107 protein-coding genes and 2 tRNA genes (2 of these 109 running past the window's edge) are annotated in these 114,703 nt (G+C 70.4%); 81 read left to right on the top strand and 28 right to left on the bottom strand.

Annotated features, from left to right (window positions below):
- Both AC3CBB_RS06670 and AC3CBB_RS06665 read left to right on the top strand, forming a co-directional pair.
- Window positions 1–1,497 carry the 3' portion of a zinc-ribbon domain-containing protein gene (locus AC3CBB_RS06670; protein WP_488626425.1) on the top strand. It extends 522 nt beyond the left edge of the window, so the window shows 1,497 of its 2,019 coding nt (coding positions 523–2,019); its start codon lies beyond the left edge, outside the window; its stop codon occupies window positions 1,495–1,497.
- A gap of 183 nt (window positions 1,498–1,680) precedes the next feature.
- A complete protein-coding gene (locus AC3CBB_RS06665; protein ID WP_488626424.1) occupies window positions 1,681–2,229 on the top strand; it encodes a hypothetical protein in 549 nt (182 codons plus the stop codon).
- A gap of 19 nt (window positions 2,230–2,248) precedes the next feature.
- Here the strand turns inward: AC3CBB_RS06665 and AC3CBB_RS06660 are convergent, their stop codons facing one another.
- Window positions 2,249–3,268, bottom strand: a complete 1,020-nt coding sequence (locus tag AC3CBB_RS06660) for an asparaginase (RefSeq protein ID WP_488626423.1) — start codon at window positions 3,266–3,268, stop codon at window positions 2,249–2,251.
- 45 nt (window positions 3,269–3,313) lie between these two features.
- On the opposite strand from AC3CBB_RS06660, the gene AC3CBB_RS06655 reads away from it, so the two are divergent.
- The 16 genes from AC3CBB_RS06655 to rbfA all read left to right on the top strand — a co-directional run bounded on the left by AC3CBB_RS06655 (window position 3,314) and on the right by rbfA (window position 20,884).
- Window positions 3,314–3,802: an OsmC family protein gene (locus AC3CBB_RS06655; protein ID WP_123504809.1), complete on the top strand. Its 489-nt coding sequence runs from the start codon at window positions 3,314–3,316 to the stop codon at window positions 3,800–3,802.
- Between the two features lie 94 nt (window positions 3,803–3,896).
- Window positions 3,897–4,889: an FKBP-type peptidyl-prolyl cis-trans isomerase gene (locus AC3CBB_RS06650; protein ID WP_488626422.1), complete on the top strand. Its 993-nt coding sequence runs from the start codon at window positions 3,897–3,899 to the stop codon at window positions 4,887–4,889.
- A gap of 73 nt (window positions 4,890–4,962) precedes the next feature.
- Window positions 4,963–6,045 carry a 1-deoxy-D-xylulose-5-phosphate reductoisomerase gene (dxr, locus tag AC3CBB_RS06645; RefSeq protein ID WP_488626421.1) on the top strand — a complete coding sequence of 361 codons (1,083 nt, stop codon included), beginning with the start codon at window positions 4,963–4,965 and terminating at the stop codon, window positions 6,043–6,045.
- 104 nt (window positions 6,046–6,149) lie between these two features.
- The gene (locus AC3CBB_RS06640) at window positions 6,150–7,517 is read left to right on the top strand and encodes a M50 family metallopeptidase (RefSeq protein ID WP_488626420.1); all 1,368 of its coding nucleotides are present in this window, start codon (window positions 6,150–6,152) and stop codon (window positions 7,515–7,517) included.
- A 150-nt stretch (window positions 7,518–7,667) separates the two neighbouring features.
- Complete coding sequence (gene ispG / locus AC3CBB_RS06635; RefSeq protein ID WP_199738177.1) at window positions 7,668–8,816, top strand: flavodoxin-dependent (E)-4-hydroxy-3-methylbut-2-enyl-diphosphate synthase; 1,149 nt, start codon at window positions 7,668–7,670, stop codon at window positions 8,814–8,816.
- On the top strand, window positions 8,813–9,841 hold the full coding sequence (locus AC3CBB_RS06630) for an AAA family ATPase (protein WP_123504804.1): 1,029 nt from the start codon (window positions 8,813–8,815) through the stop codon (window positions 9,839–9,841). The genes ispG and AC3CBB_RS06630 overlap by 4 nt, the downstream gene beginning before the upstream one ends.
- A gap of 3 nt (window positions 9,842–9,844) precedes the next feature.
- Entirely contained in the window at window positions 9,845–10,732 is an 888-nt protein-coding gene (locus AC3CBB_RS06625) for a DUF58 domain-containing protein (protein ID WP_123504803.1), read from the top strand.
- Window positions 10,719–11,195, top strand: a complete 477-nt coding sequence (locus AC3CBB_RS06620; protein WP_488626419.1) for a hypothetical protein — start codon at window positions 10,719–10,721, stop codon at window positions 11,193–11,195. Before AC3CBB_RS06625 ends, AC3CBB_RS06620 begins: the two co-directional genes overlap by 14 nt.
- Window positions 11,186–12,187, top strand: coding sequence for a vWA domain-containing protein (locus tag AC3CBB_RS06615; protein WP_488626418.1), 1,002 nt, complete (start codon window positions 11,186–11,188; stop codon window positions 12,185–12,187). The genes AC3CBB_RS06620 and AC3CBB_RS06615 overlap by 10 nt, the downstream gene beginning before the upstream one ends.
- Entirely contained in the window at window positions 12,184–13,215 is a 1,032-nt protein-coding gene (locus AC3CBB_RS06610; RefSeq protein ID WP_488626417.1) for a VWA domain-containing protein, read from the top strand. Before AC3CBB_RS06615 ends, AC3CBB_RS06610 begins: the two co-directional genes overlap by 4 nt.
- Complete coding sequence (locus AC3CBB_RS06605) at window positions 13,212–14,138, top strand: hypothetical protein (protein ID WP_488626416.1); 927 nt, start codon at window positions 13,212–13,214, stop codon at window positions 14,136–14,138. The genes AC3CBB_RS06610 and AC3CBB_RS06605 overlap by 4 nt, the downstream gene beginning before the upstream one ends.
- 49 nt (window positions 14,139–14,187) lie before the next feature.
- The gene (locus AC3CBB_RS06600; RefSeq protein WP_488626415.1) at window positions 14,188–15,939 is read left to right on the top strand and encodes a proline--tRNA ligase; all 1,752 of its coding nucleotides are present in this window, start codon (window positions 14,188–14,190) and stop codon (window positions 15,937–15,939) included.
- 62 nt (window positions 15,940–16,001) lie between these two features.
- On the top strand, window positions 16,002–17,015 hold the full coding sequence (gene nusA, locus AC3CBB_RS06595) for a transcription termination factor NusA (RefSeq protein ID WP_123504797.1): 1,014 nt from the start codon (window positions 16,002–16,004) through the stop codon (window positions 17,013–17,015).
- Between the two features lie 47 nt (window positions 17,016–17,062).
- Window positions 17,063–17,341, top strand: a complete 279-nt coding sequence (locus AC3CBB_RS06590) for a YlxR family protein (protein WP_488626414.1) — start codon at window positions 17,063–17,065, stop codon at window positions 17,339–17,341.
- A 166-nt stretch (window positions 17,342–17,507) separates the two neighbouring features.
- Window positions 17,508–20,300, top strand: coding sequence for a translation initiation factor IF-2 (gene infB, locus AC3CBB_RS06585; RefSeq protein WP_488626413.1), 2,793 nt, complete (start codon window positions 17,508–17,510; stop codon window positions 20,298–20,300).
- A gap of 83 nt (window positions 20,301–20,383) precedes the next feature.
- Window positions 20,384–20,884 carry a 30S ribosome-binding factor RbfA gene (rbfA, locus tag AC3CBB_RS06580; protein WP_123504794.1) on the top strand — a complete coding sequence of 167 codons (501 nt, stop codon included), beginning with the start codon at window positions 20,384–20,386 and terminating at the stop codon, window positions 20,882–20,884.
- Window positions 20,885–20,981: 97 nt separating this feature from the next.
- Here rbfA and AC3CBB_RS06575 read toward each other — a convergent pair whose 3' ends face one another.
- The gene (locus tag AC3CBB_RS06575; protein WP_488626412.1) at window positions 20,982–21,851 is read right to left on the bottom strand and encodes an HhH-GPD family protein; all 870 of its coding nucleotides are present in this window, start codon (window positions 21,849–21,851) and stop codon (window positions 20,982–20,984) included.
- 23 nt (window positions 21,852–21,874) lie between these two features.
- Between AC3CBB_RS06575 and AC3CBB_RS06570 the strand changes: the two genes are divergently transcribed.
- The 9 genes from AC3CBB_RS06570 (at window position 21,875) to AC3CBB_RS06530 (ending at window position 29,511) form a co-directional block, all read left to right on the top strand.
- The gene (locus AC3CBB_RS06570; RefSeq protein ID WP_123504793.1) at window positions 21,875–22,438 is read left to right on the top strand and encodes a nucleoside/nucleotide kinase family protein; all 564 of its coding nucleotides are present in this window, start codon (window positions 21,875–21,877) and stop codon (window positions 22,436–22,438) included.
- Window positions 22,439–22,469: 31 nt separating this feature from the next.
- Complete coding sequence (gene truB / locus AC3CBB_RS06565; RefSeq protein ID WP_370454061.1) at window positions 22,470–23,387, top strand: tRNA pseudouridine(55) synthase TruB; 918 nt, start codon at window positions 22,470–22,472, stop codon at window positions 23,385–23,387.
- Window positions 23,384–23,752 carry a hypothetical protein gene (locus AC3CBB_RS06560; protein ID WP_488626411.1) on the top strand — a complete coding sequence of 123 codons (369 nt, stop codon included), beginning with the start codon at window positions 23,384–23,386 and terminating at the stop codon, window positions 23,750–23,752. Before truB ends, AC3CBB_RS06560 begins: the two co-directional genes overlap by 4 nt.
- A gap of 46 nt (window positions 23,753–23,798) precedes the next feature.
- Entirely contained in the window at window positions 23,799–24,266 is a 468-nt protein-coding gene (locus AC3CBB_RS06555; RefSeq protein ID WP_123505173.1) for a hypothetical protein, read from the top strand.
- 2 nt (window positions 24,267–24,268) lie between these two features.
- Window positions 24,269–25,261, top strand: a complete 993-nt coding sequence (locus AC3CBB_RS06550; RefSeq protein WP_123504790.1) for a bifunctional riboflavin kinase/FAD synthetase — start codon at window positions 24,269–24,271, stop codon at window positions 25,259–25,261.
- Between the two features lie 33 nt (window positions 25,262–25,294).
- Window positions 25,295–26,848, top strand: a complete 1,554-nt coding sequence (locus tag AC3CBB_RS06545) for an SDR family oxidoreductase (protein ID WP_488626410.1) — start codon at window positions 25,295–25,297, stop codon at window positions 26,846–26,848.
- Window positions 26,849–26,850: 2 nt separating this feature from the next.
- Entirely contained in the window at window positions 26,851–27,420 is a 570-nt protein-coding gene (locus tag AC3CBB_RS06540) for a GDSL-type esterase/lipase family protein (protein ID WP_233579777.1), read from the top strand.
- A gap of 41 nt (window positions 27,421–27,461) precedes the next feature.
- On the top strand, window positions 27,462–27,836 hold the full coding sequence (locus AC3CBB_RS06535) for a DUF6804 family protein (RefSeq protein WP_488626409.1): 375 nt from the start codon (window positions 27,462–27,464) through the stop codon (window positions 27,834–27,836).
- A 109-nt stretch (window positions 27,837–27,945) separates the two neighbouring features.
- Entirely contained in the window at window positions 27,946–29,511 is a 1,566-nt protein-coding gene (locus tag AC3CBB_RS06530) for a stealth family protein (protein WP_488626408.1), read from the top strand.
- 22 nt (window positions 29,512–29,533) lie between these two features.
- Here the strand turns inward: AC3CBB_RS06530 and AC3CBB_RS06525 are convergent, their stop codons facing one another.
- The 3 genes from AC3CBB_RS06525 to rplU form a co-directional block, all read right to left on the bottom strand.
- The gene (locus tag AC3CBB_RS06525; protein WP_123504785.1) at window positions 29,534–30,499 is read right to left on the bottom strand and encodes a phosphodiesterase; all 966 of its coding nucleotides are present in this window, start codon (window positions 30,497–30,499) and stop codon (window positions 29,534–29,536) included.
- 301 nt (window positions 30,500–30,800) lie between these two features.
- Window positions 30,801–31,055, bottom strand: coding sequence for a 50S ribosomal protein L27 (gene rpmA / locus AC3CBB_RS06520; RefSeq protein WP_123504784.1), 255 nt, complete (start codon window positions 31,053–31,055; stop codon window positions 30,801–30,803).
- 15 nt (window positions 31,056–31,070) lie between these two features.
- Entirely contained in the window at window positions 31,071–31,382 is a 312-nt protein-coding gene (gene rplU, locus AC3CBB_RS06515; protein ID WP_488625879.1) for a 50S ribosomal protein L21, read from the bottom strand.
- 133 nt (window positions 31,383–31,515) lie between these two features.
- Between rplU and AC3CBB_RS06510 the strand changes: the two genes are divergently transcribed.
- A complete protein-coding gene (locus AC3CBB_RS06510) occupies window positions 31,516–32,085 on the top strand; it encodes a hypothetical protein (RefSeq protein ID WP_488626407.1) in 570 nt (189 codons plus the stop codon).
- A gap of 15 nt (window positions 32,086–32,100) precedes the next feature.
- Here the strand turns inward: AC3CBB_RS06510 and AC3CBB_RS06505 are convergent, their stop codons facing one another.
- From AC3CBB_RS06505 to AC3CBB_RS06490, 4 genes are all read right to left on the bottom strand, one after another.
- Entirely contained in the window at window positions 32,101–32,508 is a 408-nt protein-coding gene (locus tag AC3CBB_RS06505) for a DUF779 domain-containing protein (protein ID WP_488626406.1), read from the bottom strand.
- On the bottom strand, window positions 32,508–34,049 hold the full coding sequence (gene exaC / locus AC3CBB_RS06500) for an acetaldehyde dehydrogenase ExaC (RefSeq protein WP_488626405.1): 1,542 nt from the start codon (window positions 34,047–34,049) through the stop codon (window positions 32,508–32,510). The genes AC3CBB_RS06505 and exaC overlap by 1 nt, the downstream gene beginning before the upstream one ends.
- A gap of 113 nt (window positions 34,050–34,162) precedes the next feature.
- Window positions 34,163–35,428, bottom strand: coding sequence for a GAF domain-containing protein (locus AC3CBB_RS06495; RefSeq protein WP_488626404.1), 1,266 nt, complete (start codon window positions 35,426–35,428; stop codon window positions 34,163–34,165).
- A gap of 63 nt (window positions 35,429–35,491) precedes the next feature.
- Window positions 35,492–36,412: an NAD-dependent epimerase/dehydratase family protein gene (locus AC3CBB_RS06490; RefSeq protein WP_488626403.1), complete on the bottom strand. Its 921-nt coding sequence runs from the start codon at window positions 36,410–36,412 to the stop codon at window positions 35,492–35,494.
- Window positions 36,413–36,527: 115 nt separating this feature from the next.
- Between AC3CBB_RS06490 and AC3CBB_RS06485 the strand changes: the two genes are divergently transcribed.
- The gene (locus AC3CBB_RS06485; RefSeq protein ID WP_123504777.1) at window positions 36,528–37,271 is read left to right on the top strand and encodes a TetR/AcrR family transcriptional regulator; all 744 of its coding nucleotides are present in this window, start codon (window positions 36,528–36,530) and stop codon (window positions 37,269–37,271) included.
- Between the two features lie 7 nt (window positions 37,272–37,278).
- On the opposite strand, the gene AC3CBB_RS06480 is transcribed toward AC3CBB_RS06485, so the two are convergent.
- From AC3CBB_RS06480 to AC3CBB_RS06470, 3 genes are all read right to left on the bottom strand, one after another.
- Window positions 37,279–37,782, bottom strand: coding sequence for a TraR/DksA family transcriptional regulator (locus AC3CBB_RS06480; protein ID WP_488626402.1), 504 nt, complete (start codon window positions 37,780–37,782; stop codon window positions 37,279–37,281).
- Window positions 37,779–38,816, bottom strand: coding sequence for a glutathione S-transferase family protein (locus AC3CBB_RS06475; RefSeq protein ID WP_488626401.1), 1,038 nt, complete (start codon window positions 38,814–38,816; stop codon window positions 37,779–37,781). Before AC3CBB_RS06475 ends, AC3CBB_RS06480 begins: the two co-directional genes overlap by 4 nt.
- Window positions 38,817–39,036: 220 nt before the next feature.
- Window positions 39,037–42,534, bottom strand: a complete 3,498-nt coding sequence (locus AC3CBB_RS06470) for a DNA polymerase III subunit alpha (RefSeq protein WP_488626400.1) — start codon at window positions 42,532–42,534, stop codon at window positions 39,037–39,039.
- A gap of 302 nt (window positions 42,535–42,836) precedes the next feature.
- Between AC3CBB_RS06470 and AC3CBB_RS06465 the strand changes: the two genes are divergently transcribed.
- Window positions 42,837–44,213, top strand: a complete 1,377-nt coding sequence (locus AC3CBB_RS06465; protein WP_199738176.1) for a glucose-6-phosphate dehydrogenase — start codon at window positions 42,837–42,839, stop codon at window positions 44,211–44,213.
- A 185-nt stretch (window positions 44,214–44,398) separates the two neighbouring features.
- Here the strand turns inward: AC3CBB_RS06465 and AC3CBB_RS06460 are convergent, their stop codons facing one another.
- Both AC3CBB_RS06460 and AC3CBB_RS06455 read right to left on the bottom strand, forming a co-directional pair.
- Entirely contained in the window at window positions 44,399–46,255 is a 1,857-nt protein-coding gene (locus AC3CBB_RS06460; protein ID WP_488626399.1) for a glycoside hydrolase family 15 protein, read from the bottom strand.
- A 60-nt stretch (window positions 46,256–46,315) separates the two neighbouring features.
- Window positions 46,316–46,657, bottom strand: a complete 342-nt coding sequence (locus tag AC3CBB_RS06455; RefSeq protein ID WP_123504773.1) for a DUF6504 family protein — start codon at window positions 46,655–46,657, stop codon at window positions 46,316–46,318.
- Window positions 46,658–46,822: 165 nt separating this feature from the next.
- Between AC3CBB_RS06455 and AC3CBB_RS06450 the strand changes: the two genes are divergently transcribed.
- Window positions 46,823–47,575, top strand: a complete 753-nt coding sequence (locus AC3CBB_RS06450; RefSeq protein ID WP_123504772.1) for an SDR family oxidoreductase — start codon at window positions 46,823–46,825, stop codon at window positions 47,573–47,575.
- A gap of 93 nt (window positions 47,576–47,668) precedes the next feature.
- Here the strand turns inward: AC3CBB_RS06450 and AC3CBB_RS06445 are convergent, their stop codons facing one another.
- The 3 genes from AC3CBB_RS06445 to AC3CBB_RS06435 form a co-directional block, all read right to left on the bottom strand.
- The gene (locus AC3CBB_RS06445; RefSeq protein ID WP_123504771.1) at window positions 47,669–48,157 is read right to left on the bottom strand and encodes a GNAT family N-acetyltransferase; all 489 of its coding nucleotides are present in this window, start codon (window positions 48,155–48,157) and stop codon (window positions 47,669–47,671) included.
- A gap of 65 nt (window positions 48,158–48,222) precedes the next feature.
- Window positions 48,223–49,230 (bottom strand): App1 family protein phosphatidate phosphatase, encoded by a 1,008-nt coding sequence (locus tag AC3CBB_RS06440; protein ID WP_123505170.1) that lies wholly within the window; start codon window positions 49,228–49,230, stop codon window positions 48,223–48,225.
- A 113-nt stretch (window positions 49,231–49,343) separates the two neighbouring features.
- Complete coding sequence (locus AC3CBB_RS06435) at window positions 49,344–50,048, bottom strand: SOS response-associated peptidase (RefSeq protein ID WP_488626398.1); 705 nt, start codon at window positions 50,046–50,048, stop codon at window positions 49,344–49,346.
- 92 nt (window positions 50,049–50,140) lie between these two features.
- On the opposite strand from AC3CBB_RS06435, the gene AC3CBB_RS06430 reads away from it, so the two are divergent.
- The 9 genes from AC3CBB_RS06430 (at window position 50,141) to cydC (ending at window position 60,174) form a co-directional block, all read left to right on the top strand.
- Window positions 50,141–50,779 carry a TetR/AcrR family transcriptional regulator gene (locus AC3CBB_RS06430; RefSeq protein ID WP_488626397.1) on the top strand — a complete coding sequence of 213 codons (639 nt, stop codon included), beginning with the start codon at window positions 50,141–50,143 and terminating at the stop codon, window positions 50,777–50,779.
- Window positions 50,780–50,931: 152 nt separating this feature from the next.
- Window positions 50,932–51,777, top strand: coding sequence for an ABC transporter ATP-binding protein (locus AC3CBB_RS06425; protein ID WP_488626396.1), 846 nt, complete (start codon window positions 50,932–50,934; stop codon window positions 51,775–51,777).
- Window positions 51,774–52,454, top strand: a complete 681-nt coding sequence (locus tag AC3CBB_RS06420; RefSeq protein WP_488626395.1) for an ABC transporter permease — start codon at window positions 51,774–51,776, stop codon at window positions 52,452–52,454. The genes AC3CBB_RS06425 and AC3CBB_RS06420 overlap by 4 nt, the downstream gene beginning before the upstream one ends.
- A complete protein-coding gene (locus AC3CBB_RS06415) occupies window positions 52,391–53,197 on the top strand; it encodes an ABC transporter permease (RefSeq protein WP_488626394.1) in 807 nt (268 codons plus the stop codon). The genes AC3CBB_RS06420 and AC3CBB_RS06415 overlap by 64 nt, the downstream gene beginning before the upstream one ends.
- Window positions 53,197–54,123 carry an ABC transporter substrate-binding protein gene (locus AC3CBB_RS06410; RefSeq protein ID WP_123504766.1) on the top strand — a complete coding sequence of 309 codons (927 nt, stop codon included), beginning with the start codon at window positions 53,197–53,199 and terminating at the stop codon, window positions 54,121–54,123. Before AC3CBB_RS06415 ends, AC3CBB_RS06410 begins: the two co-directional genes overlap by 1 nt.
- Window positions 54,124–54,377: 254 nt before the next feature.
- Window positions 54,378–55,790: a cytochrome ubiquinol oxidase subunit I gene (locus tag AC3CBB_RS06405; protein WP_123504765.1), complete on the top strand. Its 1,413-nt coding sequence runs from the start codon at window positions 54,378–54,380 to the stop codon at window positions 55,788–55,790.
- A gap of 17 nt (window positions 55,791–55,807) precedes the next feature.
- The gene (gene cydB, locus AC3CBB_RS06400; protein WP_488626393.1) at window positions 55,808–56,812 is read left to right on the top strand and encodes a cytochrome d ubiquinol oxidase subunit II; all 1,005 of its coding nucleotides are present in this window, start codon (window positions 55,808–55,810) and stop codon (window positions 56,810–56,812) included.
- Between the two features lie 21 nt (window positions 56,813–56,833).
- On the top strand, window positions 56,834–58,501 hold the full coding sequence (gene cydD / locus AC3CBB_RS06395) for a thiol reductant ABC exporter subunit CydD (protein WP_488626392.1): 1,668 nt from the start codon (window positions 56,834–56,836) through the stop codon (window positions 58,499–58,501).
- Window positions 58,498–60,174, top strand: coding sequence for a thiol reductant ABC exporter subunit CydC (gene cydC, locus AC3CBB_RS06390; protein WP_488626391.1), 1,677 nt, complete (start codon window positions 58,498–58,500; stop codon window positions 60,172–60,174). The genes cydD and cydC overlap by 4 nt, the downstream gene beginning before the upstream one ends.
- A 121-nt stretch (window positions 60,175–60,295) precedes the next feature.
- On the opposite strand, the gene AC3CBB_RS06385 is transcribed toward cydC, so the two are convergent.
- Together AC3CBB_RS06385 and AC3CBB_RS06380 are read right to left on the bottom strand one after the other, a co-directional pair.
- The gene (locus tag AC3CBB_RS06385; RefSeq protein ID WP_488626390.1) at window positions 60,296–62,650 is read right to left on the bottom strand and encodes an ATP-binding cassette domain-containing protein; all 2,355 of its coding nucleotides are present in this window, start codon (window positions 62,648–62,650) and stop codon (window positions 60,296–60,298) included.
- Between the two features lie 31 nt (window positions 62,651–62,681).
- The gene (locus AC3CBB_RS06380; protein WP_488626389.1) at window positions 62,682–63,410 is read right to left on the bottom strand and encodes an aminotransferase class IV; all 729 of its coding nucleotides are present in this window, start codon (window positions 63,408–63,410) and stop codon (window positions 62,682–62,684) included.
- 12 nt (window positions 63,411–63,422) lie between these two features.
- Between AC3CBB_RS06380 and AC3CBB_RS06375 the strand changes: the two genes are divergently transcribed.
- The 5 genes from AC3CBB_RS06375 (at window position 63,423) to holA (ending at window position 71,600) form a co-directional block, all read left to right on the top strand.
- Window positions 63,423–64,808, top strand: coding sequence for an anthranilate synthase component I family protein (locus AC3CBB_RS06375; RefSeq protein ID WP_488626388.1), 1,386 nt, complete (start codon window positions 63,423–63,425; stop codon window positions 64,806–64,808).
- A gap of 74 nt (window positions 64,809–64,882) precedes the next feature.
- Window positions 64,883–67,495, top strand: a complete 2,613-nt coding sequence (gene leuS / locus AC3CBB_RS06370; protein WP_488626387.1) for a leucine--tRNA ligase — start codon at window positions 64,883–64,885, stop codon at window positions 67,493–67,495.
- A gap of 100 nt (window positions 67,496–67,595) precedes the next feature.
- Window positions 67,596–68,249, top strand: coding sequence for a helix-hairpin-helix domain-containing protein (locus AC3CBB_RS06365; RefSeq protein ID WP_488626386.1), 654 nt, complete (start codon window positions 67,596–67,598; stop codon window positions 68,247–68,249).
- Window positions 68,246–70,783 carry a ComEC/Rec2 family competence protein gene (locus AC3CBB_RS06360; protein ID WP_488626385.1) on the top strand — a complete coding sequence of 846 codons (2,538 nt, stop codon included), beginning with the start codon at window positions 68,246–68,248 and terminating at the stop codon, window positions 70,781–70,783. The genes AC3CBB_RS06365 and AC3CBB_RS06360 overlap by 4 nt, the downstream gene beginning before the upstream one ends.
- Window positions 70,707–71,600, top strand: coding sequence for a DNA polymerase III subunit delta (gene holA, locus AC3CBB_RS06355; RefSeq protein ID WP_488626721.1), 894 nt, complete (start codon window positions 70,707–70,709; stop codon window positions 71,598–71,600). The genes AC3CBB_RS06360 and holA overlap by 77 nt, the downstream gene beginning before the upstream one ends.
- Window positions 71,601–71,791: 191 nt before the next feature.
- Here the strand turns inward: holA and rpsT are convergent, their stop codons facing one another.
- On the bottom strand, window positions 71,792–72,052 hold the full coding sequence (gene rpsT / locus AC3CBB_RS06350) for a 30S ribosomal protein S20 (protein WP_488626384.1): 261 nt from the start codon (window positions 72,050–72,052) through the stop codon (window positions 71,792–71,794).
- A gap of 202 nt (window positions 72,053–72,254) precedes the next feature.
- On the opposite strand from rpsT, the gene AC3CBB_RS06345 reads away from it, so the two are divergent.
- The 5 genes from AC3CBB_RS06345 to hemW all read left to right on the top strand — a co-directional run bounded on the left by AC3CBB_RS06345 (window position 72,255) and on the right by hemW (window position 77,554).
- Entirely contained in the window at window positions 72,255–73,397 is a 1,143-nt protein-coding gene (locus tag AC3CBB_RS06345; protein ID WP_488626383.1) for a pyridoxal phosphate-dependent aminotransferase, read from the top strand.
- 79 nt (window positions 73,398–73,476) lie between these two features.
- On the top strand, window positions 73,477–75,327 hold the full coding sequence (lepA, locus tag AC3CBB_RS06340) for a translation elongation factor 4 (protein WP_123504752.1): 1,851 nt from the start codon (window positions 73,477–73,479) through the stop codon (window positions 75,325–75,327).
- 44 nt (window positions 75,328–75,371) lie between these two features.
- Complete coding sequence (locus tag AC3CBB_RS06335; RefSeq protein WP_488626382.1) at window positions 75,372–75,533, top strand: hypothetical protein; 162 nt, start codon at window positions 75,372–75,374, stop codon at window positions 75,531–75,533.
- A gap of 141 nt (window positions 75,534–75,674) precedes the next feature.
- The gene (locus tag AC3CBB_RS06330; protein WP_488626381.1) at window positions 75,675–76,325 is read left to right on the top strand and encodes a DUF1990 domain-containing protein; all 651 of its coding nucleotides are present in this window, start codon (window positions 75,675–75,677) and stop codon (window positions 76,323–76,325) included.
- A 2-nt stretch (window positions 76,326–76,327) separates the two neighbouring features.
- Window positions 76,328–77,554: a radical SAM family heme chaperone HemW gene (gene hemW / locus AC3CBB_RS06325; protein WP_488626380.1), complete on the top strand. Its 1,227-nt coding sequence runs from the start codon at window positions 76,328–76,330 to the stop codon at window positions 77,552–77,554.
- Between the two features lie 68 nt (window positions 77,555–77,622).
- Here the strand turns inward: hemW and AC3CBB_RS06320 are convergent, their stop codons facing one another.
- Window positions 77,623–78,087 (bottom strand): DUF4870 domain-containing protein, encoded by a 465-nt coding sequence (locus tag AC3CBB_RS06320; protein ID WP_488626379.1) that lies wholly within the window; start codon window positions 78,085–78,087, stop codon window positions 77,623–77,625.
- A gap of 164 nt (window positions 78,088–78,251) precedes the next feature.
- On the opposite strand from AC3CBB_RS06320, the gene hrcA reads away from it, so the two are divergent.
- The 11 genes from hrcA (at window position 78,252) to leuA (ending at window position 89,426) form a co-directional block, all read left to right on the top strand.
- Window positions 78,252–79,289 (top strand): heat-inducible transcriptional repressor HrcA, encoded by a 1,038-nt coding sequence (gene hrcA / locus AC3CBB_RS06315; protein WP_488626378.1) that lies wholly within the window; start codon window positions 78,252–78,254, stop codon window positions 79,287–79,289.
- 45 nt (window positions 79,290–79,334) lie between these two features.
- On the top strand, window positions 79,335–80,441 hold the full coding sequence (dnaJ, locus tag AC3CBB_RS06310) for a molecular chaperone DnaJ (RefSeq protein WP_488626377.1): 1,107 nt from the start codon (window positions 79,335–79,337) through the stop codon (window positions 80,439–80,441).
- 2 nt (window positions 80,442–80,443) lie between these two features.
- Window positions 80,444–81,175, top strand: a complete 732-nt coding sequence (locus AC3CBB_RS06305; RefSeq protein WP_488626376.1) for a 16S rRNA (uracil(1498)-N(3))-methyltransferase — start codon at window positions 80,444–80,446, stop codon at window positions 81,173–81,175.
- Between the two features lie 46 nt (window positions 81,176–81,221).
- Entirely contained in the window at window positions 81,222–81,587 is a 366-nt protein-coding gene (locus tag AC3CBB_RS06300) for a histidine triad nucleotide-binding protein (protein ID WP_123504745.1), read from the top strand.
- Entirely contained in the window at window positions 81,580–82,671 is a 1,092-nt protein-coding gene (locus AC3CBB_RS06295) for a PhoH family protein (RefSeq protein WP_488626375.1), read from the top strand. The genes AC3CBB_RS06300 and AC3CBB_RS06295 overlap by 8 nt, the downstream gene beginning before the upstream one ends.
- Window positions 82,668–83,129 (top strand): rRNA maturation RNase YbeY, encoded by a 462-nt coding sequence (gene ybeY / locus AC3CBB_RS06290; protein ID WP_488626374.1) that lies wholly within the window; start codon window positions 82,668–82,670, stop codon window positions 83,127–83,129. Before AC3CBB_RS06295 ends, ybeY begins: the two co-directional genes overlap by 4 nt.
- 6 nt (window positions 83,130–83,135) lie before the next feature.
- Window positions 83,136–84,518 carry a hemolysin family protein gene (locus AC3CBB_RS06285; protein WP_488626373.1) on the top strand — a complete coding sequence of 461 codons (1,383 nt, stop codon included), beginning with the start codon at window positions 83,136–83,138 and terminating at the stop codon, window positions 84,516–84,518.
- Window positions 84,515–85,435, top strand: a complete 921-nt coding sequence (gene era, locus AC3CBB_RS06280) for a GTPase Era (RefSeq protein WP_123504741.1) — start codon at window positions 84,515–84,517, stop codon at window positions 85,433–85,435. The genes AC3CBB_RS06285 and era overlap by 4 nt, the downstream gene beginning before the upstream one ends.
- A 104-nt stretch (window positions 85,436–85,539) precedes the next feature.
- The gene (locus AC3CBB_RS06275) at window positions 85,540–86,823 is read left to right on the top strand and encodes a sensor histidine kinase (protein ID WP_123504740.1); all 1,284 of its coding nucleotides are present in this window, start codon (window positions 85,540–85,542) and stop codon (window positions 86,821–86,823) included.
- Window positions 86,820–87,527 (top strand): response regulator, encoded by a 708-nt coding sequence (locus AC3CBB_RS06270; protein ID WP_123504739.1) that lies wholly within the window; start codon window positions 86,820–86,822, stop codon window positions 87,525–87,527. Before AC3CBB_RS06275 ends, AC3CBB_RS06270 begins: the two co-directional genes overlap by 4 nt.
- 138 nt (window positions 87,528–87,665) lie before the next feature.
- Complete coding sequence (gene leuA / locus AC3CBB_RS06265) at window positions 87,666–89,426, top strand: 2-isopropylmalate synthase (RefSeq protein ID WP_488626372.1); 1,761 nt, start codon at window positions 87,666–87,668, stop codon at window positions 89,424–89,426.
- A 33-nt stretch (window positions 89,427–89,459) separates the two neighbouring features.
- Here the strand turns inward: leuA and AC3CBB_RS06260 are convergent, their stop codons facing one another.
- A complete protein-coding gene (locus tag AC3CBB_RS06260) occupies window positions 89,460–90,155 on the bottom strand; it encodes a trimeric intracellular cation channel family protein (RefSeq protein WP_233579769.1) in 696 nt (231 codons plus the stop codon).
- A 34-nt stretch (window positions 90,156–90,189) separates the two neighbouring features.
- On the opposite strand from AC3CBB_RS06260, the gene recO reads away from it, so the two are divergent.
- Window positions 90,190–90,948 (top strand): DNA repair protein RecO, encoded by a 759-nt coding sequence (recO, locus tag AC3CBB_RS06255; RefSeq protein WP_123504737.1) that lies wholly within the window; start codon window positions 90,190–90,192, stop codon window positions 90,946–90,948.
- 86 nt (window positions 90,949–91,034) lie between these two features.
- A complete protein-coding gene (locus tag AC3CBB_RS06250) occupies window positions 91,035–91,823 on the top strand; it encodes an isoprenyl transferase (protein WP_123505167.1) in 789 nt (262 codons plus the stop codon).
- 246 nt (window positions 91,824–92,069) lie between these two features.
- On the opposite strand, the gene AC3CBB_RS06245 is transcribed toward AC3CBB_RS06250, so the two are convergent.
- Both AC3CBB_RS06245 and AC3CBB_RS06240 read right to left on the bottom strand, forming a co-directional pair.
- On the bottom strand, window positions 92,070–92,747 hold the full coding sequence (locus tag AC3CBB_RS06245) for a hypothetical protein (RefSeq protein WP_488626371.1): 678 nt from the start codon (window positions 92,745–92,747) through the stop codon (window positions 92,070–92,072).
- A 168-nt stretch (window positions 92,748–92,915) separates the two neighbouring features.
- Window positions 92,916–93,863 (bottom strand): LysR family transcriptional regulator, encoded by a 948-nt coding sequence (locus tag AC3CBB_RS06240; protein WP_488626370.1) that lies wholly within the window; start codon window positions 93,861–93,863, stop codon window positions 92,916–92,918.
- 70 nt (window positions 93,864–93,933) lie between these two features.
- Here AC3CBB_RS06240 and AC3CBB_RS06235 point away from each other — a divergent pair, with 70 nt between their 5' ends.
- The 5 genes from AC3CBB_RS06235 to AC3CBB_RS06215 all read left to right on the top strand — a co-directional run bounded on the left by AC3CBB_RS06235 (window position 93,934) and on the right by AC3CBB_RS06215 (window position 98,379).
- Window positions 93,934–94,959, top strand: a complete 1,026-nt coding sequence (locus tag AC3CBB_RS06235) for an aminotransferase class V-fold PLP-dependent enzyme (protein WP_488626369.1) — start codon at window positions 93,934–93,936, stop codon at window positions 94,957–94,959.
- A gap of 68 nt (window positions 94,960–95,027) precedes the next feature.
- The gene (locus AC3CBB_RS06230; protein WP_488626368.1) at window positions 95,028–96,413 is read left to right on the top strand and encodes a glycine--tRNA ligase; all 1,386 of its coding nucleotides are present in this window, start codon (window positions 95,028–95,030) and stop codon (window positions 96,411–96,413) included.
- A 137-nt stretch (window positions 96,414–96,550) separates the two neighbouring features.
- A complete protein-coding gene (locus AC3CBB_RS06225; RefSeq protein WP_488626367.1) occupies window positions 96,551–97,471 on the top strand; it encodes a hypothetical protein in 921 nt (306 codons plus the stop codon).
- A gap of 51 nt (window positions 97,472–97,522) precedes the next feature.
- Window positions 97,523–98,194, top strand: coding sequence for a DsbA family oxidoreductase (locus AC3CBB_RS06220; RefSeq protein WP_488626366.1), 672 nt, complete (start codon window positions 97,523–97,525; stop codon window positions 98,192–98,194).
- Window positions 98,191–98,379, top strand: a complete 189-nt coding sequence (locus AC3CBB_RS06215; protein WP_488626365.1) for a hypothetical protein — start codon at window positions 98,191–98,193, stop codon at window positions 98,377–98,379. Before AC3CBB_RS06220 ends, AC3CBB_RS06215 begins: the two co-directional genes overlap by 4 nt.
- Window positions 98,380–98,386: 7 nt before the next feature.
- On the opposite strand, the gene AC3CBB_RS06210 is transcribed toward AC3CBB_RS06215, so the two are convergent.
- A complete protein-coding gene (locus tag AC3CBB_RS06210; protein WP_123504729.1) occupies window positions 98,387–98,875 on the bottom strand; it encodes an aminoacyl-tRNA deacylase in 489 nt (162 codons plus the stop codon).
- A gap of 167 nt (window positions 98,876–99,042) precedes the next feature.
- Here AC3CBB_RS06210 and dusB point away from each other — a divergent pair, with 167 nt between their 5' ends.
- From dusB to AC3CBB_RS06165, 9 genes are all read left to right on the top strand, one after another.
- A complete protein-coding gene (gene dusB / locus AC3CBB_RS06205; RefSeq protein WP_488626720.1) occupies window positions 99,043–100,191 on the top strand; it encodes a tRNA dihydrouridine synthase DusB in 1,149 nt (382 codons plus the stop codon).
- A 51-nt stretch (window positions 100,192–100,242) separates the two neighbouring features.
- Window positions 100,243–101,556 carry a deoxyguanosinetriphosphate triphosphohydrolase gene (locus AC3CBB_RS06200; protein WP_488626719.1) on the top strand — a complete coding sequence of 438 codons (1,314 nt, stop codon included), beginning with the start codon at window positions 100,243–100,245 and terminating at the stop codon, window positions 101,554–101,556.
- A gap of 61 nt (window positions 101,557–101,617) precedes the next feature.
- The gene (dnaG, locus tag AC3CBB_RS06195; RefSeq protein ID WP_488626364.1) at window positions 101,618–103,519 is read left to right on the top strand and encodes a DNA primase; all 1,902 of its coding nucleotides are present in this window, start codon (window positions 101,618–101,620) and stop codon (window positions 103,517–103,519) included.
- A gap of 180 nt (window positions 103,520–103,699) precedes the next feature.
- Entirely contained in the window at window positions 103,700–105,358 is a 1,659-nt protein-coding gene (locus AC3CBB_RS06190) for an ABC transporter substrate-binding protein (protein WP_488626363.1), read from the top strand.
- 120 nt (window positions 105,359–105,478) lie between these two features.
- The gene (locus tag AC3CBB_RS06185; RefSeq protein WP_488626718.1) at window positions 105,479–106,531 is read left to right on the top strand and encodes an ABC transporter permease; all 1,053 of its coding nucleotides are present in this window, start codon (window positions 105,479–105,481) and stop codon (window positions 106,529–106,531) included.
- A gap of 2 nt (window positions 106,532–106,533) precedes the next feature.
- A complete protein-coding gene (locus AC3CBB_RS06180) occupies window positions 106,534–107,544 on the top strand; it encodes an ABC transporter permease (protein WP_488626362.1) in 1,011 nt (336 codons plus the stop codon).
- Window positions 107,541–109,226 (top strand): ABC transporter ATP-binding protein, encoded by a 1,686-nt coding sequence (locus tag AC3CBB_RS06175; RefSeq protein WP_488626361.1) that lies wholly within the window; start codon window positions 107,541–107,543, stop codon window positions 109,224–109,226. Before AC3CBB_RS06180 ends, AC3CBB_RS06175 begins: the two co-directional genes overlap by 4 nt.
- Window positions 109,227–109,229: 3 nt before the next feature.
- A complete protein-coding gene (locus AC3CBB_RS06170; RefSeq protein WP_488626360.1) occupies window positions 109,230–110,081 on the top strand; it encodes an ATP-binding cassette domain-containing protein in 852 nt (283 codons plus the stop codon).
- 41 nt (window positions 110,082–110,122) lie between these two features.
- Window positions 110,123–111,130, top strand: coding sequence for a D-isomer specific 2-hydroxyacid dehydrogenase family protein (locus AC3CBB_RS06165; RefSeq protein ID WP_488626359.1), 1,008 nt, complete (start codon window positions 110,123–110,125; stop codon window positions 111,128–111,130).
- Window positions 111,131–111,261: 131 nt separating this feature from the next.
- Here the strand turns inward: AC3CBB_RS06165 and AC3CBB_RS06160 are convergent.
- Window positions 111,262–111,334 (bottom strand) — tRNA-Asn (locus AC3CBB_RS06160).
- Window positions 111,335–111,419: 85 nt separating this feature from the next.
- Window positions 111,420–111,995, bottom strand: coding sequence for a peptide deformylase (gene def / locus AC3CBB_RS06155; RefSeq protein WP_488626358.1), 576 nt, complete (start codon window positions 111,993–111,995; stop codon window positions 111,420–111,422).
- A gap of 46 nt (window positions 111,996–112,041) precedes the next feature.
- Between def and AC3CBB_RS06150 the strand changes: the two genes are divergently transcribed.
- From AC3CBB_RS06150 to AC3CBB_RS06140, 3 genes are all read left to right on the top strand, one after another.
- The gene (locus tag AC3CBB_RS06150) at window positions 112,042–112,950 is read left to right on the top strand and encodes a DMT family transporter (protein ID WP_488626357.1); all 909 of its coding nucleotides are present in this window, start codon (window positions 112,042–112,044) and stop codon (window positions 112,948–112,950) included.
- 77 nt (window positions 112,951–113,027) lie between these two features.
- The gene (locus tag AC3CBB_RS06145) at window positions 113,028–114,302 is read left to right on the top strand and encodes a glycosyltransferase (RefSeq protein WP_488626356.1); all 1,275 of its coding nucleotides are present in this window, start codon (window positions 113,028–113,030) and stop codon (window positions 114,300–114,302) included.
- Between the two features lie 31 nt (window positions 114,303–114,333).
- Window positions 114,334–114,407: transfer RNA gene (locus tag AC3CBB_RS06140), tRNA-Ile, on the top strand.
- Here AC3CBB_RS06140 and AC3CBB_RS06135 read toward each other — a convergent pair.
- A complete protein-coding gene (locus AC3CBB_RS06135; RefSeq protein WP_123504717.1) occupies window positions 114,405–114,614 on the bottom strand; it encodes a hypothetical protein in 210 nt (69 codons plus the stop codon). The two genes, AC3CBB_RS06140 and AC3CBB_RS06135, sit on opposite strands and share 3 nt — an antisense overlap.
- 82 nt (window positions 114,615–114,696) lie before the next feature.
- Between AC3CBB_RS06135 and AC3CBB_RS06130 the strand changes: the two genes are divergently transcribed.
- Window positions 114,697–114,703: the beginning of a hypothetical protein gene (locus AC3CBB_RS06130; RefSeq protein ID WP_123504716.1), read on the top strand. Its footprint extends 410 nt past the window's final position; the window shows 7 of its 417 coding nt (coding positions 1–7); its start codon is at window positions 114,697–114,699; its stop codon lies off the right edge, out of view.

Genomic DNA, 114,703 nt, shown 5'->3' with positions numbered 1-114,703 from the left:
GCCGAACTCCCTCCGCCCGCCGCGTCGTCACCCACGCCCCTCCGCCCGCCCGGTGCGGCGGAGAGCGGGTCGCGCCCAGGTTCCGTCCCTCTCTGGACGGCGTCGATCACGCCGATCACCGCCGATGGAGAGCCGGTGTCCGCCGCGCCTCAGGCGTCGGAGTCGGAGTCGGACTCGGTGACGCCCGCTGCCGTGCGTCCCGCATCGCCACTCGCGCCGACCTCGTCTGCCACCGTCTCCTCGTCTGCCGCCGCGCCCTCGTCTGCCGCGGCGCCCGCCCCGGCGGCAGCTCCGGTCTCGGCTCCGGCCGACGTGCGTCCCGCCGCCACGCAGGCCGCCCGCGACGCGTCCGCGCAGGGCGACACCGACGTCATCTCGCCGCTCGTCCCGCCGCTCGCCTCAGCGGCGCCTGCCGCCGCCCCCTTGGTCGCCCCCGGTGCCCACCGGGAGGCGGGACGGGTCCGCTGCACGAACTGCGGCGCGCCCATCGGCGAGGACGACATCTTCTGCGGCGAGTGCGGCATCGTCGTCGAGCACATCGCCCAGGCGTTCACCGGCCCCATCCCGTCGCTGCCGCCCGCGTCAGCGCAGTCGGCGCCGGCCTCCGCGCCGGCTCCGACACCGAATCGGCCCGCGTCTGCTCCGGGGCCCGTCAGCACGCCGGTCGCCGCACCCGCCGACGTCCCCGCCCCGCGCGAGGCCCCGCTCGCCCCGACGCCGCTGCCGTCCGCGTCGACGCCGGCCCTGCCGCCGTTCGTCGCCGACCCTGAGCCCGCGGCGAAACGCCGGCGCCTGTTCGGCCGTCGCCAGGCCGACCGCGGGCCTCAGCTCTGGTCGGGATCCAGCGCCTCGTCGCCCACGGCCGAGGTGCCGCCGATGCCTGCGGCCGGCCCGGCGACACCGGCCTCGGCGCCGGCGCAGTCGGAGCCGCCGGTGGCCGCGCAGGCCGTTCCCGCGCCGCTGCCGTCCTCGGTGCCCGCGCCGGCCTCGGGGCCGAGCGAGCCTCCGGTGCGGGCGACCCCGACGTCAGAGGTCCAGCCGCTTCCCGCCGCCATCCCCGACGTGCCGCCGGTGCCGCAGCCGGAGCCCTCGGCAGCCCCGTGGGCCGTGCACCTCGGCGCGCCCGCCGACGACACCGAGAACACCCGGATCGTCGCGCGGGCCCCCCTCGGCGAGCCCTTCGTGCTGCAGTTCTCGACGGGTGAGAGCTTCACGGTGCAGGGGACCGGCCTCGTCGGCCGCGCCCCGACCCCGCAGCCCGGCGAGGCGATCGACCTGCTCGTGCGCATCTTCGATCCGGGCCGCTCGGTCTCGAAGACCCACCTCGAGTTCGGCCAGGACGACGGCGCCCTCTGGATCTCCGACCGCTGGAGCGGCAACGGCACCGTCGTGCACATGCCGACGAGCGAGGTGCGCCGGGTCGAGCCGGGCAAGCGCGTCCGAGTCGCCCGCGGCTCGCGGATCGAGATCGGCGAGCAGTTCTTCATCGTCAACTGACTCGCCGACGGCGCGGCTCTCGACAGCACGGCTCACAGGAAGCGCAGCTCACAAGAGGCGCAGCTCATAAGAAACACGGCTGACAGCGGGGCGCAGCTCTCCACAGGCCTCGCGGGGCCGGAGTTCTCCACAGATCGCGCCGGATGATGACCGGCTGGCCCTGGACTCCGCTTCGCTGATGGCATGAGAAGACGAACTGCTCCACGGCGTGGTCCGGTAGCCGAAGCGCCGTCGGTCGCCGACGATCGGCGACGGCTCGAACGCCGCGCCGGCGAGGTCCCAGTCGGGGCCGCGCGTGTCGAGGTGGTGCTGGGCCGGGGCGCCGTCGTCGGCGTGCGGATGCCCGGGGTCGGGGCGCCCGACGTGGAGGACGCCCCGATGGCGACGCGCGCCCCGGAGGTGCGGGTGCATGCCCCGGGGCGGCTGGCCGAGGCGGTGGCGCAGGAGTTCCTGCGCCAGATCGCCTCGAGATACGGGCGCCACGCCGTGCGAGCGGCCCGCGTGCAGCACCCGGGCGCCGGGCCGTGGTGCGTCGACGTGGCGGTCGCCGGCGTGCCGCTGCCGGTGCGGATCAGCACCGCGCGGCGGTCCGGGCCGACGCCTGGCCGGGCGGTCCAGCCGGGAGTGGCTGAGATCTGGATCAGCCCCGATGGTCGCTGCTGCGCGAGGGAGGCCGGTCAGGCCGACGGCCAGTGGGTGCCTCTCGAGCCGGCGATGGGCTGGCCGGTGTGAGCCGCCTTCGGCGGAGAGGTCAGGCGACGAGCAGCCCTGCCCCCGGCAGCACGGCGCCGACGGGGTGGCCGGCGCCGAGCACCGGGTCGAGGATCCTGTCGAGCACGCGCTGCGCGGCGGCGGCGTCGACGGCGCCCTCGGCGACGAGCAGGTGCAGGGCCGTCAGGGTTCCGGCGCGCAGGTTGCCGTCGAGCACCTTGACGGCTACACCGAGCCCGGCCCGGGTGCCCATGACCATGACGCCCTCGGTGCCGAGCTTGGCGAACACGCCGAGCTCGTCGATCGTGACCGTGTTGGCGCGGCCGGGGCCGTCGATGGCCCACGCGTCCGAGAAGACAGCTCGCGCGAGGTGGCCGGCGTCGGGGTCGGCGTTCGTCGTCGCCGAGTGCACGAGCCGGCCGATGCCGCCGGCGAGCCCGGCGAGGGTGAGCGCGAAGACGGGAGCGCCGCAGCCGTCGATGCCGATCTGGTCGACGTGCTCGCCGAGGGAGTCCTCGACGGTCGCCCGCACGGCGGCCTGCAGCGGGTGGTCGAGGTCGTCGTAGCGCGCGGGGTCCCAGCCGTTCTCGGCGCAGGCGAGGAGGAAGCCGGCGTGCTTGCCGCTGCAGTTCATCGTGAGGCGGCGGGGCTCGGCCGCGGCCCGTGCCGTCTCGCGGTCGAACGGCCAGTCGACGGGACACAGGAGGTCGGCCTCGGTCGCGTCGATGCGGGCCAGCATGTCGAGCACGACCCGCTGGTGGCGCTCGGTACCCGCGTGGCTCGCCGTGGCCAGGACGGCCTGCGGCCCGTCGAGCGACACGCCCGACCGGAGCACGGTGAGCGCCTGGAACGGCTTCATGCACGACCGCGGGTAGATCGAGGCCGAGGCATCGCCGAGCGACCGCACCAGGGTTCCGTCGGCGTCGACCACGGCCGCCGCGCCGATGTGGCGGCTCTCGACCATTCCCGAGCGGGTCAGCACCGCGAGCTCGACGCTTCCGGCGACCTCCAGCGGGTGGCGGGTGGCGAGATCGGCGAGTTCCTGGTGCTGGTGCGTCATGCCACCGAGTGTAACTTTGGAGGCCCGCAGCGACAGGAGCACCCCGTGATCGACCACCACTACGCGCTGAAGACCGTCTGGACAGGCGACCGCGGCCAGGGCACCGCCGACTACCGCTCGTACGGGCGCGACCACACCCTGTCAGTGGCAGGCAAGCCCGACATCCTCGGCTCCGCCGACAAGCCGTTCCGCGGCGACGTCGACCGCTGGAACCCGGAAGAGATGCTGCTCGGCGCCCTCTCGCAGTGCCACCTGCTGAGCTACCTCTGGGTGTGCACGACGGTCGACGTCGTGGTGACCGGCTACGTCGACGACGCCGTCGGGACGATGGTGCAGACGACAGACGGCGGCGGTCACTTCACGGAGGTGGTCCTCCGCCCGACTGTCACCGTCGCCGACGAGTCGATGGTCGAGCGGGCCCGCGCAGCCCACCGCGAGGCGTCGGAGAAGTGCTTCATCGCGTCGTCGATGAACTTCCCCGTGCGGCACGAGCCGACGATCGTCGTCCGGGAGAGCACTCAGCTTCCCGCCTGATTCGTCGGCGAGACTGCTGGCTTCCGCGCCCGGAAGCGCGCCCTGCCCGAGGGCCGGCCACGACGACCGGGTCAGCTCCCGATCGAAAGCCGTCATGCGCCGCAGAAACCTCAGCCTCCTCGCCCTCGTCCCCGTCGTCGCCGTCGCGCTGGCAGGCTGCACGTCGAGCGGCTCGGCCGACAGCACTGCCACCGCCACGGCGACCGCCAAGGCCGAGTCGCAGACGAACTGCACTGCTCCCGCGTCGGGCGCGGCGGCGAAGTCGGTGAAAGTCACCGGCGCGCTCGACGCCGCGCCGAAGGTGAAGTTCGCCAAGGGGCTGTCGGTGTCGAGCACCCAGCGCTCCACCGTCATCGAGGGCACCGGTGAGAAGGCCCTGACCGGCACGCTGCTCGACGTGGCGTTCACGATCTACGACGCGAAGACCGGCAAGCAGGTGTCGCAGGCCGGCTACAAGGGCACGGACGCGACGCAGTTCACGGTCTCGAAGAAGCTCTACCTCGCCGGCCTGGTCGACGGCATGCACTGCGCCGCCATCGGCTCGCGCACAGTGACCGTCGCCGACGCCGCCGACATGTTCGGCTCCACCGGCTCCGAGTCGCTCGGCGTGGGAGCGAACGACGACATGGTCGTCGTCATGGACCTCCTGTCGAAGGTGGCGACCACGGCGACCGGCACCGATGTCGCGCCGAAGAGCGGGTTCCCGACCGTGAAGCTCGCCGACGACGGCAAGCCGACCGTCACGATCCCGAAGACGAAGGCGCCCTCGACGTTCAAGCTCGAGGTGCTCAAGAAGGGCGACGGTGCGAAGGTCGCCAGCGGCGCCACGGTCACCGTCCAGTACCAGGGCACCCTCTGGCGCACCGGAAAGGTGTTCGACCAGAGCTGGGGGAGCGGCCCCACCTCCTTCTCGACGTCGTCGGTCGTCGCCGGTTTCAAGAAGGCGCTCGTGGGCCAGACCGTCGGCTCGCAGGTCGTCGCGATCCTTCCGCCCGCCGACGGCTACGGCACCGGCGGCAACGAGACCGCCGGCATCAAGGGCACCGACACGCTCGTCTTCGTCGTCGACATCCTGGCGACCAACTAGCCAGGACCAGACCGCCAGCCAGGACCAGACCGTCACCCGGAACCAGACCGCCAGCCGGAACTAGGCTGGCCGAATGCGACGCATCACGGTTCTCGGCTCCACCGGCTCCATCGGGGTCCAGGCCCTCGAGGTCATCGAAGCCAACCCCCACCTGTTCCAGCTCGTCGGCCTCTCGGCCGGCACCAACCGCGAGGCGATGGAGCAGCAGGCCGCGAAGTTCGGCGTGGAGCACACCGCGCTCGGCACCGAGGAGTCCGTGGCGCTGGTTCGCGACATCGAGACCGACGTCGTCCTGAACGGGATCACCGGGTCGGTCGGGCTCGGCCCGACGCTCGCCGCGCTGGAGTCGGGCGCGACACTCGCTCTCGCGAACAAGGAGAGCCTGATCGTCGGCGGCGACCTGGTGAAGGCGAAGGCCTCGCCCGGCCAGCTGGTGCCGGTCGACTCCGAGCACAGCGCCATCGCCCAGGCGCTCCGCTCGGGCACGGCGGGCGAGGTGCGTCGACTGGTGCTCACCGCGTCGGGCGGCCCCTTCCGAGGCCGGAGCCGCGACGAGCTGACAGACGTCACGCCGCGCGAGGCCCTCGCCCACCCGACCTGGGACATGGGCCTCGTCGTCACGACGAACTCGTCGACCTTGGTCAACAAGGGCCTCGAGGTCATCGAGGCCCACCTGCTCTTCGACGTCGACTACGACCGCATCGACGTCACCGTCCACCCGCAGTCGATCGTCCACTCGATGGTCGAGTTCGTCGACGGCTCCACGATCGCGCAGGCGTCGCCGCCCGACATGCGGCTCCCCATCGCCCTCGGCATGGCCTGGCCCGACCGCGTCCCCGGGGTCGGCGTGCCGCTCGACTGGACGACGGCCTCCACCTGGACGTTCGAGCCCCTCGACGCCGAGGCGTTCCCGAGCGTCGGCCTCGCCAAGCAGGTCGGTACCGCAGGATCCACCTACCCCGCCGTCTTCAACGCCGCGAACGAGCAGGCCGTCCTCGCCTTCCACGCCGGCCGCATCGGCTACCTCGACATCGTCGACACGATCCGCGCCGTGGTCGACCTCCACGAGCCCGCAGCCGAGCTCGACCTCGAGGCGGTGCTGGCCGCCGAGGTGTGGGCGCGCGCGGAGGCCGACCGCGTGCTGGCCTCGCGCTAGTTCCGGCGCCCGAAAAGGGGCCCCGCGAAGGGAGCGCACCCCCAATCCGGGCTGGTTCCGCCCCGCTCGGCTCCCTCACTGAGTGAGTCCCGTACTGTGCACACGTGGAAACTGTCCTGCTCTACATCGTCGGCATCCTGATCGTCGTCGTCGGCCTGGTGCTGTCGATCGGCCTGCACGAGATCGGTCACCTGGTTCCGGCCAAGGCGTTCGGCGTCAAGGTGGGGCAGTACATGATCGGCTTCGGGCCGACCGTCTTCTCGCGCACGAAGGGCGAGACCGAGTACGGCGTCAAGGCGATCCCGCTGGGCGGCTACATCTCGATGTCGGGCATGTTCCCGCCGCAGAAGACCGCCGTCGTCGCCGAGGACGCCCTGGCCACGAACCACCGGGCGCAGGGCGGCCGCACGTCGACCACCGGCATCTTCCAGACCCTCGTGCAGGATGCCCGCACCGCCAGCGCCGAGACCATCGACGAGGGCGACGAGAAGCGCACCTTCTACCGCCTGGCCGTGCCGAAGCGCATCGTCATCATGCTCGGCGGCCCGGTGATGAACCTCCTCATCGCGATCGTGCTGTTCGGCGTCGTGCTCTGCGGCTTCGGCGTGCAGCAGGCGTCGACGACCGTGGGCAGCGTCTCGCAGTGCGTGCTCCCCGCGGGCTCGACCGAGACGACCTGCCCGGCGAACGCCACGCCGTCGCCCGGTGCCGCCGCGGGCATCAAGCCCGGCGACCGGATCCTGAGCATCGGCGGCACCGCCATCGACAACTGGGACCAGTCGACCGCCCTGATCCAGAAGGCCGCGGGCACGACCGTCGACTTCGTCGTCCTCCGCGACGGCGCCAAGACCACCCTCGAGGTCACCCCGCTGCTCACCAAGCGCTACGTGACCGATGCGAACGGCAACTACGTCACCGACTCGAGCGGGGCGAAAGAGACCCAGGAGGTCGGCTTCGTCGGCATCGGCGCCGCCTACGCCCGCACCCAGCAGCCGGTGACCGCGGTCATCCCGGCCGTCTGGTCGAACGTCACCAACGTCGGCAATCTCATCATCCACCTGCCGCAGCGCCTCGTCGGCGTCGCCCAGGCGGCCTTCGGCGGCGGCGAGCGCGATGCGAACGGCCCCGTCAGCGTCGTCGGAGTCGGCCGCATGGCCGGCGAGGTCGCCAGCCTCGACTCGGTGCCGATCCTCGACCGCGCCAGCTACCTCGTCGGCCTGCTGGCGAGCCTCAACGTCGCCCTCTTCGTCTTCAACCTGATCCCGCTGATGCCGCTCGACGGCGGCCACGTCGCCGGCGCGATCATCGAGGGAGTCCGCCGCTTCTTCGCGAAGCTCTTCGGCCGCCCTGATCCGGGCCCGGTCGACACCGCCAAGGTGATCCCGCTCACGTTCGTGGTCGTGGCCATCCTCGGCGCCATGAGCCTCCTGCTGATCTACGCCGATCTGGTCAACCCGATCTCCGTCGGCTGATCCGGGAGAGCATCCAGGGGAGCCACTCGCCGCCCGCCGCGCCGGGGGCTCCCGCCGGCCCGTGCCGAGTTGCGTCCCTCTCGCCTGGCAGCCCGCTGAGCGACACACGCGGCTCGCGCCTCTTCCAGCCCGCGAGGCTTACGATGAAGCGTGCCTGCAGTCAATCTCGGAATGCCCAAGATCCCCGAAGTCCTTGCGCCGCGCCGCAAGTCGCGCCAGATCAAGGTCGGCAAGGTGCTCGTCGGCGGTGACGCTCAAGTGAGCGTCCAGTCGATGTGCACGACGCCGACGACGAACATCAACGCCACCCTCCAGCAGATCGCCGAGCTCACCGCCTCGGGCTGCGACATCGTCCGCGTGGCCGTTCCGAGCCGCGACGACGCGGAGGCCCTGCCGATCATCGCCAAGAAGAGCAACATCCCGGTCATCGCCGACATCCACTTCCAGCCGAACTACGTCTACGCGGCCATCGACGCCGGCTGCGCCGCCGTCCGGGTGAACCCGGGCAACATCCGCAAGTTCGACGACCAGGTCGGCAAGATCGCCGCGGCCGCGAAGGCCGCCGACGTGTCGATCCGCATCGGCGTCAACGCCGGCTCGCTCGAGCCGAGCATCATGCAGAAGTACGGCAAGGCCACGGCCGAGGCGCTCGTCGAGAGCGCCGTCTGGGAGGCCAGCCTCTTCGAGGAGCACGACTTCCACGACTTCAAGATCTCGGTCAAGCACAACGACCCGATCGTCATGGTCAAGGCCTACCGCCTGCTCGCCGAGCGCGGCGACTGGCCCCTCCACCTCGGGGTGACCGAGGCCGGCCCCGCTTTCCAGGGCACGATCAAGAGCGCCACGGCGTTCGGCATCCTGCTCTCCGAGGGCATCGGCGACACGATCCGCGTGTCGCTGAGCGCGCCCCCGGCCGAAGAGGTCAAGGTCGGCCTGCAGATCCTGCAGTCGCTCAACCTCCGCGAGCGCAAGCTCGAGATCGTCTCGTGCCCGAGCTGCGGCCGCGCCCAGGTCGACGTCTACAAGCTCGCCAACGACGTGACCGACGGCCTCGAGGGCATGACCGTGCCGCTCCGCGTCGCCGTCATGGGCTGCGTCGTCAACGGCCCCGGCGAGGCGCGCGACGCCGACCTCGGCGTCGCCTCCGGCAACGGCAAGGGCCAGATCTTCGTCAAGGGCGAGGTCATCGCGACCGTGCCCGAGGCCGACATCGTCGAGACGCTCATCCGCGAGGCGAACCGCCTCGCCGACGAGATGCCTCCCGGAGAGATCGGCTCGCCCGAGGTCGTCACCGCGTGACGGACGTCTCGACCACCCCCACGGCCGAGGCCCCCGGGCCTCGCCCGGTCACGGCGGCCGAGCTCGAGCGGGCGACCGCGATCGTGAAGCGGGTGTCGACGGCCTTCGAGGCGAAGGTCGTGGGCCAGACCGGTCTGCGCGAGGCGCTGCTCGTCGCTCTCCTGACGGGGGGCCACGTGCTGCTCGAGAGCGTGCCCGGGCTCGCCAAGACCACGGCGGCGCAGACTCTGGCACAGGCGGTCGAGGCGAGCTTCCGGCGCATCCAGTGCACACCCGACCTCCTGCCGAGCGACATCACGGGCACGCAGATCTACGACGCGCAGAAGGCGACGTTCGTCACCCAGCTCGGCCCCGTGCACTCGAACTTCGTGCTCCTCGACGAGATCAACCGCTCCAGCGCCAAGACGCAGAGCGCGATGCTCGAGGCGATGCAGGAGCAGCAGACGTCGATCGGCGGAACCGTGTACCGCCTTCCGCAGCCGTTCCTCGTCCTCGCGACGCAGAACCCGATCGAGCAGGAGGGCACGTACCAGCTGCCCGAGGCCCAGCTCGACCGGTTCCTCCTCAAAGAGGTGCTCGACTACCCGACTCCCGCCGAGGAGGCCGAGATCATCCGGCGCATCGAGTCCGGGGTGTACGACCGCGGCGACACTGCGACGGGTGTGCATCTCGACGATGTCACGTTCCTGCAGGATGTCGCGAAGCGCGTCTACATCGACCAGTCGATCGTCAACTACATCGTGCAGGTCATCTACGTGACCCGTCATCCGCACCAGTACATCCCCGGCACGATGGCCGACTACATCCAGTTCGGCGCCAGCCCTCGGGCGAGCATCGCGTTCACGCGCGCCGCCCGGGCACTCGCCGTGCTCAACGGCCGCGACTACGTGATCCCGGACGACGTCAAGCACCTCCGCCACTCGGTCCTGCGCCACCGCCTGATCCTCGGCTACGAGGCCGCGGCCGACGAGGTGAAGCCCGAGACGATCATCGACGCCATCTTCGGCGCCGTCCAGACCCCCTGATCCGTGGCGGGCCTCCTCCTCCGGGTGAAGACGAAGATGAGCCTCTTCGCCCACCGAAAGACCCTCGACCTGCTCGAGGGCGGCTACGCGTCGGTCCATCGCGCGCGCAGCCACGACTTCGACGACCTGCGCGAGTACGTGCCGGGCGACGAGGTGAAAGACATCGACTGGAAGGCCACCGCCCGCCACGGCGAGCCCCTGGTCAAGCGCTACGTCGCGGCCCGGCGGCACCACCTGGTGCTGCTCATGGACACCGGCCGCAACATGGCGGCGACCGCCGAGAGCGGCGAGCCGAAGAAGGACATCGCGATCATGGCCTCGGGAGCCCTGGCCTCGATCGCCACCGGCCACGGCGACGTCGTCTCGCTGATCGTCGGCGACGAGGGCGGCTCGCGCAGCTACCCGCCCGGGCAGAAAGACGAGCACCTCGAGCGGCTGCTCCGCGCCGTCGACGAGCGGATCACCCTCGAGTCGCCCCGCAGCGACGTCGTGGGCCTGCTCGAGCACGTGGCCCGGCGTCTCACGACCCGCTCGATGCTGCTGGTCGTCACCGACGACGTCCGGCTCGCCGACGAGCACTTCGCGCTGCTGAAGCGGCTCCGCGTGCGGCACGAGGTGCTCTGGCTCACGATCGGCGACGCCGACCTCATGCACCCGGCGCGCGGCGGTCGCGAGGTCTACGACGTTCAGGAGATCGCGGCGCTGCCCGCCTACGTGCGGTCGAACCGGTCGCTCCAGGTGCTGTTCGCTCAGGAGGCGTCCGTCACCGTCGAGTCCACCGAGCGCGAGTTGCGGCAGCTCGGCGTCACCAGCCACCGCATCGCCTCTCAGTCCGACGTCGTCCCCGGTCTGTTCGCCCTCCTCGAGAAGCACCGCCGTGCTGGACGATAGGGGCTTCTTCGGGCCGGCCCAGTACGACCGGTTCGTCCTGTACCTCGTGATCGGCGTGCTGCTGGTCGCGCTTCTCGTCGCCTGGTACGTGTTCCTGGTGCGGGTCTCGCGCACGCGCTTCCCGCGTCCGGTGGTCGACGGCCCGAAGCCGCGCGTCGAGCTCGGCCTCCTGCAGGCGAAGTACGGCGCGATGATCGACGAGGTGAACGCGCTCTCCGAGACGGGCGAGCTCTCCGAGCGCGCCGTCCACAGCCGCCTCAGCCTGCTCCTGCGCTTCTTCGCCTCCGAGGCGTCCGGCATCGAGGCGCAGGTCATGACGCTGTCCGACCTCCGGAGCGCGCCGCTTCCGCGCGTCACCGGCGCCGTCGAGCAGTACTATCCGCCGGCGTTTAAGAAGCAGCACCCCGGCGACCCTGCCGCCGCCGTCGCGACGGCCCGCGAGGTGGTGCGCTCGTGGAGCTGATCTTCTGGTGGATGCCGCTCGCCGCCCTCGGCCTGGCGATCGTGGGCGCAGCGCTCTACGTGCGCTGGCGTCGCCGTACCCGCGACCTCCTGCGCCGTGACGGCGTGCCGGTCGCGCACAGCGAGCGCCTCACCGAGCTGCCCGAGTACCGCCGCGTGATGCGCCGGTATCGCGCCCTCCTCGGCGCCCTGCTCGCCGTCGTCGTCGTCGCGGCCGGCTCGGGCGTGCTCCTGGCGTCGCGGGTGTCGAGCGTCGAGACCGTCGAGCCGCAGTCGTACAAGCGCGACATCATGCTCTGCCTCGACGTCTCGGGGTCGATGACCGACGTCGACGCGAAGATCGTCGACACCTTCGCCTCGCTCGCCGAGGGCCTGAACGGCGAGCGGATCGGCCTCACCGTGTTCGACAGCTCGGCCGTGCAGGTGTTCCCGCTCACCGACGACTACGACTACATCACCGCGCAGCTGAAGACCTACCGCGACTCGTTCCAGACGCAGGGCGACACCGGCGTCCGCTACTGGACCGGCACCGACCTCGGCCAGGGTGCCTCGCTCATCGGCGACGGGCTCGGCTCGTGCGTGCTCGGGTTCGACGGCGACACCTCGTCGAAGCGGCCGAAGTCGATCATCCTGGCGACCGACAACTACGTGAACGGCAGCCCGATCCTGACTCTCAAGCAGGCCGGCGCCCTGGCGACCAAGCGAGGCATCCGGGTCTACGCGATCGATCCGGTCGCCGGCTCCTCCGAGAGCACGAGCGACACGGTCGCCGCCGAGCTCAAGAGCGTCGTCGACTCGACGAACGGCGGCTTCTACGGCCTGTCGGGCACCGATACCGTGCCGGCCATCGTCAAGCGCATCGACGAGCAGGAGGCCGGCCTCTTCACGGGGGCGCGGCGGCTCGTGGTCGCCGACAACCCGGTGGCGCTCACGATCGCCGGGATCCTGCTGGTGATGGGGGCCCTGGGGCTGCTCTGGCGGGTGAGACTGTGAGAGACCTCGTCTGGCGTCCGGTCCTGCCCTGGCCGTTGCTCGTCGTGGCGGCGGTCGTGCTCGTGGGCTTCGTCGCCTGGCGCATCGTCTCGGAGCGCGGCGACCGCCGCATGCTGACCGCGTGGGTAAGGCGTGCCGCCATCGTGGCCCTGCTGCTGGTCATCGCCGCGCGTCCGGGCATCCCCGGCGGCACGGCCAAGGCGTCGGTCGCCGAGCTGAACGTCTTCTTCGTCGTCGACACGACGTCGAGCTCCGCGGCGGAGGACTGGGACGGCACCGAGCCCCGCCTCGACGGCATGCGCGCCGACATCGACTCGATCACCGCCGACCTCGCCGGGGCCCGGTTCTCGCTGATCTCGTTCGACCAGACCGCCGTTCAGCGGGTGCCGCTGACCGAAGACGCGTCGGCCGTGGTGACCTCGGCGAAGAGCATGCGGCAAGAGATCACCTACTACTCCAAGGGAAGCACCATCTCGGAGGCCGCCTCGCTCCTCGGGGACCGGCTCACGGCCGCCCACACGGCCGACCCGCGCCGCGCGAACGTCGTCTACTACCTCGGCGACGGCGAGCAGACCGCCGACACCGCCCCCGGCTCGTTCTCCGCCGACCGGGCGTCGACCGATGGCGGGGGAGTCCTGGGCTACGGAACCGCCGCTGGCGGACGCATGAAGGTCTTCGACGGCTACGGCGACCAGTACTCCGCCAAGGGCTACATCGAAGACAAGACGAAGTCGGGCTCGCCCGATGCCGTCTCGGTGATCGACCAGGGCAACCTGAACACGATCGCCTCGCAGCTCGGGGTGCCGTACCTGCACCGGGAGGCGGGTGGGTCGCTGGCCTCGGTCGTCGACGATGCGAAGAAGGGCCACGTCACCAGCGCCGCGGGCAGCACGGCCAGCACGCGCGACCTCTACTGGATCCCCGCGATCGCCCTGTTCCTGCTCCTGTTCATCGAGATCGCCGTGGTCGCCCGCGCCCTCGGCGACGTGCGACCGCGCCGGATCGCGGCCGGGGGAGGTCGCCCATGACCACCACGCTCCTGCCGCCCGTCGCGCCGCCCCCGCCGCCCGACGACGTCGAGGCTCTCGACGCCGCTCCCGAGGTGCCGGCCGACCTCGTGGCCTACCGCCGTCGCTACCGGCGCCGCCTGTTCTGGTGGTCGCTCGTGCCGGTGCTCCTGGTCCTCGTCGTCGCCGTCAAGCTGCTCAGCATGCCGATTCTCGCCGGTGTCGCCCAGGGGCAGTACGAGCGCAGGAACTTCGACCAGGTCGTCGCCGTCTCGGACGGTCTCGGTCCGGTGAACGTCCTCGAGCCCTGGGTCCGCCACTTCGACCGCGGCACGGGTCTGGCGGGCATCGGGGTCCTCGTCGACTCCCGCACGGAGCTCGAACGGGCGCTCGCGCTCGTGCCCGCCTCCAACGTCGCCGCGACCTGCCGGGTGCAGACCGACCTGGCGCTGGTCGTCGAGCAGCAGGGCGACAGCGCGGTGCTCGACGGCGATCTCGACAAGGCGTCAGCCTTCTACACGCACGCTCTCGCGCTCATCGACCAGGCGCCGGACGGCTGCTTCGACGATCCCGACAGCGACTCGGCGCCGCCGAGCAAGAAGCCCCTCGACGATGCCAAGAGCCGGCTCGAGCAGAAGCAGCAGCAGGCGCAGGGGCAGGGGCAGTCCGGCGGCTCGCAGGGTCAGGGCGGCGACCAGCAGGGCGATCAGGGCCAGGGGGGCGGCCAGGGCGACCAGTCGAAGGGCGACTCCGGCCAGGGCGACGACTCCGGCTCGGGAAGCGGCTCGGGTTCCGACCAGGGGACCGGGAGCGGCTCGGGCTCCGACCCGCTCGACAAGCTGCAGCAGCAGAACGGCGACGCGCAGGAGCAGCAGCAGCGCAACAACGACCGCAACCGCCAGTTCGACCAGACGCCGAAGGACTACACGGGCAAGCCCTGGTAGGGGTGAGCGCGTGAATCCCGGAGTTGCGGGCGGTCGGTAAGCTTGCGGCGTGTCTACGCGCCTCTCTCAGCTCTTCGTCCGCACCCTCCGTGAAGACCCCTCCGACGCGGAGGTGACCAGCCACCGCCTGCTCGTGCGGGCTGGCTACATCCGGCGCCAGGCGCCGGGCATCTTCGCGTGGCTGCCGCTGGGGCTGCGAGTCAAGGCCAAGATCGAGGCGATCATCCGCGACGAGATGACGGCCGCCGGCGCACAGGAGGTGCACTTCCCCGCGCTCCTGCCCCGCGAGCCCTACGAGGCGACCGGCCGCTGGACCGAGTACGGCGAGGGCATGTTCCGCCTGCAGGACCGCAAGGACGCCGACTACCTCCTCGCGCCCACCCACGAGGAGGCCTTCACGCTGCTCGTCAAAGACCTGTACTCGTCGTACAAGGACCTCCCTCTCACCCTGTTCCAGATCCAGGACAAGTACCGCGACGAGGCCCGCCCCCGTGCCGGCCTCCTGCGCGGACGCGAGTTCACGATGAAGGACGCCTACTCGTTCGACTCGTCCGACGCCGGCCTCGACGCCAGCTACCAGCTGCAGCGAGACGCGTACGAGCGCATCTTCGCCAAGCTCGGGCTCTCGTACGTGATCGTGAAGGCCGACGCCGGCGCGATGGGCGGCTCGAAGAGTGAGGAGTTCCTGCACCCCATGGAAGCGGGGGAGGACACCTTCGTGCGCTCGGCCGGCGGCTACGCGGCGAACGTCGAGGCCTTCACCACCATCGTCCCCGACGAGATCGCACTCGAGGGGCTCGCCGAGGCGACCCTGCTCGACCCGCACGACACTCCCACGATCGCGACGCTCGTCGAGCACCTGAACGCCACGCAGCCTCGTGATGCCGGCGAGTGGACGGCGTCCGAGACGCTCAAGAACGTCATCGTGGCGCTCACGCACCTCGACGGCACCCGCGAGATCATCGCGCTCGGCCTCCCCGGCGACCGCGACGTCGACATGAAGCGCGTCGAGGTGGCCTTCTACCCCGCCGAGGTCGAGGCCGCCGGCGAAGCCGACTTCGCGAAGAACCCGCTGCTCGTGAAGGGCTACATCGGCCCGCAGGTGCTGGGCTCGGAGAGCGAGTCGGGCATCCGCTACTACGTCGACCCCCGCGTCGTGTCCGGAAGCTCCTGGGTCACCGGCGCCAACGAAGACGGCGTGCACGTGCGCGACCTGGTCATGGGCCGCGACTTCGCCGCCGACGGCGTCTACGAGATCGCTCAGGTGCGCGAGGGCGACCCCGCGCCCGACGGCTCCGGCCCCATCGAGACCGCCCGCGGCATGGAGATCGGACACGTCTTCCAGCTCGGGCGCAAGTTCGCCGATGCCCTCGGGCTGAAGGTGCTCGACGAGAACGGCAAGCAGGTGACCGTCACGATGGGCTCGTACGGCATCGGCGTCACGCGCATCCTCGCCGTCATCGCCGAGTCGAACAACGACGACAAGGGCCTGATCTGGCCCGAGAACGTCGCTCCCTTCGACGTGCACGTGGTCGCCACGGGCAAGGACGCCGTCGTCTACGAGGTCGCGGAAGAGCTCGTGTCGGCCCTCGAGGGCGCGCGCCTCGACGTCCTGTTCGACGACCGGCCCAAGGTCTCGCCCGGTGTCAAGTTCGGCGACGCCGAGCTGCTGGGCGTGCCGCAGATCGTCGTCGTAGGCCGCTCGGCCGGCGAGGGGATCGTCGAGCTGTGGGACCGCCGCACGGGCGAGCGGACCCCTGTTCCCGTGGCGGAGGCCGTCGCCGCTCTGACGACCAGGTAGACTGCTTGTTGCTGTTCGGCCACCGCTAGAACGGCACGATTCTTAAATATTGGAGGCCCTCAGTGGACATCGACCTGAGTGTGCTGCGACTCATGGAGCGCGAGCGCGAGATTCCCTTCGACGAACTCGTGGAGATCATCGAGCAGGCCATTCTCACGGCCTACCTGAAGCACGAAGGCAACGGCGAGGGCCACGGGGCCGAGGCACCCGGAGCCGAGTCGCGCTCGTCGGCCCGCGTCGAGCTCGACCGCAAGACCGGCCACGTGTCGGTCTTCTCGATCGAGCACGACGACAACGGCGAGGTCGTCGGCGAGGCGATCGAGACCCCAGACGACTTCGGCCGCATCGCCGCTTTCGCCGCGAAGCAGGTCATCAACCAGCGTCTGCGCGACATCGGCGACGACAAGGTCCTCGGGCAGTTCAAGGGCCGCGAGGGCGAGATCGTCGCCGGCGTGATCCAGCAGGGTCCCAACCCGCGCATGATCCACGTCGACCTCGGCTCGTTCGAGGCGATCCTGCCCCCCGAGGAGCAGGTGCCCGGCGAAGACTACTCGCACGGGCGACGCATCCGCGTCTACGTGACCAGCGTCTCGAAGGGCTTGAAGGGCCCCAGCGTGACCGTCTCGCGAACCCACCCCTCGCTGGTGCGCAAGCTGTTCGCGCTCGAGGTTCCCGAGATCGCGTCGGGTGTGGTCGAGATCGTGTCACTGGCTCGCGAGGCCGGCCACCGCACGAAGATCGCCGTCCGCGCGACCGAGCCCGGGGTCAACGCCAAGGGCGCCTGCATCGGCGAGCTGGGCCAGCGCGTCCGGGCCGTCACCGCCGAGCTCAACAACGAGAAGATCGATATCGTCGACTACTCGGCCGACCTGCCGACGTTCGTCGCGAGCGCCCTGTCGCCCGCCAAGGTGTCGAGCGCGTTCGTGATCGACGCCGCGACCAAGGCCGTCCGCGCGCTCGTGCCCGACTACCAGCTGTCGCTCGCCATCGGCAAGGAGGGCCAGAACGCCCGCCTCGCCGCCAAGCTCACGGGCGCCCGCATCGACATCCAGCCCGACTCGATCCTCGAGGATTAAGCCGGTTCGCTCGTGGCGTCTGGGCGTCCGAGCAAGGGAGGGGTAGAGTGGAACCCGTCAGAACGTGCATCGGCTCTCGAACGCGCGCTCCACGATCCTCTCTTTTGAGGGTCATTGCCCTCGAAGGGCGCGTCGTACCCGATACGGCAGCGTCGCTCCCCGGGCGGGGCGCCTGGTTGACCCCGTCGATGCCGGCGTTCGAATCAGCAGTCAAGCGCAGGGCGTTTCGCCGGGCACTCCGACTCGATTCCGAACCCGACACCAGTGCGCTCCGCGAGTTCCTCGAGGCGCGTACGACACATCCCGCAGAAGTCGTCACCCAGTGACGGCCGCCGCGAACTAGCCAGTGGCGCCAACCGGGCGCCGCGAGTCACTACACAGACAGAAAAGGCTGATCAGCCCATGGACAACTAATGAGCACCTCGAAATGAGTTGCGTCCAGCACTAATGGCTTCCTCCTGACCCCGGGTGGAGGCCCGAGACAGGAGAACAGTGGCAAAACCACGCGTACACGAGATCGCAAGCGAGCTCGGTATCGAATCGAAAGCAGCGCTCGAGAAGCTGAAAGAGATGGGCGAGTTCGTCAAGGGCCCGTCGTCCAGCATCGAGCCGCCCGTCGCGCGCAAGCTGCGCGCCGCCTTCGCCGGCCAGTCCGGCTCGGCCGCTGCGGCACCGGCTGTCAAAGCACCCGCTGCCAAGGCGCCCGCCGCCACGGCACCGGCGACCGCTGCCAGCAGCGCGCCGCGACCCGGCGCTCCGCGCCCCGCCGCGCCCACCCCCGGCCCGGCGGCTCCCAAGGCCCCCGTCGCCGAGACCCCGGCCCCCGAGGGCGAGCCGGCACCCGCCGCCGAGGTCCCAGTCACGCCGGCGCCCCTGACGGTCGCCGAGCGCCAGGCTCAGGCCGAAGCCGCTCGCAACGCCCCGAAGGCCGACGCGGACACCGCCGAGGCCACTGCGGGTGCGCCTCGTCCCGGCGGTCCTCGTCCCGGCGCTCCGCGTCCGGGCAACAACCCCTTCGCTTCCAACCAGGGCATGGGCCGCCCGTCGGCCCCGCGTCCGGGCGGAACCGGCGCAGCCGGTCCTCGTCCTGGCGGCGCCGCTGGTCCGCGTCCCCAGGCGCCGCGCCCCGGCGCACCCCGTCCGGGCGCTCCGCGTCCGGGTGGCGCACCGCGCCCCGGCGGCTTCGGCCAGCGTCCGGCCGGTGCGGGCTCGCGCCCCGGCGGCTTCCAGCGCCCCGGCGGCCCTGGTGCCGGCGCAGGTGCAGGCGCACCCGGTGGATTCCGACCCGGCTTCGGCGCTCCGCGCCCGGCCGGCGGCGGTGGCGGCGGTCGCGGTCGCGGCCCCGGTGGTGGTACCGCCGGTGCGTTCGGTCGCGGTGGCGGCAAGAGCAAGGCACGCAAGTCGAAGCGGACGAAGAGGGCCGAATTCGAGATGCGCCAGGCACCGTCGCTCGGCGGTGTCAGCGTCCCGCGCGGCGACGGCACGACCGTCGTCCGCCTGCGTCGCGGCGCGTCCATCTCGGACTTCGCCGACAAGATCGACGCGAGCCCCGGCAACCTCGTGACCGTGCTGTTCCACCTCGGTGAGATGGCCACGGCGACCGAGTCGCTCGACGAGGCCACCTTCGAGGTGCTCGGCGAAGAGCTCGGCTACCGCATCCAGGTCGTCTCGCCGGAAGACGAAGACAAGGAGCTCCTCGAGGGCTTCGACATCGACCTCGAGCAGGAGCTCGAAGACGAAGACGAGTCGGTTCTCCAGATCCGTCCTCCCGTCGTCACGGTCATGGGTCACGTCGACCACGGTAAGACGCGACTTCTCGACGCCATCCGCAACGCGAACGTCGTCGCGGGTGAAGCCGGCGGAATCACGCAGCACATCGGCGCCTACCAGGTGTGGGCTCCGCACGAGGGCGTCGAGCGCGCCATCACCTTCATCGACACCCCCGGTCACGAGGCGTTCACCGCCATGCGTGCCCGTGGTGCCCAGGTCACCGACATCGCGATCCTCGTGGTCGCAGCCGACGACGGCATCATGCCGCAGACGGTGGAGGCGCTGAACCACGCCCAGGCGGCAGGAGTGCCGATCGTGGTCGCGGTCAACAAGATCGACAAGGAGGGGGCCAACCCCGCCAAGGTCCGTCAGCAGCTGACCGAGTACGGGCTCGTCGCGGAGGAGTACGGCGGAGACGTCATGTTCGTCGACGTGTCGGCTCGCGACCACAAGAACATCGACAAGCTGCTCGAGGCTGTCCTCCTCACGGCCGACGCGGGTCTCGATCTGCGTGCGAACCCCGAGAAGGACGCCCGCGGTATCGCGATCGAGGCGCGACTCGACAAGGGCCGCGGTGCTGTCGCCACCGTCCTCATCCAGTCCGGAACCCTCCGGGTCGGAGACGCCATCGTCGCGGGAACGGCTTACGGCCGCGTCCGCGCCATGATGGACGAGAACGGCGACCCGGTCGACGAGGCCTACCCCTCGCGTCCCGTCCAGGTGCAGGGCCTCTCGAGTGTTCCGCGAGCCGGCGACACCTTCCTCGTCACCGAGGAAGACCGCACGGCCCGTCAGATCGCCGAGAAGCGCGAAGCCGTCGAGCGCAATGCCCAGCTGGCCAAGGCCCGCAAGCGCATCTCGCTCGAGGACTTCACCCGTGCACTCGAAGAGGGCAAGGTCGAAGCGCTCAACATCATCATCAAGGGCGACGTCTCGGGTGCCGTCGAGGCACTCGAAGAGTCGCTGCTCAAGATCGAGGTGGACGACAGCGTGCAGCTGCGCATCATCCACCGTGGTGTGGGTGCGGTCACCGAGAGCGACGTCAACCTGGCGACCGTCGACAACGCGGTCATCATCGGGTTCAACGTGCGCCCCGACACGAAGGCGCGCGAGCGTGCTGCCCGCGAGGGAGTGGACATCCGCTTCTACTCGGTCATCTACGGCGCCCTCGAAGACATCGAGAACTCGCTCAAGGGCATGCTCAAGCCCGAGTTCGAAGAGGTCCAGTCGGGTGTGGCCGAGATCCGCGAGATCTTCCGCTCCTCCAAGGTCGGAAACATCGCGGGTGTCATCGTCCGCTCCGGAACGATCACGCGCAACGCCAAGGCGCGCGTCATCCGCGACGGCGTGGTGGTCGGCGACAACCTCGCCATCGACTCGCTGCGTCGCTTCAAGGACGACGTCACCGAGGTCCGCACGGACTTCGAGGCCGGTATCGGTCTGGGCAAGTTCAACGACATCCAGATCGGCGACGAGATCGAGACCATCGAGATGGTCGAAAAGCCCCGCGTATAGAACGTGAGGCACTGGGCCCGCAGGATCACGTGATCCTGCGGGCCCTTCCCCCTGCAAGGCCAGTACCCCGGAAAGAAGGCCCCATGGTCGACGTACAGCGCGCCAGCAAGATGGCCGATCGCATTCAGCAGATCGTCGCCCGCCGCCTCGAGCGCGGTATCAAGGATCCCCGCATCGGCTTCGTCACCATCACCGATGTGAAGGTCACGGGCGATCTCCAGCACGCCTCGATCTTCTACACGGTCTACGGCTCCGACGAGGAGCGCGCCGACACCGCCGCAGGACTCAAGGCGGCCACCGGCATGTTCCGCTCGGAGGTCGGCAAGAACATCACGGCGCGGCTCACCCCGTCGCTGGAGTTCATCCCCGACGGCATCCCTGAGAACGCGGCGGCCATCGACGCCCTGCTCATCGAGGCACGACAGCGCGACGCCGAGAGCATCGCGCTGGCCTCGACGGCCGAGTACGCCGGCGACGAGGACCCGTACGTCAAGCCGCGCGAGCTGCACGACGACGACGAGGCGGAGTACTCGCTCGACGGTCCCGCGGGCGGCTCGGAGGAGCCCGACGGCGGCACCCGCTAGTTCCTGCACCGGCTGAGGGCTGAACCCTCTCGATCGGCCTGGGCGCCAGTCCGCGGACAGGTGCACTGGCCGATCCGAGGGGTCTCGCCCCCGCGCGTCAGTCGGGCAAACCGTATCCGGCCGACGGCGTCCCGACCACCAGGCCGTCGCGCACGAGGCTGGCGAGTGCTCGCGACCGCTGCACGTCGTCGCCCCACACCTCGTCGAGCTCCGAGGCGGGCACCGGGTTCTCGCTCGCCCGCAGGGCCCCCAGCAGCAGGCCGCGCACCTGGCGGTCCGACCCCTCGTACTTCTTCTGCGTGCGGCGCGGCGGGCCGTCGTGGGCGGGACGGCCTCTGAGCACCCACGCGCACTGGGCCTCGAGGGGGCACTCGGCGCAGCGGGGCGAGCGGGCCGTGCAGACGAGAGCCCCCAGTTCCATCGTCCCGGCATTCGTGTCGTGCGCGTCGGCGAGGTCGTCGGGCAGCTGCGACTCCATCAGCGGCAGGTCGCGCTTCGCGTGGGGCGAGCCCGGTTCGGCCAGGCCCTCGACGGCCCGGGCCAGCACCCTCCGCACGTTGGTATCGACGACAGGAACTCGCTTGCCGTACGCGAACACCGCGATCGCCCGCGCGGTGTAGTCGCCGATCCCGGGCAGGGCGAGGAGCTCGTCGACGTCGGACGGCACCACGCCGCCGTGCTTCTCTGTGATGGCCACGGCGCAGGCATGCAGGTTGAGGGCGCGGCGGGGGTAGCCAAGGCGATCCCAGGCGCGCACGGCCTCCGAGGCGGGGGAGGCGGCGAGCGACTCCGGGGTCGGCCAGCGCTCCAGCCAGGCCTCGAGCTTGGGGATCACGCGCACGACCGGGGTCTGCTGCAGCATGAACTCGCTGACGAGCGTGCCCCAGGCGGGGAAGCCGGGCTGCCGCCAGGGGAGGTCGCGGCCGTTCTCGCGGAACCACGAGACGATCGCGGGGGAGATTGTCACCCGTCGAGCCTAGGCTCTGAGCCATGATGCGATGGGCACCCGAGAAGAAAGACACCGTTCGCGCCCTGGCGGACGAGATCCTGCACAACTACGGCCGTGGCCGGGTGCTCGTCGCGGTCGACGGTCCCGACCGGGCCGCCGCGGCGGTATTCGGCGACGACCTCGTCGAATCCCTGCACGAGGCCGACCACGGCGCGTTCCGCGCCTCGGTCGACGACTTCCTGCTGCCCCGGGCCGAGCGCGAGCGCCGAGGCGACGACTCCGCGGTCGACGAGTCGGCGCTCCGCCGCATGCTGATCGAGCCGTTCCGCCTGGGCGGCAGCGCCGCGTGGGTGCCGGCGGCCTTCGACGCGGTGGCCGACCGGCAGGTCGAGGCCGACTGGGTCACGGGTCCGGCCGACGCCGTCCTGGTCGTCGACGGGGCGCTCGAGGGCCGTTCTGCTCTCGGCACCCTGTGGCACTACGCGGTCTGGGTCGAGGGCTCCGACGCGGGCGACCGCAGTCCCGATGGCCGAAGGCGCGCTCAGGCGATCATCGACAACACCGACCCCGAGCACCCGCGCCGTCTCTTCGACGACGCGTGCTGAGGCCGGCGCACCCCGCCCGCTAGGCTAGGCGATCGTGAACAGCGGCCCCCAGCACAGCGGCATCCTCCTCGTCGACAAGCCGCAGGGCATCACGAGCCACGACGTCGTGTCGCGTGTCCGCAAAGCAGCCGGCACGCGCAAGGTCGGCCACGCGGGCACCCTCGACCCGATGGCGACCGGACTCCTCGTCACGGGTGTCAACTCGTCGACCCGCCTCCTCACCTTCCTGGTCGGTCTCGGCAAGACCTACGAGGCGACCATCCGCCTCGGCTCCTCGACCGACAGCGACGACGCCGACGGCACGGTCACGGCGACGGCCGATCCCGATGCGATCGCAGCCGTGGCCGACGACGCCATCGCGGCGGGCGTGGCCGAGCTCACCGGCGACATCCAGCAGGTGCCGACGACCGTCAGCGCGATCAAGGTCGACGGCAGGCGCGCCTACGACCTGGCCCGCGAAGGTGTCGAGGTCGAGCTGAAAGCCCGGGCCGTCACGGTATCGCGCTTCGAGATCGTCGGGCGCCAGGATTCGTCCGACGCGATCGACCTCGATGTCGTCGTCGACTGCTCCTCCGGCACCTACATCCGTGCACTGGCGCGCGATCTCGGCGCGGGTCTCGGCGTCGGCGGCCACCTCACCGCCCTCCGGCGTACGAAGATCGGTCCGTTCGACGTGGCCGACGCGATCGAGACGCTCGACGCCGAGTCGGTCCGGCCCGCGCTGCTGGCGCCCGCCGTCGTCGCCCGTCGGCTCTTCTCCGTGCTCGAGCTGACCGCCGAGCAGGCGGTCGACCTCGGTCACGGCAAGAAGCTGGCCGTCGACCTCGCCGACACGAAGCGCCCCGTCGCGGCGATCTCGCCCGGCGAGCGGCTCGTCGGGCTCGTCTCGGTGTCCCGGGGCACGGCCCGTCCCATCGTCAACTTCCCTACGGACGAGGTCCGGTCATGATCGAGTGGTTCACCTGGGTCCAGGCCGCCATCGGCGCCGCCGTCGCGCTGTTCTGCGTCGTGATGGGGCTGGCCCGCCGCATCCCCAACGACTACACGCTCGGCGCCGTCGCCCTGGTCGAGCTGCTTCTGATCGCCCAGCTGGTGGTGGCGATCATCGCCCCGTTCGCCGGCAACCGCGCCTCGGGCAGCGTCCTCGAGTTCTTCATCTACCTCGTCGTCGCCCTGCTCCTGCCGCCCCTCGCGGTCGTGTGGGCTCTCGTCGACCGCACCCGCTGGAGCAACGTCGTGCTCGGCGCCGCCGTCTTCGCTGTCGCCGTGATGGTCGTGCGCATGCTTCAGATCTGGACGGCGACGGCCTCGTGACCGTCGCGGTCGCCGCCGGTGCCCGCCGGGTCATATCCTTGTCATGATGGTCCAGAAGCAGTCAACACGAGCGGTCGGCATCGGCCGCGTCCTCATCGCCGTCTACGCGATCCTCGCCCTCGCGGCGACCGGACGCTCGGTGTTCCAGATCGCGACCCAGTTCGAGCAGGCGCCGCTGGCGTACTCGCTCAGCGGGCTGTCGGCCGTCGTCTACATCGTCGCGACCATCGCGCTGATCGTGCCGGGCCGCAAGTCGTACGGCCTCGCCTGGGCGACGATCACCTTCGAGCTGGCCGGCGTGGTGCTGGTCGGCCTCATGTCGATCATCGCTCCCGAGGTCTTCGTGCCGAGCGCCAAGTACGCCCACTCCGACCACTCCACCGTCTGGACCTACTTCGGCATCGGCTACGGCTTCGTGCCGCTCGTGCTGCCGATCCTCGGGATGCTGTGGCTGCGCCGCACCCGCCCCTCCCGCGGCGACGCGGCCGTCGGGGCCGCACCGCGAGAGGTCTGAGCGTGGACTTCTTCACGAACCTCGCCGACGTGCCGGCGGGCTTCGGGCCCTCCGCGGTCACCATCGGCAAGTTCGACGGAGTCCACCTGGGCCACCGCGCCGTCATCGCCGCGCTCGAGACCGTGGCGCGCGACCGGGATCTCGTGTCGGCGGTCGTCACCTTCGACCGCCACCCGCTGGCGGTGCTCCACCCCGGCGCCGTGCCCGCGGCGCTGACGAGCAACCGCCAGAAGCGCGAGCTGCTCGAGTCGACCGGCGTCGAGGCGACGCTGATGCTGACCTTCGACGAGCACCTCCGCGACCTGACCCCCGAGGAGTTCGTCGACCGCGTGCTGGTCGAGGCGATGCAGGCCGAGGTGATCCTGGTCGGGGGCGACTTCCGCTTCGGCAAGGGCGGCGCCGGCACCGTCGACACCCTGCGCGAGCTCGGGCGCACGCGGGGGTTCGACGTCGAGCTGATCCCCGACGTGCTCTTCGAGATCGGCTCTCTCGTCGAGTCCGGGGCGCTCTCCGAGGCCGGGGCGCCGGAGCTGGGCGAACGCCGCGTCTCCTCGACCTGGATCCGCCAGCTCCTCGACGCCGGCCGCATCGTCGAGGCCACCGCCCTGCTCGGTCGCGCGCCGTCCGTCCGCGGGGTCGTCGTTCACGGTGAGATGCGCGGGCGCGAGCTCGGCTTCCCCACCGCCAACCTCGAGCCGAGGAGCGAGGGGTTCGTGCCGGCCGACGGCGTCTACGCGGCCGACGTCATCATCGACGGCCTGGCGCACGGTGCGGCCGTGTCCGTGGGCAACAACCCGACCTTCCAGGGCGTGCCCGAGAAGCAGGTCGAGGCGAACCTCCTCGACTTCGACGGCGACCTCTACGGCAAGGAGGTCACGGTGTCGTTCCTCAGCTGGGTGCGCGGCAACGTGAAGTTCGACGGGCTCGAGTCGCTGATCGCGCAGATCACGAGAGACGTGGCCGAGATCCGCGCCTATCTCGACGCCCGCGGCTGAGAGGCTGCCGCAACCGCGGCGTAGGTTGGGCCGATGCCCGACTCGCCAGAACAGCCTCACGCCCCGCAGCACCGCCGGTCGACGCCGAAGCGTCGTGTCCTGGTCACCGGAGCCACCGGCTACATCGGCGGCCGCCTGGCGCCCCGCCTCATCGAGGCCGGGTTCGACGTGCGCGTCTTCGTCCGCAGCCCCGACAAGCTCATCGGAGTGCCGTGGGCGGGTGACGTCGAGGTCGCCCAGGGCGACCTGACCGACGCCGACTCGGTCAGGGCGGCGCTCGAGGGCGTCGACGTGCTCTACTACCTGGCGCACGCCATGGCCGGCAAGGGCGCGTTCGAGGAGACCGAGGCCGAGGCGGCCCAGACGGTGGCGGCCGAGGCGAAGGCGGCCGGAGTCTCGCGCATCGTCTATCTCGGCGGACTGCACCCCGACGGGCCGCTGTCGCCCCACCTGGAGTCGCGCAAGAGGGTCGGCGAGATCCTGCTCTCCTCGGGGGTTCCGACTGCGGCCCTGCAGGCGGGTGTCGTCATCGGGTCGGGGTCGGCCTCGTTCGAGATGATCCGCCACCTCACCGACGTGCTGCCGTACATGCCCGCGCCGCGCTGGGTGCGCAACTGGATCCAGCCGATCGCCGTGCGCGACGTGCTCCACTACCTGATCGGCTCGGCCGACGTGCCCGCGGATGTGAACCGCGCCTTCGACATCGGCGGCCCCGACGTGCTCCGCTACGGGCAGATGATGAACGGCTACGCGGTCGAGGCGGGCCTGAAGCAGCGGCCGATCGCGCCCCTGCCGGTCCTGACCCCGTGGCTGGCGTCGCAGTGGGTCAACCTCGTCACACCCATTCCGCGGTCGCTGGCCATCCCTCTCGTGGCGTCGCTGCAGTACGACTGCGTGGTGCGCGAGCACGACATCGAGGAGGTCGTGCCGAAGCCCGAGGGCGGCCTGACCGGCTACCGTCGAGCCGTGCGCCTGGCTCTCGGCAAGATGCGCGACGGCGAGGTCGAGACCAGCTGGCAGGACGGCTCCGTCGACGGCGCCCCCAGCGACCCGCTGCCGAGCGACCCCGACTGGTCGGGCCACACCGTCTTCACCGACGACCGCTCCACTGACATGAAGGCGTCGCCCGAGCAGCTCTGGCGGGTCATCGAAGGGATCGGCGGCGACAACGGCTGGTACTCGTTCCCCTTGGCCTGGGCCGCGCGCGGCTGGATGGACCGGCTCGTCGGGGGAGTGGGCCTGCGCCGAGGCCGCCGCAGCCCCACGAGCCTCCGCCCCGGCGACGCTCTCGACTGGTGGCGGGTGGAGAGCATCGAGCGCAGGAACTTCCTGCGGCTCCGAGCCGAGATGAAGGTCCCGGGCAAGGCGTGGCTCGAGATGTTCGTGTCGGACGGCCCCGAGGGCGGGGCCCACTACCGGCAGCGCGCCGTGTTCTTCCCGACCGGGTTGAGCGGGCGGCTCTACTGGTTCGCGATCCTGCCCTTCCACGGAGTCATCTTCTCCGGCATGCTGAACAGGATCTCCGCCGCCGCATCGAAAGAACCGGTCGAGCGGCCGGCGGTCTCCGAGCAGGAAAGAAGGCGATGACGATGGGCGAGAAGCTCGTGTTCTTGGGCGACAGCCTCACCGAGGGCGGCGACTGGGCGGCGCGGTTCCCGAACGACGAGGTCGTGAACCTCGGTGTCGGCGGCGACACCACGATGGATGTGCTCGCGCGAATCGACGACGTCGTGGCGGCCGACCCCGACTCGATCGTGCTGCTGATCGGCACGAACGACTTCGCGTCGAAGCGGAGCGTCGAGCAGGTGGTGCGCAATATCGAGACCATTCTCGTCGACCTGCGGCGCCTGCTGCCGGGAGTCCGCCTGCTGCTGCAGTCGATCGCCCCGCGCGACGTCGAGTACTCGGCGCGCATCCAGGACGCCAATCGGCACCTGCGCCAGTTCGCGGCGACCGTTCGAGCGCAGTACCTCGACCTGTGGCCCGCCCTGGCCGTGGGCGACGCGCTCGACCCCGACTTCACCGAGGACGGCCTGCACCTCACGACGGCGGGCTACGACGCCTGGGTGTCGGAGCTCGAGCCCGGGCTCGAGAGGCTGCGCGAGGAGCCGCCGATGAGCAGGCCGATCACGATCATCCGGCCGAGCGAGGCACGCTGACGCCGCCCGGCCGGTCCTGCCGCGGGCGCTAGGATCGGAGCATGCCCACACCGCAGAAGGCCGCGTTCACGCGTCCGGCGTTGGCACCGGGGCTGTTGGCCGCGATTGCTCTGATCGCCGGCGGTGCCCTGATCTCGAGCGATGCGTTCGTGCTCTTCCGCTACGTCGTGGCGATCCTCGCCCTGATCGTGCTGGTCTTCGCCTGGCGGGGCAGGGCGTGGGGCTACCTGCCGTTCCTGGCCGCGATCGCGGTGCTCTGGAATCCGGTGTGGCCCGTGCCGATCACGGGACAGCTCTGGCAGGGCATGCAGTTCGCGGCCGCGGCGGTGTTCATCGTCGTGGGCGTCCGGGTGAAAGTGGCGTCGGCCGACGCTCCGGCCTCGACGACTCCGGCTCGTACTCCTCGCTCTCGCTAGGCCCACCGCACCGGTATCGGCACCGCGTCAGCGCAACCGGTCGCCGACAGAGTAAAATCGTCTAATTGCACTCACGGCCGCACGGGCCGTCGCAGGAAGTGGAGTCTGAATGGCTACGGAGATCGTCGGCTCGGCGGAGAGTCCTCTCTTGACCCCCCGTCCCACCACCGGCGGTCGCGACCGCGAAGGCGCCGCTCTCAAGCGTGACGACCTCGTGATCCGCAAGGGGCAGTACACGCTCCTCAACGGCCATCTCACCCCGCAGCAGTCCATGCTCGAAGACCTCGCCTTCGTGAAGGGCGTGCTCGACGATTCCGGGATTCCCCACCTGCTCGTCCGTGGCAACGGGGAGCGTCCCGTCATCGCCGTCGACGCCGAGCGACGCGCCGAGTTCGAGACGGCCTTCCGCGCCGCAGCTCAGGGCGAGCCGTTCTACTCGAAGGGCAGCCACGGTCGCGCGGCCCTCGTGATCGCCGACGGCTTCGGCTCCGAGACCGAGCGCGTCATCCGCCTGTTCCGCCCGCGCGTCGAGCCGCTCGGCCGTCTCCGCTACGGCGCCGGCTTCGCTGTCCAGGTCGAGTTCTGGATCACCACCGAGACCGAGGTGCTCGCCCCGGTCGAGAACGCTCTCATGCGCAGGACCCTCCCGCTCGATGAGGCGAACCTGACCGACATCGAACGCTACGGCTTCCACTGGCAGACGATCGAGCACATGTTCGACGACCATGCGACCGACATCACCTTCGACGTCGACATCGTCTTCTCATGGGTCGACGGCAACTCCGTCGAGTACCAGCGGGCCCGAGCCGCCCGAGAGAAGAAGCACGTGCTCGGCGAGGGCGACGACGCTCCCGCCCGGTTCCGGCAGATTGACGAGCTCAAGTACGCTCTGCGCTCCGTCTACATGTTCGCGCCGTGGATCCGCACCATCTACATCGCGACCGACTCGCCGGCCCCGGCCTGGCTCGCCGATCACCCGCGCGTGCGCATCGTCCGCAGCGAGGAGTTCTTCGCCGACCCGTCCGTCCTGCCGACGCACAACTCGCTCGCCGTCGAGTCGCAGCTGCACCACATCGACGGCCTCAGCGAGCACTTCCTGTACTCGAACGACGACATGTTCTTCGGCCGCCCGGTCAGCCCGAGCATGTTCTTCTCACCGGGCTCGGTCACGAAGTTCATCGAGGCGGACACCAGGATCGGCCTGGGGCTGAACAACGCGACGCGATCCGGGCACGAGAACGCCGCCCGAGTCAACCGCCAGCTGCTGCAGCAGCGGTTCGGACGCGTCACCACTCGCCACCTCGAGCACACGGCCACGCCGCTGCGCAAGAGCGTGCTGTTCGAGATGGAGCACGAGTTCGCGGCCGACTTCGCGTCGACCGCCGCCTCGCCCTTCCGGGCCGCGACCAACATCTCGGTGACGAACTCGTTCTACCACTACTACGCGCTGGTCACGGGGCGCGCCATCGTGCAGGAGAACGCGAAGGTGAGCTACGTCGACACGACGATGGTCGCCGGTCTCGCCATCCTGTCCGAGCTCCTGAAGAAGCGCTCTGACGACTTCTTCTGCCTCAACGACGGCAGCTTCCCCGAGGTCACCGACGAAGAGCGCACTGCGGTCGTCACCGACTTCCTCGAGCGCTACTTCCCCTTCAGAGCTCCCTGGGAGAACTGACCGTTCGAGGCGGGCCCCGCGGCTAGAGGGTGCCGATGGGTCCCGTGAGCGACAGGTCGCGCGTCGGAACGGTGAGCACGTCGGGCTCGGCGCGGTGGCGCGGACGAGCGGCGGGGATGACGACGCCGGCCTCGGCGAGACGCGCGGCGACCTGCTCGGGGCCCACGTACTCGCCGACGGTGCGGTAGCTGCCGATGGGGACGACCGAGCTGACGATGGTCTCGGGGTAGACGTGCATCAGGTTGTACGACTGCGCGCCGTCCTGGCCGCGGGTCGCACCGGTCGGGATGTTGAGGTCGGCGGTGTAGCAGGTGGCCGAGGCGACCGAGACCGGGATGCCGGCGAACATGGCGTTCGTCGAGAAGTGCAGGTGGCCCGCGATGATCGAGCGCACATCGCTGCCTTCGACGACTTCGGCGAGCGAGGCCTGATCGCGCAGCTCGACGAGCACGGTGAGGTCTTTGATGCTCGGTACCGGCGGGTGGTGCATGGCCAGGATGGTGCCGTCGGGAGCAGACACCGACAGCTCTTCGGCCAGCCAGTCGAGCTGGGCGCCGGTGAGCTCGCCGTAGTGGTGGCCCGGCACGGTGGTGTCGAGCGTGATGATGCGGAGTCCGTTGACGTCGTAGACGAAGTCGACGGGGCGGTCGCTCGGAATCTGGCCGAAGAGCTCGGAGCGGAATGCGCCCCGGTCGTCGTGGTTGCCCATCGCCCAGATGATCTGAGCTCCGAGACGGAGCGCCACGGGCTCCATCAGCGCGCGGAGCTTGCGATACGCTCCCGGCTCGCCCTTGTCGGCGAGGTCGCCGGTGACGACGATCGCTTCGGGTCGAGCCCCGGAGTCTTCCAGCTCGGCCAGGATCTGGCGGAGACGGCTGGCACTGTCGACATCGCCGTAGAGGTCGGAGTCGGCCTCGATGAGATGCGTGTCGCTGAGGTGGAGGATGAAGTGGTCGGGCCGAGCGTGCTCAGCCGTGCGGAGACCCATGATTCTCGCATTCGCGTGGTACAGATGGAGCCAGTCTGACGTGGGCGAGTGTGACGCTCACGCTCGTGCAAGGTGTTCGGAGCCAAGTCCACCATCTGTTTGCTGGTCGTACGGTGAATCAGACCGCGCGAGTCGGTTAACCATGTGAGAACAACTGCTGAACCCGGTCGACATTAGCGGGGTGCACCGGCCAGGGCGAGGCCCCCGTTCGAGTCCTTGCCGACTTATTACGTTCTTCAATGACGGTGCGCGAAAAAGGCGGGCCACCGTGAGGTGGCCCGCCTTTTCGAGGTTACTGCAGTCAGACGCCTGCGACGATGTTGACGACCTTGCGGCCGCCCTTGGCGCCGAACTCGACGCTGCCTGCGGCGAGGGCGAAGAGGGTGTCGTCGCCGCCGCGGCCGACGTTCACGCCGGGGTGGAAGTGGGTGCCGCGCTGGCGGACGAGGATCTCGCCGGCCGAGACGACCTGGCCGCCGAAGCGCTTGACGCCGAGGCGCTGCGCGTTCGAGTCGCGGCCGTTACGGGTGGATGATGCGCCCTTTTTGTGTGCCATGAGTCAGCTCCTCGACTAGTTGGTGGTGATCTTGGTGATCTTGACGCGGGTCAGGTCGGCACGGAAGCCCATGCGACGCTTGTAGCCGGTCTTGTTCCTGTAGTTCTGGATCACGATCTTCGGGCCGCGGAGGTCGTTCAGGACCTCGCCCTCGACGGTGACCGTGCCGAGCTGGTCGCCCGAGAGGATGGTGTCGCCGTCGACGTGCAGGACGGGGACGAACGAGACGGTGTCGGACTCGGCGGCCTTGAGACGGTCGACGGTCAGAATCGTTCCGACCTCGACCTTCTCCTGACGGCCGCCGGCGCGCACGATTGCGAAAGCCATGGGTACTCCTTGAAGAAAGACTGTGGTGTTCAGTAGCGCGGTGGTGCCCGGTTCGCCGGACAACTTGTAGAGTCTTTCACAAATGTCAGGATCAATCAAACTTCGCAGGCCGCCGCGATTCACGGCGGAGATCGTGGCCGACGCCCGTGAGCGGATCGCCGAGATCGTCGCCGACCTCGAGCAGCTCACGACCGACTACGCCGACGACATCGAGGTCTGGGGCTCGGCGGTGACCACCGCCGGCTGGGAGATCGCGAGCCTCGGCCAGTGGCTCGGCCTCGAGGGCGAGGCGACCCTGCTGCTCGGCGGCGCGTCGTACCCGGAGATCGCGGAGCACCAGGGCACCAGCCAGTCGAACGTCTACAACCGCGTCGGCCGGTCGCTGACCCTCGCTCCGTATGCCAAGGCGTCGGGCGCCGTGACCCGCGTGTCGGCCGAGGGCCTGGCCGACGCACGGCGCGAGTACGCGATGGACGAGCCGGGCGGGGCGGGGGAGCCGGGGCCCGATACGTCGAGCCTCGCCGAGCGGATCCCCGAGTTCCTGCGCACGGGGCCCTCGTCGACCACCGAGATCGTGGCGGGCCTGCCGGACTACCGCCGGTCGAGCGTGCTCTCGACGCTCTCGGTGCTCGCCCGCCGCGGTGTCGTGGTCAGGACAGGCCACGGCGTCTACGCTCTGCCGCCCGAACCGGGCAGAGCGTAGACGTCGCGGCAGCTCTCAGATCAGGTCGAAGGCCTTCAGCTCGGCGTCGTCGAGCATGCGCGATCGGATCAGGAAGCGCTTGCCCTCGGGGGATTCGACACTGAACCCGGCACCGCGGCCGGCCACCACGTCGATGGTGAGGTGCGTGTACTTCCAGTACTCGAACTGGCTCCTCGACATGTAGACCTCGATCGGGTCGATCCCGTCGATGTGCAGGTCGCCCAGGTGGACGTCGACCGCGCCGATCCGGAAGAAGCCGACCGGGTAGCACATCGGCGAGCTGCCGTCGCAGCAGCCGCCCGACTGGTGGAACATCAGCGGGCCATGCTGCTCCGTCAGCTCGACGAGGAAGGCGGCTGCCGCGGGTGAGACGTCGACCCGCGACAGCGCCTGCTGGGTATCGGACACCGAGGTGTCCGGCATCAGAAGAATCCCATCGGGCCGTCCGCGTACGACACGAGGAGGTTCTTCGTCTGCTGGTAGTGGTCGAGCATCATCTTGTGGTTCTCCCGGCCGATGCCCGACTGCTTGTAGCCGCCGAACGCGGCTCCCGCCGGGTACTGGTGGTAGGTGTTCGACCACACGCGGCCGGCCTGGATGTCGCGGCCCGCCTTGTACAGCCGAGCGCCGTTGCGGCTCCACACGCCGGCGCCGAGGCCGTAGAGGGTGTCGTTGGCGATCTTGATGGCGTCGTCGTAGTCGCTGAAGCTCGTCAGCGAGAGGACAGGGCCGAAGATCTCCTCCTGGAAGATGCGCATCGAGTTGCGGCCCTCGAAGATCGTCGGGTTGACGTAGTAGCCGTCGGTGAGGTCGCCGCCCAGGTCGGCACGGTCGCCGCCGAGGAGCAGCTTCGCGCCCTCCTGCTTGCCGATGTCCATGTAGCTGAGGATCTTCTCGAGCTGGTCGTTAGACGCCTGAGCACCGATCATGGTGTCGAGCGAGAGCGGGTTGCCCTGCTTGACCTGCTTGACGCGCTCCACTCCGTCGGCGGTGAACTGGTCGTAGATGCTCTGCTGGACCAGCGCGCGGGACGGGCACGTGCAGACCTCGCCCGAGTTCAGGTTGAAGAACGAGAAGCCTTCGAGCGCCTTGTCGTAGAAGTCGTCGCGCTCGTCGGCCACGTCGGCGAAGAAGACGTTCGGGCTCTTGCCGCCGAGCTCGAGGGTCACCGGGATCAGGTTCTCGGATGCCATCTGCATGATCAGGCGGCCGGTCGTCGTCTCGCCGGTGAAGGCGATCTTCCGGATGTTCGGGTGGGAGGCGAGGGGAGCGCCCGCCTCGACGCCGAAGCCGTTCACGATGTTCAGGACGCCGGCGGGGAGGAGATCCTGAATCAGCTCCATGAAGACGTGGATCGACGCGGGTGTCTGCTCGGCCGGCTTCAGGACGACGCAGTTGCCCGCCGCCAGGGCGGGGGCCAGCTTCCAGACGGCCATGAGGAGGGGGAAGTTCCAGGGGATGATCTGGCCGACGACCCCGAGCGGCTCGTGGAAGTGATAGGCCACGGTGTCGTTGTCGATCTCGCCGGTCGAGCCCTCCTGAGCGCGGATCGCGCCCGCGAAGTAGCGGAAGTGGTCGATGGCCAGCGGCACGTCGGCGGCGAGGGCCTCGCGGATCGGCTTGCCGTTGTCCCAGGTCTCGGCGACGGCGAGCATCTCGAGGTTCTGCTCCATGCGGTCGGCGATCTTGTTCAGGATGATCGCGCGCTGGGTGATCGTGGTCTTCTTCCACGAGTCGAAAGCGCGCCAGGCGGCCTCGACGGCCCTGTCGACGTCGGCCGCATTGCCGCGCGCGACCTCGGTGAAGACCTTGCCGTTGACGGGCGACGGGTTCTCGAAGTACTTGCCGGACGAGGGGGCGACGTACTCGCCGCCGATGAAGTGGTCGTAGCGGGGCTTGAACTGCACCTTGGCATCCGGGCTTCCGGGGTTCGCGAAGGTGCTCGGAGGAGTCGTGACGGTCATTGTCGTATCCCTTTCGACGTCGTTGTCGGTCGCCGCGGGTAGCGGCGTTCCTCCACGATACGAACGGGCAGGTTGCGAACGGTTGCGCTGCGCGCTGTGCACGGGCGCAGGAACTACAGGCGGTCCAGCTGCTCCAGACGCGCCACTATCCCCGCCCGGCGCGGCGATCGCGGAGGGAGCCTGCCGAGCGCGGCCATCAGGATCTCCCGGTCGGACTCGGCCGCCGAGCTCCTGGCGTAGTCGAGCAGCACGTCGACGCCGGCGTCCGAGAGGAGGGACTCGCGCACGCGGGCGGCCAGGAGGTCGCGGATCTCCTCGATGCCGGGCGCCGTCGAGTTCGGGAGCACGGGGCCGGTGTACGCCCCGACGGCCCGCCGGTACGAGCCGCGGTCGAGCAGCGACATCACCTTCGCGACGTCGGTCTCGAGCGGGCTGATCAGACGATAGGGGCGCGAGAGGGGAGCCATCCGGGGGTCGAGCACCTCGAGGGCGTGACGCAGGCGCACCATCTCGGAGCGCAGGGTGACGATCGCATGCGGATCGCCGTAGACGAGGGAGGCGAGCTCGTCGGCTCCGAGGCCGCGCTGGTGCCAGGAGAGAAGCGTCATCAGCTCGCTGTGCCGCGCGCTCAGGCTGACGATCCGGCGGCCGTCCGACATGAGGGCGACGTCGCGACCGAGGGTGGTGAGGCTCGCCGGGGCTGAGGCGGTCGGCCGGGCGATGCGCTGGCGGGCCGGCGTCGAGCGGGGCGGAGCCGACGTGAGGCGCGACACCATGAGCTCGGCCTCCATCGCGGTGGCCGTGGCCTCGAGGAGAGCGAGGGTGTGGGGGCCGACAGCCCGCTCGTCGCCGGTGATGTCGAGGAAGCCGAGGATCCGGCGGGTCACCGGGTCGTGCACCGGGACCGCGGAGCAGCTCCAGTTCTGCACGAAGACGTTGTAGTGCTCGTGGCCGCGGATCTGGACGCCGTGGTCGAGCACCAGAGCCGTGCCGGGAGCCGAGGTGCCCACTCGGCTCTCGGCCCAGCCTGCCCCCTCGACGAAGCGCATGTCCTCCGCAGAGCGCTTCGCCGAGTTGTCGCCCTCGACCCAGAGGAGGCGTCCCTGCTCGTCGCCCATGGCGACGATGAGACCCGAGCCCTCGATGTCGCGCAGCAGGAGGGTGCGGGCGACCGGGAGGAGAAGGGAGAGCGGGTGCGCGCTGCGGTAGTCCGCGAGCATGTCTTCGGGAAGCTCGACGTCGGCCAGCACGCTCTCGGGATCGAGACGGCGGCGGCGGGCGCGCTCCCAGGACTCGCTGACGATGCGGCGGTGGGCGGCCTGCGGGCCCCGCGGAACCTCCGGGGGGAATGAGGCCCACGGGCTCGGACTGAATGCCATGCCACACCAATCGACGGCGATTGCGCAGATGCTCTGATCAGCACCTGTGTGATGGGAGTCAGCCTAGACCTGGCGTCCGTACGAGTCCAGAGTGGCCGACAGCGCCTCGGCCCACGGGGTCGCGGTGATCCCGAGCGCCCGCTCCGACTCGGCCGAGTCGACGAGGAACGGCGCTGTGAACTGATACGACATCGCCTTCACCTCGCGGATGAACGGCATCGCCAGCGCCATCGCGCCGAACACGACGCCCGGGTAGCTGCGGGCCGTTCCGTTCCGGCCGGTGATCGAGTTGACCTGGGCGACGATCTCGCGGCGGGAGATGCTCGTCGAGTGCGGGGCCATCCACGCGCGGCCGGTCTGGTCGGCGTCGGCTGCTGCGATCAGCGTGTCGACGACGTCGGGAAGGTAGGCCCACGCGTGCGGCTGCGTCGGGTCGCCGACGCACCAGGCTGTCCTGCCCTTCAGGAGCGGGCCGAAGAAGTTGCCGCCGATGTGCGCGTTGGCGCCGGCGCCGAGGCCGAAGTAGTCGCTGGCCCGGACCTCGGCGACGCGCAGGTCGCCGCGGCGCTCGGCGTCGAGCAGGCGGTTCCAGCCGGCGACGCGGATCATCCCCTTGTTCTCCGTCGTGGCGAGCGGGGTGTCGACGCGCATGACGCCGCTGCCCGCGCCGTACCCGTACAGGTTGCCCATGAGCACGATACGGGCGCCGGTCGCCGTCGCGGCCTCCTCGAGAGCCGCGAAGATCGGCGGCGACTCGGCGGCCCACTCGGGGTAGGGCGGGTTGGAGCAGACGACGATCGTGTCGGCACCGCGAGCCGCCTCGGTGACGGCCGCGGCGTCTTTCGCGTCGAGCGCGATGGCGCCGGTGCCCGGCAGCTGCGTGCCGCGGCGGGTCGCCACACGGACCGAGTCGCCCCGGGCGACGAGCTTCGCGGCCAGCGGAGTGCCGATGTTCCCTGCGCCGATGATGAGGTGCGTGGCCATGAGTGCTCCTTGAAGTCGTTTAGAGAGCACTGCTCTCGGACGATGAGATGACCGTAGCGCGTCTGCTGGGCGAATTGCAAGAGCACTGCTCTCATCACTGTGGCAGGATCGGCGCATGAGCCCCTCCGAAACCGGCGTCCGCGCGCGTGCCCGAGCCGAGACCACCGCCCGGGCCCTCGCCGTGGCCAACCGCCAGCTCGGCGAGGTCGGCCCCGCGGCCCTGTCGGTGCGGTCCATCGCCCGCGAGCTCGGCATCTCGTCGTCCGCCATCTACCGGTACTTTCCGTCTCGGGACGCCCTGCTGACCCGCCTGATCATCGATGCCTACACCGACCTGGGGGCGGCGGCTGCGGAAGCGGCGGCAGTTCCTGCGGGGGCACCGCGATTTCGGGCCATCGCGAGAGCCGCCCGGAGCTGGTCGCTCGACAACCCGCACCGCTTCGCGCTCCTCTACGGCACTCCGGTGCCCGGGTACGACGCGCCCGCCGACACCACCGGGCCGGCGCTGACCGTGGCGTACCTGCTGCTCGACGCGCTCCTCGCGTCGCCCGACGTCGTCTGGCCGCCGGTCGACGAGCGGCTGCGACCCGGGTTCGAGGAGCTGGCGTCGGTGCTGTCTCCGGCGCGGTCGTCTCTGCCGGCGGGGTCGTCTTCGATGGCTGGGCCGTCTTCGTCGACTGGGTCGTCTTCAGTCGATGCGCCCGCCGAGTCGATCGCAGCGGGGGTCGCGATCTGGACCGCGCTCTTCGGCCGGCTCTCGTTCGAGGTGCTCGGCCAGTACACGAACGTGGTCGCCGACCGCGACGCGTGGTTCGAGGCGTTCCTCGACGAGGAGCTCGGCCGGGTGGGGCTGCGGTAGCTGCGTTCTAGACGGCGTGCTCGATGCACCGGGTGGCCGTGGGCCGGGCCTCGAGACGGGCCGGTGCGATGGGGCGGCCGCAGACCTCGCAGACGCCGTAGGTTCCGGCGGCGAGTCGTGCGAGGGCGGTGTCGGCGGCTGCCATGCGCTCGAGGGTCGACTTGCGGATCGCCTCGAGCTGCGAGCGCTCGAATGCGATCGTCGCGCCCTCCGGGTCGTGCTCGTCGTCGACGTTCGACGACTCGCGGGCATCGGAGACGGCCTCCATGTCGAGCAGGAGACGGTCGGCGAGGCGTCGTGCGTCGGCGCGGATGCCCTCGAGGCGTGCGCTGACGTCGGGGGATGCCTCGCTGTCGTGTGCCGAGCGGCCCACGTGTGCCGAGCGGCCGACGTGTGCCGAGCGGCCGTCGTGTGCCGAGCGGCCGTCGTGTGCCGAGCGGCTGTCGTATGAAGAGCGGCTGCCGTCTGCCGAGTGGCTGTCGCCCGCCGCCTCGTCGTCGCGGGCTGTCACGCGGCGAGGATCGGAGGGACCTCTTCGCCGGGGCGTGGCGGCGGAGGCGGAGTCCCGTCGCCGAACGGGCGCCCGCCCAGCTCGTCGCGGCCGTGAGGTCGCAGCCACCCGCGCGGATCCGGGCCGGCCGGGACGATCCCCGTCGGATTGATGTCGCTGTGGACGATGTAGTAGTGCTTCTTGATCTGCTCGAAGTCGATGGTGTCGCCGAACCCGGGCGTCTGGAACAGATCGCGCGCATAGGCCCAGAGCACCGGCATCTCGGTCAGCTTGTTCCGGTTGCACTTGAAGTGGCCGTGATACACCGCGTCGAACCGGGCGAGGGTCGTGAACAGCCGGATGTCCGCCTCGGTGATCGTGTCGCCGACCAGGTACCGCTGGTTCTCGAGGCGCTGCTCGAGCCAGTCGAGCCGGTCGAACAGCCGCGTGTAGGCGCGCTCGTAGCTGCCCTGCGACCCGGCGAAGCCGGCGCGGTACACGCCGTTGTTGACGTCGCGGAAGACGACCTCGGCGACGTCGTCGATCTCGTCGCGCTTCCCGTCGGGGTAGAGGTCGGGTGCGCCGTCGCGCTGGAAGTCGGTCCACTCCGTGGCGAGGTCGAGCGTGATCTGCGGGAAGTTGTTGGTGACGACCTTGCCGGTCGGAACGTCGATGATGGCCGGCACCGTGATGCCGCGCGGGTAGCCGGGCGTCCGCTTCTCGAAGGCGTCCTTCAGGCGCTCGATGCCGAGCACCGGGTCGCGTCCGTCAGGGTCGAGGTCGAACGTCCAGGAGCGGGCGTCATGCGTCGGGCCGGGGAGGCCGAGCGAGATCGCGTCCTCCAGGCCGAGCAGCCTCCTCGAGATGACGGAGCGGTTCGCCCACGGGCAGGCCCGGGCGGCGACGAGGCGATAGCGGCCGGCCTCGACCGGCCAGCCGTCGACGGCGTCCTTCGTGATGCGGTCCTCGATGTAGTTGGTGTCGCGGGTGTACTCCTGGCCCGGGGTGACGTAGGTGCCGGGTTCGTCGGTGCTGGCCGTGCTGCTGTCGCTCATGCGGCTCACCCTACGCGCGGCTTCGGAAGGATCTGCGGGGTAGGCGTCCTTGCGGGGCGGGCGTGCGGCGGGGATTCTCCTTGTGGGGCGTGCGCGGCGGCGTGGTTCTCCTTGTGAGCGGGCAGGGCGTCCTTCGACAAGGATTGTACGAACGACACGGACTGCGCGAACGACACGAACGACGTGGCCGACAGGGCGACACGGACGCCAGGCAGTCGGCTCAGGTGAGGACGTCGTGGCCGGCGGCCGCGCGGGTCGCCTGCCAGTCGCGCCACAGCGCCTTGAGATCCCACGCATTGTCGGCCTCGAGAGAGATGCCGCGCTCGCCGGTGCGGCGGGTGCGCCCCTGGATCAGCAGCAGCTTCGTGCCGAACAGGAGGGAGCCGGCGCGATTCTGGGCCTCCTCGAAGAAGGTGGAGTCGGAGCACCCCGAGCCGTCGTCGAGGCTGATGAACACGACCCGCTTGCCGCTGCGCATCGGCGGCGTCTGCGTGGCGATGCGGATGCCGGCGACGAGGACGGTGGTGCCGTTCCAGTTGTCGATGAGGTCGGCCGCGCGGATCACCCCGAGGTCGTCGAGCATGGGCCGGTAGCTCTCGATGACGTGCTCGGTGACCTCCATCGACAGGATGTCGAGCTCGCGGCTGATCCGCTCGTGCGCCGGCATCTCGGGGCTGCCCGTGGGGACCGAGGCCGAGTCGTCGACATCGAAGTCGAGCTGGTTGATCGTGTCGGCGGGCTTCGGACGCGATGCCCGGCTCGTCAGCTGCCGGATGCGCGCCATCACATCGCCCCGGTTGCGCCCGTCGCCTCCCAGCGAGTCGAGTGCGCCGACCTGGCCGAGCCGCTCGAAGAGCCGCCGCGAAGGCGTGGCCCGCTGGTAGAAGTCGGCGATCGACGTGAACGGGCGGTTCTCGAGGATCCGGGTGGTCTCGTGCTCGGTGATGCCCTGCACGTCGAGGAGCGAGAGGCGGATGCCGAGGTCGCCGGCGTAGGTGCGCGCGACGGGCGTCCGCGGGGGGCGCAGCCGCTCGACGTGGTAGACCTCGCTCGACGCGTTGACGTCGAGCGGCAGGACCGGCACGCCCATCCGCTTCGCCTCGGCGAGCAGCAGCCGCTTCGGGTACATGCCGGGATCGTGGGTGAGGATGCCTGCCAGGAACTCCGCCGGGTAGTGCGTCTTCAGCCACGCCGTCTGGTAGGTCGGCAGGGCGAACGCCGCACCGTGCGCCTTGCAGAACCCGAACGACCCGAAGCCCTTCAGCACGCCCCAGATCCGGTCGATCTCCTTGTCGGTGTAGCGCCGTCTGCCGTGCTCATCGACGTTCGCGGCGGTCTTGCTGCGGAACTCGCCCTCGAGGTCGGCACGCTTCTCCATCTGCCGGCGCATCTCGTCGGCCTCGGCGAGCGAGATGCCCATGGTCGCGTTGAGGATCCGCAGCACGTGCTCGTGGTAGATCACGACCCCGTAGCTGTCCTGAAGGAAGGGCGCGAAGGTCGGATGGATGTAGTCGGGCTTCTGGAACCCGTGCTTGGTGTCGAGGTAGGGCGCGACCATGTTGCCCTTCATCGGGCCGGGGCGGAACAGCGAGATGTCGGCGATGAGGTCTTCGTACTGGTCGGGCTGCATCTTGCCGATCAGCTCGCGCTGGCCCGGGCTCTCGATCTGGAACATGCCGAGCGTGTGCGTGGTGCGGATCGCCTCGTACGTCGGCTCGTCGTCGTGGGGGATCGCGTCGAGCTCGATCCGCCCCTGGCGGTTCACATAGGGCGCGTCGATCGGCAGGGCGCCGGCGAGGGCAGTGCGCGGCCCGTTCAGCCGCTCGATCTCGCCGAGGGCGAAGGCCATCGACGACTGCATGCGCACGCCGAGCACGTCGAGCTTGAGCAGGCCGGCGTCATTCATGTCGTGCTTGTCGAACTGGCTCATCGGCAGGCCCATGCCGCTCGGCTGCACCGGAGTCATGCTGAGCAGGTCGGAATTGCCCAGGATCACCCCGCACGGGTGCATCGAGATGTGGCGGGGGAGTCGGTCGAGCCGCTCGGTGAGGTCGACCAGCAGGTCGATCTGGGCGTTGGTCTTGACGAGGTCGGCGATCTGGCGGAGCTCGGGTTTCTCCGTGAGAGCCTTGCGCATGTCGCGGGCGTTCGAGCGCCAGACGTTGTTCGCGACGAGATCGATCTGGTCTTCGTCGAGTCCCAGCGCCAGCCCGGCGTCGCGGACGGCGCCGCGCCCCCGGTAGGTCGACTGCATCGACATCAGCGTGACGCGGTTGCTGCCGTAGCGGTCGAAGATCGCCCGGTACACCTCGTGCCTCCGGGCCGACTCGACGTCGATGTCGATGTCGGGCAGCGTCTCGCGCTTGTTGCCGAGGAACCTCTCGAACAGCAGGTCGTGCTCGAGCGGATCGACGTTCGAGATCCGGAGCAGGTAGGTGACGAGGCTGCCGGCGCCCGAGCCGCGCGCGGCGTTCCGCACCCGCATGTCGCGCATCATCGCCGAGACGTCGGCGACGGTCAGGAAGTACCCGGCGAAGCCGAACGAGGTGATCGTCTCGAGCTCGTCGCGCATGCGCCGCTCGATCTGCTCGCGCTTGGCCATCGACGCGTCGCCGAAGCGCTCGGTCACCCCGGCCTCGGCCCGCCGCCACAGCACCTGGTCGGGGTCGCCCTCGACGCCGATCGCCGACAGCTCGGGCACCTTCGCGCGACGCCAGCCGAGGTCGACGTCGGGGTCGAGTCGGCACCGGTCGGCGAGCTCCTCGGTGGCGGCGAGCATCTCCTCGGCCGCGCGGCGATCGAGCGACGACGCGTCGGCGATCATCCGGGCGAGCGCGCGCATCGCGTCGGGGGTCTTGAGGAAGGCCTGGGCGTTGGGCTGCGGCTCGAAGCTGCCGAGTGCCGCGAGGTGCCCGGCGGCGTCGAGCACGTCGGCGGTCAGGGCCTCGTCGGGCTCGCGGTAGCGCACGGCATTGGTGAGCACCGCAGGAACTCGCCCGGCGTCGGCGAGCTCGAGCATCCGCGCGGCGTGGCGCAGGCTGCGGCTCTCGCCCGGCTCGGTGAGGTGGCAGACGACCTCGATGGCGACGCCGCCGGGCACCTCCGCCTTCCAGGCCTCGAGCAGTGCGGCCGCCCGGCCGTGCGCGCCGTGCGCCACAGCTCGTCCGACGTCGGAGTCGGGGCCGAGCAGCACCGTGCCGGTGGGGCCGTCGTCGCCCATCAGGAAAGCGCGGACCCGGGCGCGGGGGATCGTCGCCACGCTGTTCGCGCTGCCGTTGACCTTGCGTGTGGCGCGGCCGTGAGCCGCGCTGATGAGGCGGCAGAGGGAGGCCCAGCCGGCGCCCGGGCCGACCCCGACGGCGCCGCCGCCGTGGGCGAGGAACACGACGCGGTCGGCGTCGGCGGCGATGGGCGGGGAACCGCTAGGAGGTCCTGCGGGATGCTGCCCTGCGGGGCGCTGCCCTGCGGGATGCCGCCCTGGGCTGTCGTGGTCGTCGGGGGAGGGGGTCGATACGCCCAGCTCGACGCCGACGATGGGGTCGATGCCGAGCGCGCGGCACGCGCCGACGTGGCGGATCGCTCCGTAGAGGCCGTCGCGGTCGGTGATCGCCGCTGCGTCGGCGCCGTTCGAGGCGGCCTGAGCGGCGAGGTGGCCCGGCTGCGCAGTGCCGTAGTGGGCGCTGAACGCCGAGGCGACGTGCAGGTGCGTGAAGCTCATGGCCGCCCTTCGTTCGAACGTGTGTTCGAACAGTGTAGGTCATTCGCCAGGCGGCGGGAGAGGGGTTTCCACAGGGCTGGTCAGGTGCGTACCGGAGTCGCCGCAGAGCAGTACGGTTGATGGTGGCATCGTGGCCACTCGCGCCCGTGCCCCTTCTCTCGCATCCTCGAACCTCATGGGAATGCCTGCCGGTCCGGTGTGTTGAGCCACGTGGACCACAGCTAGGTTCACCTCGAAAGGAAGTCCATGACCACCCGCACTGCGCCTTCCAGCGCCGCGACTCGCTCCGAGCAGACCGTCTGATGGCGGAGACGAGCACCCTCATCATCCTCGGCGCTTCCGGTGACCTCACCGAGCGCCTCCTCCTCCCCGGCCTCGCGAGCCTGCTCAAGAGCGACCGCGGCGTCGACGTGAAGCTGATCGGCACCGGCCGCAGCGAGCGCAGCCCCGAAGAATGGGACGACGTCGTCAAGACGGCCTTCAACGGCGATGCCGGCTCGGAGCTCGCCAAGAAGACCCTCGCCTCGAGCGAGTACATCCAGGGCGACCCGACCGACCCCGAGCACCTGAAGAAGCTCTTCGCGGCCTCCGAGGGCGAGCCGGTCATGTACTTCGCGCTCCCGCCGGCCATCTCGACGAAGGTCATCAAGGCCCTCGAGGAGATCGACGTGCCCGACGGCCTCCGGCTGGCCCTCGAGAAGCCCTTCGGCAGCGACGAGCAGGGTGCTCGCGAGCTGAACGAGGAGCTCCTCAAGGTGATCCCGGAGGAGCGCATCCACCGCACCGACCACTTCCTCGGCCGCTCGACCGTGCTGAACATGATCGGCCTGCGCTTCGCCAACCGCCTCTTCGAGCCGGTCTGGAACAGCGACAACATCGAGAAGGTCGAGATCTTCTACGACGAGGTCCTCGGCCTCGAGGGTCGCGCCCAGTACTACGACAAGGCCGGCGCTCTCGTCGACATGATCCAGAGCCACCTCCTGCAGGTGCTCGCCGTCATCGCGATGGACGCCCCGTCGTCGATCGACGCCGTCGAGCTCCGCAGCGAGATCGCCCGCGTCCTGCGCGCCACCTGGGTGAAAGACGGAGACCCCGTCGCCAACAGCCGTCGCGGCCAGTACGCGGCCGGCACGATCTCGGGTAAAGACGTCCCCGCGTACTCCGACGAGGACGGCGTCGACAACTCCCGCGAGACCGAGACGCTCGCCGAGGTCGAATTCGAGATCAAGACCCGTCGGTGGGCCGGCGTGCCGTTCATCCTGCGCTCCGGCAAGGGGATGACCAAGGTCCGCAAGGAGGTGCTGATCACCTTCAAGCCGGTGCCAGCGCTGCCCGAGGGGCTCCAGGGCTCGTCGTCGCCCGACACGCTCAAGATCGAGATCAGCCCCGAGACCATCGAGCTCGGAGTCACGACCAACGGTCAGGGCAACCCGTTCCACCTCGAGAAGTCGACCCTGTCGACCGACCTGGGCAAGCCCGAGCTGACCCCTTACGGCGAGGTGCTCTCGGGCATCTTCCACGATGACCCCACCCTCTCCATCCGCGGCGACGTGGCCGAGCGGTGCTGGGCGATCGTCGCGCCGGTCGTCGATGCCTGGGAGTCGGGCGAGGTTCCGCTCGACAAGTACCCCGCCGGGTCGGCTGGTCCGGCCCACTGGACCACTTCGAAAGAGGCGTAGCCACCCGCTCGCGAAGCCCCGCCGAACCTGGTTCGGCGGGGCTTCGTCGTGGCGGGACCAGGGGCGGGGCGGCCCGGACCCGCCGTTTGGGCGCAGACCCCGTGGTCAGGCCCGGATGCCTGTCCGCGGCGCGGCGTATGGGCCGAACCGGGATGTCCGGCCGCCAGGGTCCGGCGGCGGCCGGGTTAGGCCCGCGCCCGCCGCGCCTCGCCGCCGCGCGAATGCTCGATCGCCGTCTGGATGGCGTCGGCCGCGCGCACCAGCGCCAGGTGCGACAGGGCCTGCGGGGTGTTGCCGACGTGGCGCCCCGTCGCGACCTCGATCTCTTCGGAGAGCATCCCGACGTCGTTGCGGAACCCGACGAGGCGGTCCATCAGCGCGGTCGCGTCGTCGAGCCGGCCGCTGCGGGCGTACTGCTCGACGAGCCAGAACGAGCAGGCGAGGAACGGGTTCTCGGTGCCGGACAGCCCGTCGACACCCGACTGCGTGCGGTAGCGCAGCAGCAGGCCGTCGTGCAGGAGGTCGTGCTCGATCGCCTTCACGGTGCCGAGCATGCGCGGATCGTGCGCATCGACGTAGCCCACCTGCGACAGCTGCAGCAGGGAGGCGTCGACCTCGTGCGACCCGTAGTACTGCACGTAGCACCCGCGCTCCGCGTCGTAGCCGTTGGTCTCGATCTCGTCGCGGATCTTCTCGCGCAGGGCGAGCCACCGCTCGACGGGACCGTCGAGGTGAAACTCCTGCGCGCCTCGGACGGCCCGGTCGATGGCGGCCCAGAGCATGACGCGCGAGTGAGTGAAGTGCTGCTCGGGCCCGCGGATCTCCCAGATGCCGTTGTCGGGCTTCGACCAGTTCTCCTCGACGTGCTGGATCAGCGCGCGCTGGAGCGCCCACGAGTCGTAGGTCTCCTCGCTGCCGAGCTGGCGGGCCTCGTGGAGTGCGACCATCACCTCGCCGAACACATCACCCTGATACTGCGTGTAGGCGCCGTTGCCGATGCGGACGGGCGAGGCGCCCTGGTAGCCGGGCAGCTCGTCGAGGGTGGTCTCGGCGAGGTACCGCTCGCCGCCGAGTCCGTACATGATCTGGACGTCGTCGGGATCGCCCGCGATGGCGCGGAGCAGCCAGCCGCGCCAGCCCATCGCCTCGTCGGCGTAGCCGTGCGAGAACAGCGCCTGCAGCGTCATCGAGGCGTCGCGGAGCCAGACGTAGCGGTAGTCCCAGTTGCGGCCGCCGCCGAACTGCTCGGGGAGGCTCGTCGTGGCCGCGGCCACGATGCCGCTGGTGTCTTCGTGGGTCAGGGCGCGCAGGATAAGGAGCGAGCGATGGACCGCCTCGCCGTACGCCTCGGGCGCCTCGGAGTGCGACGCCCAGTCGCGCCACCAGTCGATCGTCGTGTCGATGCTGGCCGACACGTCGATCGGCGCCGGCGGCTCGCGGTACGACGGGTACCAGGTCATCACGAGGTCGACGGTGTCGCCGGCCGTCACGTCGAAGGCGGCGCGGTGGGCGTGGTCGCTGGCCGTGAGCCTCGGCCCGCGGACGACGACCGCGTCGGGCCCGGCGACGGCGACGAGCGTGCCTCGGCCGGCGGCCTCGGCCTCGTGCGGCATGGACGAGTCGTCGGGCGGGGTGTCGTCGTCGAGCTGCCGGATCCACGGGATCGCCGTCGTGTAGCCGAAGCGGATGCGGAGGTCTTCGGTCATCGTGACGGTGCCCGAGAGGCCCCGCACGCGGCGAACCAGGTCGGCTCGGCGGTCGCCGTACGGCATGAGGTCGGTGACCTCGACCTCGCCGGTCGGCGTCGACCAGCGGGTGACGAGCACGAACGTGTCGTCGACGTAGCGTCGGGTGGCGGTCGCGGTCGGGTCGGCCGGCGCGAGCAGCCAGCGACCGCTGTCGTCGTCGCCGAGGAGGCCGGCGAACAGGGAGGGGGAGTCGAAGCGCGGCAGGCAGAGCCAGTCGATGCTGCCGTTCCGGCCGACGAGGGCGGCCGTGTGGCAGTCGCCGATCAGTGCGTAGTCTTCGATCGCTAAGGGCATGCGCTCATCCAATCAGCCGATGCCATGAAAGCCCGCCGTGGCATGCTGAGGCGGGCCGGCTCACGCGAACAGCTGCTGGTCGATCTGGTCGTCGAACACCCCGAGCAGCAGCCACTCGCGGCTGATCGGGTCTCGCGCGAGGTCGAACGTGCCGTCGACCCGGTGCGCGCCGTCGGTGAGCGGCAGCGCGTCGACGCGCCAGACGTGCATCTCGAGCAGCTCGCTGCCGGAGCCGCGCGGGGCCCGCGTCGCGCTGCGCCACCAGGCCTGCCGGGTGATCCACACCTCGGGTGCGCTCACCACGCCGTAGACGACCCGCCGCCAGGTGAATCGGAGGGGCGTGCCCTCGTCGGTGGTCTCGACGGCGATCCGCTCGTCGATCCGCTGCGCGTCGATCCGCATGCTGGCCCCTCTGGCTCTGTTCGAAAGTATGTTCGAACTCTACGTCGCGCCTCCGACATTCGCGACCCCGCGACCAGAAGCCCCGAGCCGTGAGAAGGGACGGACTGCGAATCCCCGGCTGACCGCTCCCTTCACGTCGTCCGAGCGCGGCGCCAAAGTGGAGACATGAAAACGACTGGAAACACCATCCTCATCACCGGCGGCACCTCGGGTCTCGGCCTGGGCCTCGCGCAGCGCTTCGCGGCGGCGGGCAACACCGTCGTCGTGGCCGGACGCCGCACGGCGCTCCTGGCCGAGATCGAAGCGGAGAACCCGGGGATCACGGGCCTCGAGATGGACGTCGCAGTTCCTGCGTCCATTCAGAACGGGTTCGAGACGATCACGGCGAGCCACCCCGACCTCAACGTCGTCATCACGATGGCCGGCATCATGCAGCCCGAAGACCTGACGACCGCGGGCTTCCTCGAGACGGCCGAGGCGACCATCACCACGAACCTGCTCGGCACGATCCGGACCGTCGCGGCGTTCACCGAGTTCTTGCAGGGCAGGCCCGACGCGGCGTTCATGACCGTCTCGTCGGGACTCGCCTTCGTGCCGCTCGCGATGACGCCGACCTACAACGCCACGAAGGCCGCGGTGCACTCGTTCACCGAGATCCTGCGCCTGCAGCTCGCCGAGTCGGGCGTCGAGGTGCTCGAGCTGATCCCGCCGGCAGTTGCGACGACGCTGCTCGGTCAGGACGAGGACACCAGCGGCCGGGCCATGCCGGTCGACGAGTACCTCGACGAGGTGTTCGAGATCCTGAGCACACGGCCCGACGAGAAGCAGGTCATGGTCGAGCGGGTCAAGATGCTGCGCTTCGCCGAGGTCGACGGCGCCTACGACCGGGTGCTGCACATGCTCGCCGGCTCGCACTGATCCGCCTCGCATCGCCCCGCAGCCCACGATCGGGACTCCGCACCGCGAGATCTCGTGGTGCCGAGTCCCGATCGTCGTGCGCAGAGGCCCCGGTCAGCCGAAGGTCGTGCCGAGCACGGTGCGCCACCCCGTCGTCCCGAGCTCGCGCAGCCCGATCTTCTCGGCCACCCGCCGCGAGGCCGTGTTCGCCGGATCGATGATGGCGACCAGCTCCGCGGCCCCCAGCTCGTCGCGCGCGAGATCGCGGCACGCTCCTGCGGCCTCCGTGGCGAGCCCCCGGCGCAGGAACTCGGTGCCCACGTGGTACCCGACCTCGAGCCGGAGCACCCCGTCGACGTCCTGCCACGTCAGCCCGCAGTCTCCGACGAAGGCGCCGCCATGCGTCTCGATGATCCAGAGTCCGTAGCCGTGCTCGGCGTAGTTGCGCTGGTTCCAGGCGATCCACGCGGCGGCCTCGTCGCGCGTCTTCGGCGCCGGGTAGAACTCCATCACGCGGGGGTCGCCGAGCAGGCCGGCCATGGCGTCGAGGTCGGCGGCGCCCATCTCGCGGAAGCGCAGGCGCGGGGTCGGTCGGGGGAGCACTCGTCGACGATACCGGCCGGGCCCGGCGGCCCGGCGGGCGTGGTGCGAAGCCGACGGCGAGAGCGCTACGCCCCGCCGACCATGCCCTTCTCGACGAGCTGGTCCCAGATGCCGGCACCGTCGGGCGCGTAGATCCACGGCGTCTTCGTGGTGCGCTCGTGCTCCTCGGCCCGCGAGCGGCCTCCGGCGAAGACGGCCTCGGTCGACGACAGCTGGCGGATGGCCACGCCGGCGACGTTCGACGGGTGCTCCGCGAGGAAGTTGCCGTAGGTGTCCTCGTCGTGCTGGCCGTCGTCGCCGACGAGCAGCCACTTCATCTCGGGGAACTCGGCGGCGATGCGCCGCAGGGTCTGGTACTTGTGCTGGCGGCCGCTGCGGAACCAGCGATCGTGCGTCGGCCCCCAGTCGGTCAGCAGCAGCGGGCCCCGCGGGTAGAAGTTGCGGGTCAGGAACCGGTTGAGCGTCGGCGCCACGTTCCAGGCGCCCGTCGACACGTAGATGACGGGGGTGCCGGGCGCCGAAGCACGGAGGCGCTCGTAGAGCACCGCCATCCCGGGCACGGGTCGGCGCGCGTGCTCGTCGAGCACGAAGGTGTTCCAGGCCGCGAGGAACGGCCGGGGCAGGGCCGTCACCATGACGGTGTCGTCGATGTCGGAGATGATGCCGAACTTGACGGCGGGGTCGATCACGAAGACGGGCGCGTGCACCTCGAGCGATCCCTCGGTGCGCAGCACGATCGAGTGCCAGCCCGGCTGGAGGTCGACCTCGATGCGCGTGTCGACGACCCCGCCGCGGTCGGCGGTCATGTGGTGCGTGACCCCGTCGATCACGGCGTCGACCACGACCTCGTTGATCGGCACGCTCGTGAAGCTGCGCCAGCCGCGCACGTGGGTGTGCCCGGTCGACAGCTTCTCTCCCTCCTTGGTCAGGAGCACGCGGCAGAGCACGCGGATCCAGCCGGGAGCGCCGTAGCCGGTGTACGGCACGATGGTCGGGATCAGGCCGCGTCGGCGGGCGTTCTGCTCGCGGAACTCGTGGATCGCGTCTTCCATCCGCGCGGCTCGGTGCAGCATCGGCTCGACGCTCTGCGCGACCACCGCCTGCGCGTTCGACCCGAACGCGGCGGGAGGCGCGGAAGAGGCTTTGCGGTGACCCGGCATGCCCTCATTGTGGCATGCCCGCCCCCTCACTCCGTGGGCGGCGGCGTCCCGTGCGGTCCGTCCGTCGGCTCGATGCGCACGCGGGCGGCGTGCTGCTCCGCCTCGCCGGCGATGCCCTCAAGCAGGTCGGCGTCGCCCTCGGTGTGCGGGTCGAGCCAGTCGTCCATGATGTCGGCGCCGACGAACACCGGCATCCTGTCGTGGACCCCCCGGAGCGGTCCGGTCGAGTCGCGCGTGAGGATCGTGGTGCTGAGCACCCAGCGCGACGGGTCGTCCGGAGCCTTCTTCGGGTCGCGCCACCACTCGTAGAGCGCGGCGAACAGCATGAGCTCGTCGTCGGGCAGCGAGATCGACATCGGCACCTTCGCGCCCTCGGGGCCGGTCGTCCACTCGTAGTAGCTCGACGCCGGAACGATGCCCCGTCGCGAGACGACGGCGTCGCGGAACGTCGGCTTCTCGGCCGCCGTCTCGACCCGGGCATTGAACGCCCGGGCGCCGACGGCCGGATCGTCGGCCCACGCCGGGATCAGCCCCCACCGGGCGGAGGCCAGGCGGCGCACCGGGGGCCCGCCGGCATCCTCGCCGCGAGGCGCGGCATCGACGATCAGACTCACCGGCGCGGTCGGAGCGATATTCCAGGAAGGCTCTGGAAGAGTATCTCCCGTCACGTCGACGTCGAAGAGGGCCACCAGGTCGCTCGAGGCGCGCGACATCACGAATCTTCCGCACATGACCACAAGTCAAGCGCATGCGTCGGACATCGAGCGACAGCAGCGGCCTCGCCGGTCGCACGAGACGCGCCGCTCATACTGAAGGAGACCCATTGCTCGTCACCGAGACCAATGAAGCACTGCCCGGGGGATCATCACTGCTCAGGAACGAGCCGGTCCAGGCGCGGAGCTCGGCTCGGCTGACAGGCCTCCTCGATGCGGCGGCGGCGATCATCGACGAGATCGGCTTCGAGCGCCTCACGACGGCCATGGTGGCCGAGCGCGCCGGCGCCTCCATCGGCACCGTCTACCGCTACTTCCCCGACCGCATCGCCGTCGTCGAGGCCCTCGCGGCCCGCTGCGTCGGCCGTCTCATGGAGCGCATCGACGGGGTCATCGTCGAGAGCGGGTCGCAGGAGTGGCACGACGCCGTCGACTTCGCCATCGACGCGCAGGTCGACATGTACCGCACCGAGCCCGGCTTCCGCGCTATCCGCTTCGGCGATGCCGAGGTCGCCGACACCACGTCCGACGAGACCGAGGGGCGTCGCCCCTTCGCCGAGCAGATGTCGGCGCTCCTCGCCGTCCGCTACCCGGTCGAGCGATCGGCCGACCTCGACTTCGCTCTCGACGTCGCGATCGAGATGGGCAGCGCGATCCTGGCCCGTGCGTTCCAGGCCTCGCCGGAGGGCGATTCGCGGTTCATCGAGGAATGCCGTTCCGTGGTCACGGGTTACCTCGCCGGGGCCTGAATGACGCCGTGGGTCGAATCATTACGACTCCGTGACAGTAAACGACAGCCGTGTAACGCCTATCGATGATCTGTGGTTCAGTTGACGCCCTGGCAAGTGTCGATTCGTGTTGCCCACGAGGAATGAGCCACCGCAATGATTGAACGACAGCGATGATCGAGTTCCGCTCGGTCACCAAGCAGTATCCCGACGGAACCCGAGCCGTCGAAGACTTCAGCCTCGTGATCCCGTCACGGAAGACCACCGTCTTCGTCGGGTCCAGCGGCTGCGGCAAGACCACCATCCTCCGGATGATCAACCGCATGGTCGACCCGTCGTCCGGCAGCATCCAGATCGACGGCAAAGACATCGGCGGGCTCGAGCCCGTCGGCCTGCGTCGCAGCATCGGCTACGTCATGCAGAACTCCGGGCTCCTTCCGCACCGCAAGGTCGTCGACAACATCGCGACCGTACCGCTCCTCAAAGGCGTCAAGAAGCGGGAGGCCCGCCTGCAGGCCCTCGAGCTGATGGACACCGTCGGCCTCGACCGCGCCTTCGCCGACCGCTACCCGAGTCAGCTCTCGGGCGGTCAGCAGCAGCGTGTGGGCGTCGCCCGCGGTCTCGCCGTCGACCCGAACATCCTGCTGATGGACGAGCCGTTCGGAGCCGTCGACCCGCTCGTGCGCTCCGACCTCCAAGAGGAGCTGATCCGCCTTCAGCGCGACCTCGACAAGACCGTCGTCTTCGTCACGCACGACATCGACGAGGCCTTCTACCTCGGCGACCAGGTCGTGATCCTGAAGAAGGGCGGCCACATCGCGCAGGTCGGCTCGCCCGCCGAGATCCTCGCCGACCCCGCCGACGACTTCGTCGCCGACTTCATCGGGGCGAACCGCGGCAAGCGCGCGCTGCACATCGAGGAGACCGCCACCGGCTCCATCCTCGTCGACGACGACGGTCGGCCCGCCGGAACGCTCACTGGGTCGGTCCCGGCAGCCGGCGGTCGGGCCGAGCCGTGAACTGGGTCGTCCAGAACGCCTCGTACGTGGGCGACTCGGCACTGGCCCACCTGCAGCTCAGCATCCCGCCGATCATCCTCTCGTTCGTGCTGAGCGTCCCTCTCGGCTGGGTCGCCAACCAGTACCGGCCCGTGCGCGGCGTCCTCCTCACGGTCGCCGGCCTGCTGTACGCGATCCCGTCGCTGCCGCTCCTGATCGTGCTGCCGCTGTTCATCGGGACGGGCCTCCGGAGTCCCGTCAACGTGATCGTCGTCCTCACGCTCTACGGCATGGCCCTGATGGTCCGGTCGACGGCCGACGCTCTCGAAGCGGTCGAGCCGGATGTCCGCCAGTCGGCCACCGCCGTCGGGTTCAGCCCCTGGGGTCGCTTCTGGTCGGTCGACTTCCCCCTGGCCGGTCCGGTCCTGCTCGCCGGCATGCGCGTCGTCGTCGTGAGCACGGTCAGCCTCGTGACCGTCGGAGGCGTGCTCGGCGTCAACGGGCTCGGCCTGCTCTTCACCGACGGACTGCAGCGCGCGATCATCCCCGAGATCGTGACGGGCATCGTCCTCGTCGTCGTCATGGCCCTCATCCTCGACGCGCTCCTCGTGCTGCTCGGGCGCGCGCTCATGCCGTGGACCAGGGCGACGGCGACACCCAGCCGACGAGCCGCGCGAAGGGTCCTGGCAACCGCATGAACTACTTCGGCTCGGCTTTCGCCTTCATCCTCGACCCGGTCAACTGGAGCGCGTCGGCGGCGAACCCGATCGGGTCGCGCCTGGGCGAGCACCTCTGGTACACCCTCCTCGCGCTCGTGATCTCGGCTGCGATCGCTCTCCCCATCGGCCTGCTCATCGGCCACACGGGCCGCGGTCGCCAGGCGGCGGTCCTGATCTCGGGTGGAGCCAGGGCGCTGCCCACGCTGGGTGTGATCACACTGCTGGCCGTCTTGATCGGCATCGGCCTCCGTGCGCCGCTCATCGCGTTCGTGATCCTGGCGATCCCGTCGATCCTGGCGGGTGCCTACTCGGGCCTCGAGGCGGTCGACCGGAAGACCATCGACGCGGCCCGCGCCATGGGCATGACCGAGTGGCAGATCCTCCGCCAGGTGGAGGTGCCCCTCGGGCTGCCGCTGATCATCGGAGGACTCCGGTCGGCGACGCTTCAGATCGTCGCCACGGCCACCCTCGCCTACTACGTCGGCGCCGAGGGGCTCGGAAGCTTCATCTTCCTCGGCCTCGGCACCAACGACTACCCGACCACCCTCGTCGGCGCCATCCTCGTCGTCGCCTTGGCGGTCGTCCTGGAGATCGTCTACTCGATCATCCAGCGCCTCGTCGTGCCCGCGGGTGTCCGCGCGATACGACCTCAGAACGACCGGTCGGGAGCAACCCGCTCCCGCTCGGTAGTGGGTTCTCCACTCCAGGAAGGAAACAAGTGATGTTCACAGCGAAGAGAGGCCGACTCGCCCTGGTGGGCGCAGTCGCGATCGGGGCTATGGTCGCCCTGGCAGGGTGCTCGTCCGGCGATCCGCTCAAGTCGGGATCGGATTCCAGCGCCTCGGGCGACACCATCGTGATCGGCTCGCAGCAGTACTACTCGAACGAGATCATCGCGGAGGCATACGCGCAGGCTCTCGAGAACGCCGGCTTCAAGGTCGACCGCCAGTTCAACATCGGCCAGCGCAGCGTCTACCTGCCCGAGCTCGAGAAGGGGACCATCGACGTGATCCCCGACTACAGCGGCAGCCTGCTGCAGTACTACGACGCCAAGACGACCGCCAAGTCGGAGTCCGACATCGAGTCGGCTCTCCCCGACGCGCTTCCGTCGGGCCTGAAGACCCTCAAGGCCGCCGAGGCGACCGACCAGGACACCTACACCGTGACGAAGGACTTCTCGACGAAGAACGACATCACGAGCCTCGCCGACCTCAAGGACTACTCCGGCAAGCTCGTCGTCGGCGCCAACGCCGAGTTCCAGACCCGCCCCTACGGCATCACCGGCCTGAAGAGCGTCTACGGTGCGACCGCGACGCTGAAGGCCATCGCCGACTCGGGCGGAGCGAACACCGTCGCCGCGCTCAAGAACGGCCAGGTCCAGCTCGCCGACATCTACTCGGCCAGCCCGGCGATCAAGGCGAACGACTTCGTCAGCCTGGAAGACCCCGAGAACATGATCCTGCCCCAGCACGTCATCCCCGTGGTCGACTCCAAGGTCGACTCGAAGGCGGCCGGGATCATCGAGGACGTCAACGCGAAGCTCACGCAGTCCGCGCTGATCGATCTCAACACGACCAGTGTCGATGACAAGTCGTCGGCCGCTGTGATCGCCAAGAAGTTCCTCAGCGACACGGGCCTCGTCAAGTAGCCCAGCCCCGCGACACGAACGGCCTCCCCGACACCTGTCGGGGAGGCCGTTCTCGTGCGTGCGCCGTCGACGGCCCGGGTCGTGGTGTCTCGGCGTCGAGCAATACCGCCTGTGATCAGGTTCTTCGCAGGTACGACGGCCCGTTCTGCCGCGAACAGCGCCCTAGAGTCGAAGTGTCCTGGAAGTCCCGAAGGCGAGACCCACCACCCCTATCGGTCGAGGAAGCACGACATGCGCCACCGCGTGAGCACGACATGAACGAACTGCTCGATCCCCTCCTGCTGTCCCGCTGGCAGTTCGGTCTGACGACCGTCTACCACTTCCTGTTCGTCCCTCTGACGATCGGCATGGGCTTCACCGTCGCCGTCTTCCAGACGGCCTGGTACCGCACGGGCCGCGCCCACTACCTGCAGCTGACGAAGTTCTTCGGCAAGATCTTCCTGATCAACTTCGCGATGGGCGTCGTCACCGGCATCGTCCAGGAGTTCCAGTTCGGAATGAACTGGTCGGAGTACTCCCGCTTCGTCGGCGACGTCTTCGGCGCGCCTCTCGCCCTGGAGGGCCTGCTGGCATTCTTCCTCGAGGCGACGTTCCTGGGTGTCTGGATCTTCGGCTGGGACCGCGTCTCCGCCCGCATCCACCTCATGGCGATCTGGGGCGCCACGATCGGCAGCATCCTCTCGGCCTACTTCATCATCTGCGCGAACTCGTTCATGCAGCACCCCGTCGGCTTCGAGATCAACAAGGCCAAGGGCCGCGCCGAGCTCACCGACATCTGGGCGGTGCTGACCAACAAGGTCGCGCTGGCCGCCTTCCCGCACACGCTGTTCGCCTGCTTCATGGTGTCGGCCGCGGTCATCGTGTCCGTCGCCGCGTACCACCTGCACCGCAACCAGAACCTCGACACCATGCGTCCGGCCCTCCGCTTCGGCATGTGGATGATGATCGCCTCTGGTGCACTCACCATCCTCTCGGGCGACCAGCTCGGCCTCGCCATGGTCGAGACCCAGCCGATGAAGATGGCTTCGGCCGAGGCGCTCTACAAGACGTCGACGGGTTTCGACGCCTCGTTCTCGATCTTCACGCTGGGCACCCCCGACGGCGTGCACGAGCTCTTCAGCATCCGGGTGCCGTACCTCCTGTCGTTCCTGTCGACCCACACCTTCGACGGCACGGTCGAGGGCATCAACAACCTGCAGGCTCAGTACACCGCGGCCTACGGCCCCGGCGACTACTCGCCGATCATCTGGGTCACGTACTGGTCCTTCCGCTGGATGATGGGCCTCGGCATGATCGCCATCCTCATCTCGGCGGTCGGCCTCTGGATCACCCGCAAGGGCCGCATGCCCGCGAACAGGTGGGTCTGGCGAGCCGCGACCTGGAGCTTCCCGCTCCCGCTCGCCGCGATGGTCATCGGCTGGGTCTTCACCGAGATGGGTCGGCAGCCCTGGCTGGTGTTCGGGCTGCTGAAGACCAGCGACGGCGTCTCACCGGGCACCACCGGTGTCGAGGTCCTGATCTCGCTGGTCGCCTTCACCGCCATCTACGCGACGCTCGCCGTCGTCGAGTTCCGGCTCATCCTCAGGGCGGCGCAGAAGGGCCCCGAAGCGCCCACGAAGGTCGACGAGACCACGGGCAGGCTCCTCCACGAGGCGACGGTGTACTAGAAAGTGACTGCGCGATCATGACTCTGCCCGACCTCTGGTTCCTCCTCATCGGCCTGTTCTTCACCGGCTACTTCGTGCTCGACGGCTTCGACTTCGGCGTCGGGATGTCGCTGCCGTTCCTCGGCCGCGACGACACCGACCGCCGCGTCCTCATCAACACCATCGGCCCGGTCTGGGATCTCAACGAGACCTGGGTCATCGTCGCCGGCGCCGCCATGTTCGCCGCGTTCCCGGAGTGGTACGCGACGGTGTTCAGCGGCTTCTACCTGATCATGCTGATGATCCTGCTGGCGCTGATCCTGCGCGGCGTCTCGTTCGAGTACCGCCACCAGCGGCCCGACCACAGGTGGAAGCGCAACTTCGACCGGATGATCTTCGTCGGGTCGGTCGTCCCGGCGTTCCTCTGGGGCGTGGTGTTCGCCAACATCGTGCGCGGCATGGCCCTCGACAGCAACTTCGACTACATCGGCTCGCTCGGCGACCTCTTCAACTGGTACGCGATCGCCGGCGGCCTCGCCACCCTGCTGCTGTTCTTCCTGCACGGCACGTTCTTCATCGCGCTGAAGACCGACGGCGAGATCCGGCTCCGCGCTCGTCGTCTCGCGGTCCGCGTCGGCGTCGCCACGGTCGTCGTCGGCGGCGGGTTCCTGGTCGCCACGGTCGTCGCGTTCGGCACCCCGGTCTCGACGGCCCTCGCCGCGGTCGCGGTCGTCGCTCTGGTCGTCGCGTTCACCGCCAACCTCCGTGGTCGCGAGGGTGTCGCGTTCGGCTTCATGGCGCTGACCATCACCGCCGTCGTGGCCAGCCTGTTCGCGACGCTGTTCCCGAACGTCCTCGTCGCGACGAACGATCCGGCCAACACGATGACCATCGAGAACGCGGCGAGCGGCACGTACACGCTCCAGCTGATGAGCTGGATCTCGTTGATCTTCGTGCCGCTGATCCTGCTCTACCAGGGGTTCACCTACTGGATGTTCCGCAAGCGGGTCACCCGGGCGGTCGTCACCGCCTCGGCGCACTGATCTCGTGAAGGCACCGACATCGTGAAGCCCCTCGATCCGAGGCTCCTCCGCTACGCCCGGAGCGTGCGCGGCTTCCTCGGCCTGGGCGCCGTCCTCGGCGTCGTCCAGACCATCGCGACCGTCGCGTTCGCGTTCTTCGTCTCGCGCGCCGTGGTGTCGGTCGTCGACGGCCACGCCGACCGCCTTCCCGGCTATCTCGTCGGCATCGGCATCACCGTGGTCGTGCGGTCGGTGCTGATCTGGGGGCTGGAGTCGCTGGCGACGCGCACGGCCGTCCGAGTCAAGAGCGAGCTCCGAGGCCAGGTCGTCGACGCGGTCGTCCGGCGCGGTGGCGGCTGGGTGGCGAAGACGGGCTCGGCGCGACTCGCGACGCTGACGGGCCCCGGCCTCGACGCCCTCGACGACTACTTCGCGAAGTACGTCCCCCAGCTGATCCTCACGGCTCTGGCGACGCCGATCCTGGTCGTCGTGATGTTCTCGCAGGATCTCCTGTCGGGCATCATCGTCGTCGTCACCCTGCCGCTCATCCCCGTCTTCATGGTTCTCATCGGGTGGACCACCCGGTCGGCCCAGGCCCGTCAGTGGGACCGCCTGGCGAAGCTCGCGTCATCGTTCCTCGACGCCGTGAGCGGCCTCTCCACGCTCAAGGTCTTCGGGCGCGAACGGCGTCAGGTGCGACGCATCGGCGAGATCACCGACGAGTACCGCCGCGAGACGATGAAGGTGCTGCAGGTGTCCTTCCTCTCGGGCTTCGCGCTCGAGATGGCGGCGTCGCTGTCGGTCGCCATCGTCGCCGTCACGATCGGCATCCGCCTGGTCGAGGGATCGATGCTGCTGCCCCTCGGCCTCTTCCTCCTGCTGCTCACGCCCGAGGCCTACCTGCCGCTGCGCCAGGTCGGCGCCCACTTCCATGCGGCGGCGGACGGCGTGGCGGCGGCCGAGGAGGTCTTCGCGGTGCTGGAGGAGCCCGACGGCGGGCGGGCAGTTCCTGCGCCCACGGCGTCTTCGGCCGTGCCGTCGGCAGGTTCCGCCGTCGGTCTCGAGGTCCGCGGGCTCTCGGTGGCCTACGAGGGGCGGAGCGTGTTCGACGGCGTCGACCTCGATGTGCCGATCGGGGAGATCACCGCGATCGCCGGCCCCAGCGGCGTGGGCAAGTCGAGCCTCGTCGCGGCTCTGCTCGGCACCGTCGGATTCGACGGCACGGTGCGGTGGGCCGGTGCTGCGTCGGGTGCGCCCTCGCGCGCCGATGTCGCGTGGTCGGGCCAGAGGCCGGGCCTGATGAGGGGCACGGTGGCCTCGAACGTGGCGCTCGGCGCGGCTCTCGATCGTGACGCGGTGCGCGCCGCCCTCGACACCGCGGCGGGCTCCGACGTCGACCTCGACGCCGTGATCGACGCCGGCGGTGCGGGTCTCTCGGGCGGCCAGGCGCAGCGGGTGGCTCTCGCGCGGGCGATCTACCGGGTGCGTCAGCTAGGCGCCCGACTGCTCCTCGTCGACGAGCCGACGTCGGCGCTCGACTCCGAGACGGAGCTTCTCCTGGTCGCCGGCCTGAGGTCGGTCGCGGCGAGCGGCGTCGCCGTGCTGGTCGTCACGCACCGACCGGCGGTGGCCGCGGCCGCCGACCGGGTGCTCACGCTCACCCCCGCGGGACTGGTCGAGCAGGGACGGACCGCCGGAGTGAGCGCATGACCGACTCGATCATCCGGACCGCGCAGCCGCCGCTGTCGCGCAGCTGGCGCGGACTCGCGGCGGGAGCCCTCAGCGCGCTCAGCGGCGTCGCCCTCCTCGCCACCAGCGCCTACCTGATCACGCGCGCCGCCGAGCAGCCGCCGATCCTCTACCTGTCGATCGCCATCGTGTCGGTGCGGCTGTTCTCGCTCACCCGCGCGCTCTTCCGGTATCTGGAACGCCTCCTCAGCCACGACGCCGCCTTCCGGCAGCTCGCGACCGTGCGCACGACGCTCTACCGACGGCTCGTGCGGGTGGCTCCGGCCGGGCTCGGCCGCACGTCGCGCGGCGACCTGCTGAGCCGTGTCGTGTCGGACGTCGACGCCCTCCAGGATCTGCCGCTGCGCGTCGTGCAGCCCCTCGTCATCTCGGGCCTGTCGGCGCTGGCCGCGGTCGTCGCCGTGCTCGTCTTCTCGCCGGCGGCCGGGGTCGTGCTCCTCGCCGGACTCGTCATCGCGTTCGGCGTCGGCTGCCTCGTCGCCACCGTGCTCGCCCGCCGCAGCGAACGCGACCTCGCCGGGCTCCGAGGCGACCTCTCGGCCGCGATCCTCGACACGGTCCAGAACCTCGATGTGCTGGTCGCGTTCGACGCCGTCGATGCCCAGCTCCAGAGGATGACGGACCTCGACTCGCGGCTCCGGACCGTGGCGCTCACGCGGGCCTCCACCTCCGGCGTGGTCACCGCCCTCATCGCACTCGTCTCCGGAGCCACCGTGCTGGGCGCGATCGCCGCCGCCTCCCCGACCGTCGGGCACGGCCTGCTCGGCCCGGAGCTCGCCCTCGTCGCCCTCGTGCCGCTCGCCGTCTTCGAGGTCGTCGGCGCCGTGCCCGTCGCGGTGCTCGCCTGGCGCAAGGTCCGCGCCAGCGCCGCACGCGTCGACACGGCGGCGCCGGCCGAGGTGCCCGCCGGCGTGGTGCTCGACGACGACTCCGACGACGCCGCGGCTCCCGAGCCCCTCGGGCTGGGTGGGCCGGGAGCGGTCGCCCTGCGCCTCAGGGGGGTGGCAGCGACGTGGCCGGGGGCGGGAGTTCCTGCGCTCCGAGGTCTCGACCTCGAGGTCGCCGTGGGGGAGCGGATCGTCGTCGAGGGGCCTAGCGGCGCCGGCAAGTCGACCCTGGCCTCGGTGCTCGTGAGGTTCGTGGACTACTGCGGCTCGTACGAGATCGGCGGGGTCGATGCCCGGACGGTGCGGCCGGCCGACGCGCGCGCCACCGTCGGGCTCCTGGAGCAGACCCCGTACGTGTTCGACGAGAACGTGCGGCAGAATCTGCTGTTCGCGCGCGACACCTCGACCGACGCCGAGCTGGAGGCCGTGCTCGCCCGGGTCGGCCTCGGCGAGTGGCTCGAGTCGCGCGGCGGGCTCGACGCGCGTCCCGGCGAACGCGGCGCGCTCATCTCGGGCGGCCAGGCGCAGCGGCTCGCGCTGGCCCGGGCGCTGCTGCGCGGGTTCCCGGTGCTCGTTCTCGACGAGCCCGCCGCCGGGGTCGACCCCGACCTGGCGGACGCCCTGCTCGCCGACCTGCTGCGGGCCGCCGAGGCCGACGGGACCACCGTCGTGCTCATCTCGCACGTGCCTGTTCCGTCAGCGCTGGTGACGCGGCGGCTGCGCCTCGTCGGCGGGCGGTTCGCCTAGCCGGCTCCGTGTCGGCCCTCTCGGCCCGTCGCCGAGAGTGCGCACTGTGTCGATATCGGTGCCGCTGGCGACGAAGAGCGCACTCTCGACGTGATCCGGACCGCGCGGCGGCGGCAGCGCGCTACGCCCCGACGTAGGTGGCGAGGTGCTGCCCCGTGAGCGTCGACCGGTCGGCGACGAGCTCGGCGGGCGTGCCCTCGAAGACGATGCGCCCTCCGTCGTGGCCGGCGCCCGGCCCGACGTCGATGATGCGGTCGGCGTGGGCCATCACGGCCTGGTGGTGCTCGATGACGATGACCGACCTGCCCGAGTCGACCAGGCGGTCGAGCAGCGCGAGCAGCTGCTGCACGTCAGCGAGGTGAAGGCCCGTGGTGGGCTCGTCGAGCACGAGCACACTGCCCTTCTCGCCCATGTGCACCGCGAGCTTGAGGCGCTGCCGCTCTCCTCCCGAGAGCGTGGTCAGCGGCTGGCCGATGGTGAGGTAGCCGAGCCCGACGTCGGCGAGCCGGCGCAGGATCGCGTGGGCCGCCGGCGTCTTCGCCGCACCGGCGGCGAAGAACTCCTCGGCGTCCGCGACCGACATGGCCAGCACCTCGGAGATGTCGCGACCCCCGAGGGTGTGGTCGAGCACGGACGAGTCGAACCGTCTGCCCTCGCAGTCGTCGCAGACGGTCGAGACCGTCGCCATGATGCCCAGGTCGGTGTAGATCACGCCGGCGCCGCCGCAGGTCGGGCAGGCCCCTTCCGAGTTCGAGCTGAAGAGGGCCGGCTTGACGCCGTTGGCCTTGGCGAACGCCTTGCGGATCGGCTCGAGGAGCCCGGAGTAGGTCGCCGGGTTGCTGCGGCGGGATCCGCGGATGGGGCTCTGGTCGACCGAGATGACGTCGTCGCCCACGGATACCGAGCCATGGATCAGCGAGCTCTTGCCCGAGCCCGCGACGCCCGTCACGACGGTCAGCACTCCGAGCGGCACGTCGACGTCGACGCCCTGGAGGTTGTGCGTGGTGGCTCCGCGCACCGCGATCGACCCCGTCGGCGTTCGGACCGTCGACTTGAGCGCCGCCCGGTCGTCGAGGTGCCGGCCGGTCACCGTGTCGGCGCCGCGCAGGCCGTCGACCGTGCCCTCGAAGCACACCGTGCCGCCGTTCGCGCCGGCACCCGGCCCGAGGTCGACGACATGGTCGGCGATCGCGATGGTCTCGGGCTTGTGCTCGACGACCAGTACCGTGTTGCCCTTGTCGCGCAGTCGCAGGAGGAGCTCGTTCATCCGCTGGATGTCGTGCGGATGCAGGCCGGTGGTCGGCTCGTCGAAGACGTAGGTGATGTCGGTGAGCGCCGAGCCGAGGTGGCGGACCATCTTTACGCGCTGGGCCTCGCCGCCCGACAGCGTGCCGGTGGCGCGGTCGAGCGAGAGGTAGCCGAGTCCGATCTCGACGAACGAGTGCAGCACCTGCCGCAGCGACTGGAGCAGCGGGGCGACCGACGGCTCGTCCAGCGCGTGGACCCACTCGGCGAGGTCGCTGATCTGCATCGAGCAGGCGTCGGCGATGCTGATGCCGTCGATGAGCGACGAGCGCGCGGCCTCGTTCAGCCGGGTGCCACCGCAGTCGGGGCAGGAGGTGAAGGTCACGGCTCGGTCGACGAAGGCGCGGATGTGCGGCTGCATCGACTCGCGGTCCTTCGAGAGCATCGACCTCTGGAGCTTGGGCACCAGCCCCTCGTAGGTGAGGTTGATGCCGTTGATCTTGACCTTGGTCGGCTCGCGGTAGAGGAAGTCGTTCAGCTCGACCTCGGTGTAGTCGCGGATCGGCTTCGCGCCGTCGAGGAAGCCCGACTCGATGTAGACGCGCATCATCCAGCCGTCGCCGGTGTAGCCCGGCACTCGGACGGCGCCGTCGATCAGCGACTTCGAGTCGTCGTAGAGCTCGGTGAAGTCCATGTCGCTGACCGACCCCCGGCCCTCGCAGCGCGGGCACATGCCGCCGTTGCGCGAGAAGTTCGCCGGGATGTCCTTCGAGGCGCCGCCCTTCTGAACCGTGAGGGTGCCGGAGCCGCGCACGGACGACACGTTGAACGAGAAGGCGTTGGGGGAGCCCACTCGGGGCGAGCCGAGCCGGCTGAAGAGGATCCGCAGCATGGCGTTGGCGTCGGTCGCCGTGCCCACCGTCGACCTCGGGTCGGAGCCCATGCGCTGCTGGTCGACGATGATGACGGTGGTGAGCCCCTCGAGCACGTCGACCTCGGGGCGGGCCAGCGTCGGCATGAACCCCTGGACGAACGCGCTGTAGGTCTCGTTGATCAGCCGCTGCGACTCGGCCGCGATTGTGCCGAACACGAGGGAGCTCTTGCCCGACCCCGAGACGCCCGTGAAGACGGTCAGCTGCCGCTTCGGGATGGCGACGCTGATGTCTTTCAGGTTGTGCTCGCGGGCTCCGCTGACGCGGATGGTCTCGAACAAGCGGTCGGTGTGAGGCATGCGCCCAATATATCGAGTACCGGCGACAAAGCTAGTGCGAGTGGACGGGCCGCCTGAGGGCGTCCAGCCGCGCCCGCCACAGCCGCAGGCGCCCGGGCTGCTCGGCGACCGTCGGCCCGCCTACCCACGAGGTGGCGATCCGGGGCCCGTGCAGCGATCCGAGGCTCCACACCTCGTGGTCGGCGAGGTCGTCCGGCTCGACGAGCTCCCGCAGCACGGTGACGCCGAACGCCGTCGCGACGGTCACGAGCGAGTTCTCCGTCACCCCGGGCAGCCGCTCGAGCGTGTCGTCGACCACGCAGAGCGCACCGCCCCGCCACCACGCGATCGACGAGTAGCCGCCCTCGACGACGAGTCCCTCGGGCGAGACGATCACGGCCTCGTCGGCTCCGGCCCGCACGGCCTCCTGGCGCAGGGCGTCGAGGCGCGCGAGGTCCGGTCCTTTGATCAGGGGAGTCGTCCGCGGGTCGACACGCGCGGTGTGCAGCGCCACGGAGGTCGTCCGGACGGGCGCCCGTCGCAGCGACATGTCGAAGGCCCCTGAGGTGTCGAGGGTGATCCGCGGAAACCAGTACCCGGTCGCAGGAACTCCTCGCACCGCCCGATCCCAGAACGGTCCCGCCGCATCGGTGAGGTCGGGCGCCTGCACCCGCACCGAGTCGACGAACCGCGACCGGTGCACCCCGGCCGCCAGCGCCAGCCCGCCGTCGACGAGGAGGGAGTCCGCCACGAGCAGCGAGGTGGGGGGTGCGTCGTTCATAGAATCAACCCTATGCGGCAGCCTCCGACCCGAACCCCGCTCGCCGGGTGGGTGACGCCCGAGGCGGTCGTCCGAGCGTTCGGGGCGGAGGGCGACGTCGTCTGGATCGACGCCGGCGCGGCCGCAGACGCCGAGGGCGCGGCTCCGTCACCCGGTCATCCGGCGCGCTCGCTGGTCGGCTGGGGGCGCCGACGCCTCGACGCCCGCGCCGCGGTGCCCGGCGACGTCGAGGCGGCCCTGGCCCGCGTCGACGCCTCCCTCCGCGACGACGATCCCGACGCCGACCCGCTCGGCTGGTGGGGCGTCGTCGGCTACGGCGTCTCGGCCGAGCTGCTCGCGCCCGGCGACGCGACCTGGGCCGAGGCCCTCGGCGACCCGGTGCGGCCCGACCTGCTCCTGCTGGAGGTGGACCGCGCGCTCGTGTTCGACCACGGCACGGGCCTCGTCGAGCTGGTGGAGCGGGGCGCTGAGCCGGAGCTCGGCGAGGCTCTGCGGAACTGGTGGCCCGGGCGGGAGCCGCGGCAGAAGGCCGTTCCTGCGCCCGGAGCGACAGCAGCGTGGGCCGACGGCGACGCCCGCTACCTCGACCTGATCGCCGGCTGCCTGGCCGCGATCCACCGCGGCGACGCCTTCGTCATCTGCCTGACGACGAGCGCCTCCGTCGTGACCGGCGAGAGCGACCTCGACCTCTACGCGCGGCTGCGGCGGTCGTCTCCGGCGCCGAGGGCGTCGTTCATCAGGCTCGGCGAGACGGCCGTGCTGGGGGCGAGTCCCGAGGAGTTCCTGCGCATCGACGCCGAGGGCCGGGTCTCGACGTCGCCGATCAAGGGCACTCGCGAGCGCTCGGCCGATTCGCGACTCGACGAGGCCCGGGCGCAGGAACTCGCGTCGAACCGCAAGGAGCGCGCCGAGAACCTCATGATCGTCGACCTCATGCGCAACGACCTCTCGCGGGTGTCGCGGCCCGAGCACGTCGCCGTGTCGTCGCTGTTCGCCGTCGAGGGCTTCGAGCACGTGCACCAGCTCGTCAGCACGGTGACGGCCGTGGTGCGGCCCGGGCTCACCGGCATCGACGTGCTGCGGGCGACGTTCCCGCCGGGGTCGATGACCGGGGCGCCGAAGCACAGCGTGGTGCGGATCCTGGCAGAGCTGGAGGCCGGGCCCCGCGGACTCTACTCGGGGGTCGCGGGGCGGTTCGGATTCGACGGCACGGTCGACCTGGCCGTCGTGATCCGGTCGATCGTGCTCGACCTCCCCACCGGCGAGGCCGGCGTCGGCGTCGGCGGCGGGATCACGAACGAGTCCGACCCGGCCGACGAGCTGGCCGAGGTCGCGATCAAGGCCCGCGCCCTGCTGACCGCCCTCGGCGCCTCCGGCGTGCCGGACTCGCTAATCTAGATCCTTGGGTCCGCGGCGTCGCCAGTGCGATGCGCTCCTGGGCCCGCACCCCCAGACGTGAATTGAGAACCTCCGTGGCACACGAGCACGAGCAGAACCTGACGACCGACGCCGCCGGCGATGACGGCGAGTCGACCGTCGTCGACCCGAACGCCTACGACTTCGCCGCCCTGCAGACGAAGTGGCAGGCCGTCTGGGAGGAGCGCCAGCCGTTCACGATCGACGACCCGACCGACAAGCGCCCGCGCAAGTACATCATGGACATGTTCTCGTACCCGTCGGGCGACCTGCACATGGGTCACGCCGAGGCGTTCGCGTTCGGCGACATCGTTGCCCGCTACTGGTGGCAGCAGGGCTTCCAGGTGCTGCACCCCGTGGGCTGGGACAGCTTCGGGCTGCCCGCCGAGAACGCCGCGATCAAGCGCGGCACCGACCCTCGCGAGTGGACGTACGCGAACATCGACCAGCAGCGCGCCGCCATGAAGGCGTACGGCGTGTCGGTCGACTGGACCCGCGAGATCCACACCTCCGACCCCGAGTACTACAAGTGGAACCAGTGGCTGTTCCTCAAGATGTACGAGAAGGGCCTGGCCTACCGGAAAGACAGCTGGGTCAACTGGGACCCTGTGGACCAGACCGTCCTCGCCAACGAGCAGGTGCTCGCCGACGGCACGTCCGACCGCTCGGGCGCCGTCGTGGTGAAGAAGAAGCTCACGCAGTGGTACTTCAAGATCACCGACTACGCCGACCGCCTGCTCGACGACCTGAACCAGCTCGAGGGCCGCTGGCCGTCGAAGGTGCTGGCGATGCAGCGCAACTGGATCGGCCGCTCGACGGGTGCCGACGTCGACTTCGCCGTCGAGGGCCGCGCCGAGAAGATCACGGTCTTCACGACGCGCCCCGACACCCTGCACGGCGTCACCTTCATGGTCGTCGCGCCGGAGTCCGACCTGGCGGCGGAGCTCGTCGCCGGCGCGGACGACGCCGCGATCGCCGAGACGTTCCAGGCATTCCTGACCGAGGTGCAGAAGAGCACCGAGATCGAGCGCCAGACCGCCGACCGCCCGAAGCAGGGCGTCTTCCTCGGCCGCTACGCCAAGAACCCGCTGACCGGCGAGCGGATCCCGGTGTGGGCCGCCGACTACGTCCTGCCCGACTACGGCCACGGCGCCGTCATGGCCGTGCCGGCGCACGACCAGCGCGACCTCGACTTCGCCCTGAAGTACGACCTGCCCGTGCGCGTCGTCGTCGACGTGAACGCGCCCGTGACCGGTGTGATCCCCGCGCTCGAGCTGGACGAGAACGGCCAGGCGATCCTGCCCGACGATCTGGAGCCGACCGACCCCGCCGAGACGGGCACCGCCCTGACCGGCGAGGGCCGCCTGCTGAACTCGGGCGTCTTCACCGGGCTGAGCAAGTCGAACGGCATCAAGCGCATCATCGAGGCGCTGGAGACCGCCGGCGACGGCCGCGCCGCCAAGACGTACCGCCTCCGGGACTGGCTCATCTCGCGCCAGCGCTTCTGGGGCACCCCGATCCCGATCATCCACGGCGCCGACGGCGTCGAGATCCCCGTTCCGCTCGACCAGCTCCCCGTCGAGCTGCCGTCGACCGAGGGCCTCGACCTCAAGCCCAAGGGCCAGTCGCCGCTGGGCGCCGCCACCGAGTGGGTCACCGTCGAGGACCCTCGCGACGGCAGTCCGGCCCTCCGCGACCCCGACACGATGGACACCTTCGTCGACTCGTCGTGGTACTACCTGCGCTACCTCAACCCGAACGACGACACCATGGCCTTCGACCCGAAGGAGGCCGACAAGTGGGCGCCCGTCGACCAGTACGTCGGCGGTGTCGAGCATGCGATCCTGCACCTGCTGTACGCGCGCTTCATCACCAAGGTGCTGTTCGACCTCGGCTACGTGGGCTTCACCGAGCCCTTCAGCGCGCTGCTGAACCAGGGCATGGTGCTCTCGGGCGGCTCGAAGATGTCGAAGTCGAAGGGCGGCGTCAACCTGAGCGACGAGCTCGCCGAGCACGGCGTCGACGCGATCCGCCTCACCATGGCGTTCGCCGGCCCGCCCGAAGACGACATCAACTGGGAAGACGTGTCGCCCGCCGGCGCCGCCAAGTTCCTGGCGCGGGCCTTCCGCCTGGCGAACGACGTCACCTCGACGCCCGACGCCGTGTGGGCCGAGGGCGACCAGAACCTCCGCCGCTCGACGCACCGCTTCCTGTCGGAGGCCCCGAGCCTGGTCGAGGCGTTCAAGTTCAACGTCGTCGTCGCGCGCCTCATGGAGCTCGTCAACACGATCCGCAAGGCCGTCGACTCCGGCGCAGGCCCCGCCGACCCGGCCGTGCGAGAGGCCACCGAGACCGTGGCTCTCGCTCTGTCGCTGTTCTCGCCGCACACCGCGGCCGAGATGTGGGAGCGCCTCGGCTACGACTCCGACGTCGCGACCTTCGGCTGGCGCAAGGCCGACCCGACGCTGCTCGTCGAGACCAGCGTCACCGCGGTGATCCAGGTCAACGGCAAGGTGCGCGACCGTCTCGAGGTCTCGCCGAAGATCGGCGCCGACGAGCTGGAGGCCCTGGCTCGCGAGTCGGCGGCCGTGAGGCGCGCCGTCGGCGACAAAGAGATCGTCAACGTGATCGTGCGGGCGCCGCGCGTGGTGAACATCGCCGTGAAGTAACGCTGTCGTCCTGTTCTCCACACGGCCTCGGAGCCGCCGATCTCTGCACAGATCGGCGGCTCCGTCGTCTCCGGGGCCGCCGCTTTCCTAGCGTGGCCGCATGAGCAGTTCAGAGGGGCGCACGCCGGACTTCCGCGAGCCGGGGTCGGCGCCGCGGTGGCGGGTGGCCGTGGGCGCGGCGGTCGTGGCGGCGGTGGTCCTGGTCGGGATCGTGGTGGCGGTGTCGGCCATCACGGCGGGGCGGCAGGCGGTAGCCGATGTTCCTGCGCCCGTGTCGTCGTTCACGACGCCGGCCCCGGCGCTCTCGACGCCTTCACCGGGGCGGGTGTTCGTGCACATCCTGGGGCGGGTCGAGCGGCCCGGACTGTACGAGGTGGCGTCCGGGTCGCGGGCGGTCGACGTGGTGGCCCAGGCCGGCGGGTTTCGCGACGATGCCGACCAGACAGCGCTGAACCTCGCTCGCACGGTCGCCGACGGGGAGCAGATCGTGGTGCCGAAGGTGGGGGAGTCGGCTTCGCCGGTGCCGCCAGCCGGCACGTCGTCGTCGTCGGCGCCTTCGGGCATGGTCGACCTCAACACCGCCGACGCCGCGACCCTCGAGACGCTGTCGGGCGTCGGGCCGGCGACGAGCGCCGCGATTCTGGCGTGGCGCGACGAGCACGGGCGGTTCGCCGCCGTCGAAGACCTTCTCGACGTGCCGGGGATCGGCGAGAAGAAGCTCGAGGCGCTGCGGGAGAGCGTGGTGGCGGGGTGATCGACGTGCGGCTGGCGGCGCCGGCGGCGGCGGGGTGGGGTGCGCTGGTGCTCGCGCTGCCCCACCCTGCCGCGCTGCCGATGATCGCGGGAGTCGCCGCGGTCGGGTCGTGCGGGCTGCTCGTCGGTCGGCGGCTCGGGCTCGTGGCCGTGATGCTCGGCGTCGTCGCAGCCCTCGCCGGGTCGGCGTGGATTCGCCTGCCGTCGCCGGAGTCCCTGCCGAGCACCTCGACGGCCGTCGTCGGCGAGGTCGTCGGCCTGCCGGATCCGCGTACCGGCACGCTCACCCTGTCGATCAGCAGGGTCGGGGCGCAGGAACCCGCCCACCCCCTCCGCACCCTCGTCCTCGGCGCGGAGCCGGGCGCCGCCTGGCCCACCGCCGGCGACACCGTCGCCGTGACCGGTCGGCTCTCCGAGTTCACCCCCGGCGATCCCCACGCGCTGGCGTTGCGGCCGTCCTCGCCGGTCGAGGTGGTGAGGCCTGCGTCGGGGCTCGGCGGGTGGGCCGCCGACCTACGCGACGGCTTCGCGCTCACCACCGCCGGTCTCCCGGGCGACGGCGGCGACCTGCTCCCGGGGCTGACGCTCGGCGACACGGCACGCGTCTCGGCCGACCTCGACCAGGCGATGAAACGGTCGTCGCTGGCCCACCTCACGGCGGTGTCGGGTGCGAACTGCGCCGTCGTCGTCACCGTGACGCTGATGCTGGCGGCCGCGCTCGGGGTGCCACGGCTCGTTCGCCACGGGGCAGCCGCCGTGGTGCTCGGCGGATTCGTGGTGCTGGTGACTCCCGAGCCGAGCGTCCAGCGCGCCGCCGTCATGGCTCTGGCGGGGCTCGCCCTGACTGCGTGGGGACGACCCGTGCGCGGGCTCCCTCTGGTGTCGCTCGCCGTCGTCGTGCTCCTGCTGAGCGACCCGTGGCTCGCGCGATCGTTCGGGTTCGCCCTGTCGGTGCTGGCGACCGCGGGGCTCGTGGTGCTGACCGGGCCGCTCAGCCTCGTCCTTGCCCGGGTCGTGCCGTCGCCGATCGCAGTCGCTCTCGCCGTGCCGATCGCGGCGCAGCTGGCCTGCCAGCCGCTGCTGCTTCTGCTCGACCCCGGCGTGCCGCTCGTCGGCATCCCCGCCAACGTCCTCGCCGAACCGGCGGCACCCGTCGCGACGGTCCTCGGCCTGGTCGCGTGCCTGCTCGGCCCCGTCTGGCCCGCCGCCGCGGTCGCCGTGTCTCACGCCGCGTGGCTCCCCTCGACCTGGATCGCCGCGGTGGCCCGGTTCGCGGCCGGCGTCCCCGGGGCGCGGCTCGAGTGGGGCGCGGGCGCTCTCGCCGTCGGGGTCGCCGCACTCGTCGTGCTGCTGGCCGCCGCCGCGGTGCTCGCGCCGTCGCACCGCCGCGCCCGCCGTGTCGCGACCTCGGCCCTGCTCGCGCTACTCGTGCCCCTGGCCGCGACCACCGCCGGCGGCACGCTCGGCCGCCGCGCGACCCTCCCCGCCGACTGGCAGATCGCGCAGTGCGACGTGGGCCAGGGCGACGCCGTGCTCCTGCGCTCGGCGGGCAGGGTGGCGCTCGTCGACACCGGCGATGATGCGGCTCTGCTGGCCACCTGCCTGCAGTCCTTCGGCATCGGCCGGATCGACCTCCTCGTGCTCACCCACTTCGACGCCGACCACGTCGGCGCGTCCGGGTCGCTGGCCGGGCGGGTGGAGACCGTGCTCGTGGGGCCGGGCGGTGGCGACGTCGTTCCTGCGCTCAGGGCTCGGGCTGTGGTCGCCGCGACGCCGGGTGCGTCGATGCGGCTGGGCGACGCGCAGCTCACCGTGCTGTGGCCGCCTGATGGGACGACGCCGGGCAACGAGGCGAGCGTCGTGCTCTCGGTCTCGTGCGCCTCGGTCTGCGCGCCGGCGCAGCTGACCGCGGTGCTGCTGGGCGACCTCGGCGAACGCGAGCAGGCGCGCCTGCGCGGACGCACCGACTTCGGCCCGGTCGACGTCGTCAAGGTGTCGCACCACGGGTCGCGCGACCAGAGCCCTTCTCTGTACCAGGAACTACGGCCCCGCATCGCCCTGATCGGCGTCGGGGCCGACAACACCTACGGCCACCCCGTCGCGCAGACCGTCGACCTGCTGCAGTCGGTCGGCGCCGCCGTCGTCCGCAGCGACGAGGACGGCACCGTCGCCCTCGCCCGCGACTCCGACGGCGGCATCGCCGTCTGGCGCGCAGGAGCACGCGTGACGGCCGGTGCACCTAGGCTTGACCCCGGCCTCGCCGAACCGGTCGCGGCCCCGGGCCGCTCGACACGGCCCGGCACGGACCGCCCGGAGGAGAGACATGGCAGCGCGAACCGCGGGCAAGGCGACGAAGGCTGTCCAGATCGCCCAGGTCGGATGGGATGCCATTCGTCCGGCGCCCGTGATCCTGGTCTCGGGGCCCGAGCAGTTTCTCGCCGACCGGTCCGTCCGGCAGCTGCGCGACCAGCTCGTCGCCGAAGACCCTCGGCTCGAGGTCCACGATCTCTCGGCCGACCAGTACGGCCCCGGTGAGCTGATCACGCTGGCAAGCCCGTCGCTGTTCGCCGAGCCGCGCCTGATCCGAGTCGCCAACGTCGAGAAGTGCACCGACGCATTCCTGCAGGAGGCGCTCTCGTACCTGGAGGCGCCGGCCGACGACACCTACCTCGTGCTCCGCCACGGCGGGGGAGTCCGCGGCAAGAAGCTGCTCGACGCGCTCCGCGGCGGCCTCGGCGGCGGCATCGAGGTCATCTGCGCCGAGCTCAAGAAAGACACCGAGAAGCTCGACTTCGCCGCCGCCGAGTTCGCCGCCGAGGGGCGGCGCGTATCGGCCGGAGCCCTTCGTGCGCTGGTGCAGGCGTTCCAGGACGACCTCTCGGAGCTCGCCTCCGCGTGCCAGCAGCTCCTCGCCGACGGGGCCGCCGAGATCACCGAGGTGACCGTCGAGAAGTACTACTCGGGTCGCGTCGAGACCAACGCGTTCAAGGTCGCCGACACCGCGATCGCCGGGCGGCAGGGTGAGGCCCTGATCCTGCTGCGGCATGCGCTGGCGTCGGGGCAGGACCCCGTGCCGATCGTCGCCGCCTTCGCGTCCAAGCTCCGGACCATGGCCAAGGTCAGCGGCGGCGGGCGCTCCAGCCAGGGCGAGCTGGCGTCGCGGTTCGGGCTGGCGCCCTGGCAGGTGCAGCGCGCGCAGCGCGACCTCGGCGGGTGGTCCGACGAGGGGCTCGGCCGCGCCATCGACCTCATCGCCACCACCGACGCCGCCGTCAAGGGCGCCGAGCGCGACGCCGTGTACGCCCTCGAGCGCATGGTCAGCGTCGTCAGCCGTCGAGGCGCTACGCGCTAGAGGCGGGGCCCGGCAGCTCGGGCCCGCCGAATCGGCATGCGCCCGCCGTCGCGACGGCGGGGCTGAGCCGTTCTGGCGGGGCCGAGCCGCCGCAGAGCGCGCCCGAGCCGGTCCGGGGGCCGACGCCCCCGCACGACGAAGGCCCCGCCCCCCGAATCGGGAGGCGGGGCCTTCGTACAGCGGCGCGGGACCTAGAGGGCCGCGACCTGCTTGGCGATCGCCGACTTGCGGTTGGCGGCCTGGTTCTGGTGGATGACACCCTTGCTGACGGCCTTGTCGAGCTTCTTCGTCGCGACGACGAGAGCGGCGGTCGCAGCGGCCTTGTCGCCGGCGGTGATGGCGGCGTGCGTCGAGCGGATGACGGTCTTCAGCTCGCTCTTGACGGCCTTGTTGCGGTCCTGGGCCTTCTTGTTGGTGCCGATGCGCTTGATCTGCGACTTGATGTTTGCCACTGTGGTGAACCTTCTGTCTGGATTGATAAGAGTGTGTACGCAGCCGATCAGGACCATAGAGGGTGGACCTGGTCGCCTAGGCGAACTGACTGCGAATCGCCGCGCAGCGGGGAAGCGGCGGCGGAAGCCAAGAATCAACACTACCAGGGCGTCTGCCGAGCGGCAATCAAGCGGGCCGAGCGTGTCGTAGTAACGTCTCGGCATGCCTTCCCTCGCCCCGCACATCCTGTCCGTGCCCGGCTCCGGTATCCGACGGGTGTTCGAGATCGCGATGAAGCTCGACGACGTCGCGATGCTGGTCGTCGGCGAGCCCGACGTGCCGGTCGCCCGCCACATCATCGACGCCGCCCGGCGCGCGTGGGCCGAGGACCGCACGAGCTACACGCCCAACGGCGGCATCGTGCCGCTCCGGGCCGCCCTGGTGGCCAAGCTGGCGCGCGAGAACGACGTGCACGTGGCCGAGGAGCAGGTCTGGGTGACCGTCGGGGCGACTCAGGCCCTGCACCAGGCGATGGGCCTGCTGCTCGGGCCGGGCGACGAGGTGCTCGTTCCTGATCCCGGCTACACGACCTTCACCATGAACGCGCACATGCTCGACGCGCACGCGGTGCCGTACGCGCTCTCGGCCGAGCACGGTTTCGAGCCGGACGTCGACGCCCTGGAGCCCCTGGTCACCGACCGGACGCGCGCCATCATCGTCAACTCGCCCTCGAACCCCCTCGGCACGGTGTTCGGCGAGGCTCTGCTGCGCCGGATCCTCGACTTCGCCCGCCGCCACGACCTCTGGGTGATCAGCGACGAGGTGTACGAGTACTTCACCTACGGCACGGCGCACGTGAGCCTCGCGGCGCTCGACGACGACGACCGGGTGTTCAGCGTCTTCTCCCTGAGCAAGACCTACGCGATGACCGGCGTGCGTGTGGGCTACCTCGTCACGCCCCGAGGGCTCGCCGAGACGATGAGAACGGTGCAGGAGGCGCAGATCAGCTGCGTCGCCGAGCCCGACCAGTGGGCGGCCCTCGCCGCCGTCACCGGCGACAACCAGCCCGTCGCCGATGCGCGCGAGCACTACCGGGAGAACCTCGAGGCGGCTCGGGAGATCCTGCGCCGGCGGGGTCTGGCCTTCCTCGACCCGGCCGGCGCCTTCTACCTCTGGGTCGATGTCTCGCACGCCTCCCGGGGCGACGTCGCTCAGTGGGCGGAGGACTTCCTGATCGCCGAGCGCGTCGCCATCGCCCCCGGCAGCGCCTTCGGCCGATCGGGCGAGGGCTGGATCAGGATCAGCCTCGCGGCACCCCTCGACGTGCTCGAGCGCGGCCTGCGCGCCCTGCCTGTCCCCGCCTGACGGAAGGCCGCGGTCCCCGCCCGAGCGCGCTCGTGGGAGAATGTTCCGACCGCTAGACCGACTGCGCCAGAGAGACCACGTGAGCCCCAAAGCCGTTACCGCCCTCGAGCCCGCCTCGACCGCGCCCGACGCGATCCGCAACTTCTGCATCATCGCGCACATCGACCACGGCAAGTCGACTCTCGCCGACCGCATGCTGGGCATCACCGGCGTCGTCGAGGACCGCGCCATGCGTGCCCAGTACCTCGACCGCATGGACATCGAGCGCGAGCGCGGCATCACGATCAAGAGCCAGGCCGTCCGCATGCCGTGGGCCGTCGACGGCACGACCTACGCGCTCAACATGATCGACACCCCCGGCCACGTCGACTTCAGCTACGAGGTCTCCCGGTCGCTCGCGGCCTGCGAGGGCGCGATCCTGCTGGTCGACGCGGCCCAGGGCATCGAGGCGCAGACGCTCGCCAACCTCTACCTGGCGCTCGAGAACGACCTCGAGATCATCCCGGTGCTCAACAAGATCGACCTGCCCGCGGCCGACCCCGACAAGTACGCGGCCGAGCTCGCGCAGCTCATCGGCGGCGACCCGAAAGACGTACTGCGCGTCAGCGGCAAGACCGGCGTCGGCGTCGAGGAGCTCCTCGACGTTGTCGTGAACCGCATCCCGTCGCCGAAGGGCGACAAAGACGCTCCGGCCCGCGCCATGATCTTCGACTCGGTCTACGACAGCTACCGCGGCGTCATCACCTACGTCCGCATGATCGACGGCAGCCTGAAGCCGCGCGAGAAGATCCAGATGATGTCGACCCGCGCGGTCCACGACATCCTCGAGATCGGCGTCTCGTCGCCCGAGCCCCTCGCCTCTCAGGGTCTGGGCGTCGGCGAGGTCGGCTACCTCATCACCGGGGTGAAAGACGTGCGCCAGTCGAAGGTCGGCGACACGGTCACGACGGCCGCCAAGCCGGCCACCGTCGCCCTCGCCGGCTACACCGAGCCGCTCCCGATGGTGTTCTCGGGGCTCTACCCGATCGACGGCAGCGACTACCCGGTGCTCCGCGAGGCGCTCGACAAGCTCAAGCTGTCCGACGCGGCGCTCGTCTACGAGCCCGAGACCTCGGTCGCGCTCGGCTTCGGCTTCCGCTGCGGCTTCCTCGGCCTGCTGCACCTCGAGATCATCACGGAGCGCCTCGAGCGCGAGTTCAACCTCGATCTCATCACGACCGCGCCGAGCGTGATCTACGAGGTGACGACCGAAGACAAGAAGACCACCACGGTCACGAACCCGTCCGAGTTCCCCGACGGCAAGATCATGAGCGTGGCCGAGCCCATGGTGAAAGCCGCGATCCTCGCGCCGAAAGACTACGTCGGCGTCATCATGGAGCTCTGCCAGTCGCGCCGCGGCAACCTGCTCGGCATGGAGTACCTCGGCGAGGACCGCGTCGAGCTGCGCTACAACATGCCGCTCGGCGAGATCGTCTTCGACTTCTTCGACCAGCTCAAGAGCAAGACGCAGGGCTACGCGTCGCTCGACTACGAGCCCAGCGGCGAGCAGGAGGCCGACCTGGTCAAGGTCGACATCCTGCTGCAGGGCGAGCAGGTCGACGCGTTCTCGACGATCGTCCACCGCGACAAGGCCTACGCGTACGGCGTGCTGATGACCGGCCGCCTGCGCGAGCTGATCCCGCGGCAGCAGTTCGAGGTGCCGATCCAGGCCGCCATCGGCGCCCGGATCATCGCCCGCGAGTCGATCCGCGCCATGCGGAAGGACGTCCTGGCCAAGTGCTACGGCGGCGACATCACCCGAAAGCGCAAGCTCCTCGAGAAGCAGAAGGAGGGCAAGAAGCGCATGAAGACCATCGGCCGGGTCGACGTGCCGCAGGAGGCCTTCATCGCCGCGCTCTCCGGTGACGTGGAGAAGAAAGACAAGAAGTAGGCGGCAGAGCGGCACTCGCCGGCCGCTGGGAGCATGCTGGACGCATGCCTGCTCTCTTCATCGTCATCATCATCGTCGGAATCATCGTCTTTGGGCTCAGCTTCCTCGGCGCAGCCCTGAAGTTCCTGCTCTTCATCGGCCTCATCATCGTCGCGATCGGGATCATCGGCTGGATCGTGCGCGCGCTCACGGGCCGCAAGGCCTGACCCGCGTCGCGAGATGGCCGTGGCCGTCGCCCGCCCGCCAGGGTGGCGACGGCCACGGCCATCTCGATGCCGTTGCCCCTGCGGCCACCACGTGACCGGGCCGCAGCGACGCCGCGACGCGGCCCCGTCTAGAATCGTCGGATGCGCCGTCAGACCCACACCGAGATCCAGACCACCTACGGGCAGGTCGGGGCTACCCAGGCGCCCGACCTCCTTCAGTACCCGCCGAAGGGATTCCGCCCCGCCGAGTACCGCACGCGCATCGGCCACGGCGACGCCCGCTTCGAGGCCGCCTGGGCCGCGATCATGACGTGGAAGGTCCAGGAGCGCAGCGGCATCCGCGTGCGCGTCACCAGCACCCCGTCGTTCGAGGAGGGTGCGTACACGCCCGTCACCTTCGACGACGAGGGCAACCCGCTCGACCCCGCCGACTACGCCGCTCCGACCGGCGAGTCGCACTTCAGCCCCGAGGGCGAGCCGTTCCTGGTCGCCGGAACCGAGGCCGTCCTCGACATCCGCGCCTACGGCCGCACCGTCCACGCGCCGGTCCGCGTCGTCTACGTGATCGACGACCCGACGCGCAAGGGCTTCGCCTACGGCACGCTCGACGGCCACCCCGAGAGCGGCGAGGAGAGCTGGGTCATCGACCAGACCGACGACGGCTCCGTCTGGCTGACCGTGCGGGTGTTCTCGAAGCCGGCGAACTGGAAGTGGCGCCTGGTCGCGCCGTTCCTGCGCCTCCAGCAGACGAAGTACACCCAGCGCTACCTCCGCGTGCTGGTGGGCGACTGACGGTGCCGAGCGCCCTTCCGCTCGCCGATCCGGCACCCGCCGACGGCAGCCTGCCGGCGAGCGTCGTCGACGGTGTCGAGTCGCGCGACTTCGGCGTCTACGTGCACGTGCCCTTCTGCCGTGTCCGCTGCGGCTACTGCGACTTCAACACCTACACCGGCGACGAGCTGCGCGGGGCCAAGCGGAGCGACTACGCCTCGCAGGCCATCGCCGAGATCCGGGGGGCCGACCGGGTGCTGCACGACGCCGGGCTCCCGCCACGCTCGGCCTCGTCGGTCTTCTTCGGGGGCGGGACCCCGACGATGCTGCCCTCCTCCGATCTCGGCGGCATGCTGACGGCCGTCCGCGACACCTGGGGCATCGAGCCCGGCGCCGAGGTCACGACCGAGGCGAACCCCGACTCCGTCGACGCCGACTACCTCGTCGACCTGAAGCGCGCCGGCTTCACGCGGGTGAGCTTCGGCATGCAGTCCGCCGTGCCGCACGTGCTGGCCACCCTGGAGCGCACTCACGATCCGGCTCGGATCCCGCTGGTCGTGGCCTGGGCGCGCGACGCCGGGCTCGACGTGAGCCTCGACCTGATCTACAGCACGCCGGGGGAGTCGCTCGACGACTGGCGCCGCTCGCTCGACCACGCCATCGCGCAGGAGCCCGACCATCTGTCGGCGTACTCGCTGATCGTCGAGGACGGCACGAAGCTCGCTCGGCAGATCCGCCGCGGCGAGGTCGCCCAGCCCGACGACGATACCGCCGCCGACATGTACGAGCTGGCCGACGAGGTGCTCGCCGCCGCCGGCTACGAGTGGTACGAGGTCAGCAACTGGGCGCGGGGCGAGGGCCACGAGAGCCGGCACAACCTGTCGTACTGGCGCGGCCACGACTGGTGGGGCGTCGGCCCCGGCGCGCACAGCCACGTCGGCGGGGTCCGCTGGTGGAACGTCAAGCACCCCGCGGCCTACGCCGAGCGGATCGTCGCCGGGCTGTCGCCCGCGGCCGGACGCGAGACGCTCGACGCCGAGACGCGGGCTACGGAGCGCGTGCTCCTCGCCGTCCGCATCCGCGACGGCCTGCGCATCGCCGAGCTCGGCGACGCGGGCCGCGCCGAGGTGGCCGGCCTGATCGCCGACGGGCTGATCGACGGCCGCACGGCGATCGCCGGCGCGCTCCGCCTCACCCTCCGGGGCCGGCTGCTCGCCGACGCGGTCGTCCGCCGCCTCCTTTCCGACTGATCCGCCGTCGGGCCGCCGCCGTCGCCGCGACGGGGGCGGACCACGGCGACGGCGACGGCCGGCGACTCTTACGGCTTGATGAACTCGATCGACAGCGGGTACCTGTAGTACTGGCCGCGGTTGGCGGCGACGGCGGCGATGATCGAGAAGATGAGGATCACGATTCCCACGGCGATAATCACCAGCGTTCCGATGACGATGACGGTCAAGATGCCGCCGATGACATAGCCGATCAGCATCGTCAGCTGGAAGTTGAGGGCGACGCGGGTGTGCTCCTTGATGAAGGGGCCCCGGTCGCGCAGCACCAGGTATCCGATCAGCGCGGGGATGAACCCGAAGGGGATCCCGCCGATGTGGATCAGGGTCGCCCACAGCTTCTCGTCTTCCGGGCGCAGGGGCTGCTGCGGTTGGTAGCCGGGCGTGCCGCCGTAGGGAGCCTGACCGTACTGACCGGACTGACCGGGATTGCCGTAGGAGCCGGTGGGCGGCGGCGTGGGCTGGTCGTCCTTGGGCGGGGGCGGGGCGTCGGTCATGTGATCTCACCAATCGTCTGCGCTGGCGGTGCGCGGGGTCCCGGGCACCGAGTTCGCGCCGAGCTTAGCGGCGGACGCGTCCCGGCAACCAGGGTTGCGGTGCCCCGTGGAGTACGATTGGCAGTCTTACTCAGCGAGTGCCAGACAGACGACGGGAGGCCTGCGTGGTCAGCGAACGAGGTCTCGAAGTGCTCCGCGTCATCGTCCACGACTACGTCGAGTCGCGCGAGCCGGTCGGCTCGAAGTCGATCGTCGAGCGGCACCAGTTCGGCGTCTCGGCGGCCACGATCCGCAACGACATGGCCCTGCTCGAAGAAGAGGAGCTGATCGCGGCCCCGCACACCTCGTCGGGTCGGGTGCCGACCGACAAGGGCTACCGGCTGTTCGTGAACCAGCTCGCCGACCTGCGACCGCTCACGGCGGCGCAGCGGACGGCGATCGAGACGTTCCTCGGCAACTCGTCCGACCTCGACGAGGTGCTCTCGCGCACGGTGCGCCTGCTCTCGCAGCTCACCAACCAGGTGGCGCTGGTCCAGTACCCGACGTTCTCGGCGGCGACCGTCCGGCACATCGAGCTCGTGCGACTCAGCGACACGCGCCTCATGACGGTGCTCATCACCGACGCCGGCCACGTCGAGCAGCGCACGATCGACGCGGGCCACGAGATCGACGAGCTGTTCGTGGGCGAGCTGCGAGCCAAGCTGAACACCCGCGTCGGCGGCAGGACGCTGGCCGAGGCCGCCGCCGTCCTCTCCACTCTCACCGTCGAGTTCCTGCCCGATCGCGCCCCCTTCGTCGAGGCGGTGTGCCGGGCCCTCGTCGAAGAGGCGAAGGCGGGTCGCCAGGAGAAGCTCGTCATGGCGGGCGCCGCGAACCTCGTGCTCACCGAGGAGGACTTCGCCGGCAACCTCTTCCCGGTGCTCGAGGCGATCGAGGAGCAGGTCACGCTGCTGCGCCTCTTCGGCGAGATGCACCAGGGCGCCGATCCCGCCGGCGGTGACAGCGTCATCGCCAGCATCGGCCGCGAGAACGAGTCGTTCGGGCTCGCCCAGACGTCGGTGCTCGCCAGCGGATACACGGCATCGGGTGGTGAGATCGCCCGGTTGGGCGTTCTCGGCCCGACCCGCATGGACTACTCGACCAACATGGCGGCCGTTCGCGCCGTCGCCCGCTACCTGAGCGGCCTCCTCGGCGAACGCTGAGCCGAGTCCGCCCCGAAACCCCCACGAGAACGAGCACGGAGACAAGTGGCAGATCACTACGACGTCCTCGGAGTCGACCGCAAGGCCAGCCCCGACGAGATCAAGAAGGCCTACCGGAAGCTGGCGCGCCAGCTCCACCCCGACGTGAACCCCAGCCCCGAGGCATCGGAGCGCTTCAAGGAGGTGACGCACGCGTACGACGTGCTGAGCGATCCGCAGCAGCGGGAGCGCTACGACCTCGGCCCGCAGGCCGGGTTCGGCGGCGGTGCCGGCGCGGCCGGGTTCGGCGACATCTTCGACGCGTTCTTCGGCGGCGGCCAGCAGCAGCGGCAGGGTCCGCGGTCGCGCCGTGAGCGCGGGCAGGACGCCCTGCTCCGCCTCGAGGTCGACCTCGACGACATCGTCTTCGGCGTCCAGCGCGACATCGAGGTCGACACGGCCGTCCTCTGCGACACCTGCAACGGCTCGTGCTGCGCCCCGGGCACCAGCCCGCAGACCTGCGACATCTGCCACGGCACCGGCTCGATCAACCGCCAGGTGCGCTCGCTCCTCGGCAACGTCATGACGTCCAGTCCCTGCGGTACCTGCCGCGGCTACGGCACCGTCATCCCCAACCCCTGCCCCACCTGCCAGGGCCAGGGCCGCGTCCGGGCTCGCCGCACGATTCCCGTCGACATCCCCGCGGGCGTCGACACCGGGATCCGCCTCCAGATGCCCGGCCAGGGCGAGGTCGGCCCCGCCGGCGGCCCGAACGGCGACCTCTACCTCGAGGTCAAGGTGCGCCACCACGATGTGTACAGCCGCAACGGCGACGACCTCCTCGCGACCCTCGAGGTGCAGATGGCCGACGCGATCCTCGGCACGACGACCACTGTCGAGGCGCTCGACGGCGACGTGACGGTCGAGGTGAAGCCCGGCTCGCAGAGCGCCGACGTCATCACGATCAAAGACCGCGGCGTGACGCGCCTACGCGGCTCCGGCCGCGGCGACCTCAAGATCGGCGTGCAGGTCGTGACCCCGACCAAGCTCAGCCACAAGGAGAAGGACCTCATCGAGAAGTTCGCCTCGGGCCGCAAGCACGACTCGCCCCAGCTCTCGCAGTTCCAGCAGGGCCTGTTCGGCAAGCTCCGCGATCGCTTCCTGAACTTCTGATCGTGGCGCACTTCTACCTCGTCGAAGAGCTCGGCGACACCGGGGTGGGCGCCCAGGTGGTCGTCACCGGCCCCGAGGCTCGCCACGCGGTGACGGTGAGCCGGGTTCGGATCGGCGAGACCCTCCGGGTCGGCAACGGCCGCGGGCTGGTCGTCGAGGGGGAGGTGCTCGAGGCCTCGGGCGACCGCCTGGTGCTGGAAGCGGCGGAGGTCGGGCACGTTCCTGCGCCCGATCGCCGCCTCGTTCTGGCCCAGGCCCTCGCCAAGGGCGACCGCGACGAGCTGGCCGTGCAGGCCGCCACCGAGCTCGGCGTCGACGAGATCGTGCCGTGGGCCGCCGCCCGCAGCATCTCGAAGTGGGAGGGCCCGAAGGTCGCCAAGGGCCTCGCCCGCTGGAGCGCCATCGTGCGCGAGGCGACGAAGCAGTCGGTGCGGGCATGGCAGCCGCGGGTCGGCGACGTGGCGACCACCAGACAGCTCGAATCGCGCGCAGGAACCGCGCGGGTCCTCGTGCTCGACCCCACCGCCACGGACGCGCTGTCGAGCGTCGCCCTGCCCGACGTCGGCGACGTCGTCGTCGTGGTCGGCCCGGAGGGCGGCATCACCCCCCACGAGGTCGACGGCCTGGTCGCCGCGGGTGCGGTCGCGGTGCGGCTCGGCGACAGCGTGCTGCGCACCTCCACCGCGGGGCCCGCCGCTATCGCCGTGCTCAGCGTCCGCCTCGGCCGCTGGTGAGCCGGCGCCCCGGCCCCGTGTCGGCGGCCTTCGTTACGATGAGCGCATGAGTTCGGAGCCTTCAGTCTTTTCTCGGATCATCGCGCGCGAGATCCCTGCGACGATCGTGCACGAGACCGAGACGGTCATCGCGATCCGAGACATCGCGCCCAAGGCGCCGGTGCACCTGCTCGTGATCCCGAAAGACCCGCAGTACGCGGACGTCGCGGAGCTCGCGGCCGGCGATCCGGCCCTCCTGGCCGACATGGTGGCCGTCGCGAAGGCCCTCTCGGAGGATTCCGAGCTGTTCGGGGACTATCCGCGCGGTCAATTCCGTTTGATCTTCAACACCGGCGAAGCCGTCGGTCAGACCGTCTTCCACGTCCATGCGCACGTCATGGCGGGGAACCTCCAGGAAGGCTCACTTGCCTAGCTCCTCCAGCAACATCCCCGACGGGGCCATTCGCGACGACCTCATCGTCGACGGGGTCGCCATGGTGCAGCTCCTCGGCCCGCAGGACCGCCTGCTCCGCGCCGTCGAGCAGCAGTACCCCTCAGTCCGAGTCCTCGTCCGAGGCAACGAGGTCGCCCTCGAGGGTCCGGCCGACGACGTCCGCCGCGCCCGCGAGCTCGTCGACGAGCTCGTGACGATGGTGCGCCAGGGCCACGACGTCGGCCCTGCCGAGGTGCGCACCACCGGCCGCATCCTCGCCGACGGGCAGGGCCACCCCGCCGAGCTGTTCGGCGCCGCCATCGTGACGAACAAGGGCAAGAGCGTCCGCGCCAAGACCCTCGGCCAGAAGGAGTACGTCGACGCGATCGACGACAACACGATCGTCTTCGGCATCGGGCCCGCCGGCACCGGCAAGACGTACCTCGCGATGGCGAAGGCCGTTCAGGCGCTCCAGCGTCGGGAGGTGTCGCGGATCATCCTGACGCGTCCGGCGGTCGAGGCGGGGGAGCGCCTGGGCTTCCTGCCCGGCACGCTCACCGACAAGATCGACCCGTACCTGCGGCCGCTCTACGACGCGCTCAACGAGATGATGGACCCCGAGATCGTCCCCAAGCTCCTCGCCGCGGGCACGGTCGAGGTGGCGCCGCTCGCCTACATGCGCGGCCGGACGCTCAACGACGCCTTCGTCGTGCTCGACGAGGCGCAGAACACCACTCCCGAGCAGATGAAGATGTTCCTCACCCGCCTCGGCTTCGGCAGCAAGATGGTCGTCACCGGCGACATCACGCAGGTCGACCTCCCGACCGGCTCCAGCGGGCTCCAGCTCGTCACCCGCGTGCTCGGCGACGTCGACGACATCCACTTCGCCCGCCTCACGAGCGACGACGTGGTCAGGCACACCCTGGTCGCGAAGATCGTCGACGCGTACACGAAGTTCGACGCCGAGAAGATGGCGCGGCTGCACTCGCGCACCGAGGCCGCCTCGCCGGCTGCACGGCCGGCTGCCGACCAGGTGACCGCTGCCGTCCAGGTGACCGCGGCCGACCAGGAGACCCCCGCATGACCATCGAGCTGAACAACGAGTCCGGCGTCGAGGTCGACGAAGCGGCGATCCTCCGCCTGGCGACCTTCGCCCTCGACCAGATGCACGTGCACCCCGAGGCCGAGCTCGCGATCGTGCTCGTCGACGAGGGCGCCATGGAGCAGCTGCACGTGCAGTGGATGGACGAACCGGGCCCCACCGACGTGCTGAGCTTCCCGATGGACGAACTCCGTCCCGGCACGGAAGACGAGCCGACGCCGCCCGGGCTGCTCGGCGACATCGTGCTCTGCCCCCAGGTCGCCGCGCCCCAGGCCGTCACGGCCGGGCACTCGACGCTCGACGAGCTCCTGCTGCTCACGACGCACGGGATCCTGCACCTTCTCGGCTTCGACCACGCGGAGCCCGACGAGAAGGCCGAGATGTTCGGCATCCAGGGCGAGATCCTCGCCGCGTTCGCCGTGTCCGACGCGCAGAGGTAGCCGCCGATGATGATCGCGATCTTCATCACCGCGGCCGTCGTCCTCGTCGTCATCGGCGGGCTCCTCGCCGCCAGCGACTCCGCCCTCGGGGTCCTCAGCCGCCACGACCTGATCGAGCTCGCCGAGCAGCGCCGCGCCGCACGGCGCGAGGGCAGCGCCCGCGCGATCCTCGCCATCGCCGACGACGTCGGCGCGCAGGTGAACGCCATCAACTTCGTCCGCGTGCTCGCCGAGACCGCCGCCGCCGTGCTCGTCTCGCTCGCGTTCGCCTACTCGTTCGCCGAGTGGTGGCTCGCGCTGCTGCTCTCGGCCCTGATCATGACCGCCGTCTCGTTCGTGCTCGTCGGGTCGAGTCCGCGGAGTGTCGGCCGGGCCCACGCGCGCACCCTGGTCGGCGTCGTCGCCGGCTTCCTGCGCGCGCTGCGCGTGGTCCTCGGGCCTGTCGCCGCGGCCCTCGTCTGGCTGGGCAACCGCGTCACGCCCGGCCGCCCGCGGAGCGCCCAGTTCTCGTCGGAGGAGCAGCTGCTCAGCATGGTCGACGAGGCCACCGAGCTCGACGTGCTCGACGAAGACGACAGGACGCTGATCCACTCCATCTTCGAGTTCAGCGAGACCGTCGTGCGCGAGGTCATGATCCCGCGCACCGACATGGTCACCGTCGACTCCGACGCGACCATCGAGCAGACCATGTCGACGTTCCTCAGCAAGGGCGTGTCGCGCATCCCCGTGATCGGCCGCGACAGCGACGACGTGCTCGGCATCGTGTATCTGCGCGACGTCACGCGCTGGATCTTCGAGGGGCACAGCCTGTTCGAGGGGCGCCCTGGAGCAGACCGCCTCGCCGCCGACTTCTCGAAGCCGGCCGTGTTCATCCCCGAGTCGAAGCGCGCCGACGAGACCCTGCGCCAGATGCAGACCGAGAAGAACCACCTCGCGATGGTCGTCGACGAGTACGGCGGCATCGCCGGCCTGGTCACGATGGAAGACCTCATCGAGGAGCTCGTCGGCGACATCAGCGACGAGTACGACCAGACCGTGGTCTCGTACCGTCCGATGGGCGAGGGCACGTTCCTCGTCAGCGCCCGCTTCCCGGTCGACGAGCTCGGCGACCTCTTCGGCATCGAGCTCGACGACGACGACGTCGACTCGGTCGGCGGCCTGCTCACCAAGGCGCTCGGGCGCCTCCCGGAGCGCGGCTCGCAGGTCACCGTGTCGGGCCTCATCCTCACCGCCAACCGCACCGAGGGCCGCCGCCGCGACCTGCAGACCGTGCTGGTCAAGCGGGACGCCGCCCTCGAGGCCTCCCAGGCGGCGTTCGCCGCGGCCTCCGCCTCCTCGTCTCCCACCAGCACAGCCACCAGCACCACCAGCGATCGGACCACCCGATGACCACCTCCAGCTCCATCCCCGAGTCACCCGCCGGCTTCCGAGCGGGCTTCGTCTCGTTCGTCGGCCGCCCCAACGTCGGCAAGTCGACCCTGACCAACGCCCTCGTCGGCGAGAAGGTCGCCATCACGTCGTCCAAGCCGCAGACGACCCGCCGGGCGATCCGCGGCATCGTGCACTCGGCGACGGGCCAGCTGGTCCTCGTCGACACGCCGGGCATGCACCGGCCCCGCACCCTGCTGGGGGAGCGGCTGAACAGCGTGGTCCAGGACACCCTGGGCGACGTCGACGTCATCGGCTTCTGCGTGCCCGCCGACGAGAAGCTCGGCCCCGGCGACCGCTTCATCAACGAGCAGCTCGACGCGTTCCCGCGCGCGAAGAAGGTCGCCATCGTCACGAAGGTCGATGCCACCTCGCGGCCGGCCGTCGCCGAGCAGCTGCAGGCCGTCAGCCAGCTCCGCGACTGGGACACCATCATCCCGGTGTCGGCCGTCACCGGCATCCAGCTCGACACGATCGTCACCGAGCTGATCAAGCTGCTGCCGCTCTCACCCCAGCTCTACCCGTCCGACGTCGCGACCGAGGAGGTCCTGGAGGACCGCGTCGGCGAGCTCATCCGCGAGGCCGCGCTCGAGGGCGTCGAAGACGAGCTGCCGCACTCGCTGGCCGTCACCATCGACGACATCGTGGAGCGCGACGACAAGGAGCTCGTCGAGATCTACGCGAACCTCTTCGTCGAGCGCGACAGCCAGAAGGGCATCGTCATCGGCCACAGGGGTCAGCGGCTCCGCGAGGTCGGCGAACGGGCTCGGGCGCAGATCGAGCCCCTGGTCGGCAAGCAGGTCTTCCTGTCGATCCGCGTCAAGGTCGCGAAGGACTGGCAGCGCGACCCGAAGCTCCTGGGGCGCCTCGGCTTCTAGCCGGGCCGGCTCGGACTACATCCCCGGGATGATTCCGGTCGCCGCGAGTCGCACGCCGCCTCGCAGAGCCTGATCGAGAAGGCTCGACCCCGTACCGTGGTGGGGTGAACGTCCGCCTCCGCACCTCTCAGATCGTCGCCGACATCGCGATCGCCGTGGTCGTCGGGCTCGCGAGCCTCCCGTTCGACCTGCACGCCAACCCGCTGTCGCTCGTCATCACGCTAGGCATGGTCCTCTGCCTCGTGTTCCGCCGCCTGTCGCCGGCGGCCGCGCTCTCGCTCGCGTGGGCGACGGCGGCGTTCGAGATGCTCACCCTGTCGACGCCCCAGGTCTCGAATCTCGCGATCTGCGCGGTGCTCTACGCGACCGCCGCCCACGGCAGCCCGCGCGTCAAGTGGCTCGGACTCGGCTCGGTCGGCGTCGGGGCCGCCGTCGGCATGTTCTACGTGACCTTCGCCCAGCTGTCGCTCTTCGGCGTGCCGCACGACGTGACGAATGCGACCGACCTGATCCAGCTGCTCCTTCAGATCGGCATCACCTTCCTCGGCTTCCTCGCGCTCCTGGGGCTCCCGTGGGTCGGCGGTCAGCTGGTGCGCACGCGCTACGCCGCCCGCGAGAGCCGCGACGCCCAGCTCGTCGCCGAGCGCGAAGCGGCTCGCGCCGAGAGCGAGGCCGCCCGCGCGGCCAGCGACGCGGCCCGCGCCGAGCGCGACATCGCCGTCGAGCAGGAGCGCTCGCGCATCGCGCGCGACATGCACGACGTGGTCGCCCACTCGCTCGCCGTCGTCATCGCCCAGGCCGACGGCGCCCGGTACGCCTACCGCGCCGACCCGGGCTCCGTCGAGGACAGCCTGAGCACCATCGCGGCGACCGCCCGGGAGTCCCTGGTGGAGGTGCGGGTGCTCCTGGGCCAGTTGCGGCACAGTCAGGGCGCGGCGCCGCAGCCCGTCCTCGGCGACCTCGAGAAGCTCGTCGACCAGATGACGACCGCCGGCCTCTCGATCGACCTGCGCTCGAGCGGCACTCCCGCCCAGCTCGGCGGCAACCGCCAGCTCGCGATCTACCGCATCGTGCAGGAGTCGCTCACGAACGTCCTCCGCCACGGCGACCGCAGCTCCACCGTCGACGTGCTCTTCGACTGGCGGCCCGACGACCTCATCATCGTGATCGCGTCGACCGTGCTCCCGACCGAGGCGATCGACCCCTCCGCTCTGACGACGAGCGGCCAGTTCCGACCCGACGAGCGCCGCGGACATGGCATCGTGGGGATGCGCGAGCGCGCGTCCCTCGCCGGCGGAACTCTCACCACGCACCAGGCCGGCGGGCGCTTCATCGTCCGCGCGACCATTCCGTCGACCGCCCTGACCCAGGAAGTCCGCCTCCGATGAGCTCTGCCCCCGAATCCACCGCGACCGCGGCTCCGTCCACCACGATCAAGGTCGTGCTCGTCGACGACCAGGCGCTGTTCCGCGCGGGAATCCGCATGGTCGTCTCGTCGCAGAGAGACCTCGAGTTCGTGGGGGAGGCGGGCGACGGCGCGGAGGGTGTCGAGGTCGTGGCGCGGACCCGCCCCGACGTCGTCCTGATGGACATCCGCATGCCCGTCATGGACGGCATCGCGGCAACGACGGCGATCCTCGAGCAGGCCGACCGCGAGGGCAGGCCCGCGCCGCGCATCCTCGTCCTCACCACGTTCGACCTCGACGAGGCGGCGACCCGGGCGATCCGGGGCGGGGCCAGCGGCTTCGTGCTCAAAGACAGCGACCCCGAGTTCCTGCTCGCAGCGATCAGGACCGTGCACGCTGGCACGGCGGTCATCGCGGCATCGGCCACGCGCGAGCTCTTCGAGCACTTCGACGGCGGGAGCGCCGGCTCGAAGGCCGTGCCCGAGGCGTTCGAGTCGCTCACCACGCGCGAGCGCGACATCTTCCAGTCGGCGGCGCGCGGCCTGTCGAACTCCGAGATCGCCCAGCGGGAGTTCCTCAGCGAGGCGACGGTCAAGACGCACATCTCGCGGATCCTGGCCAAGCTGTCGCTGCGCGATCGCGTGCAGCTCGTCGTCTACGCGTATGAGCACGGGCTGACCTCATAACAAAACCAGTGCTAGCGTGTTCTCGTGCTGTTCGGCCTGCTCCTTCTTAGCTGCCGCGACGAGACCTCGTTCTAAAGGCCTCCCTCGTCGCGGTGTCCGTCGTATCCGGCCGCACTTTCGAATGAGGTAGAGAGACCAATGCAGAACAACCAGAAGTCCTCCGGGATGCCGATCCACAAGTACGTCCCGTACTCCGAGCAGATCGTCGTCGACCTGCCCGACCGCACCTGGCAGACGAAGCGCATCGAGAAGGCACCGCGCTGGTGCGCGGTCGACCTCCGCGACGGCAACCAGGCGCTGATCGATCCGATGAGCCCCGAGCGCAAGCGGATCATGTTCGACCTGCTCGTGAAGATGGGCTACAAAGAGATCGAGGTCGGCTTCCCGTCGGCCTCGCAGACCGACTTCGACTTCGTCCGCAGCCTGATCGACGAGAACGCGATCCCCGACGACGTCACCATCCAGGTGCTCACCCAGGCGCGCGAGCACCTGATCAACCGCACCTACGAGTCGATTAAGGGCGCCAAGCAGGCGATCGTGCACCTGTACAACTCGACCAGCATCCTGCAGCGCGACGTCGTCTTCCGCACCGACCGCCAGGGCATCATCGACATCGCTCTCGAGGGTGCGCGTCTCTGCAGGGAGGCCGAGAAGACGGTCCCCGAGACCACGGTCTACTACGAGTACAGCCCCGAGTCGTTCACCGGCACCGAGCTCGAGTTCGCCCGCGACATCTGCAACGCCGTCATCGAGGTCTTCGAGCCGACGCCCGAGCGCAACGTGATCATCAACCTGCCGGCGACCGTCGAGATGGCCACGCCCAACGTCTACGCCGACGCGATCGAGTGGATGAGCCGCCACCTGGCGCACCGCGAGAACGTCATCCTGTCGCTGCACCCGCACAACGACCGCGGCACCGGCATCGCCGCGGCCGAGCTGGGCTACATGGCCGGCGCGGACCGCATCGAGGGCTGCCTCTTCGGCAACGGGGAGCGCACCGGCAACGTCGACCTGGTCGCCCTGGGCATCAACCTGTTCACGCAGGGCATCGACCCCGAGATCGACTTCTCCGACCTCGACGAGGTCAAGCGCACCGCCGAGTACTGCAACCAGCTGCCGGTGCCCGAGCGCAGCCCGTGGGCCGGCGACCTCGTCTACACGGCGTTCAGCGGCTCGCACCAGGACGCCATCAAGAAGGGCTTCGAGGCCATGGCCGCGTCGGCTCAGGCACAGGGCAAGGGCGTCGACGACCTCGTCTGGGCCGTTCCCTACCTGCCCGTCGACCCGAAAGACCTGGGCCGCTCGTACGAGGCGGTCATCCGCGTCAACTCGCAGTCGGGCAAGGGCGGAGTCGCCTACCTGCTGAAGACCGACCACTCGCTCGACCTGCCGCGCAAGCTGCAGATCGACTTCTCGGGCGTCGTGCAGTCGAAGACCGACAGCGAGGGCGGCGAGGTCACGAGCGAGCAGATCTGGGAGATCTTCCAAGACGAGTACCTCCCGTCGCGCGTCGCCGAAGACAAGTGGGGCCACTTCGAGCTGACCCGTACCGGCACCCGGAGCGACATGTCGGGCGTCACGCACCTCTCTGTCGATCTGCGCGCAGGAACGAGCGCGGTCACCACCGAGGGCACCGGGTCGGGGCCGATCGCGGCCTTCATCGAGGTGCTGTCGCAGCAGGGCGTCGAGGTGAAGCTGTACGACTACGTCGAGCACACCCTCAGCGCCTCGGGCGATGCGCAGGCCGCGGCCTACGTCGAGCTCGACGTCGACGGAACCCGCCTGTGGGGCGTCGGCATCGACGCCGACATCTCGACGGCGAGCCTCAAGGCCATCGTGTCCGCGGTCAACCGCGCGCTGCGCTCCACGGTGGCCGAGCCGGAGCTCGCGACGGCCTAGCCCCGATACCGCCTTCGCGCGAAGACACCGTCGCTAGGCGGTGTCTTCGTGCGTCTCGGGAGTCTTCGGCGTGCGGGTGCGCCAGCGGGGCAGCCGCGAGAGGGCGCGCTGCTCCGGCAGGCTCCACCCGAAGCGCACCGCGAGGAGGCGGATGCTGAAGGTCGTGGCAGTTCCTGCGATCGCTGCGGCCAGGGTGGGCACGCCGAACGTGACGAGCGCCACGAGCACGGCCGTGCCGGCGCCCGCCGCCACGGCGTAGAGCGAGCCGACGTGCATCATCGCGATCGTGAGATTCATCAGGAGGTCGCGCAGCACCGAGCCGCCGACGGCCGAGATGACGCCGACGAACACGGCGGGGATCTCGGGCAGGCCGAGAGCGAGCGCCTTGGTCGACCCGATGGCCCCGAAGAGGCCGATGGTGAGCGCGTCGAGCACGGTGATGAACCCGGCCAGGCGGGTGAAGATCCGCTGCAGGAGCATGCCGAGCAGCGCCGCGAGCACAGCCGTCAGCAGATACCAGTTGCTCTGCATCGCCCGGGGCACCTCGCCGATCAGGACGTCGCGCAGGATCCCGCCGCCGAGCCCGGTCGCCGTGCCGATGATGGCGACGCCGAGCAGGTCGACCCGGCGCTCACGGAACTGGCTCGCGAACAGCGCGCCCTGCAGGCTGCCGATCGCTACGGCCAGAAGATCCGCCCAGAGGGGGATGGAGAAGGCTGTGGCGGACACCCAGTGATTCTGCCATGCGGGGGATACTGGGACGGTGCCCGTGTACCGAGACGAATGCGTGATCCTGCGCACCCACAAGCTGGGTGAGGCCGACCGCATCCTCACGATGCTCAGCCGTCAGCACGGCAAGATCCGCGCCGTCGCGAAGGGCGTGCGCCGCACCGCGTCGAAGTTCGGCGCCCGGCTCGAGCCGTTCATGGTCGCCGACCTGCAGCTCTACGAGGGCCGCTCGCTCGACATCGTCACGCAGGCCGTGTCGCTCGGCTCGTACGGGGCCGACATCGTCTCGGACTACGCCAGCTACACGGCCGCCAACGTCATGGTCGAGACCGCCGACAAGCTCACCGACGCCGAGGCCGGTCTGCAGCAGTATCTCCTGCTCGTCGGGGCGCTGCGGTCACTGGCGCGGCGGGAGCACGACCCGCAGCTGATCCTCGACTCGTACCTGCTCCGTGCCCTCTCGATCGCCGGGTGGGCGCCGAGCTTCGGCGACTGCGCCGTGACCGGAGCCCCCGGGCCGCACAGCGCGTTCGTGGTGCAGCTCGGCGGGGTGGTGGCCGACGCCGCGGCACCCCCCGGGGCGCCGCGCCTGAATCCTGCGACCCTCGAACTGCTCGGCGCCCTGCTGAGCGGCGACTGGGGCATCGCCGAGGCAGCACCCGACGACACCCGCAACCAGGCCAGCGGCGTCGTCGCGGCCTACACGCAGTGGCACCTGGAGCGCGGGCTCCGGTCGCTGCCGCACCTCGACCGCACGCCGTCGGTCGTCGCACGAACAGGAGAAGTCCTTTGAGCTCCACGCCGCCGATCTCGACCCCGCCGGCTCCCAAGCGCGGGCTCTTCCGCCGCTCGGCCGCACCGGTCAGCGCTCCCGCCTCGATGATGCCCGCCGACATGGAGTACAAGGCGCTCGACTGGCAGGGAGGCACCCCGCCGAGCTACGCACCGGGCACGGTGCCGAAGCACGTCGCGGTCGTCATGGACGGCAACGGGCGCTGGGCCAACGCTCGCGGGCTCCCGCGCATCGAGGGACACAAGGCGGGCGAGGCGGCGCTGCTCGAAGTCGTCGCGGGCGCGATCCAGGCCGGTGTCGAGCACCTCAGCGTCTACGTCTTCTCGACCGAGAACTGGAAGCGCTCGCCCGAAGAGGTCCGCTTTCTCATGGGCTTCAACCGCGAGGTACTGCACCGCCGCCGCGAGCAGCTCAACGCGTGGGGCGTCAAGATCGTCTGGTCGGGCCGCCGCCCCAAGCTCTGGGCCTCCGTCATCAACGAGCTCCGCGTCGCCGAAGAGGCCACGCGGGGCAACAGCACCATGACGCTCAACATGTGCGTCAACTACGGCGGCAGGAACGAGTTGACCGACGCGATGCAGTCCATCGCCGCTGAGGTGGCGGCCGGCCGGCTCAAGCCGACGGGCATCACCGAGAAGGTGATCCAGCGTCACCTGTACCAGTCGCAGCTGCCCGACGTCGACCTGTTCGTGCGATCGTCGGGCGAGCAGCGGACGTCGAACTTCCAGCTCTGGGAGTCGGCGTACGCCGAGATGGTGTTCCTCGACCGGCTCTGGCCCGACTTCACGCGCGACGACCTGTGGGGCGCGATCGACCAGTACACGAACCGCGGCCGGAGGTTCGGCGGCGCCGTCGATGCGCCGTCGCCTGCCTGACCCTGAGGCGCCGCGGTGGTGGCTCGCAGTGACGCCGGATGACCGAGGCTTGTCAGAGGTCCGGTGCCACTGCGCGGCGCCGCGATGAGTCCGGTGGTGGCTCGCAGTGACGCCGGATGACCGAGGCTTGTCCGAGGTCCGGCACCACTGCGCGGCGCCGCGATAAGTCCGGTGGTGGCTCGCAGTGACGCCGGATGACCGAGGCCTGTCCGAGGTCCGGCGCCACTGCGCGGCGCCGCGATAAATTCAGAAGGTGATGTTCGCGCCGAGGAAGATCCGCTCGGACGGCCACAGGAACTGCAGCGTGAGAGGTCCGTCGCTCGTGCGGTGGAACCACGCGTTGGCGAACACGACGCCCTTGCCCGGCAGGAGGTACCAGGTCGACGACCCGGCCGGGAACTGCGAGCCGAGGTCGGTCGAGTAGCCGTCTTTCTCCAGGAGGTCCTGGCCGGCGAAGGTGTCCTGCGTGGCGAGCTTGTTGCCGTACGACGAGTAGTCGGCCGAGAGGTCGGTGAGGTCGAGCCGCTGGTTGGAGTCGTTGACGAGCACGTAGGCCGTCACCTCCACCTTCGTGCCGGCGGGGTACGGATCGGTGCCGTCCGGGCGGGCGTAGATCGACTTCGCCGAGGTCGTGATCTCGCCGACGCGGTACACGTAGATCGTGAGGTCCTTGTAGTTGACCTGATTGAGAAGCGTGCCGCCCGGCGCGAGGGTCTGCGGGTCGACGCTCGACGACGAGGAGCCGCCCGAGCCGGTACCGCCCGTCACCTGCGGCTGCGGAGCGGAGCTCGATCCGCCCGTGCCGGTGCCCGCCTGCGAGCCGCTGTCGCCGAGGGGCGTCAGGGTTCCGACGCTCGGAGCGCACCCGGCGAGCACGGCCACGAAGGCGGCGGCGGTGAGCGCCGCGGGGAGTCGTCTGCGCACGGGTGGGGCCTTTCGGTGGGGACGCGTCCAGCCTAACCGGCGGGGGCTGGGCGGGCGGAGGGGCGGCGCGGGGCCCGCCGGGGCGGAGGGCACGACGGCGGCGGGGCGGCGCGGGGCCCGCCGGGGCGGAGGGCACGACGGCGGCACGGCGCGGGGCCCCGCCGGGGCTCAGCCGGCGGCGGCGGGCTGCTCGGCGCGACGGCGCTCGGCCGCACGGAGCCCGAACGACGCGGGAGCGATCCGGCGGGCAGCACGGAGCCCGGCCCCCACCGCGGGGATCCCCTCCGCACCGCGAGCGTGCGCGACGGCCACGATCCGGTCGCTGTCGTCGCCCAGGGCTCGCACCTCGACGCCGTCGGGAAGCGCTGCGGGCACGAGCGAGAGCGAGGGCAGCAGGGCCACGCCGAGTCCGGCCGCGACGAGCCCCGTCACGGCCAGGGCGTTGTCGGTCTCGAGCACGATGCGCGGCTCGAACCCGGCGAGGCGGCACACGGCGAGCAGGTGGCCGCGGCAGCGGGGGCACCCCGCGATGAAGGGCATCTCGCGCAGGAACTCGAGATGGCCGGCATCGTGCGCCGGGAACGTCCCGGCGGGCGCCACCGCCAGCATCGTGTCGCGGAAGAGGGGCACCTCGACCACGTCCGGGTCGGGCAGCCCGCCGTCGCCGGGGTAGGTGAACGTGAGCGCGAGGTCGATCTCGCCCCGGCGCAGAAGCTCGACGGCCTCGGGAGGCTCGGCCTCGAGGTACGACGTGGTCAGCCCCGGGTGCCGCGCGGCCAGGTCGGCGAGCAGGGCCGGCACGAGGGTGGGGGAGGCGCTCGGGAACCCCGCCAGGCGGAGTGTCCCGCTCTCGGTGCCGGCGAGGGCGTCGAGCTCGTCGTGCGCCGCGGCCAGGGCGGCCTCGACGTGCACGGCGTGGCGCGCGAGGCGCCGACCAGCCTCGGTCAGCGTCGCGGTGCGGCCGGTTCGGAGCAGAAGAGGCTGACCGGCCTCCGCCTCGGCCCGGCGCAGGCGCTGGGTGATCGCGGGCTGGCTGTAGCCGAGTCGCGCTGCGGCGGCGGTGATGCTGCCGGTCTCGGCGAGGGCGCGGAGGGCGCGGAGGTCGTGGACGTCCATAACCCGATGTTATGACCTCCCGTCGCAGCTGGCCGTTGTGTGATGGGCGGCTTGCCGGGACGCTGGGTGCATGCACCCCCTCGCAGCGCTCTTTCCGTCGGGCACCGGCTACCTCGCCGCCTGCACCGGCGGGCTCCCCGCCCGGCCGACGCTCGACGCCCTGCGCGCCGACCTCGACGCGTGGGAGTCGGGGGTCGTGTCGCCGGCCGAATACGGCCGCGTGGCCGACGACTGCCGCGCCGCGTTCGCCCGGATCGTCGGAGTCCCCGTCGACGACATCGCCATCGGGTCTCAGGTGTCGGCGCAGGTGTCGGTCATCGCGGCCGCCGCGCCCGACGGCGCCGAGATCCTCTGCGCCGAGGGCGAGTTCTCGTCCGTCGTCGCACCCTTCGCGGCGTACGGGCTGCGGGTGCGCGCCGTGCCGCTCGCCGCCCTCGCCGACTCCCTCACCGACCAGACCTGGCTCGTCGCCTACTCGCTCGTGCAGTCGGCGACCGGCGAGGTCGCGTCACCGCGCATCGCGTCCGTCGCGCACGCAGCGGGTGTCCGCACCCTCGTCGACCTCACCCAGGCGGCGGGCGTCCTGCCGATCGACGCGTCGCTCTACGATGCGACGGTCACCCACGCCTACAAGTGGCTGTGCTGCCCGCGCGGGGTGTCGTTCCTGACGCTGTCACCGGCGTTCGCCGCGGCTCTCGTGCCGATCCAGGCCGGCTGGTACGCGGGGCAGGACGTGTGGGCGTCCTGCTACGGCAGCGGATTCGAGCTCGCATCGTCGGCGCGGCGATTCGACGTGTCGCCCGCGTGGCAGGCCGTCGTCGGGGCGGCGCCCGCGCTCGAGCTGTTCGCCTCGACATCGGCGCAGGCGTCGTGGGAGCACGCGACGGCGCTCGGCGACGCGCTGTGCGACGGCCTCGGGATCGCCCGCCAGGGGCAGGCGATCGTGACCTGGCCCGACGAGTCCGGCGACGACCTCGTGCGGCTGACCGAGGCCGGGCTGACGGTGTCGGGGCGGGCCGGGCGGGTGAGAGTCGCGTTCCACGTCTGGAACGACGGAGCCGACGTCGAGGCCGTGCTCCGCGCCGTCGGCAGGTAGGCGCTGTGCCATAGGCTTTGTCGCATCCCCGCGCATCCAGCTCGGGCAGAACTCTGGGAGTACCTCACGTGGCAGCACCGAACCGTCTCGATTCCGTCATCGCCCTGGCCAAGCGCCGCGGCTTCGTCTTCCAGGCGGGCGAGATCTACGGCGGCAGCCGCTCCGCATGGGACTACGGGCCCCTCGGCACTGCGCTGAAGGAGAACATCAAGCAGCAGTGGTGGAAGTTCATGGTCCAGGGCCGCGACGACATCGTCGGGCTCGACTCCTCCGTGATCCTGCCCCGCACCGTGTGGGAGGCCTCCGGCCACGTCGAGGTCTTCAGCGACCCGCTCGTCGAGTCGCTCCACACGCACAAGCGCTACCGCGCCGACCACCTGCTCGAGGCGTACGAGGCCAAGCACGGCCACCCTCCGGTCAACGGCCTCGCCGACATCCGCGACCCCGACACCGGCCAGGAGGGCTCGTGGACCGAGCCGCAGAACTTCTCGGGCCTGCTCAAGACCTTCCTCGGCCCCGTCGACAACGAGCAGGGCATGGCCTATCTCCGCCCCGAGACGGCCCAGGGCATCTTCGTGAACTTCAACAACGTCATGGGCGCGGCCCGCATGAAGCCGCCCTTCGGCATCGCGCAGGTCGGCAAGTCGTTCCGCAACGAGATCACCCCCGGCAACTTCATCTTCCGCACGCGCGAGTTCGAGCAGATGGAGATGGAGTTCTTCGTCGAGCCCGGCACCGACGACACCTGGTTCGACTACTGGATCGACGCCTGCGAGGCCTGGTACCTCGACCTCGGCATCACCCCCGAGAACATGCGCCGGTACGAGCACCCGACCGAGAAGCTGTCGCACTACTCGAAGCGCACCGTCGACCTCGAGTACAAGTTCCGCTTCACCGGGTCGGAGTGGGGCGAGCTCATGGGCGTCGCGAACCGCACCGACTTCGACCTCACCACCCACTCGAAGGCCTCGGGCGTCGACCTGTCGTACTTCGACCAGGGCAAGAACGAGCGCTGGACCCCGTTCGTCATCGAGCCGGCGTTCGGCCTCACCCGGGCGCTGATGGCGTTCCTGGTCGACGCGTTCCACGAAGACGAGGCCCCCAACGCCAAGGGCGGCGTCGACAAGCGCACCGTGCTCAAGCTCGACCGTCGCCTCGCGCCGGTCAAGGTCGCCGTGCTGCCGCTCTCGCGCAACGAGAACCTCTCGCCGTTGGCCCGTTCGGTCGCAGCCGGCCTCCGCAAGCTCTGGAACATCGATTTCGACGACGCCGGAGCCATCGGCCGCCGCTACCGCCGCCAAGACGAGATCGGCACGCCGTTCTGCGTCACGGTCGACTTCGACTCGCTCGACGACAACGCGGTGACCGTGCGCGAGCGCGACACCATGTCGCAGGAGCGCGTGCCGCTCGACCAGCTCGACGCGTACCTCGGGGCGCGGCTGCTCGGCTGCTGACCCCGCCCGTCGGTTCGCTCAGCTAGTGGAATCGGGCAGAACTGCAGTCTTAACTGCGGTTCTGCCCGATTCTGCTTGGTGGAGGCACCTGTGGAGAACGGGCGCAGGATCCGGCTCACCTCCGCCAGGATTGACCGATGGACGCCCAGGCCCACGTCGTCGCACTCGGCGGCATCGCCCGCCGCAGCGCGCTCGTCGCCCGCGGGGTCACGCCCCGTGCCCTGGCGGCGGCCATCCGCGCCGGTTCGCTCCGCCGCAGCGCCCGCGGCTGGTACACGACGTTGCCGGAAGGCGACCCGCGAGTCGTCGCGGTCTCGCTCGGGGGCGTCCTCACGGGTGCCGCGGCGCTCCGGCTGGCAGGCGCCTGGCTGTGGTCAGCACCGCGCACCATCGACGTCTCGATGCCTCCCGGCGCGAGCCGGCCCGCAATTCTTCCTCGCGGGGTCGCCCTCACCTGGTCCTCCGAGCGCCGGGGTGAAGCCGTCGTCGCGGCCCTCGAAGAATCGCTGCTGCACGCCGTCCCGCGCCTTCCCTTCGACGAGGCCGTCGCCGTCCTCGACTGGGCACACCACACGAATCGGCTCGACCTCGTCGAGCTTCACGGACTCTGCGCTCGTCTCGGCCAGGATCGACGTCGCATCGTGGAATGGGTCGACGTCGACTGCGGCAGCGTCCTGGAGAGCATCGCGCGGACCCGACTCCGCGCCCGCGGCCACCGGCTCGCCTCGCAGGTGCCGGTCGATCCTCTCGGCGAGTGGCGCGCACTGGGAGCGATCGACCTCGTGGTCGACGGCGTCGTCGCTCTGGAGCTGGACGGCCGAACCTTCCACGAGTCGACGTTCGAAGCCGACCGGCGAAAGGATCTCGTCATCCATCGAGGTGGCCGAACGGCCATCCGAGCGTCGCGCGAGATGGTCGCCACCGATTGGTCGGCCGTCGCGGAGGCCGTCGAGGCTGCGGTCGCGCGGCATCGGGGCACCCGGTGGACGAGAGCGAGACGACCGCCCATCGTCGCCGGCTGGTACCCGCCGTGGCGTCTGCCACGGCCGCGCAGGTAACGACTGGCTGAGGGGCGGAATACAGCGGCCGGATGCTACGTTCCTGCGATCGTGAGTTCTGCAGCCCCCATCAAGGTCGACATCTGGTCCGACATCGCCTGCCCCTGGTGCTTCATCGGCAAGCGCAAGTTCGAGAAGGCCGTCGACGCGTTCGACGGCGACGTCGAGGTCGAGTACCACTCGTTCGAGCTGTCGCCCGACACCCCCGTCGACTTCGAGGGCAACGAGGCCGAGTTCCTCGCCGTCCACAAGGGCATCCCGACCGACCAGGCCCAGGGCATGCTCGACAACGTCCGCGGCATCGCCGCTTCGGTGGGACTCGCCTACGACTTCGAGGCCATGCACCACACCAACACCGTGAAGGCGCACGAGCTGATCCACTTCGCGAAGTCGAAGGGCGTGCAGGTCGACATGAAGGAGCGCCTGCTCCAGGCCTACTTCGAGGACGGCCGGCACCTCGGCCGCCTGGATGTGCTCGCCGACGTCGCCGCCGAGGCGGGGCTGGACCGCACGGAGGCGCTGGCCGCGCTCGAGTCGGGCGAGTTCCTGCCGTCGGTGCGTGCCGATCAGGAGCAGGCGCGGGCCTTCGGCATCAACGGCGTGCCGTTCTTCGTCTTCGAGGGCAAGTACGGGGTGTCGGGGGCGCAGGATCCCGCGACGTTCGCGAACGTGCTCGAGACCGTGGCCGCCGAGGCCGCGCCCCAGCCGACGGGCGCCGAGTGAGCACCCCGTTCACCATGCTCGGCGATGCCGACGCGATGGCGTGCGAGGGCGATTCCTGCCTGGTGCCGCTGCCTCTCACCGGCGTGAGGGCGGGCGACGTCGACATCGAGCCCACCCACGACGAGGCCGCGGCGGCTTCGGCCCGTGCCGTGGCCGCGGCTCTCGACGAGGGCGCAGCCCTCTGAACGGGCGCTAGTCGCGCGGCCTCTCGTCGTCGGTGATGTCGGCGACGGTCGCCCCGTAGGCGGCGAGGAGCGCGTCGGCCTCGACGAAGGCGCTGCGCCCGTGGGCCCCGGCTCCGAGGGCGACGCGGGTTCCTGCGATCCGCTCGTCGGCGTACACCGGCCACGCCGTCGTGCTCCCGATCGGCGTGATCGTGCCGCGCTCGTAGCCCGTCGCCTCGAGGGCGACGTCGGGCGACGGCATCGACAGCTTGTTCACCCCCACCACCGCGCGCAGCTTCGACCACGAGATCTGCCGACCGCCGGGAACCAGCGCGAACAGGAACTGCCCGTCGTGCCTCTTCACCACGAGGCTCTTCACGATCGTCGACGGGTCGATTCCCAGCACCGAAGCGGCCTCCACCAGGCTCCCCGCCTCGGGACGGTCGACGACCTCGACGGCCAGCCCTCGCGCCTCGGCGTCGGCGAGCAGGCGGTCGGTTCCGGGCGTTGCGGTCATCTGGTCTCTCCACGGGTCGCCACAGAGGGGGAAGTTCTCCACAGGCTGGGCGCTCAGCCGGTGGGACGTACGAGGGGATGGGATAATCGATCCCGATGACAACAACTCTCTCGCACCCGGTACCGGTGTCGCCAGCTCCTGCGGCGGCCACTCCGCCCGCACGCGCCATGGCGCTGCCGACCGCCCCGCTGCGGATCGGCCCCATCGAGGTCGGCTCGCCCGTCGTACTCGCGCCGATGGCGGGCATCACCAACACGGCGTACCGCAGGCTGTGCCGCGAGTACGGCGCCGGGCTCTACGTCAGCGAGATGATCACCAGCCGTGCCCTCGTCGAGCGCACCCCGGAGTCGATGCGCCTCATCAAGCACCACGAGAGCGAGACCCTGCGCAGCATCCAGCTCTACGGGGTGGAGCCCAACACCGTCGCCGAGGCCGTCACGATGCTCGTCGCCGAAGACCGCGCCGACCACATCGATCTCAACTTCGGCTGCCCGGTGCCCAAGGTCACGCGGCGCGGCGGCGGGTCGGCTCTGCCCTGGAAGCTCGGGCTGTTCCGCGAGATCGTCGAGCGGGCCGTGAAGGCCGCCGGCGACGTCCCCCTGACGATCAAGATGCGCAAGGGCATCGACGACGACCACCTGACGTACCTCGAGGCCGGCAAGGCCGCCGAGGGTGCCGGCGTGGCGTCGATCGCGCTCCACGCGCGGACAGCCGCCGAGTTCTACTCGGGGCAGGCCGACTGGTCGGCCATCGCGACCCTCAAAGAGGCGATCACCGACGTCCCGGTGCTCGGCAACGGCGACATCTGGTCGGCCGCCGACGCCATTCGCATGGTCGCCGAGACCGGCTGCGACGGCGTCGTCGTCGGCCGCGGCTGCCTCGGGCGGCCCTGGCTGTTCGGCGACCTGGCGGCTGCGTTCCGCGGTGAAGACCTGAAGGCCGAGCCCACGCTCGGCGAGGTCGCGCAGGCCTTCCGCCGGCACGCCGAGCTGCTGATCGAGTTCTACGAGGGCGACGAGGGGCGCGCCTGCCGCGACATGCGCAAGCACGTCGCCTGGTACTTCAAGGGCTACCCGGTCGGCGGCGACGTCCGCGCGGCGCTGGCCGCCTCGTCGAGCCTCCCCGAGATCGACGACCTGCTCGGCACCATGGACTGGTCGCAGGGCTACCCGGGCCTCGACGCCGAGGGCCCGCGCGGGCGCGCCGGCAGCCCGAAGCGCCCGTCGCTTCCGGACCGCTGGCTCGAGAGCCGCGAGCTCGACGAGTCGTTCCGCGAAGAGCTGGCCGCCGCCGAGCTGCACCACAGCGGGGGCTGACGCGTCCGCCGCTCCACCCGACCGTCCTCCCACCGCCCGAAGGGCCCAGTCATCGCCAACAGCACACACGTCACCGCGTCCGAGTCGACGACCGCGGCCGGCACCGCCCGGTTCGCCGAGCCCGCTGCGGGCTACGACGAGCGCGACAGCGACCGCTGGCTCCCGGAGGAGCACTCGAACCGCCGCAGCGACTTCGCCCGGGACCGAGCGCGCCTCCTCCACTCGAGCGCGCTCCGGCGACTCGCCGCCAAGACGCAGGTGCTGAGCCCGACCGCGGGTCTCGACTTCGCCCGCAACCGCCTCACGCACTCGCTCGAGGTCGCGCAGGTGGGTCGAGAGCTCGCCACGAGCCTCGGCCTCGATCCCGACGTCGTCGACACCGCGTGCCTCGCCCACGATCTCGGGCACCCGCCGTTCGGGCACAACGGCGAGAAGGCCCTGAACGACTGGGCCGAGGGCATCGGCGGCTTCGAGGGCAACGCCCAGACGCTCCGGCTGCTGACCCGGATCGAGCCCAAGGTCATCGACGGCTCGGGTCGCAGCTACGGGCTCAATCTCACCCGGGCCAGCCTCGACGCGAGCTGCAAGTACCCGTGGCCCGCGGCCCAGGGTGTCGCCGACCCCGGCGGTCGCACCAAGTTCGGCTTCTACGACGATGACACCCCGGCGTTCGACTGGCTCCGCCTGGGCGCCCCGCGTCGCCAGCGCTGCATCGAGGCCCAGGTGATGGACCTCAGCGACGACATCGCGTACTCCGTCCACGACCTGGAAGACGCCGTGGTCAACGGCTATATCGACGTGGCTTCGCTCTCGTCGAAGGTGGGTCACGACTCGCTCATCGACGCGATGCACGCGTGGGTGGGCGGCGAGCTCAGCCGAGACGAGCTGACCGAGGCCTTCGACCGCCTGCGATCGCTCGACGTCTGGCTGCACGACTACGACGGCGGCCGCCTCGACCAGGCCAGGCTGAAGAACCTCACCAGCCAGCTGATCGGCCGCTTCGCCGGCTCGGCCACCGAGGCGACGCACCAGCACTACCCGCAGGAAAGCCTGACGCGCTTCTCGGCCAGCGTCGTGATCCCCGCCGAGATCATCGGCGAGATCGCCGCCCTCAAGGGCATCGTCGCCGCCTTCGTGATGACCCGCAACACCCGCCAGCCGATCTACGTGCAGCAGCGCGAGGTGCTCTCGAGCCTCGCCGACGCACTGTGGGCGACGGGGTCCTCCGAGCTCGACGCCGGATTCCGCGCCGACTGGGCCGACGCCGTCGACGACGACGCTCGCAGGCGCGTGATCGTCGACCAGGTGGCGTCGCTCACCGACCAGAGCGCGATGGCCTGGCATGACCGCCTCGTGCGGCCGTAGTGCCCGCGTCGCGAACGTCGGTGGGCGGCCGTAGAGTGAGCGAGTTCGAAAGGGGTGCCGCGTGCCGGGGCTGATCAAGCGCGCCGACATCGACGAGGTGCGCAGTCGCGTCAACATCGTCGACGTCGTCTCCGACTACGTGACCCTCAAGGGCGCCGGCATCGGCTCGATGAAGGGCCTGTGCCCGTTCCACGACGAGCGCAGCCCGAGCTTCCACGTGCGCCCGCAGGTGGGCCGCTACCACTGCTTCGGCTGCGGCGAAGACGGCGACGTCTTCAGCTTCGTGCAGCAGATGGACCACACGACGTTCCAGGAGGCCGTCGAGCGCATGGCCGCCCGCGTCGGCTTCACCCTCCACTACGAAGACGGCGGCCAGGCCAGCGACCACGGCAACCGCGCGCGGCTGCTCGCGGCCAACCAGGCCGCGGGCGAGTTCTTCGTCGAGCACCTGACCGCACCCGACGCCGATCCGGCGCGCCGGTTCCTGGGGGAGCGCGGCTTCGACCCGGCAGCGGCCGCCCGCTTCGGCACCGGCTTCGCACCGAAGTCGTTCGACGCGCTCCGGTCGCACCTCAAGGGCCGCGGCTTCATCGACGAGGAGCTCGTCACCGCCGGGCTCCTCAGCCAGGGCGACCGCAGCCCCTACGACCGGTTCCGCGGGCGTCTCCTGTGGCCGATCCGCGACGTGACAGGCGCCACCATCGGGTTCGGCGCCCGGCGGCTCCTCGACGACGACCAGGGCCCGAAGTACCTCAACACGCCCGAGACGCCGATCTACCACAAGTCGCAGGTGCTCTACGGGCTCGATCTCGCCCGCCGCGACATCTCGAAGCAGAAGCAGGTCGTCATCGTCGAGGGCTACACCGACGTCATGGCCTGCCATCTCGCCGGGGTCACCACGGCCGTCGCCACCTGCGGCACCTCGTTCGGCGTCGACCACATCAAGGCGCTGCGGCCGATGCTCGGCGACCTGAGCGGGCTCGACCAGTCGGTCGCCGGCGAGGTCGTGTTCACGTTCGACCCCGACGCGGCGGGGCAGAACGCGGCGAGCCGCGCCTTCGCCGAGGAGCAGCGCTTCGCGGCCCAGACCTTCGTCGCAGTCGCTCCCGACGGGCTCGACCCCTGCGATCTGCGCCTGAACCGCGGCGACGACGCCGTCCGTCGACTGGTGACCAGCCGCCGTCCGATGTTCGAGTTCATGATCAAGCGCACGCTCGACGGCTTCGACCTCGAGACCGTCGAGGGTCGATCGTCTGCGCTCCGGAGCGCCGCACCCGTCGTCGCGGGCATCCGCGACACGGCGCTGTTCCAGGGGTACATCCGACAGCTCGCGGGCTGGCTCGGCCTCGACCCGTCCGACGTCGAGCCGGCCGTGTTCGCGGCCAAGACCGCCCCCAAGGCGATCGAGCGGCTCGCGCCGTCCAGCGACTCCTCGCGGCAGTCCATCACCAGTCTTCCCGAGCGGTCGGCCGGGCCGATCGACGAGGGTCCGAGCATCCTGCGGCTGCCCGACGACCCGTCGACCCGCCTCGAGCGAGACGCCCTGATGGCGATCCTGCAGCACCCTGACGCGGTGCCGTCCGAGCTGACCGCCCAGGCGGCCTTCGCCGTCTTCGTCAACGGCTCGCTCGCCGTCGTCCGCGACGCCGTCGCCGCCAGCCTCGACCGCCTGACCGACCGCGACTTCGTCGAGGCCGTGCTGGAGCAGACGCCTGCTCCCTTCCTGGGGCTGGTGAAGGAGCTCGCCGGCGGGCCCCTTCCCGAGCGCGAGGGGCGCGACGTGGCGACCTACTGCCAGGGGATCCTGTCGTCGCTCGTCGAGCGCGACCTGCTCCGGCAGAAGGCCGAGCTCCTCGGCCAGATGCACCGCACCGACGCGAAGACCGAGCCCGAGCGGCGGCGCGAGATAGGAGAGAAGCTCGTGTCCGTCGAGGCGGCACGACGCACTCTGCGCAACGAGTAGGCTCGTGCACGCAAAAGTCGTGCGCTGACGCACAAGTCGTGCGCGGCTCGTTGCGGGCCTGTAAACACTTCGCCTCAAATTGCGCAGCGGCCCGGTCCTATCGAAAGAATGAAAGCCCCGCCGGCGATCACAGCATCGGCAGCCGCGGGGCTCACGCACCGACACAAAGGGGTACACCACGTGAATTCGAAGTCTTCGCTCGGTCGTCGCGCCGCGATCGGAGTGGGCGGCGCTGTCGCTGCCGCCCTGGTCCTCGCGGGCTGCGCCTCCGGCGGCTCCACCACCACCGACAGCCTCGACGGCGTGATCGTCGGCACCTCCGACGTCATCACCTCGCTCGACCCGGCGGGCTCGTACGACAACGGCTCCTTCGCCGTGATGAACCAGGTGTACCCGTTCCTCCTGAACACCCCGTACGGCTCGCCCGACGTCAAGCCCGACATCGCGACCAGCGCCTCGTTCACGGCCCCGACCGAGTACACGGTCAAGCTCAAGAGCGGCCTGAAGTTCGCGAACGGCGACGACCTCACGTCGTCCGACGTGAAGTTCACGTTCGACCGCCAGCTGGCCATCGCCGACGCGAACGGCCCGTCGTCGCTGCTCTCCAACCTCAAGAGCACCGCCGCCCCCGACCCCACCACCGTCGTGTTCACGCTCAAGACGGCGAACGACCAGACCTGGCCGCAGGTGCTGTCGAGCCCCGCGGGCCCGATCGTCGACGAGCAGGTCTTCAGCGCCACCAAGGTGACCTCCGACGCCGCCATCGTCAAGGGCGAGGGCTTCGCCGGTCAGTACTCGATCACCCAGTACAAGCCGAAAGAGCTGATCCAGTACAAGGCGTTCGACGGCTACAAGGGCCTTCTCGGAACCCCGAAGTCGAAGTCGGTCACCGCCCAGTACTTCACCGACGAGACCGACCTCAAGCTGGCCGTCCAGAAGGGCGACGTCGACGTGGCGTACCGCTCGCTGAGCCCGACCGACCTGGCCTCGCTGAAGAAAGACTCCAACGTCACCGTGCACAACGGTCCCGGTGGCGAGATCCGCTACATCGTCTTCAACTTCGACACCATGCCCTACGGCGCCAAGACCGCCGACGCCGACGCCGCGAAGGCTCTCGCGGTCCGCAAGGCCGTCGCCGACTCGGTCGACCGCGAGGCGCTCTCCGAGGACGTCTACAAGGGCAGCTACACGCCGCTCTACTCGCCCGTGCCAGACGGCCTGACCGGCGCCATCACGCCGTTCAAGACCCTCTACGGCGACGGCGACGGCGGCCCCGACGCCGACAAGGCCAAGTCGACCCTGAAAGACGCCGGCATCTCGGGCAAGGTCACGCTGAACCTGCAGTACACGCCCGACCACTACGGCGCGTCCTCCGATGACGAGTACGCCCTGATCAAGTCGCAGCTCGAAGAGACCGGTCTCTTCACGGTCAACCTGCAGTCGACGCTCTACGACACGTACAGCACGCAGCGCACCAAAGACGCCTACCCGCTGTACCAGCTGGGCTGGTTCCCCGACTACAGCGACGCCGACAACTACCTGACGCCGTTCTTCCTCCCCTCGCCGGGATCGGACGGCAAGGACGTCCCCGGCGGATTCCTGCTGAACCACTACAGCGACTCGAAGGTCAACTCGCTGATCGAGGCTCAGCGCAGCGAGACCGACAAGGCGACGCGCACCAAGGACATCCAGGAGATCCAGACCCTCGAGGCGGGCGACATCTCGACGCTGCCCCTCCTGCAGGGTGCTCAGGTCGCGGTCTCCGGCAAGGACGTCAAGGGTGTCGACGACACGCTCGACGCCTCCTTCAAGTTCCGCTACGCCGCTCTCTCGAAGTAGCAGCAGCTCCATCGGGGTGTCTGCCCCGGCGACCTCGGTCGTCGGGGCAGACACCCCTTCCCTCGCAATCCCAGGAGTGACGTGACAGTTCTCAACGACACCTCGCCGACGGCGCCCGCCGTGTCCGGCCCCCGCCGCGAGCGAACGCGGGGAGGCGGGCTCGGGCGCTACGTCCTGATCCGCTTCCTGCTGATCTTCCCGACGGTGTTCATCCTCGTCACCCTCGTGTTCTTCCTCATGCGCGTGGTCGGCAACCCGATCACGGCCGCGGTCGGCGGACGCCTGACCCCGGCCCAGCTGCAAGAGCGGCTGCACGCCGCCGGCTACGACCGGCCGATCATCGTCCAGTACGGCGAGTACCTCGGGCAGCTCGCTCGCGGAGACTTCGGCACGACGCTGACCGATCACCAGAAGATCAGCGACATCCTCCTGACCTACGGCGGCGCCACGATCGAGCTGGTGTTCTACGCGCTCATCGTCGCGCTCATCGTGGGCATCCCGCTCGGCATGCTGGCCGCCTACGTGCGCGACCGCTGGCCCGACGTGATCCTCCGCGTCTTCGCGATCTTCACCTACGCGACCCCGGTGTTCTTCGCCGGCCTCCTGCTCAAGCTCGTCTTCTCGGTCTGGCTCGGCTGGCTCCCGCTCGGCGGCCGCGCGTCGACCCGGATCGAGCTGGCGCTCGGCGGCATCCCGAACCCGACGGGCATCTACATCATCGACGCGCTCCGCACGGGAAACCCGACGATCATCACCGACGTCCTCGCCCACGCGGTCATGCCCGCCCTCGCCCTCGGCCTGATCACCGGCGGCGTGTTCCTGCGCCTCGTCCGCACGAACGTCATCGGCACGCTCGGCGCCGACTACATCGACGCCGCCCGCTCGCGCGGGGTCTCCGAGATCAAGCTCGTGCGCGCACACGCCCTCAAGCCGGCGCTCATCCCGATCATCACGGTCATGGGCCTGCAGATCGCCATGCTGCTCGGCGGATCCGTCCTGACCGAGACCACCTTCGGCTGGCGCGGCCTCGGCTTCGAGCTCCAGCAGTACCTCTCGGCACGCGACTTCGTGGCCGTGCAGGGCATCGTCGCCCTTCTCGCGGTCATCGTCGCGGTCACCAACTTCATCGTCGACATCGTCGCGGCGTTCATCGACCCGCGAGTGAGGTACTGATCATGACGAACGTCCTCGCCGCAGCCAAAGACAAGCGCGCACCCTGGTACAAGCGGCTCCCCGTCGTCGCGCAGCTCCGCCGGAGCGTCGGCCTCCAGCGCGGCATGCTCATCACCGGCATCGTCATCTGCCTGGTGTTCATCCTCACCGCGATCTTCGCCCCGCTGATCGCCCCGTTCGGGTTCGGCCAGCTCCGCGACGACGCGGGGGCCTTCCCCCGCCAGGCGGCGCCGGGCGGCGAGCACATCTGGGGAACGACCGTCGGCGGGTACGACGTGTTCAGCCGCGTGGTCTGGGGCGCGCAGACGGCGATCTCGGTCGTCATCGTGGCCGTGATCCTGTCGGTCACCATCGGCGTCGTGCTCGGACTCGTCTCCGGCTACCTCGGCGGCTGGCTCGACCGCGTTCTCGTGGTCATCGCCGACGCGGTCTACGCCTTCCCGTCGCTCCTGCTCGCGATCGTCGTGTCGATCGTGATCTCGGGCGGCCAGTCGAGCCTGCTCGGGGGCATCGTCGCGGCCGGGATCTCGATCACGGTCGTGTTCGTGCCGCAGTACTTCCGCGTGGTCCGCGCCGAGGCGGTCCGGCTCAAGGCCGAGGCCTTCGTCGAGTCGTCCAAGGTGGTGGGCTCGTCGACCGCCCGCATCATGTTCAAGCACGTGCTCAGGAACGCCACGCGCAGCCTTCCGCTCATCCTGACCCTGAACGCGTCCGAGGCCATCCTCACCCTCGCCAGCCTCGGTTTCCTCGGCTTCGGCATCGGTCCCACCGCCGCCGCCGAGTGGGGCTACGACCTCAACCGGGCGCTCTCCGACACGGCGAGCGGCATCTGGTGGACGGGCGTCTTCCCCGGCGCGGCGATCGTTCTGCTCGTGCTCGGCGTCACCCTCGTCGGCGAGAGCCTGAACGACCTGGCTGACCCGCGCCTCCGCACCCGACGCCGGGCCAAGCGGCGCACAGCCGCGACCACGCCGCCGCCAGCGGCCGCCACGACCGAAGGGGCCGGAGCATGACCGACACCGCTCACGACGACCGCCTGAAGGCCGTCGACATCCGAGACCTCGAGGTCACCTTCGCCACCGACGGCGGCGACGTGCCCGCCGTCCAGGGCGTGTCGCTCGAGGTGAGAGCCGGCGAGGTCCTCGCGATCGTAGGGGAGTCAGGATCCGGCAAGACGGTCACCGCCAAGACGATCCTGGGCCTCCTCCCCGACACCGCCGTCGCCTCGGGTGTGGTGCTCCTCACCGGCGAAGACGTTCTCTCGGTCGGGCCCAAGCGCGTGCGCGAGCTGCGCGGCACCGACGTCGCGATGGTGTTCCAGGAGCCCTCCACGGCCCTCAACCCCGTCTACACGGTCGGCTGGCAGATCGCGGAGGGCATCCGCGCGCACGGCAAGGTGTCGAGGCGCGAGGCGAGGAAGCGGGCGATCGACATCCTGCGTCGCGTCGGCATCCCTGATCCTGCGACCCGTGTCGACTACTACCCGCACCAGTTCTCGGGCGGCCAGAAGCAGCGGGTCGTCATCGCGATGGCCCTCGTGCTCAACCCGTCGGTGATCGTGGCCGACGAGCCGACCACCGCGCTCGACGTGACGGTCCAGGCCGAGATCCTCGACCTGCTGCGCCGCTGCCGCGACGAGTTCGGCGCCGCGATCGTGCTGATCACGCACAACATGGGCGTGGTCGCCGACCTCGCCGACCGCGTCGCCGTGATGTACCTCGGGAAGGTCGTCGAGGAGGCCGACGCAGCGACGCTGTTCGCCAGCCCCCAGGACGACTACACGAAGCGCCTGCTCGGCAGCGTGCCGCGTCTCGAGGCGCGCGGTCACCAGGCGGCACCTGCCGCCGACGCCGAGGTCGTCGTGCGCGCCTCGGGGCTCGAGATCGAGTACCCGGGTCGGCTCGGCCGGGGCGGCTTCCGCGCCGTCAAGGGCGTCGACTTCACGATCGCGAAGGGGCAGGTGCTCGGCCTCGTCGGCGAGTCCGGCTCGGGCAAGACCACCATCGGCCGGGCGATCGCGGGTCTCACCAGGGTGACGGGCGGGTCGCTCGAGGTGCTCGGCGTCGAGATGAACGGCGTCCGGGAGCGCGACTTCAAGCCGAAGCGAGCCGACATCGGGTTCGTCTTCCAAGACCCGGCCTCGTCGTTCAACCCGCTGCTCACGATCGCCGAGTGCGTGGCCGAGCCCCTCATCGTGCATGGACGAGCGGGCGACGCCCGCGCGGCCCGGGGGAGGGTCGACGAGCTCCTGGAGGCGGTGCAGCTGCCCAAGGCGTTCGGCGACCGCTACCCGCACGAGCTCAGCGGCGGCCAGCGCCAGCGCGCCAGCCTCGCACGATCGCTCGCCCTCGACCCCACGCTGCTGATCGCGGACGAGCCGACCAGCGCGCTCGACGTGTCGGTGCAGGCGCGCGTGCTCGAGCTGTTCGCCGAGCTGCAGAAAGACCTGGGCTTCGCGGCGCTGTTCATCAGCCACGACCTGGCCGTGGTGAACATCCTCGCCGACCGGATCGGCGTACTGTTCAATGGAGACCTCGTCGAATCGGGGCCGAACGACCAGGTCCTGGGGGCTCCGGAGCACGCGTACACCAAGCGCCTGCTCGCGTCGCTCCCCGTCCCGGATCCTGGCGAGCAGGCGCGGCGCCGCGAGGCTCTGGCTGCGCTCACCCGAGCAGAAACGAACCAGGAGTCCTGAGTCATGGCCGTCGAAGCTCCCGTCCTCGTGGCAGACGACCTGTCGCTGCTGTACCCGGCCCGGTCGGGCCACGCGGAGGTTCGGGCTGTCGACGGCGTCACGCTGACCGTCGCGTCGGGGGAGATCCTCGGCGTGCTGGGCGAGGCGGGCTCCGGCAAGTCCACGCTCGCACGCGCTCTGGCCGGTCTGGCCCACGGTCGACGACCACCTGAGGGCTCGCCCCGGATCGCTGGCGGCGAGCTCTTCGTGCTCGGCGAGCGGATCCGCACGATCTCGTCGCGCCGACGCGACCGCCTGACCTCGCGGGTCGGCTACCTGTCGCAGAGCGACGGCGACGCGCTCAAGCCCGATCTGACCGTCGCCGAGGCCGTCGCCGAGCCGCTGTACGAGCGCGACCGCCGCTTCGACCGCATCGAGGCGGGCCACCGCGTCGCCCAGCTCGTCGACGCCGTCCACCTTCCGATGTCGACGATGCGCAAGCAGACCTGGGAGCTCAGCTCCGGCCAGCGCCAGCGCATCGCCCTGGCCCGCAGCCTCGTGCTCGAGCCGACCGTCCTGATCGCCGACGAGCCCGCCCGGGGCGTCGACGCCCTCGTGCGCCAGTCGGTGCTCGAGCTGCTCAGGAGCATCCACACCGACCGCTCGTTCTCGGCCGTCGTCGTGACGTCGTCCGTGGGCGAGGCCCGCGCGGTGGCCGACCGCGTCGCCGTCCTGCGGGCGGGGCGCCTGGTCGGCCTCGGCGAGCTCGACGTCGTGCTGGAGCAGACGGTCGACCCGTACGTGAAGGTGCTGTCGCAGACGTCGCCCATCGACATCATCCCGGCATCCGACCGCACACCCAAGAAACACCGCTGAGGCCGAGCCCGACCCCGAGCACCACCGCCAGAAAGGCACCCGTGACTTCCAGCACCGCCGCGCGCGGCCACCGCGCCGTCTTGACCCCGTCCGCCGTCGTCCCCGACGAGCGCCGCCCCACCCCCGGCCCGATCGCCGTCGGCCCGTCGGTCGAGCAGCATGTCGTCGACGCTGTCGAGGCGGGCGGCGGAACTCTCGGACCGATCGACGACGAGACCCGCGGGCTCATGTGGCTGTCGCACAAGGCGATCGACGAGCTCGACGAGGTGCTGACGACGCACCCGAACATCGAATGGGTGCAGCTGCCCATGGCCGGTGTCGACATGTTCGCGCCCATCATGAAGAAGTACGCCGACTCGCCGCGGCCGTTGTGGACGAGTGCCAAGGGCGCCTACTCCGAGCCGGTCGCCGAGCACGCCGTCGCGCTGACGCTGGCGCTCCTCCGCGTGTTCCCGGAACGAGTGCGCGCGTCGAGCTGGGCGACAGTACCCAAGGGCATCTCGCTCTACGGCCTCAACGTCGTGATCGTCGGCGCTGGCGGCATCGGCCTCGAGATCATGCGCCTGCTCGAGCCGTTCGACACGTCGATCACCGTGGTGCGCCGCAGCACGTCGCCGGTTCCGGGCGCCGCCCGCACCGTGGCGGCGTTGTCGCTCGACGAGGTCCTTCCCGACGCCGACGTCGTGATCGTCGCCGCGGCGATGACAGACGACACCGCGAAGATGTTCGGCGCGAGCCAGTTCGACCTGATGAAAGACACGGCGGTGCTCGTGAACATCGCGCGAGGAGGCCTCGTCGACACGGACGCGCTCGTCGAGGCGCTCCGGGCCGAGTCGCTCTGGGGCGCCGGACTCGACGTCACCGACCCCGAGCCCCTGCCCGACGGACACCCGCTCTGGACCGAGCCCCGCGCCCTGATCACGCCGCACCAAGCCGACACGCCCGAGATGACGGCTCCGCTCCTCGCCGAGCGGATCCGGCACAACGTCGCCGCCCTCTCGGGCGACGGGGAGTTCATCGGCGTGGTCGACCCGGCGGCCGGCTACTAGACCGCCGCCGGGCGGTAGCCGCCTCCGACGCCGCACCGGCCCCTGGGGCTGCCCCGATAGATCGCCGCCCCACGTGTGATCAGCGCGCGGACAGGAAAAAAGCCCCCACGGGTGGAGCCGTGGGGGCTTCGCTCCCCGACTTGGACTCGAACCAAGAACCTGCCGGTTAACAGCCGGCTGCTCTGCCAATTGAGCTATCGAGGAATGGCAGCTGTTCGTATCGCTTGGATGTGATCCGTTTGAACAGCGACCACAACTCTAGCAAACGTTTCGGCCGCTGATGAACACCTCAGCCCTCGGGGTGGTCGAGACCGGGCATCCAGGTGTTGCCGGGCACGCCCCAGCCCTTCTTCTTGGCCACCTTCGAGATGGCCTTGGCGAACGGGTAGTCGACGCGATCGGCGTACAGAAGGCCGTCGAGGTGGTCGTACTCGTGCTGGAAGATGCGCGCCAGCCAGCCGTACGCCTCGATCTCGAAGGGCTCGCCGTCGAGGTCGACCGCGCGGAGGAGGACGCCGTCGGCGCGTCGCAGCGGGAATCGCTCGCCCGGGATCGACAGGCACCCCTCCGACTCGAGCTCGTCGTCGAGCTCGTCGACCGACTCGGGGACGAGCGGCGTCTGCCACAGCTGCGGATTGATCGCGACTCCGCGCCAGGCCTCGCCGTCGTCGTCCGACCACGAGTAGACGAAGAGCCGCAGGCCCACGCCGACCTGCGGCCCGGCGAGACCCACGCCGGGCGCTTGGTCCATCGTGTCGAACATGTCGGCGACGAGCTCGCGGAGCGACTCGTCGAACTCGGTGACGGGCGCGGCGGGCTCGTGGAGCACGGGCTCGCCGGTGATGGTTATCGGTCGTACAGCCATTCACTCAGCCTATCGGCGGCCGTCGCGGTAGCGTGAGGGAGTGCCATTGCCTCTCGACGTCCTCGCCACGCCGGTCACGCTGAGCACGCATCAGGCCATCGGGATCCCCATCGCGCTCGTCGGAGCAATCTTCCTGTCGGTCGGCGCGCAGCTCCAGCACCGCGGCGTGGCCAAGGTGGAGCGCGCCTCGGGCGGAGCCGCCAAGGGCCTCAAGGTCGGCCAGATGCTGCGTCTCCTCGGTCGCCCGTCCTGGGTCATCGGCAGCGCCATGCTCGGGCTCGCCATCGTGTTCCAGCTCACGAGCCTCAGCTTCGCGCCGCTGATCGTCGTGCAGCCCCTCGGAGCCGTGGCGCTCGTGGTCACGGCGATCCTGAACTCCCGGACGACGCGTCAGCGTCTCGACCGCCAGTCGAAACGCGCCATCCTGTTCTGCGTCGGCGGCGTGGGCCTGTTCGTCACCGTCGCCGCCCTGACGGCGACCGAGCCCGCCATCACGACCGGCCAGCTCGTGACTGTGCTGGTGATCCTCGCGTTCGTCTTCGCCATCTGGCTGACCGCCTTCCTGCTCTTCCGCACCCGGATCCGGGCGCTGTTCTACATCATCGGCGCCGGCTTCCTGTACGGCTTCGTGGCCACACTGGCGAAGGTGATCATCAACAGGATCGAGTCGTCGAACTTCGACGCTCTGACGTTCGTCTGCGCCGCGTTCCTCATCGCCGCAGGCTCGCTGGGCGGTTACTTCGTGCAGAACGCCTACTCGTCCGGACCGCCCGACCTGGTCATCGCGGGACTCACCGTGGTCGATCCGCTCGTCGCCGTCGGCGTGGGCGTCCTGGTTCTGGGGGAGGCCTCGACGGCCCCGTGGTGGGCTGCCATCTTCTACCTCGCCGCAGGCGCTCTGGCCGTCTACGGCGTCTTCCAGCTCGCCAAATACCACCCGCAGGCGAGCCGCTGAGCTAGCCTGGGCCGAACCACTGGCCTCAGGCCGTTTCTCCAGCCGCCCGTCACCACCGGTAAGGACGCCACCTCCCCGTGACCCACGACACCGCCCCCGGCGACAGTCCCGCCCCCTCCACCGTCACCCCGCAGAGGCCCTTGCGGGTGCTCCTCGCCGGCGACACGTTCCCGCCCGACGTCAACGGCGCGGCGAACTTCACCGAGCGCCTGGCGGTCGGCCTCGCCGGACGCGGCCACGACGTGCACGTCGTCGCTCCCGCAGCGACTCGCAAGCACGGCACCTTCCGCGAGGAGCACGACGGGCAGGTGCTCACGGTCCACCGCCTCAACTCGACCCGCTGGCCGCTTCACGACTGGCTCCGCTTCGCGACGCCGTGGACCGTCAAGTTCCACTCCCGCCGCATCGTCGAGTCGTTCAAGCCCGACGTCGTGCACATCCAGGCGCACATCATCATCGGTCGCGGCCTCACCAAGGTCGCCCACGATCGCGGCATCCGGATCATCGCGACCAACCACTTCATGCCCGACAACCTCGTCGATCACTTCCCTCCGATGCCGAAGCGCCTCAAAGACTGGATCGTGACGAAGGCCTGGCAGGACGCCGCTCACACCTACGAGTACGTGCAGGAGATCACGACGCCGACCAAGAAGGCCGCGGGCTTCCTGGAGGCGGCGACGAACATCACCGGCGTCTACGCCATCTCCTGCGGAATCGACGCCTCCGACTACACGGCCAAGCCGGGACGCCCGAAAGACAACACCATCGTCTTCGTCGGCCGCGTCACCGGCGAGAAGCACATCGACGTGCTCCTGCAGGCGATGACCAAGCTCTCGCCCACCCTCGACGCGAAGCTCGTCATCGTCGGCGGCGGCGACCTCCTCGGGCGTCTCACGCAGATGACGGCCGACCTCGGTCTGGCCGACCGTGTCACGTTCGCCGGCTACCTCTCCGACGACGAGCTGCGCCGCACGCTCACCGACGCGACCGTCTTCTGCATGCCGTCGACGGCCGAGCTCCAGAGCATCGCGAGCCTCGAGGCCATGGCCTCAGGGCTGCCCATCGTCGTGGCCGACGCCATGGCCCTGCCGCACCTCGTCGACGACGGGTCGAACGGCTATCTGTTCCGCCCGGGCGATGCCGACGACCTCGCTGAGAAGCTGACTCTCGTGCTCGAGAAGTCCGATGCCGACTACGTCGCGATGCGCACGGCGAGCCTGAAGATGATCGAGCCGCACGACATCGGCCGCACCCTCGACACATTCGAGAAGCTGTATCGTGGTCAGGCGGTGGCCGACCCGGTCGCCGACACCGCGCGTGCTTCGCAGACCGAGTCCTCTTCGTCGTCGTAGCCGGGCCGTCCAGCGGCCTGCGCGCGGATGCGGGGCGGTAGCTCAGCTGGTCAGAGCAGGCGACTCATAATCGCTCGGTCACGGGTTCAAGTCCCGTCCGCCCTACGTGTCAGAACGGCGCCTGCGAAGGCCCCGGACCACGAGCACGAGCCCGACGATCACCAGAATGCCGCCGATGACCAGCCACTTCCGGTCACCGGTCATGGAGCTGCCGGGGATCAGATCGGCCCCCTGGCCGGCGAACACGCCCCCGACCACCACGACGATCGCGCCGACGACGATGAGGGTGATGCGCCCGGTCCGTGAGTCCATGGGCCTCAACCTACGCCGTCGCGAGTCTCGACGCGTGGTGGCAGGCGGAACGCGCGGCCCGGCGGTCTGCCAGACTCGACGCATGCCTT

The sequence above is a fragment of the Frondihabitans sp. OV104 genome (assembly GCF_057787745.1).
Note: the sequence above shows the minus strand (reverse complement) of the source record. Positions and strands in the feature narration are given on the sequence as shown.

Excerpts from the sequence above, each read along its gene's own strand:
- AC3CBB_RS06665 (WP_488626424.1), top strand. The coding sequence starts at position 1,681 with ATGAGAAGACGAACTGCTCCACGGCGTGGTCCGGTAGCCGAAGCGCCG.
- AC3CBB_RS06660 (WP_488626423.1), bottom strand. The coding sequence starts at position 3,268 with ATGACGCACCAGCACCAGGAACTCGCCGATCTCGCCACCCGCCACCCG.
- AC3CBB_RS06650 (WP_488626422.1), top strand. The coding sequence starts at position 3,897 with ATGCGCCGCAGAAACCTCAGCCTCCTCGCCCTCGTCCCCGTCGTCGCC.
- dxr (WP_488626421.1), top strand. The coding sequence starts at position 4,963 with ATGCGACGCATCACGGTTCTCGGCTCCACCGGCTCCATCGGGGTCCAG.
- AC3CBB_RS06605 (WP_488626416.1), top strand. The coding sequence starts at position 13,212 with ATGACCACCACGCTCCTGCCGCCCGTCGCGCCGCCCCCGCCGCCCGAC.
- rbfA (WP_123504794.1), top strand. The coding sequence starts at position 20,384 with ATGGTCGACGTACAGCGCGCCAGCAAGATGGCCGATCGCATTCAGCAG.
- AC3CBB_RS06570 (WP_123504793.1), top strand. The coding sequence starts at position 21,875 with ATGATGCGATGGGCACCCGAGAAGAAAGACACCGTTCGCGCCCTGGCG.
- AC3CBB_RS06560 (WP_488626411.1), top strand. The coding sequence starts at position 23,384 with ATGATCGAGTGGTTCACCTGGGTCCAGGCCGCCATCGGCGCCGCCGTC.
- AC3CBB_RS06555 (WP_123505173.1), top strand. The coding sequence starts at position 23,799 with ATGGTCCAGAAGCAGTCAACACGAGCGGTCGGCATCGGCCGCGTCCTC.
- AC3CBB_RS06545 (WP_488626410.1), top strand. The coding sequence starts at position 25,295 with ATGCCCGACTCGCCAGAACAGCCTCACGCCCCGCAGCACCGCCGGTCG.
- AC3CBB_RS06540 (WP_233579777.1), top strand. The coding sequence starts at position 26,851 with ATGGGCGAGAAGCTCGTGTTCTTGGGCGACAGCCTCACCGAGGGCGGC.
- AC3CBB_RS06535 (WP_488626409.1), top strand. The coding sequence starts at position 27,462 with ATGCCCACACCGCAGAAGGCCGCGTTCACGCGTCCGGCGTTGGCACCG.
- AC3CBB_RS06530 (WP_488626408.1), top strand. The coding sequence starts at position 27,946 with ATGGCTACGGAGATCGTCGGCTCGGCGGAGAGTCCTCTCTTGACCCCC.
- AC3CBB_RS06525 (WP_123504785.1), bottom strand. The coding sequence starts at position 30,499 with ATGGGTCTCCGCACGGCTGAGCACGCTCGGCCCGACCACTTCATCCTC.
- rpmA (WP_123504784.1), bottom strand. The coding sequence starts at position 31,055 with ATGGCACACAAAAAGGGCGCATCATCCACCCGTAACGGCCGCGACTCG.
- rplU (WP_488625879.1), bottom strand. The coding sequence starts at position 31,382 with ATGGCTTTCGCAATCGTGCGCGCCGGCGGCCGTCAGGAGAAGGTCGAG.
- AC3CBB_RS06505 (WP_488626406.1), bottom strand. The coding sequence starts at position 32,508 with ATGCCGGACACCTCGGTGTCCGATACCCAGCAGGCGCTGTCGCGGGTC.
- exaC (WP_488626405.1), bottom strand. The coding sequence starts at position 34,049 with ATGACCGTCACGACTCCTCCGAGCACCTTCGCGAACCCCGGAAGCCCG.
- AC3CBB_RS06495 (WP_488626404.1), bottom strand. The coding sequence starts at position 35,428 with ATGGCATTCAGTCCGAGCCCGTGGGCCTCATTCCCCCCGGAGGTTCCG.
- AC3CBB_RS06490 (WP_488626403.1), bottom strand. The coding sequence starts at position 36,412 with ATGGCCACGCACCTCATCATCGGCGCAGGGAACATCGGCACTCCGCTG.
- AC3CBB_RS06485 (WP_123504777.1), top strand. The coding sequence starts at position 36,528 with ATGAGCCCCTCCGAAACCGGCGTCCGCGCGCGTGCCCGAGCCGAGACC.
- AC3CBB_RS06475 (WP_488626401.1), bottom strand. The coding sequence starts at position 38,816 with ATGAGCGACAGCAGCACGGCCAGCACCGACGAACCCGGCACCTACGTC.
- AC3CBB_RS06470 (WP_488626400.1), bottom strand. The coding sequence starts at position 42,534 with ATGAGCTTCACGCACCTGCACGTCGCCTCGGCGTTCAGCGCCCACTAC.
- AC3CBB_RS06465 (WP_199738176.1), top strand. The coding sequence starts at position 42,837 with ATGGCGGAGACGAGCACCCTCATCATCCTCGGCGCTTCCGGTGACCTC.
- AC3CBB_RS06460 (WP_488626399.1), bottom strand. The coding sequence starts at position 46,255 with ATGCCCTTAGCGATCGAAGACTACGCACTGATCGGCGACTGCCACACG.
- AC3CBB_RS06455 (WP_123504773.1), bottom strand. The coding sequence starts at position 46,657 with ATGCGGATCGACGCGCAGCGGATCGACGAGCGGATCGCCGTCGAGACC.
- AC3CBB_RS06450 (WP_123504772.1), top strand. The coding sequence starts at position 46,823 with ATGAAAACGACTGGAAACACCATCCTCATCACCGGCGGCACCTCGGGT.
- AC3CBB_RS06440 (WP_123505170.1), bottom strand. The coding sequence starts at position 49,230 with ATGCTGCACCGAGCCGCGCGGATGGAAGACGCGATCCACGAGTTCCGC.
- AC3CBB_RS06435 (WP_488626398.1), bottom strand. The coding sequence starts at position 50,048 with ATGTGCGGAAGATTCGTGATGTCGCGCGCCTCGAGCGACCTGGTGGCC.
- AC3CBB_RS06425 (WP_488626396.1), top strand. The coding sequence starts at position 50,932 with ATGATCGAGTTCCGCTCGGTCACCAAGCAGTATCCCGACGGAACCCGA.
- AC3CBB_RS06410 (WP_123504766.1), top strand. The coding sequence starts at position 53,197 with ATGTTCACAGCGAAGAGAGGCCGACTCGCCCTGGTGGGCGCAGTCGCG.
- AC3CBB_RS06405 (WP_123504765.1), top strand. The coding sequence starts at position 54,378 with ATGAACGAACTGCTCGATCCCCTCCTGCTGTCCCGCTGGCAGTTCGGT.
- cydB (WP_488626393.1), top strand. The coding sequence starts at position 55,808 with ATGACTCTGCCCGACCTCTGGTTCCTCCTCATCGGCCTGTTCTTCACC.
- cydC (WP_488626391.1), top strand. The coding sequence starts at position 58,498 with ATGACCGACTCGATCATCCGGACCGCGCAGCCGCCGCTGTCGCGCAGC.
- AC3CBB_RS06385 (WP_488626390.1), bottom strand. The coding sequence starts at position 62,650 with ATGCCTCACACCGACCGCTTGTTCGAGACCATCCGCGTCAGCGGAGCC.
- AC3CBB_RS06380 (WP_488626389.1), bottom strand. The coding sequence starts at position 63,410 with ATGAACGACGCACCCCCCACCTCGCTGCTCGTGGCGGACTCCCTCCTC.
- AC3CBB_RS06375 (WP_488626388.1), top strand. The coding sequence starts at position 63,423 with ATGCGGCAGCCTCCGACCCGAACCCCGCTCGCCGGGTGGGTGACGCCC.
- AC3CBB_RS06365 (WP_488626386.1), top strand. The coding sequence starts at position 67,596 with ATGAGCAGTTCAGAGGGGCGCACGCCGGACTTCCGCGAGCCGGGGTCG.
- AC3CBB_RS06345 (WP_488626383.1), top strand. The coding sequence starts at position 72,255 with ATGCCTTCCCTCGCCCCGCACATCCTGTCCGTGCCCGGCTCCGGTATC.
- AC3CBB_RS06335 (WP_488626382.1), top strand. The coding sequence starts at position 75,372 with ATGCCTGCTCTCTTCATCGTCATCATCATCGTCGGAATCATCGTCTTT.
- AC3CBB_RS06330 (WP_488626381.1), top strand. The coding sequence starts at position 75,675 with ATGCGCCGTCAGACCCACACCGAGATCCAGACCACCTACGGGCAGGTC.
- AC3CBB_RS06320 (WP_488626379.1), bottom strand. The coding sequence starts at position 78,087 with ATGACCGACGCCCCGCCCCCGCCCAAGGACGACCAGCCCACGCCGCCG.
- AC3CBB_RS06300 (WP_123504745.1), top strand. The coding sequence starts at position 81,222 with ATGAGTTCGGAGCCTTCAGTCTTTTCTCGGATCATCGCGCGCGAGATC.
- ybeY (WP_488626374.1), top strand. The coding sequence starts at position 82,668 with ATGACCATCGAGCTGAACAACGAGTCCGGCGTCGAGGTCGACGAAGCG.
- AC3CBB_RS06285 (WP_488626373.1), top strand. The coding sequence starts at position 83,136 with ATGATGATCGCGATCTTCATCACCGCGGCCGTCGTCCTCGTCGTCATC.
- era (WP_123504741.1), top strand. The coding sequence starts at position 84,515 with ATGACCACCTCCAGCTCCATCCCCGAGTCACCCGCCGGCTTCCGAGCG.
- AC3CBB_RS06270 (WP_123504739.1), top strand. The coding sequence starts at position 86,820 with ATGAGCTCTGCCCCCGAATCCACCGCGACCGCGGCTCCGTCCACCACG.
- leuA (WP_488626372.1), top strand. The coding sequence starts at position 87,666 with ATGCAGAACAACCAGAAGTCCTCCGGGATGCCGATCCACAAGTACGTC.
- AC3CBB_RS06250 (WP_123505167.1), top strand. The coding sequence starts at position 91,035 with ATGATGCCCGCCGACATGGAGTACAAGGCGCTCGACTGGCAGGGAGGC.
- AC3CBB_RS06240 (WP_488626370.1), bottom strand. The coding sequence starts at position 93,863 with ATGGACGTCCACGACCTCCGCGCCCTCCGCGCCCTCGCCGAGACCGGC.
- AC3CBB_RS06235 (WP_488626369.1), top strand. The coding sequence starts at position 93,934 with ATGCACCCCCTCGCAGCGCTCTTTCCGTCGGGCACCGGCTACCTCGCC.
- AC3CBB_RS06225 (WP_488626367.1), top strand. The coding sequence starts at position 96,551 with ATGGACGCCCAGGCCCACGTCGTCGCACTCGGCGGCATCGCCCGCCGC.
- AC3CBB_RS06210 (WP_123504729.1), bottom strand. The coding sequence starts at position 98,875 with ATGACCGCAACGCCCGGAACCGACCGCCTGCTCGCCGACGCCGAGGCG.
- dusB (WP_488626720.1), top strand. The coding sequence starts at position 99,043 with ATGGCGCTGCCGACCGCCCCGCTGCGGATCGGCCCCATCGAGGTCGGC.
- AC3CBB_RS06180 (WP_488626362.1), top strand. The coding sequence starts at position 106,534 with ATGACGAACGTCCTCGCCGCAGCCAAAGACAAGCGCGCACCCTGGTAC.
- AC3CBB_RS06175 (WP_488626361.1), top strand. The coding sequence starts at position 107,541 with ATGACCGACACCGCTCACGACGACCGCCTGAAGGCCGTCGACATCCGA.
- AC3CBB_RS06170 (WP_488626360.1), top strand. The coding sequence starts at position 109,230 with ATGGCCGTCGAAGCTCCCGTCCTCGTGGCAGACGACCTGTCGCTGCTG.
- def (WP_488626358.1), bottom strand. The coding sequence starts at position 111,995 with ATGGCTGTACGACCGATAACCATCACCGGCGAGCCCGTGCTCCACGAG.
- AC3CBB_RS06135 (WP_123504717.1), bottom strand. The coding sequence starts at position 114,614 with ATGGACTCACGGACCGGGCGCATCACCCTCATCGTCGTCGGCGCGATC.